This is a genomic window from Nocardia acididurans, assembly GCF_016741815.1.
In the GTDB taxonomy this organism is placed as follows: Bacteria; Actinomycetota; Actinomycetes; order Mycobacteriales; family Mycobacteriaceae; genus Nocardia; species Nocardia acididurans.
Window position 1 is genome coordinate 1 of the sequence record NZ_JAERRJ010000010.1, and the last position, 115343, is coordinate 115343.

General features: G+C 68.7%; 102 protein-coding genes (1 of these 102 running past the window's edge). 67 read left to right on the forward strand and 35 right to left on the reverse strand.

The genetic code is table 11. The features are described 5' to 3' along the window. Positions 1–167 precede the first annotated feature (167 nt). From JK358_RS25205 to JK358_RS25215, 3 genes are all read left to right on the forward strand, one after another. Positions 168–1250: a hypothetical protein gene (locus JK358_RS25205; RefSeq protein WP_201951564.1), complete on the forward strand. Its 1083-nt coding sequence runs from the start codon at positions 168–170 to the stop codon at positions 1248–1250. A gap of 117 nt (positions 1251–1367) precedes the next feature. Continuing rightward, positions 1368–2138, forward strand: coding sequence for a class I SAM-dependent methyltransferase (locus JK358_RS25210; protein ID WP_201952534.1), 771 nt, complete (start codon positions 1368–1370; stop codon positions 2136–2138). 120 nt (positions 2139–2258) lie between these two features. Next, positions 2259–3242: a lysozyme inhibitor LprI family protein gene (locus JK358_RS25215; protein ID WP_201951566.1), complete on the forward strand. Its 984-nt coding sequence runs from the start codon at positions 2259–2261 to the stop codon at positions 3240–3242. 28 nt (positions 3243–3270) lie between these two features. Here JK358_RS25215 and JK358_RS25220 read toward each other — a convergent pair whose 3' ends face one another. Continuing rightward, the gene (locus JK358_RS25220) at positions 3271–3744 is read right to left on the reverse strand and encodes a hypothetical protein (protein ID WP_201951568.1); all 474 of its coding nucleotides are present in this window, start codon (positions 3742–3744) and stop codon (positions 3271–3273) included. A 90-nt stretch (positions 3745–3834) separates the two neighbouring features. On the opposite strand from JK358_RS25220, the gene JK358_RS25225 reads away from it, so the two are divergent. Further along, positions 3835–4656: a ParA family protein gene (locus tag JK358_RS25225; RefSeq protein ID WP_201951571.1), complete on the forward strand. Its 822-nt coding sequence runs from the start codon at positions 3835–3837 to the stop codon at positions 4654–4656. Between the two features lie 65 nt (positions 4657–4721). Here JK358_RS25225 and JK358_RS25230 read toward each other — a convergent pair whose 3' ends face one another. Beyond that, positions 4722–5600, reverse strand: coding sequence for an alpha/beta fold hydrolase (locus JK358_RS25230; RefSeq protein WP_307817727.1), 879 nt, complete (start codon positions 5598–5600; stop codon positions 4722–4724). Between the two features lie 85 nt (positions 5601–5685). Between JK358_RS25230 and JK358_RS25235 the strand changes: the two genes are divergently transcribed. Next, complete coding sequence (locus tag JK358_RS25235; protein ID WP_201951574.1) at positions 5686–6147, forward strand: MarR family winged helix-turn-helix transcriptional regulator; 462 nt, start codon at positions 5686–5688, stop codon at positions 6145–6147. Here the strand turns inward: JK358_RS25235 and JK358_RS25240 are convergent. After that, a complete protein-coding gene (locus tag JK358_RS25240) occupies positions 6144–6812 on the reverse strand; it encodes a hypothetical protein (protein ID WP_232851898.1) in 669 nt (222 codons plus the stop codon). The two genes, JK358_RS25235 and JK358_RS25240, sit on opposite strands and share 4 nt — an antisense overlap. Before the next feature lie 130 nt (positions 6813–6942). Between JK358_RS25240 and JK358_RS25245 the strand changes: the two genes are divergently transcribed. Then, on the forward strand, positions 6943–8121 hold the full coding sequence (locus JK358_RS25245) for a sensor histidine kinase (protein WP_201951577.1): 1179 nt from the start codon (positions 6943–6945) through the stop codon (positions 8119–8121). Continuing rightward, positions 8118–8786: a response regulator gene (locus tag JK358_RS25250; protein ID WP_201951580.1), complete on the forward strand. Its 669-nt coding sequence runs from the start codon at positions 8118–8120 to the stop codon at positions 8784–8786. The genes JK358_RS25245 and JK358_RS25250 overlap by 4 nt, the downstream gene beginning before the upstream one ends. Before the next feature lie 12 nt (positions 8787–8798). Here JK358_RS25250 and JK358_RS25255 read toward each other — a convergent pair whose 3' ends face one another. Continuing rightward, complete coding sequence (locus JK358_RS25255; protein WP_201951581.1) at positions 8799–10031, reverse strand: L,D-transpeptidase; 1233 nt, start codon at positions 10029–10031, stop codon at positions 8799–8801. Between the two features lie 313 nt (positions 10032–10344). On the opposite strand from JK358_RS25255, the gene JK358_RS25260 reads away from it, so the two are divergent. From JK358_RS25260 to JK358_RS25270, 3 genes are all read left to right on the forward strand, one after another. Continuing rightward, positions 10345–10851, forward strand: coding sequence for an NUDIX hydrolase (locus tag JK358_RS25260; RefSeq protein WP_201951584.1), 507 nt, complete (start codon positions 10345–10347; stop codon positions 10849–10851). A 108-nt stretch (positions 10852–10959) separates the two neighbouring features. Then, positions 10960–11754 carry a bestrophin-like domain gene (locus tag JK358_RS25265; RefSeq protein WP_232851899.1) on the forward strand — a complete coding sequence of 265 codons (795 nt, stop codon included), beginning with the start codon at positions 10960–10962 and terminating at the stop codon, positions 11752–11754. Positions 11755–11771: 17 nt separating this feature from the next. Next, on the forward strand, positions 11772–12845 hold the full coding sequence (locus tag JK358_RS25270; protein ID WP_201951587.1) for a hypothetical protein: 1074 nt from the start codon (positions 11772–11774) through the stop codon (positions 12843–12845). Positions 12846–12860: 15 nt separating this feature from the next. On the opposite strand, the gene JK358_RS25275 is transcribed toward JK358_RS25270, so the two are convergent. Further along, a complete protein-coding gene (locus tag JK358_RS25275; RefSeq protein ID WP_201951590.1) occupies positions 12861–13724 on the reverse strand; it encodes a MetQ/NlpA family ABC transporter substrate-binding protein in 864 nt (287 codons plus the stop codon). A gap of 129 nt (positions 13725–13853) precedes the next feature. Between JK358_RS25275 and JK358_RS25280 the strand changes: the two genes are divergently transcribed. From JK358_RS25280 to JK358_RS25290, 3 genes are read left to right on the forward strand one after another with little or no spacing between them, the layout of a single operon-like run. Then, entirely contained in the window at positions 13854–14732 is an 879-nt protein-coding gene (locus JK358_RS25280; RefSeq protein WP_201951594.1) for a MetQ/NlpA family ABC transporter substrate-binding protein, read from the forward strand. Continuing rightward, entirely contained in the window at positions 14729–15841 is a 1113-nt protein-coding gene (locus tag JK358_RS25285) for a methionine ABC transporter ATP-binding protein (RefSeq protein ID WP_201951597.1), read from the forward strand. The genes JK358_RS25280 and JK358_RS25285 overlap by 4 nt, the downstream gene beginning before the upstream one ends. Continuing rightward, positions 15838–16557, forward strand: coding sequence for a methionine ABC transporter permease (locus JK358_RS25290; protein WP_201951600.1), 720 nt, complete (start codon positions 15838–15840; stop codon positions 16555–16557). The genes JK358_RS25285 and JK358_RS25290 overlap by 4 nt, the downstream gene beginning before the upstream one ends. A 98-nt stretch (positions 16558–16655) precedes the next feature. Here the strand turns inward: JK358_RS25290 and JK358_RS25295 are convergent, their stop codons facing one another. The 6 genes from JK358_RS25295 to asnB form a co-directional block, all read right to left on the reverse strand. Beyond that, positions 16656–20147: an acetyl-CoA carboxylase family protein gene (locus tag JK358_RS25295; RefSeq protein WP_307817728.1), complete on the reverse strand. Its 3492-nt coding sequence runs from the start codon at positions 20145–20147 to the stop codon at positions 16656–16658. 76 nt (positions 20148–20223) lie between these two features. Continuing rightward, on the reverse strand, positions 20224–21735 hold the full coding sequence (locus JK358_RS25305) for an AIM24 family protein (protein WP_201952549.1): 1512 nt from the start codon (positions 21733–21735) through the stop codon (positions 20224–20226). Positions 21736–21894: 159 nt separating this feature from the next. Continuing rightward, a complete protein-coding gene (locus tag JK358_RS25310) occupies positions 21895–23313 on the reverse strand; it encodes a HAMP domain-containing sensor histidine kinase (RefSeq protein ID WP_201951602.1) in 1419 nt (472 codons plus the stop codon). Continuing rightward, entirely contained in the window at positions 23313–23981 is a 669-nt protein-coding gene (locus tag JK358_RS25315) for a response regulator transcription factor (RefSeq protein WP_307817766.1), read from the reverse strand. Before JK358_RS25315 ends, JK358_RS25310 begins: the two co-directional genes overlap by 1 nt. Positions 23982–24108: 127 nt before the next feature. After that, positions 24109–25608 carry an alpha/beta fold hydrolase gene (locus tag JK358_RS25320; RefSeq protein WP_201951608.1) on the reverse strand — a complete coding sequence of 500 codons (1500 nt, stop codon included), beginning with the start codon at positions 25606–25608 and terminating at the stop codon, positions 24109–24111. A gap of 127 nt (positions 25609–25735) precedes the next feature. Continuing rightward, positions 25736–27763, reverse strand: a complete 2028-nt coding sequence (gene asnB / locus JK358_RS25325; protein WP_201951611.1) for an asparagine synthase (glutamine-hydrolyzing) — start codon at positions 27761–27763, stop codon at positions 25736–25738. Positions 27764–28274: 511 nt separating this feature from the next. Here asnB and ctaC point away from each other — a divergent pair. The 3 genes from ctaC to JK358_RS25340 all read left to right on the forward strand — a co-directional run bounded on the left by ctaC (position 28275) and on the right by JK358_RS25340 (position 31078). Then, a complete protein-coding gene (gene ctaC, locus JK358_RS25330; protein WP_201951614.1) occupies positions 28275–29264 on the forward strand; it encodes an aa3-type cytochrome oxidase subunit II in 990 nt (329 codons plus the stop codon). Positions 29265–29277: 13 nt separating this feature from the next. After that, positions 29278–29694 carry a cytochrome c oxidase subunit 4 gene (locus tag JK358_RS25335; protein WP_201951616.1) on the forward strand — a complete coding sequence of 139 codons (417 nt, stop codon included), beginning with the start codon at positions 29278–29280 and terminating at the stop codon, positions 29692–29694. 145 nt (positions 29695–29839) lie between these two features. Then, positions 29840–31078 (forward strand): hypothetical protein, encoded by a 1239-nt coding sequence (locus JK358_RS25340; RefSeq protein ID WP_201951618.1) that lies wholly within the window; start codon positions 29840–29842, stop codon positions 31076–31078. 174 nt (positions 31079–31252) lie between these two features. Here JK358_RS25340 and JK358_RS25345 read toward each other — a convergent pair whose 3' ends face one another. The 3 genes from JK358_RS25345 to JK358_RS25355 form a co-directional block, all read right to left on the reverse strand. After that, positions 31253–32032, reverse strand: coding sequence for an SDR family NAD(P)-dependent oxidoreductase (locus JK358_RS25345; RefSeq protein ID WP_201951621.1), 780 nt, complete (start codon positions 32030–32032; stop codon positions 31253–31255). Positions 32033–32167: 135 nt separating this feature from the next. After that, entirely contained in the window at positions 32168–33427 is a 1260-nt protein-coding gene (locus tag JK358_RS25350) for an FAD-binding oxidoreductase (RefSeq protein WP_201951623.1), read from the reverse strand. A 53-nt stretch (positions 33428–33480) separates the two neighbouring features. Beyond that, positions 33481–35061 (reverse strand): alkaline phosphatase D family protein, encoded by a 1581-nt coding sequence (locus tag JK358_RS25355; protein ID WP_201951627.1) that lies wholly within the window; start codon positions 35059–35061, stop codon positions 33481–33483. Between the two features lie 139 nt (positions 35062–35200). Here JK358_RS25355 and JK358_RS25360 point away from each other — a divergent pair, with 139 nt between their 5' ends. Both JK358_RS25360 and ybiA read left to right on the forward strand, forming a co-directional pair. After that, positions 35201–36460 carry a DUF1444 domain-containing protein gene (locus tag JK358_RS25360; RefSeq protein WP_201951630.1) on the forward strand — a complete coding sequence of 420 codons (1260 nt, stop codon included), beginning with the start codon at positions 35201–35203 and terminating at the stop codon, positions 36458–36460. Positions 36461–36564: 104 nt separating this feature from the next. Continuing rightward, positions 36565–37176: a riboflavin biosynthesis intermediates N-glycosidase gene (ybiA, locus tag JK358_RS25365; RefSeq protein WP_307817729.1), complete on the forward strand. Its 612-nt coding sequence runs from the start codon at positions 36565–36567 to the stop codon at positions 37174–37176. Here the strand turns inward: ybiA and JK358_RS25370 are convergent. Beyond that, positions 37154–38077: a helix-turn-helix transcriptional regulator gene (locus JK358_RS25370; RefSeq protein WP_201951633.1), complete on the reverse strand. Its 924-nt coding sequence runs from the start codon at positions 38075–38077 to the stop codon at positions 37154–37156. The genes ybiA and JK358_RS25370 overlap by 23 nt on opposite strands. A gap of 86 nt (positions 38078–38163) precedes the next feature. On the opposite strand from JK358_RS25370, the gene JK358_RS25375 reads away from it, so the two are divergent. Further along, on the forward strand, positions 38164–38910 hold the full coding sequence (locus JK358_RS25375; protein ID WP_201951636.1) for an SDR family oxidoreductase: 747 nt from the start codon (positions 38164–38166) through the stop codon (positions 38908–38910). 7 nt (positions 38911–38917) lie between these two features. Here JK358_RS25375 and JK358_RS25380 read toward each other — a convergent pair whose 3' ends face one another. After that, positions 38918–39484, reverse strand: coding sequence for an NUDIX domain-containing protein (locus tag JK358_RS25380; RefSeq protein ID WP_201951638.1), 567 nt, complete (start codon positions 39482–39484; stop codon positions 38918–38920). 54 nt (positions 39485–39538) lie between these two features. Further along, on the reverse strand, positions 39539–40414 hold the full coding sequence (locus JK358_RS25385) for a helix-turn-helix domain-containing protein (protein ID WP_307817730.1): 876 nt from the start codon (positions 40412–40414) through the stop codon (positions 39539–39541). A 270-nt stretch (positions 40415–40684) separates the two neighbouring features. Here JK358_RS25385 and cysD point away from each other — a divergent pair, with 270 nt between their 5' ends. The 5 genes from cysD to JK358_RS25410 are packed head-to-tail and all read left to right on the forward strand — an operon-like array spanning position 40685 to position 46680. Beyond that, entirely contained in the window at positions 40685–41599 is a 915-nt protein-coding gene (cysD, locus tag JK358_RS25390) for a sulfate adenylyltransferase subunit CysD (protein ID WP_307817731.1), read from the forward strand. Further along, positions 41599–43521, forward strand: coding sequence for an adenylyl-sulfate kinase (gene cysC, locus JK358_RS25395; protein WP_201951642.1), 1923 nt, complete (start codon positions 41599–41601; stop codon positions 43519–43521). The genes cysD and cysC overlap by 1 nt, the downstream gene beginning before the upstream one ends. Continuing rightward, positions 43521–44735, forward strand: coding sequence for a hypothetical protein (locus JK358_RS25400; RefSeq protein WP_201951644.1), 1215 nt, complete (start codon positions 43521–43523; stop codon positions 44733–44735). Before cysC ends, JK358_RS25400 begins: the two co-directional genes overlap by 1 nt. Beyond that, on the forward strand, positions 44732–45526 hold the full coding sequence (locus JK358_RS25405; protein WP_201951646.1) for an SDR family oxidoreductase: 795 nt from the start codon (positions 44732–44734) through the stop codon (positions 45524–45526). Before JK358_RS25400 ends, JK358_RS25405 begins: the two co-directional genes overlap by 4 nt. A 17-nt stretch (positions 45527–45543) precedes the next feature. Next, positions 45544–46680: a sulfotransferase family protein gene (locus JK358_RS25410; protein WP_201951650.1), complete on the forward strand. Its 1137-nt coding sequence runs from the start codon at positions 45544–45546 to the stop codon at positions 46678–46680. Positions 46681–46852: 172 nt separating this feature from the next. On the opposite strand, the gene JK358_RS25415 is transcribed toward JK358_RS25410, so the two are convergent. Further along, entirely contained in the window at positions 46853–47518 is a 666-nt protein-coding gene (locus JK358_RS25415) for a TetR/AcrR family transcriptional regulator (RefSeq protein ID WP_201951655.1), read from the reverse strand. Positions 47519–47644: 126 nt separating this feature from the next. Between JK358_RS25415 and JK358_RS25420 the strand changes: the two genes are divergently transcribed. The 4 genes from JK358_RS25420 (at position 47645) to JK358_RS25435 (ending at position 51315) form a co-directional block, all read left to right on the forward strand. Beyond that, complete coding sequence (locus JK358_RS25420) at positions 47645–48796, forward strand: acyl-CoA dehydrogenase family protein (RefSeq protein ID WP_201951659.1); 1152 nt, start codon at positions 47645–47647, stop codon at positions 48794–48796. 32 nt (positions 48797–48828) lie between these two features. Further along, positions 48829–49578: a 3-oxoacyl-ACP reductase FabG gene (fabG, locus tag JK358_RS25425; RefSeq protein ID WP_201951663.1), complete on the forward strand. Its 750-nt coding sequence runs from the start codon at positions 48829–48831 to the stop codon at positions 49576–49578. 35 nt (positions 49579–49613) lie between these two features. Further along, positions 49614–50771, forward strand: coding sequence for an acyl-CoA dehydrogenase family protein (locus JK358_RS25430; protein WP_201951666.1), 1158 nt, complete (start codon positions 49614–49616; stop codon positions 50769–50771). An 85-nt stretch (positions 50772–50856) separates the two neighbouring features. After that, positions 50857–51315 (forward strand): MaoC family dehydratase, encoded by a 459-nt coding sequence (locus JK358_RS25435; RefSeq protein ID WP_201951669.1) that lies wholly within the window; start codon positions 50857–50859, stop codon positions 51313–51315. A 1-nt stretch (position 51316) separates the two neighbouring features. On the opposite strand, the gene JK358_RS25440 is transcribed toward JK358_RS25435, so the two are convergent. Then, the gene (locus tag JK358_RS25440; protein ID WP_201951672.1) at positions 51317–52144 is read right to left on the reverse strand and encodes a YdcF family protein; all 828 of its coding nucleotides are present in this window, start codon (positions 52142–52144) and stop codon (positions 51317–51319) included. A 467-nt stretch (positions 52145–52611) separates the two neighbouring features. Between JK358_RS25440 and JK358_RS25445 the strand changes: the two genes are divergently transcribed. Beyond that, positions 52612–52887, forward strand: a complete 276-nt coding sequence (locus tag JK358_RS25445) for an Lrp/AsnC family transcriptional regulator (RefSeq protein ID WP_201951675.1) — start codon at positions 52612–52614, stop codon at positions 52885–52887. Positions 52888–52942: 55 nt separating this feature from the next. Here the strand turns inward: JK358_RS25445 and trpD are convergent, their stop codons facing one another. Both trpD and JK358_RS25455 read right to left on the reverse strand, forming a co-directional pair. Next, entirely contained in the window at positions 52943–53992 is a 1050-nt protein-coding gene (gene trpD / locus JK358_RS25450; RefSeq protein ID WP_201951678.1) for an anthranilate phosphoribosyltransferase, read from the reverse strand. A 37-nt stretch (positions 53993–54029) separates the two neighbouring features. Next, on the reverse strand, positions 54030–54434 hold the full coding sequence (locus tag JK358_RS25455; protein WP_201951682.1) for a ribonuclease E inhibitor RraB: 405 nt from the start codon (positions 54432–54434) through the stop codon (positions 54030–54032). A gap of 169 nt (positions 54435–54603) precedes the next feature. On the opposite strand from JK358_RS25455, the gene ctaE reads away from it, so the two are divergent. The 4 genes from ctaE (at position 54604) to qcrB (ending at position 59012) form a co-directional block, all read left to right on the forward strand. Next, on the forward strand, positions 54604–55221 hold the full coding sequence (gene ctaE, locus JK358_RS25460; RefSeq protein WP_201951684.1) for an aa3-type cytochrome oxidase subunit III: 618 nt from the start codon (positions 54604–54606) through the stop codon (positions 55219–55221). 80 nt (positions 55222–55301) lie between these two features. After that, positions 55302–56162, forward strand: coding sequence for a cytochrome bc1 complex diheme cytochrome c subunit (gene qcrC, locus JK358_RS25465; protein WP_201951686.1), 861 nt, complete (start codon positions 55302–55304; stop codon positions 56160–56162). 73 nt (positions 56163–56235) lie between these two features. Then, entirely contained in the window at positions 56236–57393 is a 1158-nt protein-coding gene (gene qcrA, locus JK358_RS25470) for a cytochrome bc1 complex Rieske iron-sulfur subunit (protein WP_201951687.1), read from the forward strand. After that, the gene (gene qcrB / locus JK358_RS25475; protein ID WP_201951689.1) at positions 57390–59012 is read left to right on the forward strand and encodes a cytochrome bc1 complex cytochrome b subunit; all 1623 of its coding nucleotides are present in this window, start codon (positions 57390–57392) and stop codon (positions 59010–59012) included. The genes qcrA and qcrB overlap by 4 nt, the downstream gene beginning before the upstream one ends. Before the next feature lie 162 nt (positions 59013–59174). On the opposite strand, the gene JK358_RS25480 is transcribed toward qcrB, so the two are convergent. Further along, complete coding sequence (locus tag JK358_RS25480) at positions 59175–59966, reverse strand: hypothetical protein (protein WP_201951691.1); 792 nt, start codon at positions 59964–59966, stop codon at positions 59175–59177. Between the two features lie 167 nt (positions 59967–60133). On the opposite strand from JK358_RS25480, the gene JK358_RS25485 reads away from it, so the two are divergent. The 3 genes from JK358_RS25485 to JK358_RS25495 all read left to right on the forward strand — a co-directional run bounded on the left by JK358_RS25485 (position 60134) and on the right by JK358_RS25495 (position 64608). Next, the gene (locus tag JK358_RS25485) at positions 60134–61792 is read left to right on the forward strand and encodes an amidohydrolase family protein (protein ID WP_307817732.1); all 1659 of its coding nucleotides are present in this window, start codon (positions 60134–60136) and stop codon (positions 61790–61792) included. After that, positions 61771–63123: an MFS transporter gene (locus JK358_RS25490; protein ID WP_307817733.1), complete on the forward strand. Its 1353-nt coding sequence runs from the start codon at positions 61771–61773 to the stop codon at positions 63121–63123. The genes JK358_RS25485 and JK358_RS25490 overlap by 22 nt, the downstream gene beginning before the upstream one ends. Positions 63124–63192: 69 nt before the next feature. After that, complete coding sequence (locus tag JK358_RS25495; protein WP_201951693.1) at positions 63193–64608, forward strand: GH1 family beta-glucosidase; 1416 nt, start codon at positions 63193–63195, stop codon at positions 64606–64608. 232 nt (positions 64609–64840) lie between these two features. On the opposite strand, the gene JK358_RS25500 is transcribed toward JK358_RS25495, so the two are convergent. Further along, a complete protein-coding gene (locus JK358_RS25500; protein ID WP_307817734.1) occupies positions 64841–66643 on the reverse strand; it encodes a DEDD exonuclease domain-containing protein in 1803 nt (600 codons plus the stop codon). A 620-nt stretch (positions 66644–67263) separates the two neighbouring features. Here JK358_RS25500 and JK358_RS25505 point away from each other — a divergent pair. The 3 genes from JK358_RS25505 (at position 67264) to JK358_RS25515 (ending at position 70209) form a co-directional block, all read left to right on the forward strand. Beyond that, positions 67264–67887, forward strand: a complete 624-nt coding sequence (locus JK358_RS25505; RefSeq protein WP_201951699.1) for a C40 family peptidase — start codon at positions 67264–67266, stop codon at positions 67885–67887. A 134-nt stretch (positions 67888–68021) separates the two neighbouring features. Continuing rightward, positions 68022–69104 carry an NlpC/P60 family protein gene (locus tag JK358_RS25510; RefSeq protein WP_201951702.1) on the forward strand — a complete coding sequence of 361 codons (1083 nt, stop codon included), beginning with the start codon at positions 68022–68024 and terminating at the stop codon, positions 69102–69104. A 100-nt stretch (positions 69105–69204) separates the two neighbouring features. Next, positions 69205–70209, forward strand: coding sequence for a hypothetical protein (locus JK358_RS25515; protein WP_201951707.1), 1005 nt, complete (start codon positions 69205–69207; stop codon positions 70207–70209). A 74-nt stretch (positions 70210–70283) separates the two neighbouring features. Here JK358_RS25515 and JK358_RS25520 read toward each other — a convergent pair whose 3' ends face one another. Further along, a complete protein-coding gene (locus tag JK358_RS25520; RefSeq protein WP_201951709.1) occupies positions 70284–70721 on the reverse strand; it encodes an SRPBCC family protein in 438 nt (145 codons plus the stop codon). A 148-nt stretch (positions 70722–70869) separates the two neighbouring features. On the opposite strand from JK358_RS25520, the gene JK358_RS25525 reads away from it, so the two are divergent. The 7 genes from JK358_RS25525 to JK358_RS25555 all read left to right on the forward strand — a co-directional run bounded on the left by JK358_RS25525 (position 70870) and on the right by JK358_RS25555 (position 76937). Next, positions 70870–72033 (forward strand): glycosyltransferase family 4 protein, encoded by a 1164-nt coding sequence (locus JK358_RS25525; protein WP_201951712.1) that lies wholly within the window; start codon positions 70870–70872, stop codon positions 72031–72033. 124 nt (positions 72034–72157) lie between these two features. Further along, positions 72158–72547, forward strand: coding sequence for an SRPBCC family protein (locus tag JK358_RS25530; protein ID WP_201951715.1), 390 nt, complete (start codon positions 72158–72160; stop codon positions 72545–72547). Between the two features lie 42 nt (positions 72548–72589). Further along, the gene (locus tag JK358_RS25535; protein ID WP_201951718.1) at positions 72590–73027 is read left to right on the forward strand and encodes an SRPBCC family protein; all 438 of its coding nucleotides are present in this window, start codon (positions 72590–72592) and stop codon (positions 73025–73027) included. Positions 73028–73068: 41 nt separating this feature from the next. Beyond that, the gene (locus JK358_RS25540) at positions 73069–74436 is read left to right on the forward strand and encodes an ArsA family ATPase (RefSeq protein ID WP_307817736.1); all 1368 of its coding nucleotides are present in this window, start codon (positions 73069–73071) and stop codon (positions 74434–74436) included. Then, a complete protein-coding gene (locus tag JK358_RS25545; protein WP_201951720.1) occupies positions 74433–75074 on the forward strand; it encodes a hypothetical protein in 642 nt (213 codons plus the stop codon). The genes JK358_RS25540 and JK358_RS25545 overlap by 4 nt, the downstream gene beginning before the upstream one ends. Continuing rightward, the gene (locus JK358_RS25550; protein ID WP_201951732.1) at positions 75071–76078 is read left to right on the forward strand and encodes an ROK family glucokinase; all 1008 of its coding nucleotides are present in this window, start codon (positions 75071–75073) and stop codon (positions 76076–76078) included. The genes JK358_RS25545 and JK358_RS25550 overlap by 4 nt, the downstream gene beginning before the upstream one ends. Positions 76079–76211: 133 nt before the next feature. Further along, positions 76212–76937, forward strand: a complete 726-nt coding sequence (locus JK358_RS25555; protein ID WP_201951735.1) for a lysophospholipid acyltransferase family protein — start codon at positions 76212–76214, stop codon at positions 76935–76937. 108 nt (positions 76938–77045) lie between these two features. Here the strand turns inward: JK358_RS25555 and JK358_RS25560 are convergent, their stop codons facing one another. Beyond that, a complete protein-coding gene (locus JK358_RS25560) occupies positions 77046–77543 on the reverse strand; it encodes a polyadenylate-specific 3'-exoribonuclease AS (RefSeq protein WP_201951745.1) in 498 nt (165 codons plus the stop codon). A 195-nt stretch (positions 77544–77738) separates the two neighbouring features. On the opposite strand from JK358_RS25560, the gene JK358_RS25565 reads away from it, so the two are divergent. Beyond that, positions 77739–79127: a class II 3-deoxy-7-phosphoheptulonate synthase gene (locus JK358_RS25565; RefSeq protein ID WP_201951748.1), complete on the forward strand. Its 1389-nt coding sequence runs from the start codon at positions 77739–77741 to the stop codon at positions 79125–79127. Between the two features lie 86 nt (positions 79128–79213). On the opposite strand, the gene pknB is transcribed toward JK358_RS25565, so the two are convergent. Further along, entirely contained in the window at positions 79214–81247 is a 2034-nt protein-coding gene (gene pknB / locus JK358_RS25570) for a Stk1 family PASTA domain-containing Ser/Thr kinase (RefSeq protein ID WP_201952568.1), read from the reverse strand. 120 nt (positions 81248–81367) lie between these two features. On the opposite strand from pknB, the gene JK358_RS25575 reads away from it, so the two are divergent. Next, complete coding sequence (locus JK358_RS25575; protein ID WP_201951751.1) at positions 81368–81736, forward strand: Rv2175c family DNA-binding protein; 369 nt, start codon at positions 81368–81370, stop codon at positions 81734–81736. A gap of 111 nt (positions 81737–81847) precedes the next feature. On the opposite strand, the gene JK358_RS25580 is transcribed toward JK358_RS25575, so the two are convergent. From JK358_RS25580 to JK358_RS25595, 4 genes are all read right to left on the reverse strand, one after another. Continuing rightward, positions 81848–82783: a phytoene/squalene synthase family protein gene (locus tag JK358_RS25580; protein WP_201951753.1), complete on the reverse strand. Its 936-nt coding sequence runs from the start codon at positions 82781–82783 to the stop codon at positions 81848–81850. After that, positions 82780–84336, reverse strand: coding sequence for an alpha-(1->6)-mannopyranosyltransferase A (locus tag JK358_RS25585; protein WP_232851933.1), 1557 nt, complete (start codon positions 84334–84336; stop codon positions 82780–82782). Before JK358_RS25585 ends, JK358_RS25580 begins: the two co-directional genes overlap by 4 nt. Positions 84337–84496: 160 nt before the next feature. After that, positions 84497–86110 carry a phytoene desaturase family protein gene (gene crtI / locus JK358_RS25590; RefSeq protein ID WP_201951758.1) on the reverse strand — a complete coding sequence of 538 codons (1614 nt, stop codon included), beginning with the start codon at positions 86108–86110 and terminating at the stop codon, positions 84497–84499. Positions 86111–86381: 271 nt separating this feature from the next. Further along, positions 86382–87530, reverse strand: a complete 1149-nt coding sequence (locus JK358_RS25595; RefSeq protein ID WP_372440724.1) for a polyprenyl synthetase family protein — start codon at positions 87528–87530, stop codon at positions 86382–86384. A 249-nt stretch (positions 87531–87779) separates the two neighbouring features. On the opposite strand from JK358_RS25595, the gene JK358_RS25600 reads away from it, so the two are divergent. Further along, positions 87780–88778: a methylenetetrahydrofolate reductase gene (locus JK358_RS25600; RefSeq protein WP_201951760.1), complete on the forward strand. Its 999-nt coding sequence runs from the start codon at positions 87780–87782 to the stop codon at positions 88776–88778. Between the two features lie 91 nt (positions 88779–88869). Beyond that, the gene (locus JK358_RS25605; protein ID WP_201951762.1) at positions 88870–89637 is read left to right on the forward strand and encodes a hypothetical protein; all 768 of its coding nucleotides are present in this window, start codon (positions 88870–88872) and stop codon (positions 89635–89637) included. A gap of 136 nt (positions 89638–89773) precedes the next feature. Here JK358_RS25605 and JK358_RS25610 read toward each other — a convergent pair whose 3' ends face one another. From JK358_RS25610 to JK358_RS25630, 5 genes are all read right to left on the reverse strand, one after another. Further along, complete coding sequence (locus tag JK358_RS25610; protein WP_201952573.1) at positions 89774–91000, reverse strand: glycosyltransferase family 2 protein; 1227 nt, start codon at positions 90998–91000, stop codon at positions 89774–89776. Positions 91001–91065: 65 nt separating this feature from the next. Beyond that, positions 91066–91812, reverse strand: a complete 747-nt coding sequence (locus tag JK358_RS25615; RefSeq protein WP_443677910.1) for an LppM family (lipo)protein — start codon at positions 91810–91812, stop codon at positions 91066–91068. A gap of 21 nt (positions 91813–91833) precedes the next feature. Beyond that, complete coding sequence (locus JK358_RS25620) at positions 91834–92709, reverse strand: carotenoid biosynthesis protein (protein ID WP_201951765.1); 876 nt, start codon at positions 92707–92709, stop codon at positions 91834–91836. A 178-nt stretch (positions 92710–92887) separates the two neighbouring features. After that, positions 92888–94501, reverse strand: a complete 1614-nt coding sequence (locus JK358_RS25625) for a phytoene desaturase family protein (protein WP_307817737.1) — start codon at positions 94499–94501, stop codon at positions 92888–92890. Continuing rightward, entirely contained in the window at positions 94498–95109 is a 612-nt protein-coding gene (locus JK358_RS25630) for a GNAT family N-acetyltransferase (protein ID WP_201952581.1), read from the reverse strand. The genes JK358_RS25625 and JK358_RS25630 overlap by 4 nt, the downstream gene beginning before the upstream one ends. A gap of 210 nt (positions 95110–95319) precedes the next feature. Between JK358_RS25630 and JK358_RS25635 the strand changes: the two genes are divergently transcribed. The 17 genes from JK358_RS25635 to pgeF all read left to right on the forward strand — a co-directional run. Beyond that, a complete protein-coding gene (locus tag JK358_RS25635) occupies positions 95320–95760 on the forward strand; it encodes an SAV_6107 family HEPN domain-containing protein (RefSeq protein WP_232851901.1) in 441 nt (146 codons plus the stop codon). 125 nt (positions 95761–95885) lie between these two features. Continuing rightward, on the forward strand, positions 95886–96311 hold the full coding sequence (locus tag JK358_RS25640; RefSeq protein ID WP_201951768.1) for an SCO2097 family morphological protein: 426 nt from the start codon (positions 95886–95888) through the stop codon (positions 96309–96311). A 457-nt stretch (positions 96312–96768) separates the two neighbouring features. Further along, positions 96769–97200 (forward strand): division/cell wall cluster transcriptional repressor MraZ, encoded by a 432-nt coding sequence (gene mraZ, locus JK358_RS25645; RefSeq protein WP_201951771.1) that lies wholly within the window; start codon positions 96769–96771, stop codon positions 97198–97200. 217 nt (positions 97201–97417) lie between these two features. After that, positions 97418–98398: a 16S rRNA (cytosine(1402)-N(4))-methyltransferase RsmH gene (rsmH, locus tag JK358_RS25650; protein WP_201951773.1), complete on the forward strand. Its 981-nt coding sequence runs from the start codon at positions 97418–97420 to the stop codon at positions 98396–98398. A 52-nt stretch (positions 98399–98450) separates the two neighbouring features. Then, entirely contained in the window at positions 98451–99431 is a 981-nt protein-coding gene (gene ftsL / locus JK358_RS25655; protein ID WP_201951775.1) for a cell division protein FtsL, read from the forward strand. Positions 99432–99963: 532 nt separating this feature from the next. After that, a complete protein-coding gene (locus tag JK358_RS25660) occupies positions 99964–101757 on the forward strand; it encodes a peptidoglycan D,D-transpeptidase FtsI family protein (protein ID WP_232851902.1) in 1794 nt (597 codons plus the stop codon). Between the two features lie 168 nt (positions 101758–101925). After that, entirely contained in the window at positions 101926–103710 is a 1785-nt protein-coding gene (locus JK358_RS25665) for a UDP-N-acetylmuramoyl-L-alanyl-D-glutamate--2,6-diaminopimelate ligase (protein WP_201951779.1), read from the forward strand. Continuing rightward, positions 103707–105224 (forward strand): UDP-N-acetylmuramoyl-tripeptide--D-alanyl-D-alanine ligase, encoded by a 1518-nt coding sequence (locus tag JK358_RS25670; protein ID WP_201951782.1) that lies wholly within the window; start codon positions 103707–103709, stop codon positions 105222–105224. Before JK358_RS25665 ends, JK358_RS25670 begins: the two co-directional genes overlap by 4 nt. Beyond that, on the forward strand, positions 105221–106297 hold the full coding sequence (mraY, locus tag JK358_RS25675) for a phospho-N-acetylmuramoyl-pentapeptide-transferase (RefSeq protein WP_201951785.1): 1077 nt from the start codon (positions 105221–105223) through the stop codon (positions 106295–106297). The genes JK358_RS25670 and mraY overlap by 4 nt, the downstream gene beginning before the upstream one ends. A 49-nt stretch (positions 106298–106346) precedes the next feature. After that, complete coding sequence (murD, locus tag JK358_RS25680; RefSeq protein ID WP_201951788.1) at positions 106347–107792, forward strand: UDP-N-acetylmuramoyl-L-alanine--D-glutamate ligase; 1446 nt, start codon at positions 106347–106349, stop codon at positions 107790–107792. Next, positions 107789–109321 carry a putative lipid II flippase FtsW gene (ftsW, locus tag JK358_RS25685; RefSeq protein WP_201951790.1) on the forward strand — a complete coding sequence of 511 codons (1533 nt, stop codon included), beginning with the start codon at positions 107789–107791 and terminating at the stop codon, positions 109319–109321. Before murD ends, ftsW begins: the two co-directional genes overlap by 4 nt. A 68-nt stretch (positions 109322–109389) precedes the next feature. Next, positions 109390–110904, forward strand: coding sequence for a UDP-N-acetylmuramate--L-alanine ligase (locus JK358_RS25690; protein WP_201952586.1), 1515 nt, complete (start codon positions 109390–109392; stop codon positions 110902–110904). Between the two features lie 6 nt (positions 110905–110910). After that, positions 110911–111810 (forward strand): cell division protein FtsQ/DivIB, encoded by a 900-nt coding sequence (locus JK358_RS25695; protein ID WP_307817739.1) that lies wholly within the window; start codon positions 110911–110913, stop codon positions 111808–111810. A 315-nt stretch (positions 111811–112125) separates the two neighbouring features. Further along, on the forward strand, positions 112126–113373 hold the full coding sequence (gene ftsZ, locus JK358_RS25700; protein ID WP_201951793.1) for a cell division protein FtsZ: 1248 nt from the start codon (positions 112126–112128) through the stop codon (positions 113371–113373). A gap of 361 nt (positions 113374–113734) precedes the next feature. After that, on the forward strand, positions 113735–114301 hold the full coding sequence (locus JK358_RS25705; protein WP_201951796.1) for a hypothetical protein: 567 nt from the start codon (positions 113735–113737) through the stop codon (positions 114299–114301). Between the two features lie 118 nt (positions 114302–114419). Beyond that, on the forward strand, positions 114420–114818 hold the full coding sequence (locus tag JK358_RS25710) for a hypothetical protein (RefSeq protein ID WP_201951799.1): 399 nt from the start codon (positions 114420–114422) through the stop codon (positions 114816–114818). Between the two features lie 75 nt (positions 114819–114893). Then, positions 114894–115343 carry the 5' portion of a peptidoglycan editing factor PgeF gene (gene pgeF, locus JK358_RS25715; protein WP_201951810.1) on the forward strand. Its footprint extends 291 nt past the window's final position, so the window shows 450 of its 741 coding nt (coding positions 1–450); it begins with the start codon at positions 114894–114896; its stop codon lies beyond the right edge, outside the window.

Genomic DNA, 115343 nt, shown 5'->3' on the forward strand with positions numbered 1-115343 from the left:
TTTCTGCCGGTGAAACGCGTGTGCGTAGTGGTCGTGTCCCCCTCCGGACACTTCGAAGATCGAAGCCCTTCCTGTACAGGAAGGGCTTTTTTCGTTGCTGGCCCGCGTGTGTGGCTCCATGGTTGGGGCGTCGGCGTGTGGCAGTGTGATGGCCGGAGGTGGTGCCGGTGACGCGGAGGAGCCGTCTGTTTCTGCTGGTGGGGGCGCTTGTGGTGGATACCCTGCTTGTTGTGGGGGCCTTCGGATACCGGGCGGTGACGACTCCGATTGCGGGTCGGGCGAATCCGGTGGTGGCTCAGGTCGGTCTCGGCGTGATCGCCACCGTCGATCCGTGTGGGTTTGTCACCTCGGATGTAGTGGGCGGTCCGGGGATCGTGGTGCGGGGGGTTCGGCCGCTGGCGTTGCGGAGTTGCTTTGCGCTGGTGGGAAGACCTGATCAGGCTGGCCGGGGAGTGGTGCTCGATGTCGAGGTGATCGATGGCTTCGACCTCGACCGTTATCGAGACAATGGGCTGACAGTCCGGGATCAGGGCGCTGTTCATCGTGCGATCGGTGCGGAAATCCCTTCGCGGGCATCGGGTGTCGGTGACGTCATGATCGATATCGTGTACCACGACAATGGCGATGCCGTGGTTACCCGCGCCTCGTGGACGGGTCCCGCTCCTGACCCCGGCGCGGAAATCGATCAGCGGGCCGTCGCCGCGCGGGTCGGCGACGCGGCAGCGCACGCAATGGCCACCGGCGCGTTCCGGCATCTGACCTACCCGGCGGATTCGGCGGCGGCGGTGGACCTGTGCAGCCGGCTCACGGCCTCGACACTGGATCCCGGGCTGGATATCCCGGGAACCCGATCCGCGCGGTTGTCCCGCAACGACTGCCGGTGGACTGTGCGGTCCGGAGAAATTCACCGCTCGGTCGAAATCCGCGTGCGCCTGGATTTGCAGCGCAACCAGGGAGTATTCCCGAATCGCCCCAACACGACGGTCGACGGCCGACCAACTCAGGTCTGGATACTCGACAACGTTCCCTACGCCTCCGAGGCCGCAAAATCCTGCCTCTACGCGACGAATGCGAAAGTCTGGAATCCCTGGCCCGGCTACCGCATCGTCCCCGATACCCCCGAACACCCGGACCCGTCCCTGGTGGAGGTGGTCGAGGTCAGCGTCGCGTGGGCACCCGACGAGGACGAGCGCAGAGTATGCGAGTCCGCCGCCCGAATCGCATGGGAGCTGTGGCCGTCGATTCCGTAGCTTGGAGCTCGTCGGGGCCGCGTGCTGTGTCGGCCCTGTGGTAGATCTTGGTGCGTCATATTCAGAGCTTTAGGGGAACACGTGCTGCACCAGCGCATTCCATTCGATATCGATTCCATGCCTCGGGGTGGGCCGGACGCTTCGTGGCTGGATCGGAAGCTGCAGACTGATCGGCTGGAATACACCGACCGCTCCGATGTTCCGGGGACGGTCAAGGAGAAGATTGTCGCGGCGCTGGTGCAGATCGGCACCAAATACGGTACCCACGAGGCCAATTCGGTGCTGGTGGCGAACATGGTCGCTGATATTCCGGAGCCGCGGATTCTGGAACTCGGTGCGGGACATGGTTTGCTGTCGCGTCGGGTGCTGGAGTTGCATCCGGGGGCTTCGGTGACGGTGACCGATATCGATCCCGCGCTGGTGGCCGGGATGGCGGCCGGGCCCTTGGGCGCGCATCCGCGCGCTACCGTGCGGGCCGTGGACGCCACGGCCATCGACGCGCCCGACGACAGTTTCGACCTGGTGGTGTTCGCCGCGGCGTTTCATCACCTGCCGCCGGCCGCTGCGGCGCGAGCCATCGCGGAGGGCACCCGGGTGGGCGCGAAATTCCTTGTTGTCGACGGCATTCGGCCCACAGCCGGAAAACTGCTGCTGCGCTACCTCACCTTGCCACCCATTGTCGGTGCGGTGATGCTGCTGAGTCTGCGGACCCCGCTCTCGGCGATCGGACCGACCGTGCACGACTCCTTCATCACCTGTCTCCGCCACTACAGCCGCTCCGCCTTCGAAACACTTGCGGCAGCAGCGGATTCGCCTGTCGCCGTGGAGTTCCCGGCAACCGACCGCATCGAGAACGATGACCATCCGGTGATCTTCACCAGATCCTGAAACCCTGCGGTGGCGGTCGTATGCTGACCGGCGGGACGGTCGGGTTGCCGATGTGCCTGTGAGAGTTCGAGATTGAAGGGGACGTCGATGTCGCCTGGGTATCCTCCGCCCGATGATGATTTGTCCTGGCAGGACACTGATGTGTTCGAGCCGATTCGGGATGATCCCTATGGGGCGGAGTCGGTGGGGCGGGGGCCGGCGCGGTCGTGGGTGTATGCGCTGGTTGTTGTGCTGGTGCTCGGGGTGGGGGCGGGGATAACCGTTGGTGGACTGTATCTTTCGGGGGCGGTGGGGCCGGTGGCCACAGAGGCGGCCGTGACGACGAGTGCTCCGGTGGTGGTCGCGTCGGCGCAGACGACTACGGCTGCGGCTGTTCCGGTTTATGTGGGGATTGTCGAACCTTGGTCGGGTGGTGCGGCGCAGGAGCAGGGCGGTGCCGAGGAGTGTTCGGTGAGCGATGGCTCCACGGCGGCGATCATCGAGTGTTATCGGGTCCGGACCGAGCATGTCGACGCTCAGATCAACAGTGCGCGAAAGGCGTTGTTCGGTACGGCCGATGCCGCCGAGCGCAAGGCCATGGTGAACGAGGATGCGGCGTGGCTGGCGGCGCGGGCCACGGTGTGCGGGGCGCGGCCGGCGAGTGGTGGGAGCGTGGACCGGATCTATGCGGCCCAGTGCGTGTTTGACGTGTCCGATGCTCGGCTCGCCGAGGTGAACGAGGAGTCGCTGCCGCTGGCGACATTGACCATGGGCAAGTCGCTGGAGAGCGGGTTGCTGGCGTGGTACACCACGCCGAAGGGCAGTCAGATCAGCGCGTATCAGAGCGGGTCGACCAGGGATGCGATCGTGTGCTTCGCGGTGATCGGCGGTCATGCCGGATTCACGGTCAACACAGATCAATTCACCTTTGTCGTGGGTGCGCAGACCTTGAAGGGGCAGCAGCTCGGGTCCGATATGACTGTCGACGGTTATCAGGTCGGCACGGGCGAGCTGATCAACTTCTGTATGCGGTACGACGATGCGAAGCACGGTTCGAAGCAGGGGAGCGCGACCTATTCGCCGGGCTCCCCGGCAGCGATGTGGGCGGTGAAGAAGTCCGGCTGACCGGTGCCGACCGGGCTCGGGCGGCGAATCAGTAGACGGTGAAGGTGGTTTCGCTCGGCGAGTGCGGGAAGTTGGTGTTCAGTGAGAACGCCACTCGGCCCGCACCCGTCACCAGGCGCACGTTTCCGGCCTGTGGCGCGAGCCAGAAGAATGGGGTGCCGTTGCCGCTGCCGAGGAAGACCGATCCCCAGCCCGACGCGCCGGTGTCGAGGTTGTGCCAGTTGACGGTGGCGGTGACCGAGCACCATGGTGCGGGTACGCCGAACACCTTCAGCCAGCCGCGCACATTCAGGTCGACGGTGCCCGCGACATCCCCGTCGGGGTAGACGTTGCCGATCGCCCAGACGTCGCCGGAGCAGCCGAGTCCGTCGGCTCCCGTAGTGGTCAAAGGCAATTCGACCGGGATGTAGTTGGAGGCGGAGGCGGGCGCGCTCGTGCCGATCAGTGTCGCGGTCGCGAGGGCGGCGGCGGCCGTGAGCGTGCCGAGTCGTCCGAGTGGCATGGTGGAACCTTCCGACGCAGGGGGTGTCCGTGAGAAAAGACTCATCAGTCATTACCATCGGCGCGGGGGTCGTACCGTTAGCCTGGCGACATGTCGGCAAACCTTCCCTCGAGAGAGAATCAGCAACCTCGCGGCGAAGCGCGGGTCGTCGCACTCTGCAATCAGAAGGGTGGCGTGGGCAAGACCACCTCGACCATCAACCTGGGTGCGGCCCTGGCGGAATGCGGGCAGCGGGTGCTGCTGGTCGACCTGGATCCGCAGGGCGCGCTGTCCGCCGGACTCGGGGTCGCCCACAACGACCTGGTGGTTACCATCTACGACCTGCTCGGCAAGTCCGCGCCGCTGGTCGACGAGGTACTCATGAAGACCGGTGTCGAGCGGATGGATTTGCTGCCCAGCAATATCGATCTGTCGGCGGCGGAGATCCAGCTGGTCAACGAGGTCGGGCGCGAACACGCGCTGCGGCGGGTGCTGGATCAGGTGCGCGACCGCTACGACTACATCCTCATCGACTGTCAGCCCGCGTTGAGCGTACTCACCGTTAACGCACTCGCCTGCGCGGACGGCGTGATCATTCCGATGGAGTGCGAGTTCTTCTCGCTGCGCGGACTGGCCCTGCTGACCGACACCATGGAGAAGGTGCGCGATCGGCTGAACCCGAAACTCACCCTGTACGGGATCGTCGTCACCATGTTCGACGCGCGGCTGCTGCATTCGCGGCAGGTGCGGGCCCGCGTGGAGGAGGTGTTCGGCGGCAGCGTCTACGAGACGGCCATCTCCCGGACTGTCCGCTTCCCCGACGCCACCATCGCCGGTGAGCCCATCACCTCGTGGGCGCCCAAATCCAATGGCGCCGAACAGTATCGGGCCCTGGCCCGCGAGGTGCTGCAGCAAGCCGGACGATCAGCGTGATCCGGGTGTCCTGAGCTGGAATCGCTTCGACGGTGGCGCACCCGAATCGCACGCGGCTTCGGATGTCACGCCGTGTGCGCGAGCAGCTGCGCGGCGACGGCATCCCAGGTGTGCGGCGGGAAGACCTCGTGGCCGGTCTGCTCCAGTGGAACGAATCGCGCTCCCGGGATCTCGGCCGCGAGGGTGCGGCCGTGCTCGATCGGGAACAGCGGATCCTCGGTGCCGTGCAGCACGAGTGTCGGAATCGCGATCTGCCCCAGCCGATCTCGCCACGGGTCCCCGGCCTCGATCAGATACGGGTTGGTGAGCTGTGCGGCGATATCGGCCGCGCGGTACACCACCCGGTGCGCGTTGTCCTGCTGTGCCGCCAGGTCGAACGGGCGCGAGGTGGCGGCGAAGGGCCGCATGGCATCGACGAGGTAGTCGACGACCGCGTCCTTGTCGGCCCAGTCCGGCGTGGGGGCCTCTCCGGCGAAGTAGGCCGCCAATTCCGGTGTCAGCCCGGGGAGATCGGGCTGCTGGTGGCCGGGGCCGCCCGGTGTTCCGGACATGATCGACAGGGTGGCCACCAGTTCCGGATGATCCAGGGCGACCAGCTGTGCGACCGCGGATCCCTGCGACATGCCGACCAGATGTGCCGGTCCGAGTTCGAGCGTCTCGATCACCGCGGCCGCGTCGGCGACCAGGTCGCGCAGGTCGTATTCCGGCGCGCCGACCGGGTAGGTGGTCGACCGCCCGGCGTCGCGGCTGTCGAAGCGGACGACGTGCCGACCGCCCGCCACCAGGCGCTCGATGAATCCGTTCTCCCAGGCCAGCATTGATTCGCCGGCCCCGTGCAGCAGCAGCACGCTCGGCTGCGTGGGATCGCCGAAGCTCTCGACGCTCAACTCCACGCCGTTGATCTTGATGCTCTGTTCGCCGGTGCTCATGCCGTTCGTGCTCACTGCCTTGCCTCCAGTTCGTTACATGTAACGCAAACCATAGCCGCACATTCGTTACATGTAAACAACTTGAGCTAAACTCGCTGCCATGGCTCGCGATTCGGATACGACACTCGACGGCCGGGCCCGAGCGGCCTGGACCGCCTATCGTCGCCTGCGCGAGCGAATCGACGCCGAAATCGCCCGCGATCTGGAACGCGACAGCGGATTGTCGATGCCCGACTACGAGGTGCTCGCCGCGCTGGACGAGTTGGAGAGCCCGGACGCCTGCATCCGGGTGCGCGGGCTGGCCGCCGAATTGGGTTGGGCGCACAGCAGACTGTCCCGGCAACTGGGCCGGATGGAACAGCGCGGCCTGATCGCCCGCGAGCCCTGCGAACGCGACGGCCGCGGCGACGACGTCCTGCTCACCGGCGAGGGCCGCGCACTCTTCGAATCCGCGACGCCCGCGCACCGAGAATCGGTGCACGAGCGGTTCACCGGCCTGCTGTCGGCAGACCAGCTCGATACTCTCATCGCCATCGAGCGCGCGCTGGGCGGAGCTGGTTAGCGCACCTCGATGCTCGGCTCCTCCGACTTCTCCGATTTGTCCGCCGGTGTGAAGAGCGCCCAGATCGGACCGACGGCCAGCCAGATCAGCAGCACCGTGGTGAGCCTGCTCATCCAGTACCAGAGCGCCTCGGTGCGGTCGGGCGAGCCGACCACGAAGACCAGCAGCAGCATGGTGCCGCAGGCAATCGCCCAGGCCAGCAGGCACTTCCGCCACTCGCGCCATTCGTAGGCCAGGCGTCCGGGGTCGTTGCGGCCCGGCGGTTTGGTGGGCGGCGGACCACCCGCGAAGCGATGGGCGACGCGTTCGTCGGCCCAGCGGATCACGCTGTGCCCGAAGGCCACACTGAATCCGAGATAGGCCGCGCCCAGGCCGTGGGCGGCAGTGGCGGTTCCGCCGCGCCCCAGGTCGAAGACGGTGGCGATCAGCAGGGCGACGTCCAGCAGCGGGGTGCTGATCAGCAGCACAGTGCTGACGCGACGCCACTTGAACAGATACCGGACCAGCAGCCCGGCACCGAGCAGTATCCAGAAACCGACCTCGGTCGCCGCGATGAGCGCGGTGATCGGATTGGTGCGCAGTAGTTCGAAGAACCCCTCCATGACATCGAGCCTGGCCGGTACGGGGGTGCGTGCGCGTCGGCGGTCGGGGGCATCGCGGGTCATCACTTCGTAGCATGCGCAGCGCGCCGAATCCGACGTTCGATCGAGGTTGCCGGGCTCGCGGCTGTGCTGAGATGGAGTCATGCGGTGGCCGAGGGTCGGAGACTGGCCCGTCTGGCAACGGGACGGGCTGATGAGCGCTGCCTGCTTCGTGGTGGGCAGTCTGCTGCTGCTGTCCCGGCTGCCGCTGATCGTGCGATTCGGGGAACCGGCCGTCGCACCCGCGCCGGGGTGGCTGGAGTACGCGGCGCTGGCCGCGATCTGCTGTGCGCAGCTGTTCCGCACCCGTGCGCCGATCGCCGCGCTGCTGGGCGGCGTGGCGGTGGTGGGTGTGGCCGCGCCGCTGGTCGGGCTGAGTATCGGCGTGCTGTACGTACTTTCGGATCTGCTGTACAGCGCGACCCTGAACAGTTCGCTGCGCGCCAATCGCGTGATCATCGCCGTGGTGGGCGTGCTGATCGTGGTGTCGGGCGTGGGATCCGGTGTGGCGAGCGGGGATTGGCGGCTGGGGCTGCTGACCCTGCTGGGGGTGGGCCTGTTCCCGGTGATCCCGGTGTGGTGGGCGACGGAGGTGCGCGCCCACCGCGCCCTGGCCGACGCCCAGCGTGAGCGCGCCGACCAGCTCGAGCGCATCGCCGAACTCGACCGCCGCGCCGCCGTCGCCGCCGAGCGCGCTCGGATGGCCCGCGACCTGCACGATGTCATCGCCGGACATCTGTCGGCCATCGCGATCCAGTCCGAGGCGGCGCTGTCCATGGTGGACGGCGATCCGCAGGTCATGCGCACGGTGCTGAAGTCGGTGCGGGAGAACAGCGTTGCCTCCCTCACCGAGATGCGGGCCATGATCGGCCTGCTGCGCTCCGACGATCCGGAGAGCGAACCCCGCACCGCCCCGGCCCGCCTCGCGGACCTCGAACCCCTGCTGGAATCGGCCCGCGCCGCCGGGTTGAGCGTTCGATCGGAGGTGGACACACCCCCGGATCTGCCTGCGGCGGTGGACCTTTCCGCCTACCGCATTGTTCAGGAAGCCCTCACCAACGCGGTCAAGCACGCACCCGGCAGCGCGGCCGAAGTGATCGTCACCGCGCGCGAGGGCACACTGATGATCGACGTGACCGATCGTCGGGACGGCAGCGGCGGTCACGACGGCGCAGGGTTTCGCAACAAGCTGTCCGAAAGTGGTGGAGGTGGAACGGGTTTGACCACTATGCGCGAGCGCGCTCAGGCCGTCGGCGGAGTACTGGTCGCCGGGCCGCACGGCCATGGCTGGCAGGTCCGCGCGGAACTGCCGATCCCGGGAGCCGCCCGATGACCGGGGAACTCGCGACCGGCCCGATTCGCGTGCTGCTGGCCGATGATCACGCGGCGGTGCGGGCGGGTCTGGCCATGATTCTCGGGACCGCCGGGGATATCGAGGTCGTCGGTGAGGCGTCGGACGGGATCGCGGCGGTGCGCAAGGCGACGGCGCTGCGGCCGGACGTGGTGCTCATGGACATCCGCATGCCCGGCATGGACGGGATCGAGGCGACACGGCAGTTGGTCGAACAGCGCATCGCGCACGTGCTGGTGCTCACCACCTTCGATGTGGACGAATACGTATACGGCGCTTTGCGTTCCGGGGCGGCGGGATTCCTGCTGAAGTCCGTCGATTCGGCGCGGCTGATCGAGGCGGTCCGCCTGGTGGCCGCAGGGGACGGCGTGCTGGAGCCCAGCGTGACCCGGCGGGTCATCTCCGCGTTCGCGGGCGCGGTCCCGGCTCCGGCCGCACCGCCGCCGGGTCTGTCCGACCTCACCGATCGAGAGCGCGATGTGCTGGCCTGTCTGGGCGAGGGGCTGTCCAATCAGCAGATCGCGCGTCGCCTCACCATCAGCGAGGCGACCGTGAAAACCCATGTGTCCCGGGTGCTCTACAAACTCGACCTGCGTTCGCGCGTGCAGGCCGCCATGCTCGCCAGGGATGCGGGCCTGACGCCCTGATCGCGCGCGTCCTCAGCGCAGGGCGCTGCCCGCCAGCCACTGGTCCCAGGGCAGCCCCCAGTCGCCGTTCTGCCACACCTCCAGCGGCTCCCCGCCGGTATTGCGCACCTCGACGATGTCGCCGGGCAGCACCCAGTTGAAGAACCAGCTCGCGTTCTCGGTGCTGAGGTTCAGGCAGCCGTGCGAGACATTGGTGTTGCCCTGCGCCCAGATGGTCGCGTCGAGGGCGTGCACGTAGATCCCGTCGGTGCTGATTCGTGTTGCCCAGCCGATGGTTTCGCGATATCCGAGCCGGGAGTTGATGGGCAGCCCGTAGGTGGAGGAGTCCATGATCACGGGATTGGATTTGTCCATCACCGTGTAGATGCCGCGCTGCGTCCAGAAGGACAGCGTGGTGCCGCCGATGGTTTCGGTGCCGCCCTGCCCCATGGAGGTCGGCATGGTGCGCACCAGGGTGCCGTTCTCGAAGACCTCGATCTGCTTGGTGTTGTCGTCCGCGATCGCGATGTGGGCGGGGCCGATGGTGAACGTGGTCGCGCTGTCCTCCTGCCCGAACAGGCCCGGTCCGAGTTCCGCGCCGTAGATGTCGGCGGTGACGGTGACCCTGGTGCCCGGCTGGTAGTACTCCCGCGGCCGCCAGTGCGCATTGCGCTGATCGAGCCAGTACCAGGCCCCCTCCACCGCGGGCTCGGTGGTGACGCCGAGCCGCTTCTCGGCGGCGGCCCGATCGGGGATGTCCTCGTCGAAGTGGGCCACCACGACGGTGCCGATCCCGTAGGTGCCGCCGTCGGCGAGGGGCTGGCCGCCGGTGGTGGTCAGATAGGCCTTGGTCTGATTGCTGGGGGTGAGCGTGGAGAAGGTGGAGGTGATGACGCCGGTGGGCCCGCCGTCGGTACTGCCTTCGACCAGCAGGGTGTAGGTGCGGCCGTAGCCGAGCGGGCCGTTGGGTTTCCAGCTGGTCCGGTCGGGCGTGAAGAGGCCCTCGATGGCGCGGCCCTGCTCGTTGGTCATGGCCACCGAGGTGAGGCTGCCGTCGCTGATGGTCACCTCGACCGGGGCCGAGGGGTCGACCTGCTGCGCGCCCTGGGCGGGCGTGAACGAGATCGCCTCGGCCGGGTCGGTTTTCCCGCCCGAGGACCCCGAGCACGAGGCGATGAGCAGGGTCGACACCGCGAGCAGCAGCAGGGCGCCGATCGTGGGGCGGCCGGCGCGCTGCACGCCGGATGGACGAAAGCGGTGCGACATGGGCGATCTCCCCGTACTCGCCGTGCGCGGCGCTGCAGCACAGCCCATTCGTACTGTTCCACTCCGTAGACTACCCGCGTCGCGGGCGGTAAACCTCCGCTCGTCAAGACCGGTGGCGGCGCTGGAGTCCTTGCGCGCCAACAGATTACGGCTGGATAACGGCAGGAAACCCGGCTGTTCGGAGTGGATCTGCGCGGGCGCGCCGCCGACGGGTTGCGAAAGTTTCCGAGCGTACCGGCGGTTCGGTGGATATGCGTCGAAATGCGTGCGGAACTCTGCCGTAGCAGCGTTGTGGACCGGTAGCGTTGACAGTGTGCCGTTCGAGGATGTCCGGCGTTACGGGATGTGGTGTGCAGTGTGGGGTTTCGAGGTGTCGCCCAAACAGTCCATCGGGGAGTCCGTCCTGACCGGATTGCAGGACAGAGCCGTCGCCGACAGCGTCGCGCTGCGGGTCGGCATCGTGCTGGAACACAATGGCACGGTGCTGATGCTGGAGCGCGATCCGCATGGGGCGGGGCGTAGTCCGCTGAGTCTGCCGGGCACGATCGTGCGCCCGGGGGAGCAGCTGGCTACCGCGGTGGCGCGTGCGGTTTTCGAGGAGACCGGTCTGACTGTTGTCGATATCGTCCGGCATCTGGGCAGTTTCGACTATCTGTCGAATGCCGGAAAGCCGGTGCGCCGTGAGCATTTCGCGGTCGACGTCGCCACCGTCGGGCCGATCCGGCTCACCAACTACGCCGGATACCGCTGGGTATCGCTCGATGGCGAGCTGCCTGTCACGCCGTCGATTCGCGGCATTTTGACCGCCTATCGCAGCTAGCGTGGCATCGCCTTAACAGATTGTTTGCCGGGCGCAATCCGAGCGTCCCCCGGCCGCGAATACAACGTGACCGATTGTGTCTCGCGGCCTGGGAGGTGTTGTCGCAATATGGCGCTGCAGTTGATTGTGCCCGTGCTGTTCGCGGTCGTGGCGCTGCTCGTATTCGTGGTCGGCGATCGGGTGCGGCCCGGCTCCTGGCGGCAGGACGACGACGAAGGCGCGGGAACAGCGGTGACCGACCTGGTCAATATGTTCTTCGCGGCCATTGTCGCCTTCGTGGTGGTCATCTGCTGGCAGCAGTACGACAATGCCACCGCGCATACGGTGTCCGAATCCAAAGGGCTGCTCACCGTGTACTCGGCGGCGGCCGATCTGCCCGACGCCGATCGGGTGAAAATCCAAGTCCTGGTCGAGGACTACACGCACGAGGTCATCACCGACGAATGGTCGGAGATGGCCGAGCATCGCCGGCTCAGCGAGACCACGCAGAACACCTTCGACGAATTGAACGACGCGGTAGCGGCGGTGCAATCCGCCGACCCCAACGTGAAAGACGCACTGGAGCAGGCGGGTTCGGGCCTGGACATGGTGGCTGAAGCGCGTTACGACCGCGGTCTGGACGCCGAATACAAGCTGCCGCCCTTCCTCTACCTGGCGCTCTGGTTCGGCGTCGGCATGCTGTTGCTCGGCACCGTGCTGTCGGGTGTGCTGGTCACCAAGCGCAGCTTGATCATGACCGGGCTGTTCGGCCTGGTGGTCGGCGGCGTCGTACTCGCGGTCTACAACCTGGACGGTCCCTTCCGCGGGGCGAACATCGTCCCCAGGGACGCCTACGAACTCGCCATCAGCCAGTTCGAGCACATCGCCGCCTCGACCCCGGCGCAGTCCTTCATGCCGCGCTGACAGCTTTCGGAGACACAGTGACGCGAACACGTTGGACCGCACAGGGATTCGCTGCGGCAACGGCGGTCCCCGTCGCCGCATGCCTGCTCGCGATACCGGCCGGTGTCGCCGCGGCCGAGCCGGGCGTACCCGACGTCGTCGGCGAAATCATCAGCGGCAGTGCGGGAACCGACGGTTCCGCACCGGTGGCGGAATCCCCGGGGATTCCGCTCGGTCTGGGCAGCGCTGCGGGGCCGGGCCCGGCCACCGCCGGAGCGGATACGGGAAGTGCTCTCGGCCTGGGCGCAGACGCGGGCGGAAACCCTGTCGGCACAGGTAGTTCCCTCGGCCTCGGCCCGGGTGGCATCGCGGCCGGAGCGGGCACGGGTAGCGCGCTCGGTCTCGGCCCGAGCGCGGGCGGCCTCCCATCCGGCACCGGTAGTTCGTTGGGACTCGGTCAGGGAATCGCCACTGGCGCAGCGCTGTTCGACACCGGCAGTGCGCTGGGGGCCGGTGCTCGCGTCGTCAACGCCGTGGCTCGAGACCTCGAAACGCTCGGAGGCCCCGTCGCGAATCCGGTGGCGGACACCACGCTCGGTGAAACGCTCGGTCTCGAATCCGGCAGTGTGCTGACCGCCTGCGCCGGCAGCGCCGTGGTGGGTGTCGGCGCGATCCTGCTCGGCCTGGCCACCGGCAGTGTCAGCGGTTCGGGCCTGATCGGCCCCGGTTTCGTGCCCGGCTCCAGCGGGCTGGTCGGCCCCGGATCCTCCGGTGCGGGCAGCGTGGTGGTCGGCAGCGCGGTCACCGGCAGCGCCGTGCTGACCTGCCTGCTGCTGCTGCCGATTCCGTTTCCGGAAGCACCCGCGACACCGCTGCTCATCCCGCGGCCGGTGCCGGTCGTCCCCGCGCAACTCCCGCTCCCGCCGGAGCCCGCCCCGGTACCGGCCACCGCGCCGCCCGCCCCGGTGGTGGTGCCGCCGGTCTACACGCCCGCCGAGGCGCTGCGCCCGCTCCCCACCTCCGAGGATTGGTCGGCCCTGCAGATGATGACCGTCATCATCCTCACCATCATCGCCGCCGCCCGCGTAAAGATCCGCGGGACGAGGGAGTGAGCCCGGTTCCCGTGCTCACTGCCGGAACTTGGCTTCCAATTCGGTGAGGGTGGCCTGTAGGTCGGCCTGGTCGTTGTTCTTGAACGTGCCTCGGTAGCCGGACTCGGCCTTGATCGCGGCCTCGACCTCCGGATCGTGGTAGATCTGCACGAGTTTCAGGAAGGTCGGGTTGTCCTTGTCCTCGACGCGGGCGGCGAAGATATTGATGTACTGCTTCAGGTTCGGGCGTTCCGGGTCGTCGGTGTAGATGATCTGCTGCTCGGTGAGTCCGGCGGGGACGGCGAAGGTGTCGTCGACGAAGGCCGCGTCCACGCTGTCCAGGGACTGCGCGGTCAGGGTGGGGTCGATGGTGGTCAGCTTCACCCGGGAGGTCGCCTTGTCCACATCCTCGATCTGGGAGTCCCAGCTCGCGCCGTTCTTCAGTGTGATCAGCCCCGCCGCGGCCAGGCTCAGCAGCGGCCGCACCTGATTAGCAGGGTTGTTGCTGAGAGTGATCTCGCCGCCCTGCGGAATCTCCGTCACGGACCTGTGCTTCTTGGAGTACAGCGCCAGCGGGAACACCTCGGTGGCCCCGATCGGCACCAGGTTCTGGTTGTTGCGCGCGTTGTAATTGGCCAGATAGCGCACGTGCTGGAACTTGTTGAGGTCGATCTGCCCCTGCGCCAGCGCCGGATTCGGCTGGTTGTAGTCGGAGAAGCTCACGTATTCGACGGTGATCCCGGCGTCCGCGGCCTTCCGCTGGAAGACCTCCCAGTGCGGTTGCGCGAGATCGTTCACACCGATACGCACCACGTCGGCACGGTGTTCCTTGCCACAGCCGACCGTCGCGGCCAGCGCCAGCAGCAGGGGAATCACCAGGATACGGCCCAGTTTTCGCATTTCAGCCAAGCTAGGCGCGGACCGCGCGAAGTCGCCAGGGTTTTGCTCGCGCCGATCACAACCATTTCCGGCGGACGGTGAACACGGTTGCATAGCCGGGTTCAATTTCGACGATCTTTTGGAGCACGAGTGAAATTCCATCGAGGACTGGCGATCCCGGTCCTGGTCGCGGCAGCTGTCGGCCTCACCCTCACGGCCACCGCCTGCGGCAGCGACGACTCCTCCGGCACTGTCGTGAAGATCGGCACCACCGAGAGCAGCCCGGAATGGGATGTCTTCGAGAAGAAGGCCGCCGAGAACGGGATCACGCTGAAGATCACCCGCTACTCGGACTACTCGCAGCCGAACCAGGCGCTGGCGCAGCGGCAGGTGGACGTCAACCTCTTCCAGCACCTGCAGTTCCTCGGACAGTTCAACGAGGCCAACGGCGAGACCCTGACGCCGATCGGGGCGACCCAGGTGGTGCCGCTGGGTCTGTACTCCAGCAAGCACAAGACCCTCGCCGACATCCCGCAGGGCGGCGAGATCGCCATTCCGAACGATCCCACCAACCAGGCGCGGGCGCTGTTCGTCCTGCAGTCGGGCGGCCTGCTGAAGCTGACCGGCGATTCGCGTCAGCCCACCCCCGCCGATGTCGACAAGGCCGCCTCCAAGGTGAAGGTGACCCCCGTCGACGCCGCTCAGACCGCGCTGTCGCTGCAGTCGGTGGACGGCTCCATCATCAACAACACCTTCCTGCAGAAGTCGGGCATCGACCCGAAATCGGCGCTGTACAAGGATGATCCGAACAGCCCCGGCGCGGAACCGTACATCAACGCGTTCGTCACGCGCGCCGAGGACAAGACCAACCCCACCTACCTGAAACTGGTGGAGATCTGGCACGGCCCCGAAGTGCAGGCGGCCGTGCAGGAATCGTCCAAGGGCACCGCGGTCGAGGTGCAGCGCAGCGGACCGGAGCTGGAGCCGATCCTGGCGCGCGTGCAGCAGACCGTGCGTGAGAACAAGTGACCGGCACCGACAGCGCCGCCGCCGCAGTCGAATTCACCTCCGTCAGCAAGGTCTTCCGGGTCGGGAAGCAGGAGCACACGGCGCTCGCGGACGTGGACCTGCGCATCGAGAAGGGCGAGATCTTCGGGGTGATCGGGTATTCGGGCGCGGGGAAGAGCACCCTCGTCCGGCTCATCAACGCCCTCGAAAAGCCGACCAGCGGAACGATTCTCATCTCCGGGGATCCCATCACCGGGGTCTCCGAGTCGCGGGTGCGGCAGTTGCGCCGGGATATCGGCATGGTGTTCCAGCAGTTCAACCTGTTCCGGTCGCGCACCGCGGCCGGGAACATCGAATACCCGCTGAAGGTGGCGGGCTGGAAGCGGGCCGAACGCAAGGCCCGCGTCGCGGAACTGCTGGAGTTCGTGGGCCTTTCGGACAAGGCCACGAGCTACCCGGACCAGCTGTCCGGCGGCCAGAAGCAGCGGGTGGGCATCGCGCGGGCGCTGGCCACCTCGCCCGCGCTGCTGCTCGCCGACGAGGCCACCTCGGCGCTCGACCCGGAAACCACCGGTGAGGTGCTGCGGCTGCTGAAGAAGGTGAACCGGGAACTCGGCGTCACCATCGTGGTCATCACGCACGAGATGGATGTGATCCGCTCGGTGGCCGACCGGGTGGCGGTGCTGGCCGAGGGCCGAATCGTGGAGCTGGCCTACACCTTCGACGTATTCGCCGCACCGCGGGCCGCGCCCACGCGCTCCTTCGTGGAGACGGTGCTGCACAACCGGCCCGACGCCAAGGAGCTGGAACGGCTCGGGGCCAAGTATCCGGGCCGGTTGGTCACCGTGGACGTCGATGACGAGCGGGGTGTGGGCAAGGTGCTGGCGATCGCCGCGCGGGCGGGCGTGAACTTCGAGATCGTGTACGGCGGCGTGAGCACATTGCAGGACAAGACCTTCGGCAGCATCACCCTGGCCCTGGACGGTACGACCGAGGCGGTCGACGGTGTGATCGCGGCGCTCGCGCAAGGCGTCGCACCGGCTGTCGCTGCTGCTACCCCGGCGGCCGCCGCCCCGGCTGCGACATCCACGACAGCCGATGGCTCGGAGAACACGCGGAGGACGGCATGATCACCACCGCGCTCCACCCGAGCATCGCGTCGAACACCGTGAATCTCGCTGCCGTCGAGACGGATTGGGACAAGCTGCGGCCGGTGCTCACCGAGGCCATCGGCACCACCATCTACCTGGTGCTGCTCACCTTCGTGGTGGGCGGCGTCATCGGGCTGGCGCTGGGGACGCTGCTCTACACCACCCGCAAGGGCGGGCTGCTGGCCAACGCGCCGATCAGCGTGGTGCTCAATGTGCTGGTGAACGTGGTGCGGCCGATCCCGTTCATCATCCTGCTCGCGGCGTTGGGGCCGATCACCCTGGAGGTCATCGGCACCACCATCGGCACGGACGCGGCGGCCTTCGTCATGATCGTGGCGGCGTCCTTCGGCATCGCGCGCATCGTCGAACAGAATCTCGTGACCGTCGACCCCGGCGTGATCGAGGCGGCGCGGTCGATGGGCGCGGGGCCGCTGCGGATCATTCTCACGCTGTTGATCCCGGAAGCGCTGGGGCCCTTGGTGCTCGGCTACACCTTCGTGGTCATCGCCATTGTCGACATGTCCGCTATGGCGGGCACCGTGGGCGGCGGGGGACTGGGCGACTTCGCCCTGGTCTACGGCTATCAGCGGTTCGATTGGCAGGTCACGCTGGTGGCGACGCTCATCATCATCGCGGGTGTGCAGGGCATCCAGTTCCTCGGGAACTACCTGGCCCGCAAGGTATTGCGGCGCTGAGCGCTGCTCCCAGCGCCTACGACGCTCGAAACTCCTGCGACGGCTGTTCTCGGCCGGCGCAGGAGTTGGTCGTAGTCAGGGCTATCCGTCCCTCCTCGTCAACGCAGGGTACTGATCCAGCGCCGGGTGTCGGCCGGGTCGATGACGGCGTCCAGCTCCAGGACGGTCGCGGCGGTGAGCGCTTTGCCGCTGTCGTAGGCGGCTTTCACCAGATTGTCGAACACCTCCTGGCGCTGCGCCACGTCCTCGATGGCGGCCAGCTCCTTCGCGAAGCCCAGGCGGACAGCGCCTTCCAGCCCCATGCCGCCGATTTCACCGGTGGGCCAGGCGATCACGAAGCGGGGTGCGCGGAAACTGCCCGCCGCCATGGCCTGTGCGCCGAGGCCGTAGCCCTTGCGCAGGATGATGGTGCCGAACGGGACATCCAACGCGGCCGAGTCGATGAACAGGCGGCTGAACTTGGTGACGGTCGCCTCCTTCTCGGCTTCCGGGCCGACCATGAAACCCGGTGTGTCACAGAGTGAGACGATGGGCAGGCCGTGTTCGCCGCATACGCGCAGGAAGGCGCTGAGCTTCTCGGCGGCCGGAGCGTCGATGGCCCCGCCGAGGTGGTGGCAGTCGTTGGCGATCAAGCCGAACGGGCGGCCCGCCACGCGCACCAGTGCGGTGACCATGCCGGTGCCCCAATCCCGCCGCAGCTCCAGCACCGAGCCGATATCGGCTACGGCCTCGATGGCCTCGCGGATGTCGAAGGCGCGCAAACGGTTCTCCGGCACCACATGCCTGGCCAGACGTGGATCCGGGGCCTGCCAGGCATCCAGTGCGCCCTGGAAATACGACAGGTACCGGCGGGCCAGGTCGACGGCCTCGGCCTCATCGGCGGCGACCACGTGCACCACGCCGTTGCGGCGCTGCACCTCGATCGGGCCGATGTCCTCCGGCGCGTACACGCCGAGTCCGCCGCCCTCGATCATGGCCGGGCCGCCCATACCGATATTCGCGTCGGGGGTGGCGATCACGACGTCGCACATGCCCAGCAGGGCGGCGTTTCCGGCGAAACAGCGGCCGGACACGATGCCGATCAGCGGCACCCTGCCGGACAGGGCGGCCATCGCCCGGAAGGTGGTGACATCCAGCCACGAGATGCCGCCGTGGTCGGTGTCGCCGGGGCGGCCACCACCGCCCTCGGTGAAGAAGACCACCGGAACACGTTGCTCCCGAGCCAGTTCCAGCATGCGATCGGTCTTGGCGTGATTGCGGACGCCCTGTGTCCCGGCCAGCACCGTGTAGTCGTAGGACAGGACCACCGCGCGCGAACGCTCGGGGCCGAACTGTTCGCCGTTGATCGTCGCGAGCCCGGCCACCAGGCCGTCGGCGGGCGTGTTCGCGATGAGGTCCTCGATACCGCGCCGCGCCCGCTGCGCGGCGATACCGAGCCCGCCGTATTCGACGAAGCTGTCCGCATCGACCAGATCGGCGATGTTCTCCCGAGCGGTGCGGCGGCCGAGCCGATGCCGTTTGGCGACGGCCTCGGGGCGGGCCGCGTCCAGCGTCGCCGCCTGCCGGGCTCGCACCTCGGCCAGATCCGCCCGCACGGAATCCAGGTCCACCCCTTCGGATTCGGCCGCCGCGCCGTCATGATCGGCCTCGGCCCAGGTGAGCAGCGCGTCGTGCGGGTCCACCACATCGCCGACGGCCACCACATGCCGCAGCACCCGCAGCGGAGCCTCCGCACGCAGCACATGCTGCATCTTCATGGCCTCCAGCACCGCGATCTCGGCGCCGGCCGCGACCAGTGCCCCGGGCTCGACCAGCCCGACCACGGTCGCGCCCATGGGGGATCGCAGCACACTCGCGGCGGGATCCAGCTCGAGCGGGGTGCCGGAATCCTGTGCTGCCGGTGGCACCGGCGGCTCGTATTCGGCGGCGCGCGTGCGCAGTTCGCTCAGGTGTTCGTCGAACCATGTGGTGGTCACCGGTGCACTGTCCGCGAGGCTGTCCAGCATCGCTCGCAGCAGACCGATATTGGTATCGACCCCGCTCAGTACGGTTTCGCTCAACGCGTCCGAGCAGCGTTGCCGCGCGGCGTGATACGACGGGCCGTGCGCGACGATCTTGGCCAGCAGGGAATCGAACCGCACGCCCTGGCGCATCCCCACGCGCGCAGCGGTTTCCACTCGGACCCCGATGCCCGTCGGCGCGTCGAAGCGGGTGATGGTTCCGCTGCTCGGCAGGATCGCTCCGCCCGCGGTGATCAGTTCGGCATTGACCCGTGCCTGGACGGCGTACCCGCGGGGCTCGCTGGACTCCGGCAGTTCCAGGTCCGCGAGCTTGCGGCCCTGCGCCAAATCCAGTTGCACCGCAACCAGATCGGCACCCGTCACCATCTCGGTCACCGTGTGCTCGACCTGTAGCCGGGGATTCACCTCCAGGAACCACATGTCCGAGGCGGTGACCAGGAACTCGACCGTGATCACGCCCCGGCAGCCGACCGATTCGGCGATCCGCACCGCGTACTCGTGCAGCCGATCCCGCACCGCCGCATCCAGTTTCGGCGCGGGCGCGATCTCGATCAGCTTCTGCTGCCTGCGCTGCACACTGCAATCGCGATCCCCGATCGCCCGCGCCGCACCGCCGTCCGCGACGATCTGCACCTCGATATGCCGTGCGCCGGTGGCCAGTGCCTCGGCGTACACGCTGTCGTCCCCGAACCCCGCCTTCGCTTCGGCGCGGCTGTGTTCCCACACCTCCGTGACCAGCGCCGGATCTCGCAGTACCCGCATGCCGCGCCCACCGCCGCCGGCGGCGGCCTTCACCATCACCCCGCCCGGGTGCGCCGCCAGCAACGCGGCGATCTCCTCCGGCCCGGCCCCGGCTCGCGTGGCCGCAAGCACAGGCACCCCCGCCCGCTCGGCGGCGGCCCGCGCGGCCACCTTGTCCCCGAAAACACGCAGGGTCTCCGGTGACGGCCCCGCGAACTCCAGCCCCGCCGCCGCGCACGCGGCCGCGAAATCGGCACTCTCACTGAGGAACCCGTATCCAGGGTGCACTACCGTCCGGTCATGGCCCCGGGGAAGCTCAACCGATTCGCCGACGGTGAGCTCTGCCGAGGCGGACCCGGTCGACGCGGATCGCAGTGCCGCGCCGGACCCGGCCGATGCGGATCGCACCGCCGCGCCGGATGCAGACCCTGTTCCGGAGACCGGAAACTCTTCTGCCGCATCCGCAGCCGCAGCCGCAGCCGCAGCCGCATCCGCAGCCGGAGCCGCATCCGCAGCCGCAGCCGCAGCAGGAGCCGGAGCCGCAGCCGCAGTCGGAGCTGCAGTCGGAGCCGCAGCCGCAGTCGGAGCTGCATCCGGAGCCGCAGCCGTGCCGTTCGCCGCCGTGACGGCCGCCGCCACCACGGCGTCGATATCGAGATAGGCCGCCGCTCCCTCGCCCGGTAGCTGTACGGCCTGGTCGGCCAGCCGCACCGGCAGGCTCCCCGCCTCCTCGGCGGTATGCAGCACCACCGTCTGCCAGCCGAGTTCCCGCGCCGTCCGCAGCACCCGGACGGCGATTTCGCCACGATTCGCAATCACCACTCGCACGCGGCCCAGTCTGTGCCGCAAACCTCGCGCCGACAATAGGACGCACCGCCGGGGTTATCGGTGCGGGAGGCCGGGCTCAGCCGAACAAGCCGCCCAGGGCGCCGCCGCTGTGGCCGGACTGCTGGCCGCCGCCGGTGCCGCCGATGAGGCCGCCGGGCGGGAGCTCGGAGGGCTGGACCACGACGAAACCGCGGCCGGAGAAGGCGAGGGTGAGGCCCTCGCCGGTGCTGCGGCCCATGAGGCGGCTGAAGCCGAAGGAGTCGTTGCGTTTGATGCCGGTCTGGAGGCTGGAGGACCAGGCGACCGCGGCCTGGGGGTCGGCGTAGGTGGGGGCGTCGACGTTCAGGACCACGGGGTGGCCGTGGGTGGTGATGGCGATGCGGCCGCGCCCGGTGAAGACGCAGTTGAAAAAGCCTGCGTTGCTGGCGTATCCGGCCGCGCCCTGGACGCGTTTGATGTCGTAGCGCAGGCTGGAGTCGAAGGCGAGCACGTTCGAGCCGTTGATGGTGAGGCCGTCGGTGCCGTCCAGGTCGATGGTGTGCACATCGGAGGCGCTGTCGGCCAGGAACAGATCCCCGCGCCCGGTCACCTTCATCAACGGCACGCCCTCACCGGTGAGCCGCTGCTGGATGGCGCGCCCGATGCCGCCGGAGCCGAGCGCCTGAAAGTTCAGATCGCCCTGATACGCCACCATCGACCCGGCGCGCGCCATCACCTCGCCGTTCACGGCGACCTTGATCATCTTCCCGTTCTGCTTCTGGATGCCGACGCCGTTGACCTCGGCATGGCTCGGGCTGAACAGATCGCTCTGCATCGGCTGTGCGCCTCCTTGCTGTGAAGAAAAGCCGGGCGGCTGGCCGCCTGCGGGCTGATAGGGCTGGGACGGGGGCGGCGAATAGCCCGGCGCCGCAGGCGGAGCGGGCGGGAAACCACCCGGCGGCGCACCTGCCGCGGGCTGATAGGGCTGCGGTGCTCCGGGCGGATAGCCGGGCTGCCCTCCTCCCGGCGAATACGGTTGAGGCGGTGAGCCGTAACCGCCACCGGGGCCGGGCTGCGGTGAGAACCCCTGTGCCGGAGCAGGCGCGGGTGTGTACCCGGCCGCGTGGCTCGGCGGGGGCGCGGGAGCAGCCGCTTCGGGTTCGTCGTCGATGTTCACGCCGAAGGCCGTGGCGATGCCCGCCAGGCCGTTGTCGTAGCCCTGCCCGACCGCGCGGACCTTCCACGCGCCCTGGCGGCGGTAGATCTCGACGCACACCACCGCCGTCTCGCTCGTCAGGCCGGTGAGCGGGAAAGTGAGTGTGCCGGAGGGAGATCCGATGGTGGTGGTGAGCGCGCCCGCGGTGGCGAGGGTGGCGGGGCCGCTGCCGTCGAGGCTGGCCGTCACCACCACCTTGTCCACGTCGGGGGGTAGCGCGCTGGTCGTCACGTCGACCATGTCGCCCGCGCCCTGGCCGTGCCGGTAGATCACACCGGGGGCGACGGGCTGGTTGAAGAAGACGAAATCCCCGTCGGACCGGACCTTGCCGTCCGCCCCGAGCAGCAGCGCGGAAACATCCAGCGATGCCGCGCTCGTGACCGTGACCGTCATCCGGTCGGCAGGCACGGGCCGGTTCTCACCGCGAGCCAGCGTCGTCACCGGCAACCACTCCCTCCGCTGAGCAGCCATCCTGTGGCAGCGGGGCAAGCTGTCCGCGCGTCCACGGCTTCCAGTCTGTCCCGAGTTCGCGCAGTACGCTACAACCTCGGCCTAGCGAGACGCGCCCGGTAGCTCGAAGCCGACGATCGCGCCGCCGCCGGGATGGTTGCCGACGTGCACCTGTCCGCCGTGCGCGGCCACCACATCGTGCACGATGGCCAGGCCGAGGCCGGAGCCCGGCGTGGCGCGGGTGGTGTCGGCGCGGTAGAAGCGCTCGAAGACGAATCCGCGGTCGGGCGCGGGGATTCCGGGGCCGTGGTCGCGGACCATCACACCGGTGGCGGTCACCTCGACCTCGATCGGCGTCTCGGGCGGGCTGTACTTGGCGGCATTGTCGAGCAGATTGTCGATGCTCCGGGCAAGGGCACGAGGGCGGCCGTGCACGGTGGCTGTACCGGATTCCTGGGCGGTCGTGTCGGATCCGGTGGCGGTCGTGCCGGATTTCCGGGCGGTCGGGCCGGATCCCGGAGCGGTCGTGCCGGATCTCTGGGCGGTTGTGCCGGATCCCGGAGCGGCCGTGCGCACCGTGATGGACCTGCCGGTGCGTCTGCGGGAGCGGGCCGCGCAGTCCTCGGCCAGTTCGGCGAGGTCGAGGGGGACCGCCTCCTCGGTGGCGTACTGATCCGTGGCCAGGTCGACGAGTTCGCGGACCAGATCGTCCAGGGCGCGGGCTTCGTGGACGAGGGTGGCCAGCACCGTGGTCTCGTCCTCGGGAGCCAGCCGGCCGTTGGCGCGCTGCAGGAGTTCGGCGCTGCCGCGCACCGAGGTGAGGGGGGTGCGCAGCTCGTGCCCGGCGTCCTGGGCCAGGCGTTGCTGCTGGGCGCGGGAAAGGCGCAGTGCCGCAAGCATCGTGTTGAAGTTGCCGGTGAGTTCGCCCACCTCGCCGCGGGATCGGCCGGGGAGGGTGACGGACAGGTCCTGGGTGGTGGCGATGCGGGCGGTGGCGGCGGCCAGGCGGCGGATGGGGCGCAGGATGCCGCCGATGGCCAGCCAGCACAGCAGGGCGGCGGCCGCGAGCGCCGTGCCGGTGATCCAGGCTGTGCGGGTGAGGAATTCGCGGTCCACGCGGGCGATGTCGGAGAGGTTCTGGCTGACCATGACCGCGCCGCCGCCGGGTCTGCCCTTGGTTTGGGTGTGCGAGTGTCCGTCGTCGGAGTCGATGTGCGCCTCGCCCTGTCCGCTGCGCGCGATCTCGCGATCGATATCGGTGACCGGCAGCGGATCCCGGCCCGGCGTGAGGAGGGTGACGGTGCCGTCGGGGTGCACCAGCTGTTCGGTCGTATCCGCGCGCGCGGGTACCGGGGTGTTCGTATCCAGCAGGGCGAGAACGGTATCCACGCGATCGGACAGATTGCGGTCGATCTGGCCGGCGATCACCGGCACCGTGGCCCGATAGGACAGCACCACGGTGATCAGGATGGCGACGGCCGCCGCGCCGACGGCCACGAGAGTGATTCTGGTGCGCAGCATTACGCGTTCCGAATGGTGTAGCCGACATTGCGGACGGTGTGGATCAGGCGGGCCGCCCCGCCCTCCTCGGTCTTGCGGCGCAGGTAGCCGATGTACACATCCAGCGACCGCGATTCGGTGTCGAAGTCGAAGCCCCAGATGTCTTCGTAGATACGGCTTTTCGAGAGCACGATGCGCTCGTTGCGCATGAGCAGTTCCAGTACGTCGAATTCGGTGCGGGTCAGATCGAGCGCCACTTCGCCGCGCCGCACCTCCCGGGTCGCCGGATCCAGGGTCAGATCCGCGACCGTGAGCAGGTGCTGATCCGTCTCCGGCGCGGCCCGCCGCAGCAGGGCGCGCACCCGGGCCAGCAGCTCTTCGATATCGAAGGGCTTGCACAGGTAGTCGTCGGCTCCGGCGTCGAGTCCGGCGACCCGGTCGCCGACCTGGTGCCGCGCGGTGAGCACCAGGATCGGCAGCCGGTTGCCCCTGCGGCGCAGCATCCGGCACAGCGACAGGCCGTCCAGCTCCGGCATCATCACGTCCACCAGCGCCGCATCGGGTTGCTGCTGCTCGATGACGGCCAGGGCGGCCACCCCGTTCTCGGCGAGCACCACCCGGTAGCCCTCGAAGCGCAGCAGCTGATCGAGGGTGCTGCGGACGTTCGGGTCGTCCTCGACGACGAGAATCGTGGCGGCGGACCCGGGTTGCTGGTTGATCACCGGGCTATTCTCCCCGGAGCCCACGGCCCCGGACTCATCGTGTCCGGAACCGTACTGTCCCGCGGCGGCGGTGGCGGTCATGGCAGGCCCGGGGTCACTTCACGACCGGGGTGACCGCGATCGGCGGCACGGCGGCCACGCACTCGCTCGCACCGGGGGTTCCGGTGGCGATGAACTGGCCGATGATGCCCGCCACGCAGCCGCTGGGCTCCATATCCGGCACGTGCCCGGTGTTCGGCACCGAGATGAAGGTGGCACGCGGGAACTTGGCCGCCACCCGCTGACCGTTGGCGTCGGGGGTGATGGCGTCGAGGTCGCCGGAGATCACCAGCACGGGCACGTCCGGCAGGGCGGTGCGCACGTCGGCCGGACGCGTCAGGCCGTTGGCGGGCCAGCCGAGGCAGGCGTCGCCGCCGTCCCGCTGACCGCCCGAGAATCCGGCGGCACTGAACGCGCCGATGGTCCCGGCCTGGTCGAGGGCCTGGCGGTACTGCTGTTCCCGTTGCGGCACAGTCGCGTTCGGCGACCAGAGGGTGCCGTAGTCGTTGCAGGCCACGGTCATGTACAGGTCGATGTTCTCGTAGCTCGGCGCGGCGGTGGCCTGAACGGTCCACTGCCGCAACGGTTCGTCGTCGCCCTGCGCCGCCGCGTGCAGGACCGCGGGCGCCGCGCCCAGCAGGGTCGGTGCGGCCGGGTTCATGCCGACCTCGGAGGTCCCGGTCTCGAACAGCAGGCTCGCGAGCTTCTTCTCGTCCAGGCGCACCGGCGCGTCGCCGCCCACCTCGAGGGGCCGCTCCCGCAGTCGGGCGGCCACGGTCTTCAGATCCGAGACGGCGGTCTCGCCGTCGCAGGCCCCGCTGCGCTCGCAGATACGCTGCAGAGCGGTCGAAACCGCCTCCGCGTTGGGCCGGTTCAAGGTGTCGAACTCCCACGGGTACGCACCCGAGAGCACCATGGACTGCACGCTGTCCGGGTGCCGCTGCGCGTAGATCGGCATCAGGTAGGTGCCGTAGGAGATCCCGTACAGCACGAGTTTGCGAACACCCAGGTGCTCGCGCACCGCGTCGAAATCGTCGGCGGTCGCGGCCGAGGTGTAGCCGAGCGCCTTCTCCCCGATCCGCTCACCGCAGCGGGTCACCATGTCCCGCTGCTGTTCTCGGGTGCCGAGCTGGTAAACCCGTTCGTCCGCACCGCAATCCAGGGCGCTGGACTCCCCGGTCCCGCGCGGATCGATCAGCAGCAGGTCATGACTGTCCAGCAGCGGCCCCATCATCGCCACCGCCTCCGGCGCGTGCGAGATCAACGGCACACCCGGCCCACCGGGATTCGGCGTGATCGTCCCCGCTGCCGGGGCGGCGGTATCGCTGCGCTGCACTCGCGCGTACGCCACGGAGATCTCGCCGAGATCCGCCCGCCCGTCCACCAGCGGCCGGGAGATCGTCCCGCAGTCCACCCGATGTCCCGGCACGGTCGGACACCACGCGGGCGTGGCCGCCGCCGTGTCACCGCTCCCGCATGCCGTGAGAACCCCTGCCAGTGTCGCCGCGGCCAGTGCCGCGCTCACCGTCGCTGCCAATCCCTTGCGCTTCGTCATGACAGTGATCTAAATCGGCCCACGTCAGGCCCCTGCCAAAGCAATGACAAAGGAATGTAAGAAGATCACGGCGCACGAAAAAGGCGCGCTCCCGGGTGGGGAAGCGCGCCTTGTCGGGGGACCGAGCTCAGAGGCTGACCGGGTACACCGGCTCCTGGATCTCCGGCTTGATCCGGTGCTCCACGAAGATTCCGTGCCAGATCATGAACACCAGCAGCGTCCACAGTCGCCGGCTGTGATCCAGCGGCCCGGTGCGGTGCTCCTCCAGCATGGCCAGGACGGCCGCCTTGTTCAGCAGGTGATCGGTCTGCGAGTCGGTGATCTGCTGGCGCGCCCAGTCGTAGAGCTCCGGTCCGCGCAGCCAATGCCGCAGCGGCACCGGGAATCCCAGCTTGGCGCGGTTGAGCACATGCGGCGGCACGATATCGGTGAGCGCCTGGCGCAGCGCGTACTTGGTGGTGTCCTTGGTGATCTTCTGCTCGAACGGGATCTTCTCCGCGACCCGGAAGACCTCCGAATCCAGGAACGGCACCCGCAGCTCCAGCGAGTTGGCCATGGTCATCTTGTCGGCCTTGACCAGGATGTCGCCGCGCAGCCAGGTGAACAGGTCCAGATGCTGCATGCGCGCGACCGGATCCCAATCCCGGCCCTGCATGCCGTAGATGGGCGCGGTGACGTCCTGATGCGTCCACTCGGGGCGGAATTCCCGCAGTACGGAACGCAATTGGGCGTCGTTGAAGCTGCGGGCGTTGCCGTAGTAGCGCTCTTCGATGGTCAGCGAGCCGCGGTGCAGCAGGCTCTTGCCGCGCTTGCCCTCCGGAATCCGGTCCGACAGCTTCCCGGCCAGCTTGCGCAGACCCTTGGGCAGATACTCGAACGGCTTGAGCGACAGCGGTTCCCGGTAGATGGTGTAGCCGCCGAACAGCTCGTCTGCGCCCTCGCCCGAGAGCACCACCTTGACGTGCTTGCGGGCCTCCTTGGCCACGAAGTACAGCGGCACCAGCGCCGGGTCGGCCACGGGTTCGTCCAGGTACCAGACGATTTCGGGGATGGCCCCGGCGAAGTCCTCGGGGCTCACCGTGCGGATGAAATGCTTCGCGCCGATGGCCTCGGCGGTCTCGGCGGCCACATCCGCCTCCGAGTAGCCCTCCCGCTCGAAGGCCGAGGTGAAGGTGAGCAGGTTCGGATTGTGCCGGATGGCAAGGGCCGCAATGGCGGTGGAGTCGATGCCGCCGGACAGGAACGAGCCGACGGTGACATCGGCGCGCATGTGCTTGGCCACCGAGTCCTCGAGCGCCTCGGCGATCTCCCGGTAGCGATTGGCGGCGGTGTTCGGCCGCTGCGACGCCGGGCGCGGATTGGTGGTGGGGGCCTGCGCGGTCACGTCACCCGGCTTGGGGAAGGGCGCGACCCGGAACTGCGGGTTGAAGTAGCGGGTCACCCGCGGCTTCTCGCCCGGTTCGATCCAGGCGTAGCAACCGGATTCGAGGCGGCGGATGTCCTTGTGCAGGGTCTCCGGCTCGGGCACGTACTGCAGCACCGTGTAGTGCTCGAGCGCGCGCGGATCCAGGGCGTCCGAAAGCTCCAGCGCCGGAAGCAGTTCCAGCAGGCTCTTCTTCTCGCTAGAGAAGGCGGTGCCGCCCGCGCCGGTGGCGATGAACAGCGGCTTGATGCCGAACGGGTCGCGCGCGATGAACAGTTTGTTCAGCTCGGTATCCCAGATGGCGAAGGCGAACATGCCGCGCAACTTGCTCGGGGCCTTGGCCCCCCAGTAGTGGAAGGCCGCCACGATGGCCTCGGAGTCGCCCTCGGTGCGGAACATGGGTTCGTCGCCGAACTCCGCGCCGTGCTCGGCGGCCAGCTCCTCGCGCAACTCCAGGTAGTTGTAGATCTCGCCATTGAAGGTGAGCGCGTAGCGTTCCCGGTTCTCCGGCGGGCCCCACCGCAGCGGCTGATGCGAATGCTCGATGTCGATGATCGAGAGGCGGTTGAAACCGAAGATCATCCGATCGTCGTTCCAGGTGCCCTTCTCATCGGGGCCGCGGTGGCGCTGGCAGTGCAGTGCCTCGTATACCTCTGCGGCGGTGGTTTCGACGGTCCGCCCATCGGAGGAAGTTGCCGTGGAAGCTGTCAGAAATCCGAGCAGACCACACACTTGGCCGAGAACCTCGTTTCCGGAGTCGGGGACGCGAAACTTACCGCCCGAGTATGCCGCACCCGCGCTGATCCCGCTGCGGCGCATCAGGTTCGCGGCCCGCCTCGATCTGGACTGACGGAGCGGGGGAGCGAAGCGGAGGAGCGGAGGAGGGAAGATCGAGGTAACAGGGCCGCGAACACGCCCGGAGCGAAGCGGAGGGCAATTAGGCCCCGTGTCGAATGCGACCCGATCGCGATGTCGTGCCTGGTTTGGTCTACGCTGCGTAGTACTCGGGAACTCCCGGGGTCGATCGTGCGTTGCGCACGACCGGTCCCAGAGCTCCCAAACGTGCTGAATATGTGTCGCCCAGCCCACGGAGCTCGGGCGACGCCGAGTCGGATAGACGACCAGGAAGGCGTTGAGCGTGGCGCACAAGGCGAGCGAAGCGATAGGGGCACGACCCGCCCAGGGTCGGCATGGCCGTATCCTTCGCCGGGCCGGGCTTGCGGTGTCCCTCGGGATCACCGCGATGCTCGTCTCCGGCTGCAACATCGACAACGAGGTGCTGCGGTTCGGCTGGCCTTCGGGCGTCACGCCGCAGGCCACCCGGATGCGTGAACTGTGGACCTGGTCGGTCATCGCCGCGCTGGCGATGGGCGTGCTGGTGTGGGGTCTGACCTTCTGGACCGTCGCGTTCCACCGCAAGAAGGCGAACTCGCCGGAGTTCCCGCGGCAGACCGGTTACAACGTGCCGCTCGAGCTGAGCTACACGGCCATTCCGTTCGTCATCATCGCGGTGCTGTTCTACTTCACCGTCGTCGTGCAGAACTACGTGCACGAGAAGGTCGACAACCCGGATGTCGTGGTCGATGTGACCGCGTTCCAGTGGAACTGGAAGTTCGGCTACCAGAAGGTCGATCTCAAGGACGGCTCGCCGGTCTACAACGGTGTCGACGAGTCCCGTCAGGCGCTGAACGCCAAGATCAAGACCGAGTGCCTCGAGCGCAAGAACGAGGAGGGCCACGAGCAGCCCTGCCCGAACAACGGTCTGCCGTCCAACGACATCTCGTACCTGAACTACGACCTGGTCGAGACCGTCGGCACCTCCAACGAGGTTCCGGTCCTCGTCCTGCCGACCGGTAAGAACATCGAGTTCCAGCTGGCCGCCGCGGACGTCATCCACTCCTTCTGGGTGCCGGAGTTCCTGTTCAAGCGCGACGTGATGCCGAACCCGAAGCAGAACAACTCGGACAACATCTTCCAGATCACCAAGATCGAGAAGGAAGGCGCGTTCGTCGGCCGCTGCGCCGAGATGTGCGGCACCTTCCACTCGATGATGAACTTCGAGGTTCGCGCGGTCTCGCCGGAGAACTTCAAGATCTACCTGAAGGCCCGCCAGGACGGTAAGACCAACGCGGAGGCGCTGGCCAGCATCGGCGAGTCGCCGGTGGCCACCAGCACCAAGCCGTTCAACACCGACCGCACCGCGCGCGGCGCGGGTCTCACCGAAGCCAAGTGAGGACTGAACTGACATGAAGGTCGAAGCTCGCATCTTCGAACTGATCACGATCTTCTTCGTGCTCGTGGCCGTCGTGTACGGCTACTTCACCGCCCAGTCCCGTACCGGCATCGAGTGGGCGGGCACCACCGCCATCGTGCTGTCGGCGGGCCTGTCGCTGATCGTGGCCACCTACTTCCGCTTCGTCGCCCGTCGCCTGGACCTGCGTCCCGAGGACTACGAAGAGGCGGAGATCGTGGACGGCGCCGGCGACCTGGGCTTCTTCTCGCCCGGTTCGTTCTGGCCCATCCTGCTGGCCGCCGCCGGCTCCGTGGCCGCCCTCGGCTTCGCGTTCTTCCAGTACTGGCTGATCGCCATCGGCGTGATCCTGATCCTGGTCGCTGCCGCGGGCCTGGTGTTCGAGTACCACCTCGGCCCCGAGAAGCACTGAGCTCATAGCCGAAAGCGAAGCGCCCCACCGGAACTCCGGTGGGGCGCTTCGCTGTTTGTGGAGATTCCGCGTGCTTTATCGGGATTCGCAGCGGTATCGACACGCGAGTGGCACTGTGGGCGGGGCGTGAGAGGAAACGGTCGGTATGCGCCGCTTTGCTTTGGCCCGCTGGACATTTCGGGCCGTCGGGATCGTGGTCACGATCGCCTTCCTGGTGGGTGCGGCGCGCCTGGTGTGGCCGCAGCCCGGCGTCGACGAGCAGCCCGCCGACACCTACCGGCAGCTGGCCTTCGTGCGGGCGGCGATCGACCGGGGCGCGGATGTGTCTGCGCAGCAGCAGTTTCCGGAGGGATACTTCTTCCTGAACGCGCTGTACGGGCTCGCCTGGGTGCAGGCCGGTCGCACCGATCCGAGCCGCCGGGACGAGGCGTTGCGCGAATCTCGGTGGGCGCTGCAACGATTGGAATCCGAGCAGGGCCGCGCGGCCTTCGACCCGTCGCTGCGCCCCGGCCACGGCATCTTCTGGGCGGGCTGGACGAACTGGCTGCACGGCGCGATCCTCACCCTCGGCGGCACCTGGGATGCCGAGGACGTGTGGCGGTTCAGCGACCGCAGCGCCGAGATCGCCCGCGCCTTCAAAGCCTCCGAAACCCCGTTCCTGGAGGCCTATCCCGGCCAGGCCTGGCCCGTCGACTCCACGGTCGCCATCGCCTCGCTGCGCCTGCACGATCGGCTGCTGGGAACCTGGTTCGACGGCGTCGCCGTCCGCTGGCTGGCCGCCGTTCGCCAACGCCTGGATCCCGCGACCGGCCTACTGCCGCACCAGGTCTCGCCCAAGGACGGCAGCCTGCTGGAGAGCGCCCGAGCCACCTCCCAAACCGTGATCCTCCGCTTCCTCCCGGAGATCGACCCCGACTTCGCGAAGTCCCAATACCAGAACTTCCGAGCCCGATTCCTCTCCTACCCGGCCGGTTTCGGCCCCGCCATCCGCGAATACCCCGAAGGCACCGACGGTCCGGGCGATGTCGACTCCGGCCCGCTGCTCGCCGGAATCAGCCTGTCCGCCACCGTCGTCGGCCTCGGCGCGGCCCGCGTCAACGGCGACACCAGCCTCGCCACGGCCCTGGGCTCCGCCGGTGAACTCCTCGGCGCACCGCTCACCCTCCCCGGCACCAAACGCTACGCCCTGGGCCTGCTCCCGATCGGCGACGACTTCCTGGTCTGGTCCGCCACCGCTCGCCCGCTCGTCGCGGCCCAACCGACCGGTGACAGCGACCTGCCGTGGTGGTGGCGCGTGCCCTGGCTCGCGCTGCTGACGGCCGGCGCCCTGACCCCTTGGCTGCGCCCGCTGTACGTGGTGCTGCGACGCAAGACCACGCGGTAAAGGCTTGCGCGACTGTGTCCATCGCCGCACGGAAAGGCTGTGTCCGCCGCCGCACGGAAAGGCCGCGTCTTTCGCCGCACAGAAAGGCGGGACGGCCCGTCGGCCGCCCCGCCTTCCCCTCATCGGTTACCGAAAGCTGCACAGCCCTTGCGGGTTTTCCGTGCCGGTCGAAAGTCAGATTCCCAGTGCGTGTTTCAGGCGCAGGGTGGAGCGGGGAGCCATATTGGCCAGGCCCACCAGGGCGCGGGGGAGGCGCGGCGGCTGGACGTGCGCCGGGCGGGTGCGGATGGCGGTCGCTATCCAGCCCGCGGCCTCGTCGGCATCCGGGACCGTGTGGTCCGGGGCCGGGTAGTGGACCGTGCTGACGTGGATGCCGCGCGGTGAGAGCTCCGCGTCGGCGCATTGGCCGAAGGTGGTCCAGGCGGCCTGGGAGCTGGCGTAGGAGGCGAAATTCGGTGCGGCGCCGGTGGTCAGGCTCCACGGACCCACATTGACGACGTGGCCGGAGCCGCCCGCGAGCATGGCGGGCAGCAGTCCCAGGGTGAGGCGGAGGGGGCCGAAGTAGTTGGCGGCCATCATGCGCTGGTAGTCGCGGAAGCGGTCCAGGGATTGCAGGACCGGGCGGCGCATGGGGCGGCCCGCGTTGTTGATCAGAACGTCGATGCTGTCGAATTCGGTGAGCAGCCATTCCACCAGCTGGTCGACATCTCCCAGCGCGGAGATATCGCACCGGAACCAGTGCGCGCGGCCGCCGGATTCGGTGATGGCGCAACACTCTTCGGCCAGGGGGCCGCCGTGTCGCGCCACGAGTAAGACTTCGGCCCCGTGGGCCGCGAGTAATCGGGCGGTGGCGCGACCTATGTCGGAGAGGGCATCGGTGATGACTATCCGTTTGCCCGCAATCACTTCGGCCGGACGGGGTCGGCGGGCTGAACCCGCGCGGAATTCGATCATGGGACAGGCAACCTTCACACGCGAACGAGCTGAACCATGCACCGGCCCCCGACGGCCGAAGCTGTGTCATCCAGCGGGCAGGGTGGTGTCGCGGCCTAGCTGCTACCTGTTTGCTGGATCGTAGTGGAACACATTCTAAACGGTCGGGTCGTACCGGCGGGCGCGTTCGGTGGTGCAGATCTCGTCGATTCCGGAAACGATGTCCCGCAACAGTTCCGAGGGCAGCGCGGCCGGGCGCAGGCGGCAGGTGAAGGTGATGAAACCGTGGTCCTCGTTATCGAGTTCGCGCAGGTAGCGGGACCGCACGCCGTAGGTGAGGGCGGAGATCACGGTGAAGCAGCCGGTGCGCTCGCGGTGCCCGGAGAACAGATCGTGCAGGCCGTGGAACACCCGCGGATACGTCGACAGCGGCGCGAAAACCGAGATGCGGTAGGCCGGTCCGCGCTCCGAATGGGAGATGACGGTGTCGGCCAGGTACTCGGCGTCGCGCAGGGTCAGCACCTTCGGGGCGAACATGAGCGCGCCCGCCGCGGCATTGCGCACCGGCATGCCCGCGCGGCCGCTGGCCGAGGAGGCGATGGCGCCCAAGGACTTTCGCGCACGGGCGCCGACCTCCCGGCGGGCCCGCAGCGACAGATTCGGTTCGGTCGGGTACAGGCTCGACCACTGCCCGAAGCGGACGGTGCCGAGCTGGACGTGCCCGGTGCCGACCGGTCGGGAAACTTTCAGCGGTGCGGTATCCACCCAGCGGCCCACCTGCAGCATCGCGTCACCTGGCGACTGGATCTCCTTGAACGACTGCTCCACGAAGGTGTCGAAATCCAGGAAGCGGTGCGCGTCCGAGGTGAGCCAGGTGCGGTCCTTGTCGATATCGGCGACCTCGAGCGTCAGGGCCGTGATGATCCCGGTGCGCCCGCCGCCGCCCAGGATCCGCCGGAACCGCTCGGTGTGATGCGTACGCCCGCAGGTGCCGAAACGCCCGTCCTGATCGACGTATTCGAGCTCCACCACATTGTCGCTGAACAGGCCGAAGCGATGCGAGGCCGTCGACAGTCCACCCACTGCCGCGAACCCGCCCGCCGTGATCTCCCGATGATCGCCGACGATGGGCAGCCCCAGCCCGTGCGCCCCCAGCGTGCGATCGATATCCGACAGGCGCGCCCCCGCCTGCACCCGGACCGTGTGCGCGTCGGCGTCGACGACCTGCACCCGGTTCATCTTTCGCATACTCAGCACCGCACCCTGCTCCGGCGGTGCGAGCTCCTCGTCCGGCAGTTCCCCGCCCCGGATGATCAGCGGTTTCGTGGACTTTCGCGAATCCCGAACGGTACGAACCACATCCGCCGTATCGCGCGGCAGAAATTCTTCGGAGAGGGTGGAGACGGGCGTGCTCATGGCGCTACAGCTAACCACACTCACGCCCGTTCTGCTCGTGCTTGCCGGGGGTCTCAGTGAGCGGGGGAGAGCCGTTTCGTGAACAGCACGTTTCCGGTCGAATCACACAGGTTCACTGTGAGTTCGCGGGACTTCCCGTCGATGCGCACCTCACCGAAATGCTGATAGGCCCCATCCAGCGGAGACGAGTTCTGCACCGGCGGCGCGTGCACGAACACCGCCTCCGGGCCGAAGGTCGCGTCCAGGTCGTTCGGGCCGAACGCACCCGCGTTCAACGGGCCCGAGACGAACTCCCAGAATTCATCGAAGTCCTTGTACGCGGCCCGCTCCGGCGAATAATGGTGTGCCGCTGTGTAATGCACGTCGGCGGTGAGCCACACCACGCCCGCCACCCGGTTGGACCTGATGGCCGACAGCACCGTCGCGATCTCGGTCTCGCGGCCGGACGGCGCACCCGGATCACCATTGGCCACCGCCTCGAACGCGGTGCGGTCCTTCTGCTCACCGTCCTTGACGATCAGGCCCAGCGGCAAATCATTGGCGACGATCTTCCAGGTGGCTGTGGAATCGCGCAGCCCGTCGATGAGCCACCGGGTTTGCGCCGCGCCCAGGATCCTGCCCTCGGGTGAGCGGTTCTCGTCGTTGGCGTCCTTGTAGGTACGCATATCGAGCACGAACACATCGAGCAGCGGGCCGTAGGAGACCTTGCGATACAGCCTGCCGTCCACGGCCTCCCGCGGCTCCACCGGCATCCACTCGTGGAAGGCCCGCCAGGCGCGGGTGGCGAGGGTGTCCATCGAGCGTTCGGTGTAACCCTGCTTGGCCGCGGGCACCTGACCGCCCGGGTACCAGTTGTTGACCGTCTCGTGGTCGTCCCATTGCACGATCTGCGCGACCGAAGCATTGAACCTGCGATAGTTCTCGTCGATCAGGTTGTAGGCGTAGTTGCCGCGGAACTGGTCCAGGGTCTGCGCCACAGCGCTTTTCGCCTCCGAGGTGACATTCTTCCAAACCCGCTGGTCCGGCAGGGTGACCGAGGCCTGGATCGGATTGTCCGCGTAGATGGAGTCACCGGAGTGCAGGAACAGGTGCGGATCGCGCGCGGCCATGGCGGAGAAGATCTTCATCCCGCCCAGATCCGGATTGATGCCGTACCCCTGTCCGACCACGTCACCCGACCACAGCAGCGTGATATCCGACGACGCGGCCGGCACGGTGCGGAAGACGCCGGTCAGCGCCTCCGACGTCGCGCCGCCCTCGCCCTCGAGGGTGACCCGGTAGTGCACCTGCTGCCCGGCGGGCAGACCGTTGATCCGCACCCGGCCGGTACCGTCCGAATCCGGGGTGAGCAGGGGACCTTCGAAACGCTTGGCGTCGGTGAACGATTCGGTGGCGGCGGTCTCCACGATCAGCTTCGCGGGCCGGTCCGACCGCGCCCAGATCAGCGCGCCGTCACTGCGCGGGTCGCCGACGGCGACACCGTGCGTGAGCGTCGGCCGCTGTAACACCAGTCCCGGACCGCTCTCCTTCGAGCAGGCGGCCAGCGCGGGTACGACCACCAGCCCGGCGGCGGAGGCCCGCAGCAGCGTGCGGCGCGAGAGGGACGAAGATTCATACGATGATCCGACAGCCATGCGCCCGACCTTTCAGCAACCAGATCAACTTCTGCTGAACCGCGCCGGACCGCTCAGCGAATTCTCGGCCACACCGGACCGCGGGGCCTGCGACCTCGGTCTCGTCCGCGTGTCATCGGCCGTGCGTATAGTCCGCGACATGGGTTTCCTGGGAGGGATCTTCGGGTCCGCGCGAAAGAAGTTCGGGCGGAAGGTTTTACAACAGGTCCTCGCGCACGGCTCCGTCGCCTCCGCCGATTACGACCCGGCCGACGACACCGTGCTCTTCCAGATCCGCGGCGGCGGCACCGGCTGGATCAATGTGGCCATGCTGTACCGGCGCTTCGACGGGTGCGCCGGGCCCGAGCTGTCCGCCATGGTGTACGACATGGTCCAGGCCGCGGTCTCCCAGCGCAGCGGCGCCACCGGCCGCGCGGGCGGTGCGGAGCAACCCGAGGACACCTGGGAGCAGGTCGCCGCGACCGTGCGGCCGGTGCTGCGGCCCGCCGGGCACGACCTGGTGCGCGTCGGCGACCGCAATATCAGCGGCGTCGTGCTCACCCGGCGGGTGCTGCCCTACCTGGTCGAAATGGTGGCCATCGACCGGCCCACCACCATCCAGTTCGTCACCGCCCAGCACCTGCTGGGCTGGGGCGTCGACGCCGACACCGTGTACGCGGCCGCGCACGAGAACATGACCGAGCTGGCCATGAGCGCCCTCACCGCCTTCGAACCCGCCGAAGGCACCCGCATCCTCGAATTCGACGACGACGAGGGCGAGACGTACATCGGTGCGCTGCCGCTGATTCCGGGCTGGCTGGCCGGTGTGGCGGCCCGCACCGGCACCCGGCCCGTCGTGTTCCTGCCGGGGCATCTGGGCATGTACCTGGTGCTCGGCGCGGCCGAAGGGTCCGCGTCCGAGGAGATGCTGCCCCAGCTGCTGGCGCTCGCCGAGGAGAAATACGACCGGGCGCTACGCCCGGTGTCACCGGTGCCCTACACGGTGGACGACGACGGCGAGCTGATACCGCTGCGACTGCCGGAAACCCATCCGGCCTGGCGGGCGCTGCAGCACGCCGAAGCCACCCTCGCGGCCAAAGTCTATGGCGCGCAAACCGACAAGCTGCGCGCCGACGCCGACCGGGAGGCCGCGGTCAGCGACCTGCTGCAGGTCCGCGACCAGGACGGCACCGAATACACGATGACGCCCTGGACGGGCTACGGGAACACCATCCTGCTCCCGCGCGCCAACTACATCTGCTTCGTCGGCCGCGACGGCGACGCCTTCCGCGTGGCCTGGGACGATGTGGCCGAACTCGTGGACCTGCACCCCGCCGAGGAGTACGACCCACCGCGCTACCGGGTGGCGGGACACCCCTCGGCGGAGATCATGACCAGGCTGCGCGCTCTCGCCTCCTGAGCGTGTGTCGCAGGGCACGCGGTTCCCGGCGAATATCGAAGGCCCGCTGTCACTTTCTTCGGCTACTGTCGGGCTTTGTGGACGGAGCCCCCGGCAGAGCCCCGGTGAACAACAGCACAGCGGTGAACGAGAGCGCCCTGGACGAGGTGAGCGCCCTGGTGAACCGAGCGCGGCTGATCGCGAGCATGGCCGGAGGGGACGAACCCGAATTCCTCTTCTTCTGGGGGCACACCCGCACACCCGGCCACGCCGTCGGCAAATGGGTGCTCAGCCAGTGGTGGCCGGTCGACTTCACCGTCGACGGCCAGACCTACGGCAGCGCGGAACATTTCATGATGGCCGAGAAGGCCCGCCTCTTCGGTGACGAGGAGATGCGCGCCAAGGTCCTCGCCGGCGAAACCCCCGCCGACGCCAAACGCCTCGGCCGCGCCGTCCGCGGCTTCGACCAGGACGCCTGGGTCGCGCACCGCTACGACATCGTGATGCGCGGCAGCATCGCCAAATTCGGCCAGCACGAGGACCTTCGGCACTTCCTGCTCGCCACCGGCGACAAGGTGCTGGTGGAGGCCGCGCCCCGCGACACCGTCTGGGGCATCGGCCTGGGCGCGGACAACCCCGCCGCCGCCGATCCCCGGACCTGGCGCGGTGAGAACCTGCTCGGCTTCGCCCTCATGGAGGCGCGGGCCGTGCTGGCTATGGAGACCTCGGCTCCCTGAGCGGGGCGGGGCGCTCCGATGCTCCGGCCCGCTGTTCGGCCGCAAGCTTCCGATACACCCCGGCGCCGTACGCTGCGGTCGCCTGCCCGTCGGCCAGTGTCCGGAACACGTCGGCGGTCCGGCTTCCGGGTGGGGCGCAGTAGACGATCATCCGCTGATCGGTGTCCGAGATGTGCATGACCTGGCATTCGAACTCCAGCAGGCCCAGGGCCGGATGGTCGACCCGTTTGTGGTGTGCCCGCCGCACTTCCACCTCGTGTGCGTGCCACATGTCCGCGAAACGTGTCGAGGTGCCGAGCAATTCGGTGACCAGGCTGCTCAGTGCGGGATTGCCGGGGTAGCGGGCGTACGCCGCGCGCAGGTCCGCCACCGTGGAGCGGGCGAAACACCGGGTCGACTCGTTCGACCACTGCGGATGGTCGTGGGCCTGATGGAACATCCAGCGCACCATATTGCGCTCCTGCTCCGGGTCGGCGTCGATGTCGCCGATGAACGGGACGGCCCCGCGATTCCAGGCCAGCACCTCGTAGGTGGCATCCACCACGTAGGCGGGTGCGCCGAGGGTATCCAGAATGATCCGAACCGACTGCGGCACCGTGCGATTCGGTCCCGCCACCGCCGGCGGATTCTCCCCGCCCATCCGGTACAGATACTCCCGCTCGTCCACCGTGAGCATGAGCGCCCGCGCCAGCGCCGCCAGCACCTGTCGCGACGGCTTCGCCCCGCGCGCCTGCTCCAGCCGCACGTAGTAGTCCACCGAGATCCCCGCCAGCTGCGCGACCTCCTGCCGCCGCAAACCCGGTGCGCGCCGGTTGATTCCGTCGGGCAGACCCACATCCGCCGGGCTCAGCCGATTGCGCCGGGTGCGCAGGAACGCCGCCAGTTCACTCCGATCCGTCATACCTCCAGTCTCGGCCACCGGCGCGCGCCGTGGGTGGTACAACTTGGTCCTCCCCAGCCCGAGCGCCCGGTGTGAGGCTGACAGTCATGACAACCACAGCACTGATCACCGGGGCCAACAAGGGAATCGGCTTCGAAACCGCCCGCCTGCTCGCCGCGCGCGGCATCACCGTCCTCGTCGGCGCGCGCGACCCGAAGCTCGGGCAGGCCGCCGCCGAGAAGCTGCACGCCGAAGGCGCACAGGCCCATTTCGTGCGCCTGGACGTGACCGACCGGGAAACCATCGACCATGCCGCCGCGTGGATCGGCGAAGAATTCGGCAGCCTGGACATCCTCGTGAACAACGCCGCCATCGCCGGGGGTGACGAGGGGGACTGGAAGCCGTCCACGACCTCGGTCGCCTCACTGCGAAAGGTGTTCGAAACCAATGTGTTCGGTGTGATCGCGGTGACCAACGCCGTGCTGCCGCTGCTGCGTCGGGCCGAGGCGGCGCGGATCGTGAACGTGTCCAGCGAGGTGGGCTCGCTGGCGGGAATGATGGATCGGAACGGTCCGATGTGGCCGATGACCGGCATTCCCTACCCGTCCTCCAAGACCGCCCTCAACATGGTCACCGTCATGTACGCCAAGGAGCTCTGGGACACCGGCATCAAGGTGAACGCCGCCAATCCCGGCTACTGCGCCACGGATCTCAACGGCAACAGCGGATTCCGCGCCGCCGAACAGGGCGCCGAACCCACCGTGCACCTGGCCACCCTGCCCGCCGACGGGCCGTCCGGTCAGCTGTGGGGATACCTGTGGGGGCAGGACGCCTACGGCCCGCTGTCCTGGTGAACTCGAATCACCCTTCGGCAGAAGTGTTTTCGTCTGCGCGGCCGGTCTTCCGCTCGTGCAGGAGCAGCAGCAGGTAGGCGGAGACGCTCTGCGCGCAGGAGATTCGGCCGTCCGCGATCATGGCCTCCAGTTCCGCGCGGGAGAACCAGGCCGCTCGCATATCGGCCTCGGAGGGCTCGCGTTCGTGCGGGCCCTCGGTCAGGCCGGTCGCTACGAAGATGTGCCCGCGATGGCTGCAGGTCGCGGAGGCCGGGGCCAGTTTGCCCAGGTAGGTGAGGGTTTCGGCGCGTAGGCCGGTCTCCTCGCGCAGTTCCGTGCGGGCGGCCTCTTCCGCGTCGAAGGTTTCGGCTCCGCGTACCGCGCCGCCCGGGAACTCCCATACCCGTTCCTGCAGTGGGTATCTGAACTGCTCGATCAGATGGAAGCGGTCACCGTCCTGGGGGATGACGATGGCGTAGTCGGATTTGTCGACCACCGCGTAGATGGAGGGGGCACCGTCGGGCAGGCGGACGATGTCCTCCCGGACCGATATCCACGGGTTGGTGTAGATCTCGCGCGACGATTCGGAGTCCATGTGACGATCCTGCCGCACTCGGGTATCCATGCGTGCCGGACTTCCCGCCACCGGCTAGGCCGGACGGTTGCCGGTGACTGTTTCGGCGGCGGCGATGGTGGCGTCGGCCAGGTCGACCAGTTGGGTGGCGGTGAGGTTGGTGTCGGGGCAGGCGACTATCGAGGCGATGACGGTGCCGTCGCTCGCGAATACGGGGGCGGCGACGGAGACCACGGCGTTCTGGTCGGTCAGTTCGTCGGGGAGGTAGTCGATGGTGATGAGGTCGGTGATCAGGGCGTTGAGGCGGTGGCGCAGGGGGTCGGTGACGGGGGAGTGGCGTAGGGAGGCAAGGGCTTCGAGCATGGGGGCCGAATCGTCCGCCAGGCGTTCCACCGAGTAGCCGCGGGTGCGGATGGCCTCGAGGACGGCCTCGAGGCGGACGCGGTGGGCCGGGTCGGCGGCGGCGAGCCAGGCGGCGCGGTCGGCGGCGGGGGCCCAGGCGACGAATTCGCGGCAGACCGGGGGAGCCAGGGGGATGTGGCGGCCGGGGCGGATCCACGGCACGGACGGGGTGCCGATCACCTCGGTGACGACGATCGAATGCTGTTCGCGCTCGGCCAGGAAGACGGGCGCGCCGTGCGCGACGGACAGCGCGCGCATGGCGTCCAGCGCCAGCCGGCGCAGCGGGAAGGCGGATTCGGTGCGGCGGGCCACCGCCATCAGGCCCAGGCCGAGGCCGTAGTTGCCGTCCTCGTCGCGCAGGGTCCAGCCGTCGGCGGTGAGCTGACTCAGCACCGCGTGCGCGGTCGCCCGGGACATGCCGGTGGCGCGGACGATGCGCGCGAGCGAGAGATGCTCGGCCGGATGCCGGGACAGCAGTTCGATGGTCTGCACCACGCGGCGGGTGGGCGGAGAGACGAGCGTGCCCGGTGCGGCGTTCTCCGTGGGCACACTGCCGATAGCTGCGTCCGTGACGGAATCAGGCTCGGACGGCGCTGTGGCAGTGGTGATTTCGGGCAATTCAGACTCGCTCACGGTTGGCGGGGGCAGCGCGGCCGATGGTAGCGGGCCGGGGGGAGCGCGCGCAGAACTGGGCGTGCGACTAGCGAATTCGCCGTCAGGGGTTGACCGTCGGGAAGCTGCCGACATATCGTCGGTGTCACATTATCGAACAATAGCGTCGAATATTCGACAGCGCAACTCGGTGGGTGACAGGAATTGGTGAACGCAACACGGGCGGGGTACGAGCTCTCGCATCTGTCGGCACTGGAAGCCGAATCGGTGCACATCATCCGAGAGGTCGCGGCCACCTTCGAACGGCCGGTGCTGCTCTTCTCCGGCGGCAAGGATTCGGCGGTCATGCTGGAGCTGGCGCGGCGCGCCTTCTGGCCCGCACCGCTGCCGTTTCCGCTGCTGCACATCGACACCGGGCACAACTTCGACGAGGTGATCGACTTCCGGGACCGGACCGCCGCACGACTGGGGGCGCAACTGCTGGTCGGGCGGGTGCAGGACGATATCGACGCCGGGCGGGTGGTCGAGAAGGCGGGGGAGACCCGTAACCGGCTGCAGACGGCCACCCTGCTGCGGTCCATTCGCGAACATCGGTTCGACGCCGTCTTCGGCGGGGCCCGGCGCGACGAGGAGAAGGCGCGGGCCAAGGAACGCGTATTCAGCTTCCGCGACGAATACGGCAGCTGGGATCCGCGGGCACAGCGGCCGGAGGTCTGGAACCTCTACAACGGACGGCACGCCAAGGGCGAGCACATCCGGGTGTTCCCGCTGTCGAACTGGACCGAGCTCGATATCTGGGAGTACATCGACCAGGCCGAGGTGGAACTGCCGTCGCTGTACTACGCGCACCGGCGCACCGTGCTCGAACGCGACGGAATGCTGTTGGCGGCCAACCGATTCCTGACCCTCCAGCCCGGTGAGACAGCGTACGAGACCACCGTGCGCTTCCGCACCGTCGGCGACGCCACCTGCACCGGCTGCGTGGAGAGCGAGGCCGCCAACCCGGCCCAGGTGATCGCCGAGACCGCCGTCACCCGCCTCACCGAACGCGGCGCCACCCGGGCCGACGACCGCATCTCCGAATCCGGTATGGAAGACCGCAAGCGAGAGGGCTACTTCTGATGGGCCACGACACCGTAGTCCGGCACTCGACGGAACGAAACACCCCGCGCCGCAACCTGTTGCGCCTGGCCACCGCGGGCAGTGTCGACGACGGCAAGTCCACCCTCATCGGGCGGCTGCTGTTCGACTCCAAGAGCCTGTTCACCGATCAACTCGACGCCATCGAACGCGCCAGCATCGCCCGCGGGGCCGGTGCGCCGGATCTGTCCCTGGTCACCGACGGGCTGCGCGCCGAACGCGAGCAGGGCATCACCATCGATGTCGCCTACCGCTACTTCGCCACGCCGCGAAGGAAATTCATCATCGCCGACACCCCGGGGCATGTGCAGTACACGCGCAATATGGTGACCGGCGCGTCCACCGCCGACCTCGCGCTGATCCTGGTGGACGCGCGCAAGGGCGTCTCCGAGCAGACCCGGCGGCACGCCTTCCTGTCCTCGCTGCTGGGCGTCGGGCACCTGGTGCTGTGCGTGAACAAGATGGACCTGGTCGACTGGTCCGAGCAGCGATTCGAGGAAATCCGTTCGGAATTCGCGGATTTCGCCACCAAGCTCGATGTCGGCGACCTCAGCTTCATCCCGGTGTCGGCGCTGCACGGCGACAATGTGGTGGACCTGTCCGAGCACACCGCCGGCTGGTATCCGGGGCCGCCGCTGCTGCGGCATCTGGAAGAGGTGCACGTGGCCTCCGACCGGAACCTCATCGACACCCGGCTGCCGGTGCAGTACGTGATCCGGCCGCACGGCGACAGCCAGCGCAGCTACGCGGGCACCGTGGCGGGCGGCATCTTCAAACCCGGCGACGACGTCGTGGTGCTGCCCTCGGGACGCCGCAGCAAGGTCGCGCAGATCTGGGCTCCGGGCGGGGACAAGGTGGAGGAAGCCTTCACCGGCATGGCCGTCTCGCTCACCCTCGACGACGAAATCGACATCGGCCGAGGCGATATGCTCGCCCGGCCCGGCAATCAGCCGCATCAGGATCGCGAACTCGACGCCATGGTGTGCTGGTTCTCCGACGACACCGAACTGCGCGCGGGCAACGAGTATTCGATCCGTACCGCCACGCAGACCGCCAAGGTGGAGGTCGCCGAGCTCGACTACCGGCTCGACGTGAACACCCTGCATCGGCAGACCGACGCGGATCGGTTGGGGCTCAACGACATCGGGCGATTGATTCTGCGCAGCAGGCAGCCGCTGCTGTTCGATCCCTACCGGGACAACCGGGCCACCGGCAGCTTCATCCTCATCGACGAGACCAGCAATCGGACCGTCGCGGCGGGCATGATCACCGGGCGCTCCACGGGCGCGACGCGGGTCGAGCACCGGGCGTCGAATGTGGTGTGGCACAGCTCCGCCGTCGATCGCGGCCAGCGGCTCAGCAGCGGTGCGACCATCTGGCTCACCGGGCTCTCCGGTTCCGGGAAGTCCACCATCGCAGTGGAATTGGAGCGGCAGCTGATCGCCGCCGGGCAGCCCGCCTACCTGCTGGACGGGGACAATCTGCGGCACGGGCTGAACAAGAACCTCGGCTTCACCGATGCGGACCGGCGCGAGAACGTGCGGCGGGTGGCCGAGGTCGCGGCCCTGTTCGCGGACGCGGGCACCATCGCCATCGTCTCGCTCATCAGCCCGTTCGCGGCGCAGCGCCGGGACGCGCGGAAACTGCACGAGGACAAGCATCTTCCGTTCCGGGAGGTGTTCGTGGACACCCCGCTCGGCGAATGCGAACTGCGGGATCCCAAGGGGCTGTACCGGAAGGCGCGCGCGGGGGAACTGCGCGAGTTCACCGGCATCTCCTCACCGTACGAACGGCCCGAATACCCGGAACTCGTGATCACGCCCGGCGATGGCACACCCGCGGAGATCGCGGCACTGATTCGACGCACCCTCATCAACCGAGAAACAGGAACCGCCGATAACTGATGGATCAAGCCACTAGTCAACCTGATCTGGCGCACGCCGAACTGCCGCTCACGGACCCGTTCCTCGCGGCCGTCGCCGAAGCCGAGAAGCTCATCGCCGCAGCCGAATTCATTCGCGACGAGCACGACCTCGCCGACGGATACGACTACCTGCAGGGCAGTATCGCCGCGGTGCTGCAGCTGTCGCGGGCGCACGGGAGATCGCATCCGTACTTCGTGACCTCCACCGGGCCCTACACCAAGATGGGGCTCGACAACCCGGACACGCTGTACTACCACGCCAGCGTCGAACCCGAGGCGGAGTACCTGCTCACCGGCGTACGCGGGAGCACCGTGGATCTGAGCTTCCAAGTGCTGAAAGGTGATTACACCGCCACCGACGTGCCCAACGGCGACGACGCCTTCGACGACCGGCGGCTCGAGATCGCGGCCGACGGCAGCTATCAGCTGAGATTCGGTCCGCCCAAGGAGAATCCGGGACCGAACTACTTCGTGCTCGGCGAGGGCGCGTCCATGCTCGCGGTGCGCGAGGTGTACGGGGACTGGAATGCCGAGCGCAAGGGCACCATTCGGATCGAACGGGTGGACACGGCCGGCACCGCGCCCACCGAGCTGAGCGTGGAGCAGCTGCGCAAGCGGTACCGGGCGGCGGGGCGGATGCTGTTGACCCGGGTGCACACCTGGTTCAACTTCCCGAAGTGGTTCTACCTCGATCTGGATGTCAATACGCTCACCGAACCCCGGCTCACGCCAGGGGGATTGAGCACGCAGTACTCGTCGGTGGGGCATTACGATCTTGCCGATGATCAGGCGCTGGTGATCACCGTGCCGAAATCCGATGCGCCGTATCAGGGATTCCAACTGGGGTCGCGCTGGTACATCTCGCTCGACTATGTGAACCATCAGACGAGCCTCAATCACCAGCAGGCACAGGTGGATCCGGACGGACTCATCCGGCTCGTGGTGAGCAACAAGAACCCCGGCGTCACCAATTGGCTGGAGACCACCGGGCGCGGGCGCGGAATCCTGCAGTTCCGGTGGCAGCGGGTGGATCGGCCCATGACCGCCGCCGACGGGCCGAGCGTGGAGCTTGTGCCCTTCGACAAGATCCGGCAGGTGCTGCCGTACTACAGCGAGAACACCATCGACGAGCGGGCCTGGCGGGAACGAATCGCCGACCGCCAGCGCGGATTCGCAGGAAGGATGCTCGGATGAGCACGCAGAACACGGGGTTGCTGGCCGACAAGATCGTGGTGCTCAGCGGTGTCGGTCCCGGGCTCGGGCGATCCATCTGCCTCGAGGCCGCCGCGGCCGGAGCGACCGTCGTGCTCGCCGCGCGTACGGAATCGCGGCTGAAGGAAGTCGCGGCGGAGGTCGAAGCCGCGGGCGGGACCACGCTGTCCGTGCCGACCGACATCACCGATGACGACGCAGTGCAGAATTTGGTCACGCGGACCGTCGAGACCTTCGGCAAGGTCGATGTGCTGGTGAACAACGCGTTCTCGGTGCCGTCCATGAAGCCGTTGGCGCGCACCGACTTCCAGCAGATCCGTGACAGCATCGACCTGACCGTGCTGGGCGGGCTGCGGATGACGCAGGCCTTCACCGAGGCGCTCACCGAGACCAAGGGCGCGGTCGTGATGATCAACTCGGCGGTGCTGCGGCACTCCGAACCCCGGTACGGCAGCTACAAGGTCGCGAAATCCGCGCTGCTGGCGCTGTCGCAGACGCTGGCCACCGAGCTGGGGCCCAAGGGGATTCGCGTCAATACCGTTGCGCCGGGCTACATCTGGAGCGATCAGCTGAAGTGGTACTTCGGTGAGGTCGCCAAGAAGTACAACATCACCCCCGAGCAGGTGTACGAGCAGACCGCCTCGCGATCGGATCTCAAGCGGCTGCCCGAACCCGACGAGATCGCACGCGCCGTGGTCTTCCTCGCCTCGCCGTGGGCCAATGCCATCACCGGGCAGACCCTCGACGTCAACTGCGGCGAATACCACGTCTGAGCAAGGAGTTTCACGTAATGAGCGGACGTACCAACGTCGGCACGGTCGAGGATCTGCACGCCTCGGCCACCAAGGTCAGCGGGCTCACCGACTTCGGCGGCACCGACCACCACGAGGCGCTCGGCGTCCTGCTGGAGTCCTACAACCGCGACGCCGGGCTCACCGAACTCGGCAGCAAGATGAGCCGGTACTTCCTGCGCGGCGCGCTGGTGGCGCGGGCACTGAGCGAGATCTCCTGGAAGGCGAATCCGGGATACGCCGAAACCCCGGTCGCCCGGCCGATTTTCGTGACCGGACTGCCGCGCACCGGCACCACGGCCCTGCACCGGCTGCTGGCCGCCGACCCGCAGCATCAGGCGCTGGAAATGTGGCTGGCGGAGTTCCCGCAGCCGCGCCCGCCGCGCGACACCTGGGCGGACAACCCGATCTATCAGCAGATCGACGCCGGGTTCGCGCAGCATCGGATCGAGAATCCGGAGTTCATGGGGCTGCACTACATGAGCGCGGCCGATGTGGAGGAGTGCTGGCAGCTGCTGCGGCAGACAGTCAAGTCGATCTCCTACGAGTCGCTGGCCTACCTGCCCACCTACTCACAGTGGCTGCGCACGCAGGACTGGACCGACGCCTACACCCGGCACCGGAAGAACCTGCAGCTCATCGGGCTGGGGGACAGCCGGCGGTGGGTGCTCAAGAATCCGAGCCACCTGTTCGCGCTGGACGCGCTCATGCGGGCGTACCCGGACGCGCTGATCATTCAGACGCATCGGGATCCGGTGACCATTGTCGGATCCTCCTGCAGTCTGTCCGAGCACGCGGCGCGCGGGTGGTCGACCACCTTCACCGGCGAACGGATCGGGGAGACGCAGCTCGAGCTGTGGTCGCGTGGATTCCACGAATTCACCACGGCGCGTGCGCGATACAACCCGGAGCAGTTCCTCGACATTCAGTTCGAGGATTTGCGAGCCGATCCGATGGGGACCGTCGAGAAGATCTACTCCGCGTTCGGCATCGAGTTCACCGACGCGGCGCGCGCCGCCATGTCGGCGCTGGACGAGGAGAGCAAATCCGGTGACCGCAAGCCCGCGCACCGGTACGCGCTGGCCGACTACGGGCTGACCGAGGACCAGGTGCGGGAGCGGTTCCGCATCTCCTGACCAGGTTTCAGAGTTCCGGTCATACCATCCGGCAATGGTCGGCATCACCTGCTGTCGGCGGGTGTCGCGGCGGTCCGCACGGGTACGTCCTCCTCCGAGGACGCCGCGCGGGCCGCCGTTCGCTGTTGCGCGGGGAGTATTCGGCTGCGCGACACTGTATTTCGGCTGATCGCTACGACTGGGCGCTGCCCGCGCGCCGTCGGCTGCGGCGCTCGGCTATCGCGTCGTAGCGCAGGCGCAGGCCGTCGAGGAAGGCGGCGAGCGCGAGTTCGAAACTCTCCGTGTCGATTTCGTCGGCCTTGGCGCGGAGCAGGTGGGCTTGGTCCAGGTGCGGGTAGCGGTCCCGGTAGACCTGGATATCGTCGAGGAAGCCGCGCGAGAACGAGCCGATAGTGGAGCCCATCACCAGGTAGCGGGTGGCCGCGCCGATCATGGTGGCCTCGCGCGGGGGCCAGCCGGCGGTGACCAGACCGCCGTGCACGGCGTCGGCGGCGCGCAGGTTCTCGTCCCGGTTGCCGGGGCCCGAGGCCAGGTAGGGGACGAAATTGGGGTGGCGGACCAGGGCGGCGCGGTAGGAGCGCGCCCAGGCGGTGAGGCCCTCGCGCCAGTCGCCGGAGTCGAAGACCGAGGTGTCGACGCGGGCCATGATGCCGCGCGCGATGTCGTCGAGGACGTCGTCCTTGGTGGGGTAGTGGCCGTACAGCGAGGCCGCCTGCACGCCCAGTTCGGCGGCCAGTTTGCGCATGGACAGCTCGGGCAGGCCGTCGCGGTCGATGAGGGACAGGGCCGCGTCGCGAATGCGATCCCGGCTCAGCAGTGGCACTTTCGGCCTGGCCATGATCCCCGCCTTCTCTGCGACTCACTCCGTGGGCGTCGAATTTAGCACCCGGGCTTGATAAACCGAACATCGTTAGGATAGCTTCTGTCACATAAACCTAACAACGTTTGGTTAGGAGCCTCAGGGATGGACTTCGAACTCGGCGAGTCGCAGCGCGAACTGCGCGAACTCGCCCGCACGTGGGTCGACAAGGAAGTCGTGCCGCACGCCGCCGCATGGGACCGCGCGGAATCCGTGGATACCGCCATCGTCGGGAAACTCGGGGATATGGGCTTCCTCGGCATCGAGATTCCCGAGGAGTACGGCGGCTCCGGCGGCACCGCACTGGACTACTGCCTGCTGCTCGAGGAACTCGGGCGCGGAGACAGCTCCGTGCGCGGCATCGTGTCGGTCTCGCTCGGGCTGGTGGGCAAGACCATCAAGACCTACGGCACCGAGGCGCAGAAGCGGGAATGGCTGCCGCGCCTGTGTTCCGGGCAGGCGCTGGGCTGCTTCGGGCTCACCGAACCCGGCACCGGCTCGGACGCGGGCAGCCTCGTTAGCAAGGCCGTGCGCGACGGTGACGACTGGGTGCTGTCCGGCACCAAGATCTTCATCACCAACGGCACCTGGGCCGATGTGGCCCTCATCTTCGCGCGCAGCGGCGGGCCGGGGCCCAAGGGCGTCACCGCGTTCCTGGTGCCCACCGACGCACCGGGATTCGGGCGCACCGAGATCAAGGGCAAGCTCGGACTGCGCGGGCAGGCCACGGCCGAACTCGTACTCGACGGGGTGCGGGTGCCGGACTCGGCGCGACTCGGCGACGAGGGACAGGGCTTCAAGATCGCCATGGCGGCGCTCGACAAGGGCCGCATGGGTGTCGCGGCCGGATGCGTCGGGGTGGCGAAGGGCTGCCTGGAAGCGTCGGTGAAATACGCTCGGGAACGCGAGCAGTTCGGCAAGCCGATCGCCTCCTACCAGCTGGTTCAGGAACTGCTGGCCGATATCGCCGTCGAGGTGGACGCGGCCCGGCTGCTCACCTGGCGGGTGGCCGACCTCATCGAACGCGGGCAGCCGTTCGGGACCGAGGCGTCGGTGGCCAAACTCTTCGCCAGCGAGGCCGCGGTGAAGGCCGCCAACAATGCCATCCAGGTGTTCGGCGGGTACGGGTACATCGACGAGTACCCGGTGGCCAAGTACCTGCGCGACGCCCGCGTGCTCACGCTGTACGAGGGCACCAGCCAGATCCAGAAACTGCTCATCGGGCGGGCGCTCACCGGCGTGAGCGCCTTCCTCTGACCTGTATATCGGGCACTGACAAGGAGATTCACATGACCAAGGTCGCATTCGTGACCGGTGCGGCGCGCGGGATCGGCTTCGCGACCGCCGCGCGACTGGCCGCCGACGGCTTCACCGTCGCCATCGCCGATCTGGACGAGGCCGCCTGCAAGAACGCCGTCGCCACCGTCGTCGCCGACGGCGGCAAGGCGATCGCCGTGGGCTGCAACGTGACCGACGAGGCGCAGGTCGACGCCGCCATCGACGGCGTGGTGGCGGAACTGGGTTCGCTCGACGTGCTCGTCAACAATGCCGGCGTGCTGCGCGACAACCTGCTGTTCAAGATGTCGGCGGACGACTGGGACATCGTCATGTCGGTGCATCTCAAGGGCGCGTTCCTGTGCACGCGGGCGGCGCAGCGGCACATGGTGAAGCAGCGGTCCGGCAAGATCGTGAACACCTCCAGCGTATCCGCGCTGGGCAGTCGCGGGCAGGCCAACTACAGCGCCGCCAAGATGGGCATCCAGGGGCTGACCCGCACGCTCGCCATGGAATTGGGGCCGTTCGGCATCAATGTCAATGCCGTCGCACCCGGATTCATCGTCACCGAGATGACCGATGCCACCGCCGCGCGGGTGGGCGTCAGCCCGGAGGAGTTCCGGGAGAACGCGGCAAAGATCACGCCGCTGCGGCGGGTCGGCGAGCCCGCGGATATCGCGAACGTGGTGTCGTTTCTGGTCTCCGATGATGCGTCGTTCGTGACCGGGCAGACCATCTACGTCGACGGCGGCCGACGGCTCTAGGAAGCGGATCACCAGCGGTTCAGAGGGAAATATCAATGCAGCGAACAGTTTTCAACGCCGATCATGACGCCTTCCGGGAGACCGTGCGGGCATTCATCGAGGCGGAGGTCGTGCCCGTCTACGACGAGTGGTACGAGGCGGGCATCGTGCCGCGCGAGTTCTATTACAAGCTGGCCGAACTCGGGGCCTTCGGCATCGAGGTGCCCGAGGAGTACGGCGGCGCGGGCATCGAATCGTTCAAGTTCCAGACCATCCTCATCGAGGAAACCGCCAGGGCCGGAGTGTCTTTCGGTGGCTCCGGGGTGCACGTGGGACTGTGCCTGCCGTATCTGAAGAACCTCGCCACCGAGGAGCAGAAGAAGCGGTGGCTGCCCGGATTCGTGAGCGGCGAGACCATGTTCGCCATCGCCATGACCGAGCCGGGGACCGGATCGGATCTGGCCGGAATGCGCACCACCGCAAAGCTTTCGGCGGATGGGACGCACTATGTGCTGAACGGGTCGAAGACCTTCATCACCGGTGGCGTGCATGCCGACCGGGTGATCGTGTGCGCTCGTACGGCCGCGTCCGCCGCGGAGGATCGGCGGTTCGGGATCTCGCTGTTCGTGGTGGACACCAAGGCCGAGGGATACGCCGTCGGGCGCAAGCTGGACAAGCTGGGGCTCAAGGTTTCCGATACCGCCGAGCTCAACTTCACCGATGTGAAGGTGCCGGTGGAGGATCTGCTGGGGGAGGAGAACAAGGGGTTCTCCTACCTGGGGCAGAATCTGCCCCAGGAGCGGCTGTCCATCGCGGTGGGGTCGTACGCGCAGGCCGGTGCGGCGGTACGGTTCGCGAAGGAATACACCAAGCAGCGCAATGTCTTCGGCAAGCCCGTCGCGCATTTCCAGAACACCAAGTTCGAGCTGGCCGCCTGCCAGGCCGAGGTGGATGCCGCCGAGGCCGTGGTGGATCGCGGGCTGGAAGCGCTCGACGCCGGGACTCTGACCGCCGCCGACGCGGCCTCCGCCAAGCTGTTCTGCACCGAGGTCGCGGCGCGGGTCATCGACCGCTGCCTGCAGCTGCACGGCGGCTACGGATTCATCAACGAGTACCCGATCGCGCGCCTCTACGCCGACAACCGGGTGAATCGAATCTACGGTGGCACAAGCGAAGTCATGAAAATGATCATCGCCAAGGATATGGGGCTCTGATCCCGTTCTCCGGAGGGCTCCGCGAGCCTTCGCCCCCGAACCCCACCCACAAGATCCTGGAACGAGAACTGAAGGAGCGGTTCGCATGACGGTCGTGGACTTCGACAGCTTCGACGCGCTGCGGGCGGCGGCCGGCACGGAAATCGGTGTGAGCGACTGGATTACGATCGACCAGGCGCGCATCGACACCTTCGCCGACGCCACCGGCGACCATCAGTGGATCCACGTGGACGCCGAGCGGGCCGCGGCGGGGCCGTACGGGCGCACCATCGCGCACGGGTTCCTCACCCTGTCGCTGCTGGTGCCCATCACCGGGCAGGTGATGACCGTCGGCTGCGCGCGCATGGCGATCAACTACGGGCTCGACAGGGTGCGCTTCATCAACCCGGTGCCGGTCGGCAGCCGCATCCGCGGGCGGATCACCCTGAACACGGTCACCGATATCCCGGGCGGCGTGCAGGCCGACCGCACCGTCACCATCGAGATCGAGGGCGAGGCGAAACCGGCCTGCGTCGCCGTGAGTATCGCGCGTTATCTGGCGTGAACTACTCGCCCGGACCGAAAGCCTCTGCCGCCAAGGGGCTTTCGTCCGGCGTCATGGTGGCCACCACCGCGATGCCCGCGGCCCGGAAATTGCTCAGCGCCCGCGCGATGTGATCGGCCGAGGTGATGAGCACGGCCGCGTGCACATTGAGCGCCTGCATCAGCCGCGCCGAGAAGGTCGCGTTCTGCACGGTGGAATTGGCCTGGGTCTCGGTGTGGATGCGGCCCGGGTCGATCCCGCGATCGATGAGCCAATCCGCCATGGCCTGCGCCTCGGTGACGCCGTTCTGCGGATTGCCGCCGGTGACGATGACCGGGGCCTCGGGGGACAGCAGGGCCGAGACGTACCCGGCGTAGAGGCGGTTGATCAGCTCCAAGCGCATGCCGCCGTCCGGTTCCAGGCCGTAGCCGAGCACCACGATGGCGGTGTCCGGGCGGAACAGCGCGGGCAACTGCAGACCGGGCAGGGTGAAATCGAATCCACCCAGCGCGTCGATGGCCGCCAGCACATCGCGGGGGACGCCCTGCGCGTCGGCGAGGGCGGTGATATCGCTGAGCCCGGTGACATCGGCCGGGCCCGCCGACTCCACGGGCGCGATGACATCGCCCGGCGCGATGATGTCTGTGGGTGCGGTGATGTCGCCGGGCGCGCCGAAACCGTTGCGCTCCTGGACAATGCCGCGCCCTTCGGCATCGGGGAAGCCGTCGAAGGGATCGATCGGCGGAGCCGCGACCGGGTCGGCATGGGCCGGGGTAGCCGTGGCGATGACGGTCACCGTGACGCCCGCCAGCAGGGCGCGAACGGCGTTGGTACGGAGGGTATTCGGCATCGCGCGGCGGTGGCGGCCCGGCGGGCTCCACCACTGACCCACCGAAACCCGCTGCCACGGTGGGGTTTCGGCACTGCGTCTGTGTCGGCCCGAGCCGTTCGGCAGGGCCCCGGTGCGTATGCGTTCGAGGGCGGTACCGCTACTGCGCAGGGCTTCGGGAACGCCGCGGCGGAGTGCGGATATGGGCGCAAGCAGGTGATTCAGCATCGCAACCCCCTACGGCAGTCGACTTGTGACTACCGGTCGGTTCACAACTTCGATCAATGATGCCGCGAGTTGATCTCGGCTGTAAGCGAATTCACGAAATCAAGATCCGATTGGCGGAAGAATCGGTGGCGCGCCGGAATCCGGCCACGCACCGCCCGGGCCACGGGGCCGCCGATCGATCAGGGCCGCGGGTACTCCGGAGGCGCGGGGGGAACACTGTGCGTGCTCCGCGGGAACGAAGATTGTCTAAGGTTGATCCCATGATTACCGCGATCGTGCTGATCTCCGCCGAGTCCGCCCGCATTCCGGAGACCGCGCAGGCGCTGGCCGATATCGAGGGCGTGGCCGAGGTGTACTCGTGCGCGGGCGACGTCGACCTGGTGGCCATCGTGCGGGTGCGCGATCACGAGCAGATCGCCGAGGTCGTGACCGGGCGGGTCAACAAGACGCCCGGCGTGCTGCGCACCGCCACCCACATCGCCTTCAAGTCGTACTCCAGCGCCGACGTGGAGGCCGGATTCTCGATCGGCGAATAGGGCGCAGTAGCCCTCGATGCGACGGCCGGGCGATACGCCCGGCCGGACAGCGTTCCTAGCCGAGCGTGTTCGTCACCGCTGCCCAGCGTTCCAGCAGGTCAGCGGCTGCGCCGGTGTCCACGGCGGCGGCCACCCGCTCCAGGGCGGCGGCCAGCTTGGCATAGAGGTCGGCCTCGAGGTCGTCGGCGGTGAGCTCGTAGGCCACCACGGCGGCCGCCGAATTCAACAGCACCGCGTCCCGCACCGGGCCGGGCTCACCCGCGAACATATTGCGGGCGATCACCGCGTTCAAGGTGGCGTCCCCGCCCTTGAGCGCCTCCGGGGCGACCCGCTCGATACCGAGTTTGGTTGGGTCCAGGGTGGTTTCGACCGTGCGGCCACCCGCCACCAGCCACACATCGGTGGTGTCGGCGGTGGTGATCTCGTCCAGACCGTCATTACCGCGCACCACCAGCGCCGACTGGCCGCGCGCGGCGAACGCGCCCGCGATCACCGGAACCAGGTTCGCGAAGGCACAGCCGATCAGACCGGCCTGCGGCTGCGCCGGATTGGTCAGCGGGCCGAGGATATTGAACACCGTCGGGATGCCGATCTCGCTGCGCGCCGGACCGGCGAACCGCAGGCCCGCGTGGAAGACCGGGGCGAAACAGAAACCGATGCCCACCTGGCGCACGCACTCGGCCACCTGCTCGGGGCCCAGCGCGATCTTCACACCCAGCGCCTCGAGCACATCCGCGCCGCCGCTCTTCGAGGACGCCGCGCGGTTACCGTGCTTGATCACCGGAATCCCGGTGGCCGCCACCACGATCGAGGACATGGTGGAGATGTTCACCGTGCCCGAGCGGTCACCGCCGGTGCCGACGATATCCACCGCCGTGCCGTCGAACTCCACCCGGCGCGCGTGCGAGAGCATGCCCTTGGCCAGGCCGTCCAGCTCGGTCGGGGTCGGGCCCTTCATCTTCATGGCCACACCGAACGCCGCGATCTGCGCCGAGGTGGCGGCATCGCTGAAGATCTCGTTCATGGCCCACGCCGCCTCGTCCGCGGACAGATCGTTGCCGTCGGTGAGGGTGCCGAGGATTTCTCGCCAGCTGCGCGCGCTCATTAGCTCTTCTCTTCCGTTGCCGGGTGTTGTGCCAAGCCTAGTGTGCGGGCTGCAGCGCGTCCCAGCCCAAGGCATTACCGTCATGCCGCTGCGCCAGCCCCGCCATGCGCGAGCGCTCCTGCGAACAGTGCAGCGCGTCCAGCACCTGCACACGCTGCAGGATCAGCGTCGCGGGGTCGGATTCGTCCACCGACGCCGTGTCATAGCCATCCTGCGCGGCAATGACCTGCACCGCATTCACCTGCGCCGCGGGTATCACCAGATGGTGGCGCAACACCGCCGGACGGTCCGCCACCCAGCCCTCGGCCTCGTTCAGCACAGCCGAACATGCTTCCGCGTCATCGAAACTCGACGCCACCACGATCAGACTCGGATCGTTCGCGTCCAGTTGTGTTGGTGTGTCACGCCGCAAGAACCTGCGCCACCAAGAATCCGCACCCATAGTTCCCTTTCGATTCAGCTCAGGTTTCTCTTACCTGCAGGTTCTACGCTCGCCCGTGACACGCCGGGGCCCCGGCGAGACGCGCGCTCGCCCTGGGGTTTCCGACACGTACGACAAAGTTTCGTACCCGCCTACACCTGTCGTACTACGACGAGTCATACTTACCGGCGTGACGACCGCAGTAGGGACCCCAGGATCGGCCATTACCCAGCGTGTGCATTCGCTGAACCGGCCCAATATGGTCAGCGTCGGTACCATCATCTGGCTGTCGAGCGAGCTGATGTTCTTCGCCGGCCTGTTCGCCATGTACTTCGTTGCTCGCGCGCAGGCCGACCCCGTGCTCGGCTGGCCGTCGAAGCCGACCGAGCTGAACATGGCGCTCGCCGTGCCGGTGACCGCCGTGCTGGTCGCATCCTCCTTCACCTGCCAGATGGGCGTTTTCGCCGCGGAGAAGGGTGACGTCTTCGGCCTGCGCCGCTGGTACTTCATCACCCTGCTCATGGGCGCGTTCTTCGTCGGCGGCCAGGGCTACGAGTACTACCACCTGGTGCACGAGGGAACCTCGATCTCCAGCAGCGTGTACGGCTCGGTCTTCTACATCACGACCGGCTTCCACGGCCTGCACGTCATCGGCGGCCTCATCGCCTTCGTGTTCCTGCTGATCCGCACCACGCTCAGCAAGTTCACCCCGGCACAGGCCACGGCGGCGATCGTCGTCTCCTACTACTGGCACTTCGTCGACATCGTCTGGATCGGGCTCTTCGCCACGATCTACTTCGTCCGCTAGCCGGACGAGGCCGACGCCCAGCCCGCGGTCGGCAAGAAACTTCTGAACAAGTCGGTTCCGTCTACTCCAAAGGGACACAGATGAATTCGTCTCCCCCGTCAGCGCCAGATCCCACCGGGATCGGCGAGGCCACCAAGACCCGGAAGCAGCGTCGCATGCGGCGGCGGCTGGCCGGCGGTCTGGTTCTTCTGATGGGCCTGTTCGGAGCCGGCTTTCTGGCGTCGGCGCTGACCCCGCAGGCTCAGGTCGCGACCGCTGAGCAGGACAACGCCGCGCTCATCCGCGAGGGCCAGCAGCTCTACGACAACTCCTGCGTCACCTGCCACGGCATCAACCTGCAGGGTGTCCAGGACCGCGGCCCCAGCCTCATCGGCGTCGGCGAAGCCGCTGTCTACTTCCAGGTCTCCTCGGGCCGCATGCCCGCCGCCCGCAACGAGGCGCAGATCATGCGCAAGCCCCCGAAGTTCGACGCCCACCAGACCGACGCCCTGGGCGCCTACATCCAGGCCAACGGCGGCGGCCCGACCGTCGTGCGCGACGCCAACGGCGAGATCGCGCAGGAGTCGCTGATCGAAGGCGCCGACCTCGGCCGCGGCGGCGAGCTGTTCCGCATGAACTGCGCGTCCTGCCACAACTTCACCGGCAAGGGTGGTGCGCTGTCCTCGGGCAAGTTCGCGCCGCCGCTCGCGCCCGCCAGTGAGCAGCAGATTTACCTGGCCATGCTCACCGGCCCGCAGAACATGCCGAAGTTCTCCGACCGGCAGCTGACGCCGGAAGAGAAGCGCGACATCGTCGCCTACGTCAAGGACGCCACCGAGACCACCCCGCCCGGCGGCTACGGCCTCGGCGGCTTCGGTCCCGCCACCGAGGGCCTGGCCATCTGGGTCGTCGGCATCGTGGCGCTGGTCGGTTCCGCCATGTGGATCGGATCGCGGTCATGATCGCGTCAGGGCCGAAGGCGGCAGCGCAGCGTAACCACGCAGGCCCCGCGGGCATGACCCGGAGGACGCAGCCATGAGTGAACAGGAGCGAAACGACATGGGGGCGAACCCCGCTGGGGACTTGGAGCCCACCGACGAGCAGCTCGACGCCATGTCGCGCGACGAGCTCGTCGAACTCGGTACGAAGCTGGACGGGGTCGACGTCGCCTACCGCGCACCGCGCTGGCCCGTCGAAGGCACCAAGGCCGAGAAGCGCGCCGAGCGCCGCGTGGCGCTGTGGTTCGCCATCTCCGCCATCATGGGCGTCGCCCTCATCGGCGTCTTCCTGTTCTGGCCGTGGGAGTACAAGACCCGCTTCCAGGACGGCAACGCCGAATACTCGCTGTGGACCCCGCTGGTCGGCCTGACCTTCGGCATCGGAGTGCTCGCCGTCGGCATCGCCGTGGTGCTCATCCGCAAGCACTTCGTGCCCGCCGAGATCTCCATCCAGGACCGCCACGACGGCCCGTCGTCCGAGGTCAACCGCCGCACCCTGGTGGCTCAGCTGCAGGACGCGGCCGAGACCTCCACCCTGGGCCGCCGCAAGCTCATCACCCGCACCGCGGGTCTGGGCGCGGGCGTCCTCGGCATCGGCGCGCTGTTCGTCTTCGTCGGCGGCATGATCAAGAACCCGTGGGCCAAGGGCGACAAGTCGCCGCTGTGGGTCTCCGGCTGGACCCCGGACTACCCGGGCCAGACCATCTACCTGCGCCGTGACACCGGCCGCATCGAGGACGTCGTCCTGGTGCGCCCCGAGGATCTCGACGCCGGCGGCATGGAAACCGTCTTCCCCTGGAAGGAAGAGTGGCGCGGTGACTCGCACGCCACGCTGGAATCGCTGCGCGGCATCCGCAACTCCGTCATGCTGATCCGCCTGCGCACCCACGATGCCGAGCACGCCATCAAGCGCAAGGGCCAGGAGAGCTTCAACTACGGCGACTACTTCGCCTACTCGAAGATCTGCACCCACCTGGGCTGCCCGACCTCGCTGTTCGAGCAGCAGACCAACCGGATCCTGTGCCCCTGCCACCAGTCGCAGTTCTCCGCGACCGAATGGGGCAAGCCGGTCTTCGGTCCCGCCGCCCGCGCGCTGCCGCAGCTGCCCATCACCGTCAATGCCGATGGCTACATGGTCGCCGCCGGTGACTTCATCGAGCCGCTCGGCCCGGCCTTCTGGGAGCGTCGTTCATGAGCCCTAGCAAAGCGGCCGCACAGGCCAATGAAATGGACGAGCGCTACCACCTGGCGGCGTTCGCGAAGCGATCGATCAACAAGGTCTTCCCGACCCACTGGTCGTTCCTGCTCGGTGAGATCGCGCTCTACGCGTTCATCATCCTGCTGCTCTCGGGTGTGTTCCTGACGCTGTACTTCGACCCGTCGATGGCACACGTCACCTACGACGGCGCCTACCAGCCGCTGCGCGGCGTCGGCATGTCGCGGGCCTACGAGACCGCACTCGACATCTCCTTCGAGGTGCGCGGTGGTCTGTTCGTGCGCCAGGTGCACCACTGGGCGGCGCTGCTGTTCGCGGCGTCGATCATCATCCACCTGTTCCGCATCTTCTTCACCGGCGCGTTCCGCCGCCCGCGTGAAGCCAACTGGGTGATCGGCTCGCTGCTGCTCATCCTGGCGATGTTCGAAGGCTTCTTCGGCTACTCGCTGCCGGACGACCTGCTCTCCGGTACCGGTCTGCGCGCCGCGTTCTCCGGTATCACCATCGGCACGCCGGTCATCGGCACCTGGCTGCACTGGCTCATCTTCGCCGGTGACTTCCCGGGCACCATCATCATTCCGCGCCTCTACATCGCGCACGTGCTGCTGCTGCCGGGCATCATCCTGGCGCTCATCGGTGCGCACGTGGCGCTGGTCTGGTACCAGAAGCACACCCAGTTCCCCGGACCGGGCCGCACCGAGAAGAACGTCGTCGGCGCCCGCATCATCCCGGTGTTCGCCGCCGACCAGGGCGCGTTCTTCGCCTTCACCCTCGGTGTCGTCGCCATCATGGGTGGCGTGCTGCAGATCAACCCGATCTGGAACCTGGGTCCGTACAACCCGTCTCAGGTCTCGGCCGGTTCGCAGCCCGACTTCTACATGATGTGGACCGACGGCATGGCCCGCCTCATGCCGCCGTGGGAGCTGTACCTGGGTCGCTACACGATCCCGGCCGCCTTCTGGGTCGCGCTGATCATGGGCCTGGTGTTCACCGTGCTGATCGCCTACCCGTGGATCGAGAAGCGCCTCACCGGCGACACCGCGCACCACAACCTGCTGCAGCGTCCGCGCGACGTGCCGGTGCGCACCGCCATCGGCTCCATGGCCATCGCCTTCTACCTGGTGCTGACCCTGGCCTGCGTCAACGACATCATCGCGCTGAAGTTCTCGATCTCGCTGAACGCGACGACCTGGTTCTTCCGCATCGCACTGCTGCTCGCCCCGCCGCTCGCGTACTTCGTGGCCTACCGCTTCTGCATCGGCCTGCAGCGCAGCGACCGCGCGGTCCTCGAGCACGGTGTGGAAACCGGTGTCATCAAGCGGCTTCCGCACGGTGAGTACATCGAGGTCCACCAGCCCCTCGGCCCGGTCGACTCGCACGGTCACCCGATCCCGCTGGAGTACCAGGGCGCCCCGGTGCCCAAGAAGATGTCCAAGCTGGGTTCGGCCGGCAAGCCCGGCACCGGCTCCTTCCTCTTCGCCGACCCGGCGTCGGAGCAGGAGACGAATGTCGCTCTCGCACACGAGGAAGAGCACCAGATGCTCGCCGTCCTCGAGCGCGCTCGCGACGAGGCGAACAACGGCAAGAACGATCACTGAGATCAGCTGAACAGGAAGGCCCCCGAGTCCGCGAACCCGGGGGCCTTCCCCGTTTCAGGCATGTGGGATGCCAACCCGTGCCCAAGGTCGTCGGCTGAACTCGGGGGGTCCATACTGTGCGGCGTGACACAACTCCGGGCTTCCCTGGCGGCCTTCGGCTCACTACTCGTGCTGGGCGTTGTCGCACTTGTCGTTTCGATAGTCGCTGACGACGACGTCCTCCGATGGCTCGGCGTGGTCGGCGCACTGGCTGGGGCTTTCGGCGTGGCGCACACTACGTACGCGCTCGTTGCTCGACAGGGCGGCGATCCTGGAACCAGGGGAAGTCGTCAACCCGAGCCGTCGACAGAGCCCAGCGGTGAGCCTGCCGCCCTGCCGACCGCACACGTCAGTCACATCGGTGGGTTGTTTCCCTGAGTCAACATCAATTTGGCTTCGCCTGGAGCGCAGGCGAATTCGCGGGGAGGGTGGGTCTCGGCCGCCGCCGCTCTGGTAGGTGCCGTCCTGTTGTGCGGGGCGATCGTAATGACGCTGGGCAACGGACAGATGCGGATCGGCGGGAACGCTCCAGTCGATGGCACGCCGCCTACCGATCTGACGCCGCCGGATGTGGGGCATACGCCTCGGACGAGTGTTTGGACGCCGGATGCGAAGGACATAGCCGACATAGTCGCATTGCCTTGCGTACAGCAGTGCTTTCAAGATCAGCTCGACGTGGGTACGTCGATCGATGTCGATCTCCCGATGGGTGATGGCCAACCGGATCTTGTTGCGTTGCCGGGAAATCAGGTGAAAGCTCTGAACGGTGCGGGGGTCATGCCGGCCGCGGACGGTGTCATAGATGCCAGCCGCTGTCCTCCTGATCCGACTGCCCACTCCGCCGGGCCGATCACCGCTGGACCGCCGTTGTGCCTGCTCACGTCGGCAGGAAGCCGTGTCATGGTTGTCAGCCATCAGACCGGGGGTTCGGACTACCTGACTCTGGTCTATTTCGTGCTGGCTCGGTAGGCGTCGCCTGCGCGTGCGGGCCTGAATCTTGCTGTTTCCCATCCATTGTGGCGGTGGGCGTGCATAATACGCACGTTGTTACTGGTCATTCGTCCAATAGGAATGGGGCATCCGTGGGTCGATATCTTCGCGCCCTGCTGGGAGTGGCTGCGAGCGGGGTGGTCGCCGTGCTCGTGCTGTCCTATACCGCTGGGGCGCAGCCTGTTTCAGGGGCAGTGCCCGGGGAGGTCGGGGTCGATGTGGTCTCCGAGGCTCCGGGCAGCGTGGCGGGCGGGGGAGCTGTCGTGGGACTGGTCGACGCGCATGCGCATCTGACCGCGGCGGTGGCCTTCGGGGGAGAGTTGCGGTGCGGGGAGCCGTTCGCGGCGGGCGGGGCGGCCGAAGCGCTGCGGGGATGCGACGAACACGCTGGGGCGCAGCCGGGTGCGCTGCTCGAAGCCATTCTCGGCGGCACCGATCCGATGTCCGCCGACCAGCAGGGGTGGCCGGACTTCACGCAGTGGCCCCGGAACAATACGCAGTTGCACGAGCAGGCGTACTACCGCGGGGTCGAGCGGGCGTGGCGGGGCGGGCTGCGGGTGGTCAATGTGCTGCTCGTTGCCAATCGGGTGATCTGCGAGCTGTATCCGGAGCGGGGGAGCTCCTGCGATGAGATGGATCAGATTCGGGTGCAGGCGCGGTACCTGCGGGATATGCAGGATTACATCGATGCCGAGCACGGTGGAGCCGGGCGGGGGTGGTTCCGGATCGTCCGGACGCCGGCGGAAGCGCGCGCGGTCGCCGGGCAGGGCAAGCTCGCCGTGGTTGTCGGAGTGGAGTCCTCGGAGTTGTTCGGGTGCCGCCATATCCGTGATGTCGCGCAGTGCACGACAGCGGATATCGACGCCGGGCTCGACGAGATGCAGGCGCTCGGGGTGAGCAACCTGTACCCGGTGCACAAGTTCGACAATGCCTTCGGCGGAACACGATTCGATGAGGGGGCCACCGGGGCCGCCGTCAATATCGGCAACCTGCTGACCACCGGAACCTGGTGGGCGGCACAGCGATGCGACGGGGCCGCCGACAACGAGCAGGCGCTGGCCAGCGACCTCATCGCGGAGCTGCTGCCCGGCGGAACGGCAGGGGAGACCGTGCTGCCGGTCTACCCCAGCGGGCCGATCTGCAATGTTCGCGGGCTGACCGATCTGGGCCGGTACCTCATCCAGGGCATGATCGCGCGCGGCATGATCATCAATATCGACCATATGGGAGTGCGCACCGCGCGGGAGGTGCTCGACATTCTGGAATCGGTGGGGTACGCGGGCGTCATGTCCTCGCACACCTGGTCCGATCGCGAAATCATCGACCGCACAATCGCATTGAGCCGATTCGTGGCCAGCTACGCGCATGCGGCGCACGATCCTGACCCGAAACTGTCGTTCCTGGCTGAGTGGCGGGCCAACCGCGCCGCCGGGCACGGCGGGCAGATCACCGGGTACGGGTTCGGCTCCGACGTCAACGGACTCGGGCCACAGGCGCCGCCGCGACCGGACGCGGCGCAAACGCCGCTGCGCTATCCGTTCACCGCACCCAATGGCGCTGTGCTCGACCGGCATCGCTTCGGCACCAGGACATTCGACATCAATACCGACGGCGTCGCCCAGTACGGGCTCTACGCCGACTGGTTCGCCGACATCATCCAGGCCGCCGGCGACGACGGGCCCACGCTCGCCCGCGATCTCATGAACGGCGCGGAAAGCTATGTGGCCATGTGGGAATCGGCGCGCGCGTGAACGCGCCGGTCGATGATCCCGCCCGCACGCCGGTGACCGGCGCGGCCCGCCTACGGGTCGGCGCGGGATGGATCGCGGCACTGGTGCTGGCCATGATCGGGGTCTACGCCGGATGGTTCGGACCGATCCAGATCCTGCTACCCGGCCAGGCCGAACAGTTCGAAACCGCGGGGTACGGCGGCAAGGAAACCATCCTGGCCGTCTGCACCGGGGTCGGAGCGGCCATATCCATGATCGCGAACCCCCTGTGGGGCTTCGTCTCCGATCGACGAGCGGCCACAGCCGGCCGGCGCGGGATCGTCATCGCCGGAACCGGTGTGGCGGTGGCGGGGCTGCTGGTACTCGCCGCCGCCCCGAACCCGGCACTCATGCTGCTCGGCTGGATACTCGTGCAAATCGGATTGAACGGTCCGCAAGCAGGTTTGGCCGCGAGCATCGCCGACCGAGTTCCGGAACGGCAACGCGGCACAGTCGGTTCGCTGTTCGGGATCGCGCAGATGGCCGGAGTCGTCACCGGCACCGGAGTGGCCGCGCTCGGCGGGACGCGCATCGGCTACCTCGTGCTCGCGGTCGCGGTGCCCGCACTCATCGCCGCTTGGACGCTCATCCACACGCAGGGATCACGGCCCGGCCCGCACGGACTACAGCCCGAATCACACGGTCTGCGAACCGGGCTGGTTGTTCCCCGGCCCGCGACGCTCCGGCCGGGTGGACGGTCGGCCGGCGTGCGCCGTGGCATCCGGGTGCGGCCCAGCGGGCAGTTCGGGTGGGCGTGGGCGGTGCGGTTTCTGATGAATACCGGGAACTCGCTGATGCTGTTGTATCTGTATTTCTATCTGGACGATGAGATCGGGGTGGCCGATCCGGCCGGGGGCGTGCTGGTCGTCACCGTCTCGAATATCGTGATCGCCGCGCTGGCAGCGGGGTTCGGCGGGTATCTGTCCGATCGGCTGGGGCGGCGACGGGGGTTCGCTGTTGTCGCGGGGGCGGTGACCGTCGCGGGGAATGCGGTGCTGGCGGTTTCGCCGGGATTCGCGGTGGTTCTGGTGGGCGCGGCGGTGGCCGCTGTGGGGTGGGGGCTGTACCTCGCGGTGGACATGGCCATCGTCACCGCCACCCTCACCGAACCCGACAGCTTCGCGACCATGCTCGGCGTGGCGAATGTGGCCAATGCGCTGCCGCAGGTTGTCGCGCCCGTGCTGGCCGCACCGCTGCTGGCCTGGGGTGCGGGGTACGGGGGCGTGTTCGGCGCGGCGGCGGTCGCCGCGCTGTTCGCCATCGTGTGCGCCCGGCGGCTGCGGCTGCCGAACCCGAAGCTGGACCCGGCCTGAGTTCGAGCCGGAATACCGACCCAACCGCCCGTGTAACCGACCCGCCCGTCCGTGTAATCGAGGAGCCCGATGACAACGCCCGAATTCGACCTTCCGCCGCACTTCCGCTTCGGAATGGCCACCGCCGCAATCCAGATCGAGGGAGCCACTCGCGCGGACGGGCGTGGGGTCAGCATCTGGGATACCTTCGCCGCGCAGCCGGGCCGAATCCACAACGGCGACAGCCTCGACATCGCCACCGATCACTATCACCGGTACCGCGCCGATATCGCGGATCTGCGGGACTGCGGCGTCGACGACTACCGGTTCTCGATCGCCTGGCCCCGGGTCGTCCCGCAGGGGCGCGGCGAGGTCAACCCGAAAGGGCTGGACTTCTACGATCGGCTCGTCGACGGACTGCTCGAGGCAGGCATCCGGCCCGTGCCCACGCTGTATCACTGGGATCTGCCGCAGCCGTTGCAAGATGAGGGCGGGTGGCTCGCACGCGCTACCGCCGAGGCATTCGCCGAATATGCCCGCGTGGTCGCCGACAAGCTCGGGGACCGGGTGCGGGATTGGCTCACGCTCAACGAGATGAACGTGCACACCCTCTACGGGCATGTGCTCGCCGATCACGCGCCTGCCCTTGATCTGGGGCTCGCGGCATTCCCCGCCGCTCACTACCAGCTGCTCGCCCACGGTCTGGCGGTGCGAGAGCTGCGCGCGGCAGGCGACTTCCGGATCGGCGTGGTCGGACAGCACTATCCGGTCATCCCCGCCAGCGACGAGGCTGCCGATGTCGAAGCGGCCGACACCTTCGCGGCCCTGACAAACTGGACCTTCGCCGACCCGATCCTGCTCGGCCACTACCCGGCCGAGGAGATCGCCGCACTCGTCGCGGGCACGGCGGGACTGAGCGCCGAGCAGCTCGCCGCCGACCTCGAGATCATCGCCGCACCACTCGATTTCTACGGGGTCAACTACTACGAGCCCGTCCGTATCGAGGCCCGCCGCGAAGGCAAGGACTACAGCGGCGTCCTCGAAGTCGACATCCCCGCCGATATGCCTTTCGCCCCGGTGCCTTTCGAGGATGGCCCGCGCACCGACTTCGGCTGGACCATCAGCCCGTCCGGCTTCGAGGACATCCTGAACCAGATGCGTGAACGCTACCCGCACCTGCCTCCGGTGGTGATCACCGAATCCGGCGCATCCTTCCACGACGAGCCCGGTCCCGACGGCGCGATCCACGACACCCGCCGAATCGACTACCTGCACAGTCATATCGACGCGGTGGCGAAAGCGATCGCGAACGGCGTGGATGTCCGCGGCTACTACGTGTGGTCCGCCCTCGACAACTTCGAATGGGCCGCCGGATACGAACAGCGCTTCGGCCTCGTCCACGTGGATTGGACGACGCTGGAGCGCACCCGCAAGGACTCCTGGCACTGGTACCGCGACGCCATCGCCGCCCACCGCGACCGGAGCTCCTCGCTGACGCAAGCCTGAAATCCCAACGACCCCGCCATTCCGGCTGCCCGCGGCCGGAGTCCACAGGGACCGTAATCCCGGTCGCTGCGTCGATCCCCGCCGAGCGGCGCGTCAGGGCAGGCTGCCAGAGGTAATGCGGCCCAGGCCGTCGCCGCACTGAACCGGCGCGGGGTTGCCCGGCCCATTCGGATCGGCCGCCCCCGACGTGGCGCGGGTTGCTGCGCAAGGGTTTCGGCGTGGAGCGGTGTTGTCAGTTGAGCGGCGGGCTGATCCGCTCCGGTACTTCGCCCGTCTCGGCTTGCGGGTGCTGCTCTGCCGCTGCGGCGGCTTCGGCGCGGTCTACCCAGGTGAGCCAGGCGCCTGCACCGAGGCGGGGTTCGGCGTAGCCGTCGGTGGTGCGGACAATGCGGGTGCCGGGTTGTTCGAGCCAGCGGACGAGGAGGCCCGCCTCCTCGGGGAGTGCGCCGCGCAGTGGGGGATGGACGGGCTCGTCCTCGGTGCCGGGAAGCGGATCGGCCGTGGCGGCGGGGGAGTCCAGGCGTGGGGGGATGACTGTTTCGGCGGAGGCGGCCAGGCGTTCCACCACCGCCATGGGGGAGATGCCGCGAATGGCGGTGCCCGCGGCGGCGAGGCGGGCATGGCGGATAACCGCGAACTCCCAGCCACCGGCGCCGTCGGGGCGGGCAGCTATCAGTTCGGGGATGCGGGCCAGGGCGGTGAGGCGCTGGGTGCGGCGCAGCGCGCGGATCACCGGGACACTGCGGTCGCGCAGGCGGGCTGCGGCTTCGAAATGTTCTGCGGTGGAGTGGGATTCGAGCTTGTCGGACATCGCTCGGAGGAGTGCGTCGTCCGTGCCGGAGAAGAGGGCGCGAACTGCCGTGGGGGCCGGTTGGTATTCCTCTATATATAGGGGTGCGCTGTGAGCGCTCGCGGGGCAACCGCCGACGATCGCCGGCGGGCAATCGTGGCGGCCGGTGCGGGGGATGCGGGTCGTGCAGGTGCGCAGGCCCGCCAGTTCGGCGAGGGTGGCGGCGATCTCCTGGGCGTCGGTGCGGGAGTGGAAGGGGCCCAGGCAGTCTCGGGTGGGGGTGCGGGAGACGGCGAATCGGGGGAAGGGCTCGTCGGTGAGGGTGAGCCACCAGGCGCGCTGCGGGAATTTGGAGCGGCGGTTGTAGGGCGGGGTATGCGCGAGCAGCAGGCGGAGTTCGCGCACACCCGCCTCCAGCGCGTGCGCGCATTCGACGTGATCGACCCGGGTGGCCAGCTGCACCATCTCGCGCATGCGCGGGCGGGTGTCGGAACCGGTGAAGTAGTTGCGTACGCGGCGGCGAAGATTCACCGCGGTTCCTATATAGAGGACTTCCTCCGAAGGGCCGCGGAAGAGATAGACGCCGGGGGTGCTCGGGAGGTCGGCGGCCAGGGTACGTTTGGCGCGCTGGCGGCGGGTCACCTCGGGTAGGTAGTCGACCAGTTCCGTGAGGCTGTGCACCCCTTGGTTTCCCACGCGCGCGATGAGGGCGTGCAGCACGTCCACGGTGGCGCGGGCATCGTCGAGGGCGCGGTGCGTGGGGCGGGTCTCGGAGCCGAGGATCTGGGCCAGCATCTCCAGCTTCACCGACGGCGCTTCATCGCGGCTGAGCACCCGCCGCGCCAGCTGCACGGTGCACACCACCTGGAAGGCGGGCCACGCCGTTTCGCAGCGGGCCGCGGCCGCGCGCAGGAAGCCGGTGTCGAAGCGGGCGTTGTGGGCGACCAGCACCGCGCCCTGCGCGAACTCCAGGAAGCCGGGCAGCACCTGCTCGATGCGGGGCGCGTCCATGACCATGGCGGTGGTGATGCCGGTGATGTGCACGATCTGCGGCGGAATCGCGCAGCCCGGATTGACCAGGGTGGCGAACTCGCCGAGCACCTCGCCGCCGCGCACCTTCACCGCGCCGATCTCGGTGATGGCGTCGCCCTCGGGACTGGTTCCGGTGGTCTCCAGGTCTACGACCACGAACGTTGTGTCATAGAGCGGGGTTTCGAGTTCGTCGAAGGCCAACTGTTCGGACACGGTCCGCAAGCGTAGGCGCGGGGTCCGACATCCCGGGCCGGTTCATCCCGTCCGTGACCGGCCGGATGGCTGTTTTCGCCGCTGTTATGACTATGTGGAACATCGACCTGGCGAAATGTCTGAATATGCAATCGAGATTCTCGAGATGAAATCCCCGAATTGCGAAAATATGCGAGTTTGTGACCAGGGTCACATTGATTCGGAATGTGGATCAATTTCGGAGGGGGGAACGGTTGGTTCGTGTCGCCGCCCACCGCGTGCTGTCCCGGCACCGCGCGGTCGGGCGTGTCGCGTGCCCGTGTCGCAGCCGCGCAGGTCGGAGGGTTTAGGTCTGACCTGCGGTTATGTGGAATTCGTCGAGGTCGGGCGGGTCTTCGGCACGGCTACGTTACCGACCGGTAGCCGTTCGGACGCTCCGGACAAAACGTCGCTTGTTATCTTTTCGTGATTGGTGTGATGTCCGTCGCAGCGAAATGTGGACGCGTAACACTTTTGGACTACTCGGCGTCGGTTGCGGCTTTACAACCCACCGTTATGTCCTCGTAATCTTCCTGAGACCTCGCGGAGTCCGACCCACCAAACCGGTGCGGCGTCGCGGGGCAGATTGGAAGTTCCTCACCATGGCGACCACCACCGTCAAGCGACAGGTCCGGGGCATGCAGCGCAATGCCAAGCGCGCCGCCGCCGCCGGTGCCGTCGGCGCTGCCACGCTGAGCGCGCTACTGCTGCCCGCTACTCCCGCGTCGGCCCAGCCGGTGACCATCCCCGGCGTCGGCACCTTCGAGGTGCCCGACACCATTCAGCTGCCCGCCGGCATCCCCGGTGTGCCGGAATCGATTCCGGTGCAGATCCCCGCCATCCCCGGCGTCGAGGTCCCGGGCGCGCCCGCCGCGCCGCAGCAGAGCGCCCGCCAGATCGCGGTCGACGCCGCGCTCAGCAAGGTCGGCTCGCCCTACGTGTACGGCGCCGCCGGCCCGAACGCCTTCGACTGCTCCGGCCTCATGCAGTGGTCCTACGCCCAGGCCGGCGTGAGCATCCCGCGCACCAGCTACGACCAGCTCGCCTCCGGCGCGCCGGTCTCCTACGAAGGCCTCGAGCCGGGCGACATCGTGTCGTTCTACGGCGGCAGCCACTCCGGCATGTACATCGGCAACGGCGAGGTCGTGCACGCCTCCACCTCCGGTCAGCCGGTCAAGGTCGCGCCCATTTCGTCCATGCCCTTCGCGGGCGCACGGCGCATCTGAGACGGGCCCGCAGGTGCCTGACCTGCGAACGAAGCGGCGACCGTGACATTCCCGTGGCCTACTGGACACAAGCGGTCGCCGTTTCGTAATCTTATCGAGACCTTCTTTTCCGGCTTGGGGTAAGAGAACGGGACATGCCGACGGTGGCCGCACAGCGAAACGATCGAACGAAGAATCGCACCAGGTGCCTGGTGGGAGGTGCGCTGGCGGTAGGGGTGGTCGTCTTCGGAGCCACCACCACGGCCCCCGCCCTGGCCGACCCGGTCGCCGCGCCCGCCACCGCCGCCGACGCGGTACAACGGCTGATGGATCTGTCCCGGGAATCCGAACAGCTCAACCAGCAGGCCCTCGGCGCACAGTCCGACCTCGACGCCAAACTCGCGGCCCTCGCCACCGCCGACACCCAGGCCGCGCTCGCCGCCGACGCACTCGACGCCGCCAAGGCCGAGATCAAGAAATTCCAGCCCGCCATCGACCGGGCCGCCACCTCCGCACTGCTCACCAGCCGCAGCAATCAGCTCAGCTCGCTGCTGGCCGCCGACTCCCCGCAGCAGCTGCTCGACCAGATGTCCATCGTGGATCTGCTCGGATCGCGCACGAATCGGCAAGTCGCCCAATACAAACAGGCCAGTGACGCGGCCGCCGTCGCCGAAACCGCCGCGCGCACCGCCGCCGACGCCGCCCGCGCCGCCAGCACCGCCGCCGACGCCCTGCGCACCGACCTCGAATCCAAACGCGCCGCGCTGCAAGGCTCCATCGCCGGAGTCATCGCCGCCTGGGGGCAGCTCTCCGCCGGTGACCGCTCCGCCCTGGCCGGTACGCCCTTCCCGCCCGGATTCGACCGCGACACCCTGCTGCGCGGGCTCGTCCCCGGCTCCGGCACCAGCGCACTCGCCGCCGGGCTCACCCGCATCGGCGCACCCTACGTCTGGGGTGCGGTCGGCCCCGACCAGTTCGACTGCTCCGGCCTCGTGCAGTGGGCGTTCAAACAGGTCGGCAAGAGCGTGCCGCGCACCAGTCAGCAGCAGGCGAGCTTCGGCACGCCCGTCGCCGAGAAGGACCTGCAGCCCGGCGACGTCGTGTTCTTCTACCCTGAGATCTCACACGTGGGCATCTACGCGGGCAACGGATTGATGTTGCACGCCTCCACCTTCGGCGTCCCGGTCCAGGTCGCGCCGATGGGGTCCACACCGTTCAATTCGGCGCGCCGGTTCTGAACCGGCAGGCACGGCCAGGCCCCGGAGGAGGAAACGTGTGCAACCACGGAGGGGTCCCGTGCCTGCACCCTCGGATACGGCGCATGACCGCGAGGTGGCGATGAGCGCACTGCGACAGGCCCGCGGCTGGTTGTCGGCCAAACGACGATTCCAGTTCGTCGCCACCTGCACCATGGTGATCGGGCTGACCGCCGCGTGCGGGGCGCTGCTCATGCTGCCGAACTCGGTACTGCCGAAGATCCGCGCGGTGGTGCCGGGGGACGCGGGGCTGGTGGCCACCGACCCCCAGGTGCCCGAGGTGCGGCGGCTCATGGACTCCTACGGGAAGGTCGTGGCCGAACCCGTGGTGACGGGCGCGGGGAAAGTCGGTGTGGTGCTGGGGCATCCGGCGCGCAGTGGCGATATCGACGTGCTCGCGGGCGAACTCGCGGCGGCCACGGTCGCGGTGAGCGCGCTGTGGGGATCGAACTGGTCGCAGGCCCCGGTCGTCGTCGTGGCTTCCAGCCCAGCCGAATTCGCGGCGCTCACCCACGCCACCGGTGCCGTGCCCGCCGAAGTCGCCGCCGCGACGGTCGCCGACCCGTTTCATCCGGGCAGCCAACCCGAAGGGCAGCGCGTGGTCTTCGGCCCCGAAGCCGGACGCCGCCTCGGCGCGGACGGACTGCGCACAGTGCTGCGACACGAGCTCACCCATATCGCCACCCGCGCGGTGACGGTCGACGGGTCACCGCAGTGGATGCTCGAAGGCTTCGCCGAATACACCGCCCACCGCAGCACCCGGCAGCCGGTCGCCCAGATCGCGCCGACCCTCATCGCGCGGGCGCGCACCGGCGACCTGCCCGCCGACCTCCCCGCCGACGCCATGTTCGAACCCGCCGGCGGCCAAGCCTCCCTCGCCTACGAACAGGGTTGGTCCGCCTGCGCCTTCATCGCCTCCGAATTCGGTGAGCCCGCACTGGTGAACCTCTACCGGCAACTGGCCACCGGCCCGCGCGACCACGCCGCCGTCGACCGCGTGATCCGGGAAAGCCTCGGCGTCTCCGGCGAGGATTTCCGCACCGGCTGGCGAGCGTGGATCACCGCCCGCAGCAACGAAGCGGCCTGAGCGAACGCCCGAGGCGCAGACCGGGTGCGAGCGGTGTGAAAGGCAGAAGTGACCGCTGCGCTCGGGACCGACGGTCAAGCGCTGTTCTCGGCCAGGGCTCGGAAGCACTCGAGGTCTCGGAGCAGGTTGCGGCGTAGTCGGCCGCCGAAGAGAAGAAGCACCAGGCGGTCGGGGCCGGCGGGGGTGATCCGGACGTGGAGGCGGACCGCGCATCGGTGGTCGCCGCGGGGTTCGACGGTGCGGGTGCCGGTGGCCGTCACGCCGCTGGTGGTTCGCCAGCGGAAGCTGTGGCCGGGGTCGACCGCGATCACCTCGCCGCTGTTGCGGTAGGTGCGGCCCGCGAAACGCAGGATCTCGGCGGTGCGGGTGCCGACGCGTACCTGACCTGCCGGGTCCGGTCCCATGGTGTGCACGCCGTGCCGCCAGCGCGGGTCGTTGTCATAGTCGGCGAGCAGCGCCCAGACGGCGGCGGCCGGGCGGGCGATCTCGGCTTCGGCGACGAGTTCTGTCATGGTTTCGGCTTTCGCTCTATGCCTCCAGCATGGCAGGTGTGCCGACATCCGCCTGCCAGGCCGCGCGACTCGGGTTCGGCCGTGGGCCGCCGCGCCTCGTCGACGTGTGGCGGAAGGGGGTGCGGCGCGGTGCAGTAGGTTTGTGCGCATGGGGCGAACGCTGCTGGTTACCAATGACTTCCCGCCGCGACCGGGTGGTATCCAGTCGTACCTGCACGCGTTGACGCTGCAGTTGCCCGCCGATGAGCTGGTGGTGTACGCGCCGCGGTGGCGGGGGGACAGTCATCGGAAATTCGATGCGCAGCAGCCGTTTCAGGTGGTGCGGCATCCCACGACCTTGATGCTGCCCACGCCGCTGGTGGTGCGGCGGGCGGCCAAGCTGATGCGTGACGAGCAGTGCGATCGGGTGTGGTTCGGGGCGGCCGCGCCGCTGGCGCTGATGTCGCCGCTGCTGCGGCGGGCGGGGGCCGAACGGATCATCGCGTCCACACACGGGCACGAGGTGGGCTGGTCGATGCTGCCCGCGGCGCGGCAGGCGCTGCGGGTGATCGGGGACCACACCGATGTGGTCACCTATGTCAGCAAGTACACGCGGCGGCGGTTCTCGGCGGCGTTCGGCGCCCAGGCCGCGCTCGAATATCTGCCGCCCGCAGTGGATTCCGAGGTGTTCAAGCCGGATCCGGCGGCGCGCGCCGAACTGCGCGCCCGGTACGGGCTGGGGGATCGGCCCACGATTCTGTGCCTGTCCCGCCTGGTCCCGCGCAAGGGGCAGGACATGCTGATCACGGCCATGCCGGAGATCAAGCGGCGGGTCGACGGCGCCGTGCTGGTCATCGCGGGCAGTGGCCCGTACGAGGAGAAGCTGCGGGTGTTCGCCGACGCCATGGGGCTGTCGGACGACGTGATCTTCACCGGGCGGGTGCCGTCCCAGGAACTCGCCGCCCACCACACCATCGCCGATGTCTTCGCCATGCCGTGCCGCACCCGCGGCTTCGGCCTGGACGTGGAGGGTCTCGGCATCGTCTTCCTGGAGGCCTCGGCCACCGGCGTGCCGGTGATCGCGGGCGATTCGGGCGGTGCGCCGGAAACCGTCCGCGAGGGCGAGACCGGCCGGGTGGTCGGCGGCAAGGATATTCAGGCCCTCACCGACGCCGTCGTCGACATCCTCTCCGACCGGGACGCCGCCGCGGCCATGGGCGCCGCGGGCCGCGATTGGGTTCGGCGGCAATGGCGTTGGGATCTCATGGGCGCCCGCCTGCGCGAGCTGCTGGACCCGAACCCCATGTTCGCGCAGCATCCGGGCCTGGACTGACGCGGCGATCCGGCGACGGCCGCTCGCTGCGAGAGCGCTACGGGTCGGAACGAGACCGGGGTCACTCGGGCCGTGGCCAGGCTGTGCGACACGGTCGCAATTTGGCACTGTTAGGCTCACGGTCGTGAGCAGTATCCAGGTTGCCGACCAGACATTCGTCGCCGCGCCGGGCTCGGCCGTGGGCGAGGTGCTGGCCGATCGTGCCCGCTGGCGTCAATGGTGGCCCGATCTGCAGCTCCAGGTGCGAGAAGACCGGGGCGACAAGGGAATTCGCTGGACGGTCACCGGTGCGCTGGACGGCACCATGGAGGTGTGGCTGGAATCCATGCTGGACGGCGTGATCCTGCACTACTTCCTGCACGCCGAGCCCGAGGGCGGGGCCGAGGGCCTGTCCATCCGTGATCTGATGGCCGCCAACCGGGTGCGCCGGGTCGCGGGGAAGAAGATGTCCTTCGAGATCAAGGCCCGGCTCGAGGCGGGCCGTCCGGCCGGCGTCGCGCCCGCGGCGCGCTGACGCCGGTACCACCGACCCTCCGGAAAGGAAGCGCTGCCTCCCATGGCCGATCGGACTCAGAGGTCGATCGTGATCGACGCCCCCTCGGATCGGGTGATGGCCGTCATCGCGGACCTGGAGTCGTATCCGGAATGGGTCGCCGCGGCCCGTTCGGTCGAGGTGCTCGACAAGTTCCCGGACGGCCGCGCCCGCACTGCCCGGTTCGTCCTGGATGCCGGTGTCGTCAAGGACAATTACACGCTGTCCTACACCTGGCGTCCCGACGGCAAGGCCGTCAGCTGGACCCTCGTCGCCGGTGACCTGCAGAAAGCCCAGGACGGCACCTACGAGCTCATCGCCCTGCCCGACGGCACCACCCAGGTGGTCTACGAACTCACCGTCGACCTGAACATCCCGATGATCGGCATGTTCAAACGGAAAGCCGAGAAGGTCATCACCGACACGGCCCTGAAGGAACTCAAGAAACGGGTCGAAGACTGACCGCGAGCGAGACCGAACGCCCGCCGCGCTCCACCACCCGGGTGGAGTTGTTCATCGGCAAGGGCGGTGTGGGGAAGACGACCCTGGCGTGCGCGACCGCCCTGGCCTACGCGCGCCACGGCCGACGGGTCCTGCTGGCGTCCCTCGATCAGGCCCATTCCCTCGGTGACGCACTCGGATTCAGATTCCAGCATGTGCCCGGAGTGTCGCCCGGCGTCGCGGCCGTGCAGCCCGGCCTCGACGTGATCGAAGTGGATTCCCTTGCGCTGCTGGAGGATCGCTTCCGCGGCGTGGTGGCGCTGGCCGCCGTCGGCGCGGGCCACGATCACGGATTCGACCTGGGCGCACTGGATCCCGCCGAACTCACCGGCCTGCCCGGCGTGCAGGAGATCCTCGCACTGCTCGAGATCACCGACTTCGCCGAGACCGGCAACTGGGATGTCGTGGTGCTGGACTGCCCGCCCTCGGCCGACATGCTGCGCATCATCACCGCCCCCGACATGCTGCTCGGCTACCTCGAACGCGTCTGGCCCGCACACAACCGCACCATGACCGCCATCGGCCTCGACCTGAAGAAGGCCCTGCTCGCGGCCACCGTGCAGGAGATCGCCACGGCCGTCACCAGCGCCCGCGACCTGATCGCCGACCGCACCCGCACCGGCGCGAAACTGGTGACCGCCCCCGAACGGGTCGCGGTCGCCGAATCGGCCCGGGTCCGCTCCGCCGCGGCCCTGCTCGGCCTGCGGCTGGACGCGGTCCTGGTGAACAAGGTGCTGCCGGAACTGCCCGCCGCCGGGCCGTTTTCCGGCGGCGCGGCCGGGTCGTACGGTCCACGCGTCTCGTATTCCGAGATGCTGGCGGCGGACGCCCGCGACAGGCGGCCCGCCGCGGCCGTCCCGCATCCCGCGGTGCAGTGGTATTTCAACCGGCGCGGCGAACAGCTCGACGTGGTGGCCGAATTGCGGCAGCGCATGGGTGGGGTGCGGGTCGCGGTGGTGAGTCATACCGGGGCGGAGCCGGTGGGGTTGAACTCGCTGTCGGCACTCTCGTACGGGATCGACGCGAGTGGTGACTGGGTGGGATCGGATGCGATCCCTATGCTTGGCACAGATGTGCTCGGCAGCGACACCGAGGGTGTGCTGTCCGCCGAGGGTGGGCCGGTGGTGCGGCTGGAATCGGAGGCGGGCGTGCATTCGGTGTTCGCGATGCGCATGCATCTACCCGTGGTCGATCCGTCGACCCTGCAGCTGGGACGAGTGGAGGACGATTTGATCGTGGGAGCGGACGGGGTGCGGCGCCGCTTGCGGCTGGCGCCGGTTCTACGGCGGTGCACGGTCGATGCCGCCGAACTCGACGGAGACCAGCTTGTCATCAGGTTCCGGCCCGACCCACAGGTTTGGCCGAAATGACCAGCACCCACGACCACGCGCGCACCCCGCACCCGGACCAGAACCTGGGTGAATTCGCCGAGGAACTGAAACTGCTCGCCGAAGCGGTGCTGGAGCGCGTCGAACCGGTGCTGCGCAAGACCGCCTCCGACGGGCGCGCGGAATGGGACAGCTGCAGCTGGTGCCCGGTCTGCGCCGCCGCGGCGGTGGTGCGCGGACAGCATCACGATGTGGTCGCCGCCATCGCCGAGCACGGCACCGCGATCGTGACCGTACTGCGTGAAGCCCTGGCCGGAGTGCCGGTCGAGCCGGTCATTCCGCCGGACCTGGATCCGGAGTCGGCCGACTACAACCCGCGCCACGACCACGAGGAGTACACCGGGCGTGCCGGTGATTCGGCCGGGCGCACGCACGACACTTCGGGCCGTGCCGGAGATTCGGCGGGATCAGATCCCGGTTCGGCTGCGCGAGATCAGGATTCGGGCTCCGATGCCGCGGGTGACGCCGATGAGACCTCGGGCCGGAGCCGCTTCGGTCGCGGACCCGGCACCGCCAAGCGGCCGACCGGTGAAAAGGCCGGGCGCGCAAGCGGTCAGGGCAGCGACAAGCAGTCCGCGCGGCCCGGTTATGTCCCCATCCACGTCACCATCAAGGCATGACGGGGGCATCGGACGTGCCGCTGACCGTGGGAATCGATGTGGGCGGCACCAATATTCGGGCCTCGGTGGTCGACGGCTCCGGTGAGGTGCTCGATACCGTGACCGCGCCGACGCCGCACTCGGCGCGGGCGCTCGAAGACGGGCTCGCCCGCGCGGTGCGGGAACTGTGCGGCAGGCATGCCATCGGCGCGGTGGGTCTGGCGGTGGCCGGATTCGTGGACGAGGACCGTGCCACAGTGCGTTTCGCACCGCATCTACCGTGGGAGGACGCGCCGGTGGCGCAGCGGCTCACCGATCGGCTCGGGCTGCCGGTGATTCTCGAACACGATGCGAACGCCGCCATGTGGGCCGAATACCGGTTCGGTGCGGCCGCGGGCGGGCGCAATGTGGTGCTGGTGGCGATCGGCACGGGGATAGGAGCCGCGCTGCTGGTGGGCGGGCAGCTGTATCGCGGAAGCTACGGTGTCGCACCGGAACTCGGTCATCTGCAGGTGGTGCCCAACGGCCGCGCCTGCGCCTGCGGCAAACGCGGCTGCTGGGAAAGGTATTGCAGCGGAACCGCTCTGGTGGACACCGCACTGGAGATGCTGGCCACCGATCCGCAGCGTTCCACCGTGCTGGCCCGTGAGGTGAAGCGGGAGCCGGGTGCGCTGACCGGTCGCCGGGTCGCGGGCGCGGCCCAGGACGGCGATCCGGTGGCCATCGACGTGATGGCCGATTTCGCGCGCTGGCTCGGTCTCGGCCTGGCCTTCGTCAGCGATATCTTCGACCCGGATCTGATCGTGGTCGCGGGTGGCGTGAGCACGTCCGCGCCGCTGTTCCTGGACGAGGCCCGCGAGCACTACGCCGCCTCCATCACCGGTGCGCGGCATCGCCGCCTCGCGCGGATTCGCACCGCGCAACTGGGTGAGGCCGCGGGCATGATCGGCGCCGCCGAACTCGCGCGCGCGGCGCTTCCGGGTTACGTCACCGTAGGTTCGCCCGCCGACGGTTACCGCACGTAAAACCTGTGATCGAACCCGCCACATTCCGGGGGGAGCGGTTGGTCACACACAGGTCTCAGCGGTAGAGTCGCCTACTGAGTGTGGTGCCCGCAACGAAGCCGGTCCCGGGTATCGAAACAGGGGAAAGGACGAGATGTTCTACTGGCTGCTGAAATTCGTCTTGGTGGGACCGTTCATCCACTTGTACAACAGGCCCAAATTCGAGGGCCTGGAGAACATCCCTGAAGACGGCGCAGCGATCCTGGCCGGCAATCACCTGTCGTTCACCGACTGGCTGTTCACCCCGCTGGCCAGCCCGCGCCGCATCACCTACCTGGCCAAGGCCGAGTACTTCACCACCCCGGGTCTGAAGGGCCGCCTGCAGAAGTTCTTCTTCGCGGGCACCGGCCAGTACCCGATCGACCGTTCCGGCGCGTCCGCCGCCGAAGCCGCCCTCAACACCGCGCGCAAGCTGCTGGAGGAGGGCCGTCTGGTGGGCCTGTACCCGGAGGGCACCCGCTCCCCGGACGGCCGCCTGTACAAGGGCAAGACCGGAGTGGCACGCCTCGCCCTGGAGACCGGTGTCCCGGTGATCCCGGTGGCTCTGATCGGTACCGACGAGGTGTGCCCGCCCGGCCCGTTCCGCTGGCGGCGCAAGAAGGTCACCGTGAAGTTCGGCGCCCCCATCGACTTCTCGCGTTACGAGGGCATGGGCGGCAACCGCTTCGTCGAGCGCGCCGTCACCGACGAGATCATGTACGAGCTCATGCGGATGGGCGATCAGGAGTACGTCGACGTGTACGCCGCGAGCCTGAAGAAGGGCGTGCCGTCCGGCTCGACGCCCGACGCCGACCGTATCCCGCAGACCATGGCGGGCTGAGGCTCACCCCTCGGCCGACGAAAGGGCCGCGATCCGGATTGGATCGCGGCCCTTTCGTCTGCGGCCGGTTTGCCTTGGGCGGCAGAGCTTCTCGAGGCCCAGCGACGGTCAGGACGCCTGTCGCCTGCGATGCGCCTCGATGGCCTCGAACTTGGCGAGGTTGTGCCGGGCGTCGGCCAGCGCGTCGTGCGCGTCCTTGGGCACCGGCGGCAGCGCGGGCTTGCCGTGCTGATCCCAGTGCTGGCGCAGCTCGTTGGTGTATCGGGGCAGCGCGTTGGGCAGATCCACCATCGATCCCCACAGCTGGCACAGCGCCACATGGTCGTAGGCGCTGACCCACGCCCAGAGTTCCGGTTCGACGCCCGGCCGCGGCACCAGGAACTTGTACAGATCGTCGCGGATCTTCTCCCGGCTCTTCCACAGCGGTGACGCGGGCGGCGGCAACTGCGGCAGCACGTAGCGCCGCACGAACGGCCCGGCCTTGCTCTCGTCGAATTCGGTCGAGATCGCGTAGTACTCGCGCCCGTCCTCACACACGACGGCGATGGACACGAGGTCGATGACGATACCGTCCTCGATGAATTCGCAATCGTAAAAGTATCTCAAAGAGCTCGGCCTTCTCCTCGGTCGCCGTCGTCTCCGACGCACAGTGGCTGGGATGATCCGGGCAGATCACCGGCTCTCTAGCCTAGGTTCCGTCGATTCGCGGGTACCCGGTGGGCGTAGGGCCTCGCACACGGTGTGAGCTTTTCCAGCCCTGGGGGTGGTTCGCGGGGCGAACGTGGTCCGTATTCTGAACGGGTGAACTGGACCGTCGACGTACCGATCGATCGCTTGCCGGAACTTCCTCCGTTGCCCGCCGAGCTGCGTCGGCGACTCGACGACGCGCTTGCTCGTCCCGCGCTGCAGCAGCCGTCCTGGGATCCCGAGCAGGCCGCCAATATGCGCACCGTGCTGGAGAGTGTTCCGCCCATCTGCGTGCCCGCCGAGGTGGAGGAGCTGAAGCTGCGCCTGGCCGAGGTGGCGCGCGGCGAGGCGTTCCTCATGCAGGGTGGCGACTGCGCCGAGACCTTTGCCGACAACACCGAACCGCATATCCGCGGCAATATCCGCACGCTGCTGCAGATGGCCGTGGTGCTGACCTATGGCGCGAGCCTGCCCGTGGTGAAGGTGGCGCGGATCGCCGGGCAGTACGCGAAACCGCGTTCGGCCGATACCGATTCGCTGGGGCTCAAGTCCTACCGCGGTGACATGGTGAACTCCCTCGCCGCGGATCCGGCGCTGCGCGAACATGATCCGTCCCGGCTGGTGCGCGCGTACGCGAACGCCTCGGCCGCCATGAACCTGGTGCGGGCGCTCACCAGCGCCGGCATGGCCGATCTGCACAAGGTGCACGACTGGAACCGCGAGTTCGTGGCGCAGTCCCCGGCGGGGGCCCGCTACGAGGCCATGGCCACCGAGATCGACCGGGCGCTGGCGTTCATGAACGCCTGCCGTGTGAACGATCCGAACCTGTCGAGCGCGCGGATCTACGCCTCGCACGAGGCGCTGGTGCTCGATTACGAGCGGGCCATGCTGCGGCTGAGCGAGCATCCGGTGTCGGGTGAGCCGGTGCTGTACGACCTGTCCGCGCACTTCCTGTGGATCGGTGAGCGCACCCGTCAGCTCGACGGCGCGCATATCGCGCTGGCCGAACTGCTGGCCAATCCGATCGGTTTGAAGATCGGCCCGTCCACCACCCCCGAGCAGGCCGTGGAGTATGTGGAGCGGCTCGATCCCAACAACGAGCCGGGCCGGCTGACGCTGGTGGCGCGCATGGGCAACGGCAAGGTGCGCGACGTGCTGCCCGCCATCATCGAGAAGGTGCAGGCCACCGGACATCAGGTGATCTGGCAGTGCGATCCGATGCACGGCAACACCCACGAGGCGTCCACCGGATACAAGACCCGCCACTTCGATCGCATCGTCGACGAGGTGCAGGGGTTCTTCGAGGTGCATCACGCGCTGGGCACGCATCCGGGCGGACTGCACATCGAGCTCACCGGCGAGAACGTCACCGAATGCCTCGGTGGCGCGCAGGACATCTCGGACGCCGACCTCGAGGGCCGCTACGAGACCGCGTGCGATCCGCGCCTGAACACCCAGCAGTCGCTGGAGCTGGCGTTCCTGGTCGCGGAGATGCTGCGCTGACGCGCGCCTGAATCAGGCTGCCGCACAGGCGAGACGGGCCCCGATCCGGGCGGATCGGGGCCCGTTGCCGTGCGTGGGCCGAGCGGCTAGGGCAGCGCGACCAGGGTGATGGTCGCGCCGGGTTCCACGGCGTTGCCCGCGTTCATGCTCTGCGACACCACGATCGAGTTGTCGTTCGAGAACAGCTGCTGCACAACGACCTTGAAGCCGAGCGCCTCCAATTCGGTGCGCGCCGAGGACACATTGTCGCCGCGCACATCCGGCATGTCGACGCCGCTGTTCACGATGAGCACCACGCCGTCACCGGAGTCCACGGTGGACCCGGACGCCGGATCGGTGCCGACGACCTGGCCGCCCTTCACCTTGGCGTCGTATTCGGAGCGAATGGATTTCACGTCCAGCCCGGCCGTCTGGAGGGCGGTCTTGGCCTCCTCCTCGGTCTTGCCGCGCACATCGGGAACCTTGACCGGCTGGGAGCCCTTGGAGCGGTACACCTTCACGCTCGCGCCGGCGGGGAGGATGGTGCCGGGGCTCGGATCGACCTTGGCGACAGTGCCTTTGGGAGCGGTGCTGCCCGTCTCCCCGGCATCCACCGGGGTCAGGCCCGCGTCCCGGATGGCCTGGTTGACGCTGCTCACGTCCTGCCCGGGGGTGATGTCCGGGACTTTCGGCTTACCGCTGGAGATGAGGATCGCGACGGTGGAACCCTTGGTGACCTTGGATCCGGCGGGCGGGTCGGTGCCGACCACATTGCCTTCCGGGATGACGTCGCTGGCCTTGAGTCTGGTCTCGGTGCCGAATCCCGCGTCCTGCAGGGCGGCGACGGCTCTGTCCTTGTCGAGGCCGGCGATGGACGGGACCGCCTCGTATCTGCCGACTCCGACCCACCAGCCCCCGATGCCGAGCAGCAGGGCCAGGGTGATCACGATGCCCAGCCAGATCGCCACCGTGCGACGGGATTTGCCGCGATCCTCGAGGAGCGGGTCGCGCGGCCGGTGCGGCGGGCCGGACTGGCCGGGATGCGATTGCCGCTGCGGCGGGCCGGGCGGGGCCTGGTCGTAATCCTGGCTGTAGTCCGGTGCCATTTCGCGGGCCGCGGTCATGACTCTGGTCTGGTAGTGCGGCGGCGCCTGCATGGTCGGCGGATCCGCGGCGGGGATCCTGGTGGTGAGATCGGTCGCGCCGGGCGGGGCGTGCCGCGCGGGCGGCGGGGTGCGGGGCGCCTGCGGTGACGGGGTGGGGCCGACCCGGTAGCGGGCGCTCAGATGCTCGGCCGAATCCTTGGGCGCGGGCACCCGGTAGTCGGGTAGCTGCAGGTCGTGGGCGATGCGCCGGAGTTCGTTCGCCATCTCGGTGGCGTCGGCGAAGCGGTGCGCGGGTTCGCGGGCGGTGGCGTGCGCGATCAGATCGTCGATCTCGGGCGGCACGCCGGCGATGAAGCGGCTTGGGCTCGGCACGTCCTTGTCCACCCGCTGCAGGGCGATGGAGATGGAGGTGTCGCCGGTGAACGGGGTCTTCCCGGTGAGCATCTCGAAGATGAGGATGCCCGCCGAGTACACGTCGCTGCGCGCGTCGGCATTGCCGCTGGTGACCTGTTCGGGGGAGAGGTAGGCGGCGGTGCCGAGGATGACGCTGGCGGAGGTGATGCCCGCCTCGGCGACGGCGCGCACCAGGCCGAAGTCGGCGATCTTCACTTCGCCGGAGTCGGAGATGAGGACGTTCTCCGGTTTGATGTCGCGGTGCACCAGGCCGTGCGCGTGCGCGACGCCGATGGCCTGCAGCACCGGTTCGGCGACGGCGCGGACGGCGTGCGGCGGCATGGGTCCGCGTTCGCGCAGCAGTTCGCGCAGGGTGCCGCCCTCGACCAATTCCATGATCAGGAAGGGGTGGTCGCCGTCCACGCCCTGGTCGTACACGGCGACCAGGGACGGATGCTTGAGTTTGGCGACCGCGCGGGCCTCGAGCTCGAACCGGGTGAGGAATTGCGGGTCGCCGGCGAATTTGGGATCCATGACCTTGATGGCGACCGGTCGGTCCAGCCGCTCGTCCACCCCCCGGAACACCATGGACATACCGCCACGCGCGATCGGCGCGTCGATGCGGTAGCGCCCCTCCAGCATCTCGCCGATCAACTGACTACAGCCCTTCCGATAGCTCTGCCGCCCGGTGCGGCTCACCCGATGGTAGTCGCGCCGGGGTGTGATGCGACGGGAGCGACCCGAGGGACTACCGTTATCGGCGTGAGTGCCATTCCATACAGCGAAGACGTCCTGCCGGATTCGGTGACCCTGATCCCGCTGCCCGACGTAGCCGAGCAGCTGGGCATGGTGGTCACGCGGGTACATCAGCTGCTGCGCGACCATCAGATCATCGCGGTGCGCCGGGACGGCGTGGTCGGCGTTCCCAAGGAGTTCTTCGACTCCGCGGGAGCCATCGCCAAACACCTCACCGGTCTGATCACCGTCATGCGCGACGGCAAGTACACCGACGAGGAAATCCTCCAGTGGGTCTACACCGAGGACGACACCCTCCCGGGCCGCCCCATCGACGCCCTGCACGGTCCGCTGGCCCGCGAGGTCATCCGCCGCGCGGCGGCGGATCCGTTCTGAGGTAGAACTCCACTCCGAGATCTCGTGCCCCGATGCCGACGCATCGGGGCACAGGGGTGAGAGGTCAAGGGGGAGTGCGGCTTTCGCGCCCGCTGTCGCCCGGCGGTTCGGTCAGTTTCCCCGGCGGAGCAGGGGGTGGGCTGCGGCGAATTCTCGGGCGGCGACGCGGAGGCGGCGGTGTTGCGGGACTACCGCGCGGCGGCTGAAGACCGCGTAGTCGGCGCGTTCGATTTCGTCGAGGATGCCGCGATAGAGGGTGGCGGCGGTGTGGATCGCCGGGCGTACGCGGGGGGTCAGCAGGTCGATTCCCGGTATGGCGACGCGGTAGATGCCGCGGTTCACCGCGATCAGGTGCGCGAGGGCCCTTCGCACGCGCTGGTCGGTTTCGCCGGTGCGGCGGCAGTGGTCCAGGAGGGCTGCGTCTACTCCGAAGGCCGCCAGTTCGTCGGCGGGGAGGTAGATGCGGCCGCGGTCGAGGTCTTCGGCGGTGTCGCGCAGGAAGTTGGTGAGCTGGAAGGCTTCGCCGAGGGCGGCGGCGGCCGGTTCGGCGTCCTCGACCGGGACCACGGTGCCCAGGACGGGCAGGAGCTGCAGGCCGATGGCGGCCGCCGAGCCGCGCATATAGGTGCGCAGCGCCGCCATGTCCGGGTAGCCGGTGCGGTATTGGGGGGTGCCGGGGATGTCCATGCGCATGGAGTCGAGGAACACCCAGAAGTGTTCGGGGGCAATGGCATAGCGGCGGATGGTGTCGGAGACGGCGAGCAGGACGCGGTCCCGGGGAGTGCGCGGGGTGCGCGCGGGAGCCTGGGCGAGGTGGCCGCGTAGCTCGTATTCGATCCGATCCAGCTGGGCCGCCGACTGTTCCGCGTGGGCGGGAGCGTCGGCGGCGTCCACGATGTCGTCGACCATGCGCGCGAAGGCGTACAGCGCGTGCACGGCCGGTCTTCGCTCGGGTTCCAGCAGCCGGGTGGCCAGGAAGTAGGTGCGCCCGTGGGCGGCCGCCACGCGGCGGCAGTCCCGATAGGCGTGGTCGAGCTGAATTGTCATGCGGTGCTGGATGTTCCGGTGGGCACCGGGGCGGCGGGCACGACCTCGTGCTGCCGGTGCAGGTGTTCGTTGCCGAGTTTCAACGGGTCCACGGTGCGCAGGGCCAGTGCCGCCACCACGGCGGCGAAGGTGGCCAGCGCGACATGGATGAAGTTGTACAGCCCGATCGACCCGTCCGGCTGGAACACCAGCATGAGCCAGGTGCACACGCCCACCAGCCACTGCAGTGTCGTGGTGGACAGCGCGAATCCGGCGGCCAGCGCCAGCGGCCACGAGTAGTACCAGGGCAGCGCGGCCGGCGACAGGATCACGATGGCGACGAAGGCGATGAGGATGCCGAACACGGCTTCCTTCTCGGTGTGCTTGAACCGCCACCACGCCCACACCAGCACGCCCACCAGTGCGATCGCGCAGATGGTGCGCGTCACGCCGAGCGCCGAGTCGAGTCCGAAGGGCGTCACCCAGGTGACCGCGTGCGCCATGACGGTCGGCAGCGACAGCCAGTTGATGATCTTCTTCGAACCGGAAAGCGCCGTGAGCCAGCCGAATCCGTCCCGGCCGAGGCCGGTCAGCGCGGTGGCCATCACGAAGACGAGCGCGAATACCGCGATACCGAGCCCCGCGATCTTGGCGAACATGGCCACCGGATGCGGCAGGTCGCCCTCACCGCGTGCGGCCCGCTTCTCGCGTTCGTGAATCATCCAGATCCACACCAGGAACGGCAGCGCCACACCGGCGGTCGCCTTCACCGCGACACCGATGGCGATCACCACGATGCCCGCCACATGGTGATGCTCGAGCACCAGCGCGATACCGGCGGCCATCAACCCGACCATCAGCATCTCGTTGTGCACGCCGCCGATCAGGTGGATCAGCACCAGCGGATTCAGCACCGCCAGCCACAGCGCGATGGTGGGCTTGCCGCCCAGATGTTTGGTGAGATGCGGGACCGCCCACATCATCAGCGCCAGCCCCGGCAGCATGACCAGCCGCAGCGCGATCGTCCCCGCCACCACGTTGTCGCCGGTGATCGAGGTGATCCCGCGCGCGATGAGCAGGAAGATCGGCCCGTACGGCGCGGTCGTGTTGGTCCAGACCGGGCTCACATTCTCCAGCAGCACACCGGGATTCACGACCGGCCCGACCGTGTACGGGTTGAAGCCGTCGCGCAGCAGCGCGCCCTGCGCCAGATACGAGTAGGCGTCGCGGCTGAACATGGGCACCGCGAACAGCAAGGGGAACAGCCAGATGCCGACGATGGCCCGCAGTTCGTTGAGCGTCACCTTCGCGCCCGGCACGGTGCCGATGGTGGCCCGCCCCAGGCGCACCCAGGCGGTGATCATGGCCAGGACGCCGATCCACACGAATACCGTCGACAGCGCGTAGCCGTGCCCGTAGCGCAGCCAGGACAGGTGTGCGGCCTCGAGCAGCGGATCGTATTTGCGGGTGCTGCCCGCGCCGAAACCGCCGAAGGTGATCATGATGGCGCCGAAGAATCCGAGAATCGCCGCATGGCCCTCGGGGGTGCGTACGAAGTCGGCGGAGCTACGCATCCAGCTGTGCTGGGTGGCGTAGGCGAGGTCGGCGTCGACGCGGGTGGCTGCTCTGAGCGCGCCCGGAGTGGCGGCGTCCGTATCGGGGGTCGGCATAGGCGGTCGTTTCCCCCCGGAAAGGTCGGCGGCGGTTGTCGCGTGGATCTGGACGCGCCACAGTCTAGTGCGTCCGCGGCAGTGCTACCGCCTCGGCGTGGGAGGTTACGGGCTCGGCATGTCGTAGATCACCTGTGATCCGCGCCGCCGCGAGTTTTCCGGACAGCAGCACGGTGGGTACGCCGACGCCGGGGACCGTGCCCGAACCCGCGAGAACCACATTGTCGCGGCCGCGCACCAGGTTCCGGGTGCGGAACGGGCCGGTCTGCCGGAACAGGTGGGCGGCCGAGAACGGGGTGCCCGCGAGCATGCCGCGGCGCTGCCAGGTGCGCGGGGTGTCCAGGTGGTCGATTCGGAAATGGCGTGAAATGCCTTGGTAGCCGCGCGATTCCAGGGTCTGCAGCAGTTCGCGCAGATAGGCGGGGCCGAGCCGGTCCCAGTCCAGCGGGGACGCATCGAGATTCGGGCAGGGGGCCAGCAGTGACAGCGGCTCGTAGCGGACGGTGTCGCGCAGGTGACCGGCCGCGTCGATGTGCTGTTCGGCGCGATCGATGTACTGCGTGGGATCGGTCAGCGCCGGGCGGGTCAGCAGCAGCGACGGGTCGCTCATCAGCGCGCCCCGGCCGCGACCGGCGGCGATCTCGGTGAACGTGCGATCCCACTCCCGCCCGAAGTCGATGGTGTGATGCGCCTGCACCGGCCACCGCGCGGCGACCTCGGCCGGGATGGTGCCGTGCGCCACCACCGCGGACGGCGAAGCCCGCAATCCGAGGCGTCGGCGCAGGCCGAAGCGGTCGAGCGAGCCGAGATCGGCGGTGAGCACGACGGCGTCGCAGGGCAGGGTGCGACCGTCGGAGGTACGGACCGCGGTGGCCCGCCTGCCTCGATAGTCGAGGCTGCTGACCTCGGTGTTCAGCTCGAGCGTGCCGCCCGCGGTGACGAGCGCCCGGCCCAGCGCCTCGGCGATGGCCCGCATCCCGCCCTCCGGATAGGTGACGCCCAGGCAGGTATCCATATACGGGATAGCCCCGTAGACACCCAGCGCCTGATTGGGCGACATTCCGGCGAACAGCGCCTGGAAGCTGAACAGCCGGGCCAGCTCCTCGTCGCGCATCAGCCGCCGCACCTTCGGCCCGAGCCGCCCGAACGCGCCCAGCCGCACCAGCTTCAGCAGGGCCGCGCGTTTTGCCGGGATGCGCACCATGTCCAGGGGCGAATCGAAGTTGGTGTCCATGAAATGCCCGAACTCGGCCTCGTACACGCCTCGCAGCCATCCGCGCAGTCGCCGATACCGCTGCGCCGCACCGGAATTCCGCACGCGCTCGATCTCGGCGGCCATCCGCTCCGGATCGGAGTAGACGCCGACCTCGGTGCCGTCCGCGAACCGCGCCCGATAGGCGGGAGCCATCTCCAGGATTCGCAGCCCGACCGACTCCCGGGTCTGCCCGACCGCCGCGAGCGCTTCGTCGATCAGCTCGGGCACGGTGAGAATCGTTGCCCCGGAATCGATTTCGTAATCTTCCCCGCGATACAGCCCAACGCGCCCGCCGGGGTGGTCGGCCCGCTCCAGTACGGTCACCTGCCGTCCGGCCCCCGCCAGATGCAGAGCAGCGGCCAGGCCGGACAGTCCCGCGCCCACGACGACGACCCGATCAGTCTGTCCCGCAACCGTTTTCATACCACCCACCACTTCCGGCAATCCTTCGCGCGACTGTGCCCGATCTGTGGCGCACCCGCTGCCCCGCGCCACACGCGCCGCTGCGGCCCGGGTGCCTCACCTCGGCACGGCCGCTTCCGGCCGCCGCATGTCCTGTGCCATTGTGGCGCGCCCCGGTCCCGGCCACGCGGGCGGGCCGGTTTCGGCCGCTCCGGTGCGTCCAGACCCGGCCCCTGCGCGCAGGTCCGGGCGCGGGCGTTCCGGTGGGTGTGGTCCCGCTGGAGCCGCCGCGTCAGTAGGCGCGGGCGGTGGCGGCCAGGGCCATGGCGCGCAGCTGGCGCTGGGCCTCGGTGGTGGCGGTGCTGGCGTCCAGGGCGGTGAGGGCGCGGTCGGTGAGGTCGGTGATGCGGTTCTCGACCGCGTCGACCGCGCCGAGATCGGTGATGAGGGTGCGCAATTCGGTGACCTGGTCGGGGGTGACGTCGGTGCCGAGGCTGCGGCGGATGAGGGCCGCCGCGGCGGGGGCGGTGGCGTCGGCGCGCTGCAGGGCCTCGGCGATGAGGACGGTGCGCTTGCCTTCGCGCAGGTCGTCGCCGGAGGGTTTGCCGGTGACGGCGGGGTCGCCGAAGACGCCGAGCAGGTCGTCGCGGAGCTGGAAGGCGATGCCGATGTCGGTGCCGAATTCGCGGTACGCCGCAACGAGATCCGCGTCGGCGCCGGCCAGTGCGGCGCCCATGTGCAGCGGGCGTTCGATGGTGTAGGCGGCGGTCTTGTAGCGGTTGATGCGCAGCGCGGCCTCGACCGTTTCGTCGCCCGCGGATTCGCCGTGGATGTCGAGGAGCTGCCCGCCGAGCACCTCGGTGCGCATGGCGGCCCACACCGGGGCGAAGCGGGCCTGTGCGGCGGGATCCAGTCCGGCTTCGCGGGTCATGTCGTCGGCCCAGGCCAGGGCCAGGTCGCCGATGAGGATGGCGACGCTGGTGCCGTGGTGGTCGGGGTCACCGGCCCAGCGCTGATCCCGGTGCCGCTCTTCGTATTCCACGTGCACGGTCGGGAATCCGCGCCGGGTGCGGGAGGAGTCGATGATGTCGTCGTGGATGAGCGCGCAGGCCTGCACGAGTTCCAGGGCCGAGCAGGCGGTGAGCACCGCGTCGGCTTCGGGGTCCTCGGGGTCGCGTCCGGCGCCGAGCCAGCCCGTCCAGGCGAAGGCGGGGCGGGTGCGTTTGCCGCCGCGCAGCACGAATTCCTCGAGGGCGCTGGCGGCGTCCACGAAGACCGGGCCCAGTGGTTCGACGAGTTCCCGCCGGGTCGCGAAGAATCGGTGCAGCCGTGCTTCGACGGCGGTGACGAGTGACCCCGCGCCGACCGGATGGCGGGTCGGGGTACCGGGTCCGGCGGACAGGGCATCCTCCTCGGGTGAGCTGGGCGGGGATTCAGGCACGACTGTACCGAGCGGGCGGTCCTGGCGAGGAGGCCGGTCGACGGGTTGTCCGGTTGGGGTTGTCCGGTCGGTAGCGGGAGTGCGGTGGTGCGGGGGTCGGTCCTGGTGTGCCTCGGATGGTCCGGGTTGCTGCACGATTCGACCGGGTCGGGCCGGGCGGGCGCGGCACAGCGTCTCACCTGGTGGGATGTGTTCGGCGGAGCGCCGGGTCCACGGTTCCGCGCAGCTCGCGACCCGTAAAATGGCCGGGTGAGTTTCGACAATGTACGGGGATATTCGACCCCTGGCCGAGTTTCCCGCACGCCGCACGTGTCCGGAACTCGCTCGATCGTGCAGCAGCTGGGTCCGCGACCGGACGGTTCGGTTCCGTTCTCGGTCGAGTTCAATCCGCCCCGTGACGCCGCCGGTGAGGCGCGGCTGTGGCGGGCGGCCCGCGAATTCGAGCGCCTGCACCCGGCCTTCGTGTCCATGACCTACGGGGCGGGCGGTTCCACCCGCGACCGCACCATCCGGGTCACCGGGCAGCTCGCCCGCGAAACCACCCTGCTGACGGTCGCGCACCTGACCGCCGTCGAGCACAGTGTGGCCGAACTGCGGTCCATCGTCGGCGCGTACGCGGACTCCGGCATCCGGAATCTGCTGGTGCTGCGCGGCGATCCGCCGGGGGATCCGCTGGGCGACTGGGTCAAGCATCCCGAGGGCGTCGAGTACGCCGAGGAACTCGTGCGCATGGTGCGTGATCTCGGTGACTTCCACGTGGGTGTGGCGTCGTTCCCGCAGGGGCATCCGCGCTCGGCCGACCTGGATACCGACACCCGGCACCTGGTGTCGAAACTGCGTGCGGGAGCGGAGTATTCGATCACCCAGATGTTCTTCGACCCCGAGCACTACCTGCGGCTGCGCGATCGCGCGCTGGCGGCGGATCCGGTGGAGGGCGCGAAGCCGATCATTCCCGAGCTCATGCCGATCACCTCGCTGCGCACCGTGCAGCGGGCCGTCGAGCTGTCCGGGCGGGAACTGCCGGTCGCGGTGATGGAGCGGTTGCAGCGGGCCGCGGGCGACGGTCCCGAGGAGGATCGCGCGGCCGTGCGCGCGGCCGGAATCGAGATCGCCACCGAGATGGCGCAGCGCCTGATCGCCGAGGGCGCGCCGTGCCTGCACTTCATCACCCTGAACTTCGCCAAGGCCACCGGCGAAGTCCTGGCGAACCTCGGCTACACCATGTCGGCGGCCCCGGCGCACGCCTGACCCGCACCCGGCATGCCGACTGAAATGTCGGGTTTTTCCTGGTCAGCGGAGTAGCGTGCGACCTCGACCGCGATGTTGAGGAGACACACCCATGGCCGTGCCGCAGACCCTCGTCCGTGTCGCAGGCGTGCTGGGCGCTTGCGCGCTGCTCACCGCAACCGGCGCGGGTCACGCCACCGCCGACCCGGCGACCGGTCCGAGCACGGTGGGCACCGCCGAGGTGGCCCCGGGCCTCGCCACCGAGGACGCGGCCGCCCTCTTCGCCGCGATCGCCGAAGCGACGGAAACGGCAGGCCCCTCGGACTGGTTCGCCGCCTACGGCGAAACCCTCAACGGCCTACAGGCTTTGGGCGTCCAGCCCTTCATGTACCCCACCGCCGCCCCCTTCTGCGTGGGCGGCACCGCCCTCGGCATCGCCCCGGCGGTGGCGGGCACCATTCCCGGCCCCTGGCCCCGCTACTCCGTCTCCATCCCCGGTCTGGACCTGACCGCGGTCAAGGCAGGCCAGACCATGTTCGCCTTCGTCCCCTACGGCATCAGCCCCGACGGCCCCGAAACCGCGGGCATGCAGGTGGTGTGGCTCAACCTCACCACCGGACGCGGCGGCGCCACCCCCATGGGCTCCCTCACCCAGGTGCTGCGCGGCATGATCCCCGCCCAGGTTCCCCTCGAACTCCGCCCGGTGGTCGAGCAGGCCGTCCAGGACTTCTTCACCGCCGCCCTGCCCCGGGGCGGCGTCCGCGCCGTCCCCGTCGACACCGGCTCCGGCACGGTCCTCGCCGCCATCTTCGGCTACGTCAACAACGACGGCCGCTCCTGCTTCTTCTTCCCGACGGTCGGCATCACCCCGGTGCCCTAGCGGACCGATGCTCCCAGCGTCGGATGGTCAAGCGCGGCAACGGTATCCGTGCCCAGGCGCGGTCGACCGCGGGCCGGTTCCGCCCCGCTCGCGCGGGCTGTGCCGGCTTCGCCCCGCCTCGGCGGTGGAGAACCGCTCAGCGATCGCTGGTGAGCGCCCGGCCTTTCCACGTCAGCCCGCCGTGGCGGTGGGCGCGGTGGGACATCGCCGAGAGCCGCAGATAGGCCGCCACCGCGAGGGGATGGGCAAGTGCGGCACGGATATCGGTGAGCCCCAGCTGTCCGCCGGTTTCCGTGGATCGGGCGAGGAGCCGGGTGGTGATCGCGGCCGCGTAGCCGAGCAGCCCTGTGCGCCTTGTCTTTCCACGGCCGAGCGCGGCCGCCAGCGGTGGAACCCAGTACGCGGTCGCCGCTAGACCGGCGACAGCGGCACTGCCCAGCACGCCACCGTAGGCAGACCACAGCCAGCGCGTGTAACCGTCCTCGAGTTCACCCGCGTTCCGGTACATCCGGGTGCGGGCGAGTGGTCCGGCTGCCACCAGGGTGGTGAGCGCGCCGGTGCGGCGCAGGGCTCGGGCTATGGCGAGGTCCTCGGTCACGTCGTTCGCGACCGCGGTGTGGCCGCCGAGCGCCTGGTAGGCGGCCGCGTCGAAGACCAGGAACTGTCCGCAGGCCACGGCCATGGAGGGGAAGGCCGTCCGATTCGCCAGTGGCACCGGCAGGGTGGCTGCCCATGACCAGCACAGCAGCGGCTGCACCAGACGTTCAGCCGCGGATTCCGCGAGTTGCAGCGGCCAGGGGCAGACCAAAGCCGCTCCGGTCCTGCGTAATTCGCTGACGGCCGAGGCCAGAGCGGTCGGCGCGATCCGGATGTCGGCGTCGAGGAAGATCAGCGTGCCGGCGGATGCGGGCACCGCGCCCGGCGCATTCGAGGGCTGGGGCTCACCCGGGGGGCGCGGTGCGAGGTGTCCGGTAGCGGTGGAGTCGAGCGCCGCGATCCCGTGCTGCGCGCTCGCGCGCACGGCTGTCTCGGCTGTGATGATTCTCGCGTGCCGAGCCAGTCGTGCGCAGGCGGCGGTTTTGCCGTTCCAGCCGGCCGGTGGCTCGATGTCGTTGCGCATCAGGGTGAATCGCCGGTCGGCGTCGATCGCCGCCGCGGCGGCCTGGTGGGTGCCGTCCGTGGAGGCGTCGTCGAGGATCAGGACGCGGAGGTTCGGGATGCCTTGCTGGGCACGGAGATCCGCGATCAGGGCGGGGAGTCGGGCTGCCTCGTCGCGAGCCGGGATGCAGACGGTGACGGGTTCGTCGATCGTGTGCTCGCCGGGCCGCAGTTGCCGGACGCCGAGCCGATTGGCCAGTGCCACAACGGTTCCGAGGCAGGCGAGGGTGGTCCCGGCCCGGACTGCCGTGTCGCGGGCGCGGGACGCGATCACAGCCGCTGGTCGCGGTCCGGGCGGATCCAGCGGGCGGCGCGGACGTAGGCGGGCGGATCGGGGTTGCGGGCCATATAGGCGAGGACGGCCACCACGGCGGCGACGGCGAGGGTGATGCCGCCGACGATGCCCGCCCAGCCCGCGAAGGAGCGGGTGTTCGGATCGGAGTAGCCGACTTCGGCGCGCAGGTTGCTCACCTCGCCGGCGGGGAGCTTCCAGGTGACGACGGAATCGCCTTCGCGGGTGCCGTTGGTGGTGGCGACGCGGGCGGGGAAGGCGACGGTGAACTGGACGTCGGAGCCGTGCGGGGGCAGGGATTTCAGGTCGACGCGGCCGATCAGGGTGACCAGGTCGCCGACGCGGTTGAACTGCAGGTTGAACATGCCCTGGGTCTGGTCGGACAGGGCGCCCAGCTGCTGCACCTCACCGAAGGTGAGATCGTCGAAGTACACCTGGCTGCCGACGTAGCCGTCCTGGGAGTAGGAGTCGACGCGCACCTTGGTGGACAGGCCGTCGGGCGCCTTCAGCTGCGGGCCCTTGTCCTGATCGTTCTGCGGCACGGCGGCCGCGACGATACGCCCGGAGACGCGGTCGTTGGACGAGACGCCCATCGACGCCTGCACGCGCAGGCACCCGGTCACCAGTGGCAATACCAACAGCGCCAACAACACTCCGGCCCACACCCGTATCCGCCGGCGCCGCCGCCCCGGCACGGATTCGAGCTTTTCCTCTACTGCGGAGATGATCGGACTCGGCTGCACGGCTCACATCGTGCCATGGCCCCCCGGCCCCAGCGTGATTCGACGGGCCAGAAGCCCGCGCACCAGCGGAATTCCCAGCACCCCGAGCCCGGCGAACCCGTACACCGCCGACACCGGCAACCCCAGGAACACCGCGTGCGCCAGCGTCGACCCCAGCCACGTCCACAGGAAGACGCTCACCGGAACCACGAGGGCCGCTCGATTGTCCGGCGCGGTCCGATCCCACAGTTCCAGCAGTCCCGCCATCACGAAGGCGACCCCGAGCCAGCCCAGATAGTTCGTCACCGGAATCTCCGGCAGCCCTGGCAACCCGGCAACCGGCGAGCACCACGTCCACTGCCCGTCCGCCACCATCTGCGGATCCAGGAACAGATCCCACCCGACCGCCCCGACGGCGGTGAGTGAAATCCGCAGCACCGCACGGGAACTCGGCACCGCCGCGGCGGGCCGCGTCCTGCCCGGCGCCGTGGTCGCCGCCCCCGTCGCCGTGGCGCGGGCGGCCGTTACGCGGGCGCTCAGTAGTCCCGCCACCACCCACACCGGATACACCCCGCCGGTCCACGCCAGCGGCACCACCACCGGCACCCCGGCGATCTCCGGCCCGATCCGCCCACTCGCGTACTCGTAGCATCCGAACGGAAACCCGGTCGCGATGCCCGCGATCTCAGCGAGCAGCCCAGCCCCTGAAACGATCATCACAAGCCCGGCCGCCCAGCGCACCCCTCGCGTCAACGCGGCGTGTATCAGCGCCGCCCCGGCCGAGAGCAATACAACGGCAATCGTGACGTGATCGCGTGCCGCCCCGTGTGTGAGTGGATAGGAGATCTGCACGAGGACGAGCAGCACCGCCGGAATCGCGGCGACCTGAACGCGATTCACCGGCTGTCTCCGATGGTGCTGGGGGCTGAGCGCGCGGGCTTCTGCGCGCGGAGCGCCGGTCGACGTGGCGGCACGCCGTATTTCACACGGCCGTACCGCGTTTCCCGTTCGAGCCGCGGCAGGGCCGACGTCACAGACCTGCTGGAGGGGCGGCTCCCGGATCGAAACGGTTCGTGGCTCAACGGCGCAGGAAGGGTAGGCGGCCGCGCAGGTCGCGGTGGACGAGTCCGGCGACGCTTCGCCCACTGGCGCCCGATACGCCGCCGCCGGGGTGGGTGGAGGCTCCGGTGAGGTAGAGGCCGGGCGCGCCGGGCACGCGCTGGCCCGCCAGTTCGGGGAGTGGCCGCCACATGAACATCTGGTCGAGGGACATCTCGACGTGCATGACATTGCCGCCGAGCAGGCCCATCTCGCGTTCCAGGTCGGCCGGGGTCTGTACGTGCCGGTGCAGCACCGTGTCGGCGAAACCCGGTGCGTGCCTGTCGACTTCGCCGATGATGCGGTCGGCTTCACGGTGGGCGTGTGCGGACCACCGGGTGCCGTCGGCCAGTTCGTAGGGGTGCCACTGGGACCACAGGGAGAGTTGGTGCTCGCCGGCGGGGGCGATGCTCGGGTCCAGGGCGGTGAAGCTCATGGCCAGGACGACCGGGCGTGGCGGGAGGTCGCCCGCGAGAGCGGCCCCGTGGGCGCGGCGCAGGTCGCGGCGGTCGCCGACCAGGAGTTGCAGGCCGTGGGCGGAGTCGGTCGTGGGTGCGCCGGGGTAGGCGGGCAGGGCGCTGGTGGCCACGCGGACGACCATGCCGATGCCGGGGCCTACGCGGATGCGCCTGCGCCAGTCGGCGAGGGTGCCGGTATCGAATCCGCCCTGTTCCAACAGGTTCAGGGTGGTGAGGATGTGGCTGCCCGCGATGACGGTGTCCGCGTGCAGGTTTCGGCCGTTCGCTGTTCGAACCTGCCAGCCGGAGCCGGTTTTGCGCAGCGCGGTCACCGCGTCGCCGGGCGTCACAGTGCCGCCATCGGAGCGCAATCGCGCCACCAGGGCCGCGGACAACGCTCCGCTACCGCCGACGGCGCGACCGGGCGGCAGCGTGTGCATGAGGGCGGCGAAGCCGACCATGGGTGCGGAGCCGGGTTCGGACATGGGTGGCCCGGACTGCGCGCCGAACCAGGCGAGGGCCGCTTTCAGGCGTTCGTCGTCGAAGTAGCTGTCCAGCAGGGCGTCTCCGGTCTGCAGGAACTCGCGGGACAGGGCGCTGCCGCCCTGCTTCGCGTCCAGCCCCCAGAACGACTTCAGGAGTTTGCCGGGTGTCGGCGGGCTGGAGAACGAGCGCATGACCCGGGCCGACCGCGGCCCCCATACCGTGACGAAACGCTTGTAGGCCGCGGCATCTCGAGCGCCGCACGCGACTTCTATGGAAGCGCAGGTCTTTTCGACGTCGCGGTGGAAGACGATAGGGGGCAGCCCGGAGTCCGGCGGGGCGGGTGCGAAAGCCCATGGGTCGCAATCGATGTAGCGCAGACCGTAGTTCTCCAGCCGGAGTTCTTCGATGATGCCGGTGTGCCGGATCATGATGTGCGCGGAGGATCCGCGATCCACCTGATGTCCGGGGAATCGCTCGACGGTGGACACCGCTCCGCCCAGCACCGTATCCCGTTCCAGCACTTCGACGTCGTATCCGTCGCGGGCCAGATAGCAGGCGGCGACCAGGGCGTTGTGCCCGGAGCCGACGACGATCACCTTCTGTGTGCCCGTGGCTCGTCCACTCGCGGTGCTCTTGGTTCGCTCACTCACAGGGGCAGCCGCCGCCCGAGCACCGCGAACTGGCGGGTGTCGCCGGAGAAGATGAAGTGCCGCACGACGTCTCCGAAGCCCTGCCGGCGGTACAGCTTCCAGGCCCGGTTGGCCTCGTGGTCGACCTCGGGGGTGGACAGCAGCACGCTACGTTCCGGTCGGTTCTGTAATAGGCGGGTGAGCAGGATCTCCCCGATGCCGCGGCCCTGCGCGCTCGGGTGCACGTGCAGTTCGGTGAGCTCGAAATAGTCGGCGAGCAGATCACGCGCCGCGTGCTCGGGCCAGCCGGTGCGGCGCATACCGCTGTACACCTGCTGATGCCACCACTGGTGCGGCGCACCGTGATACCCGTACGCGATGGCCACGATGGGCGCGGTGCGCAGGTCGAGCCGCCCGTTGTCGTCGGGCAGCAGCGCGGCCACCGCCTGCCAGCCGGGCCGGGTGGTGTGCTCGGTCCACATCGGCGCCCGTTGGTGTTCGGTGCCGCGGGGATAGTCCATGGCCGCGACGTATACCGCGAGGGCGTCGGCCAGCCGGGCGCGCATGGTCGCGGCCGAGAGGTCGACGACGACGGGTGCGGGCGTGGTGTTGGGGGTGACGGCGGTCATCGGGCAGGCGCAGCTCTCGTTCGCGCGACGGGACGGGTGGATCCGACGGTAGTCCCATTGCGGCTGCGGGAACTTGTCGGTGGGTCTCTCTATATTCAAACCCACGTGAATCCTTCGAATACCTGTTCGATCTTCATTGGTGGTGCTTCACTGCTCGAGAAGTATGGAAGTGCCTGGTGAATCGGGGGTATGCGAGTGGGGAGGTACCCGATGACCGGTAAAACTGAACGTCCGGGCCATCCCGGACGGGCCGGTGAACTACTACGGCGCGCCGATGGTCTGCTCATGCAGTCGGCGGGGGAGAAGGACCCGGCCGAACGCTTCCGCACGGCCTACCTCGCCGCCCTGCGCGGCGCGGGCGCGGTGCTGGCGCTCACCGGCGCGGATCGCGCGCCCCGGGCGCGTTCCCGCAATGCCTGGGTGCTGATGCAGCGGGCCGCACCGGAATTCGTCATGTGGGCCGACTACTTCAGCGCGCAGTCCGAGACGCGCGCGGCGCTCGAGGCCGGATTGCCGCGTCCGGTCGATGATCAGCGCGCCGACGAGTTCGCTTCGCGGGTAGGAGCATTCCTGCATGACGTGGAGGATCTGCTGGCCGCGGCGGTTCGGCAACGCCCCAGCACAGGGTGGGTTGCTGGAATGCTGGCTTGAGTATCGGCGAGTAGGTGGTAGCGCACAGATCGAACTCGTATTATTGGTGGCAGACAGCCGCCAACGTCGGCTATCTGTCGCCGACCCGGAGGCGACCGCCACTACCTAGTGCCGGGGGAGGTACCGTGCCACTCTCCGAGCACGAGCAGCGCATGCTCGAACAGATCGAGAGCGCGCTCTATGCTGAGGATCCGAAGTTCGCCTCGACTGTTCGGGGTGGACGGTTACGTTCTGCCACCGGCCGGCGCAGACTTCAGGCGGCGGCTTTGTTCGTCCTCGGTCTGTTCCTATTGGTGGCAGGCATTGCCGCACCGGTGAAACCGGGCGGGTTCCCGATCATCAGCTTGATCGGATTCGTCGTCATGTTCGGCGCGGGCGTGCTGTTGCTGATGGGTGGCCCCGGTATGGGGTCGCAGTCCAAGGGCGGCAGCGAGGCCCATCCATCCCAGGGCGGCAGTCCTGGCCAGAGCCGAGGTAAGCAGCGCAAGCCCGGCGGTTTCTCCTCCCGTATGGAGGATCGTTTCCGTCGCCGCTTCGAAGAGGGGCCCTGATCCCAGGACCCGCGTCGCCGGCTTCCGGTGACGCACGACGGCCGATCATGGTCGGCTGATTGCACATACAGCGACACGCCGTGACGCCACACCGATTTCAGGTGTGGCGTCACGGCGTTTCTGCTTGGTCTTCGTACGGCGTGTCGCGATCTCCGGACGTTCCCCACCTTCCCCCACGGGATTCCCCCACCGCGCCCCACTCGCGCCGGAAATGGGCGCTATCTGCGGGTTTGCTGATTGTTGTCGGGTCCCCGGTGGCGCGCGTCGCGCGTGTCGGCGAACTGCGGGGAAAGTTCCCCCACCCCGTGATAGCTGGTGTGACCTGCAAAGTTCGCCAAGCGGGGACCGAGATCACCGCCGCTTTCGATTGAAAGTGGGGGAAAGTGGGGTAATGTGGAGCGCGCACTACAGGAGGCCGACAGTCGAGAGGGTGATCCGGTAGGAGGTGTCGGGAGCGTTGTTTCTCGGGACCTATACCCCTCGGCTCGACGACAAAGGGCGACTCACGTTGCCTGCGAAGTTCCGGGACGAGCTGGCGGGAGGGTTGATGGTCACGAAAGGTCAGGACCACAGCCTTGCCGTGTACCCCAAGGACGAGTTCACCGCGTTAGCGCGGCGAGCCGCGGCCGCGTCACGGAGCAACCCGCAGGCCCGCGCATTCGTCCGGGCGCTCGCGGCTTCCACCGATGAACAGCGTCCGGACGCACAGGGCCGGATCGTTCTGTCGGCCGAACACCGCCGCTACGCCAACCTCACCAAGGATTGCGTAGTGATCGGCTCGGTCGACTTTCTCGAGATTTGGGACAAGACGGCGTGGGATTCGTACCTCGCCGAGCACGAGGAGGATTACTCGCAGGCCAGAGACGAGTCGCTGGGCGGGATCTTCTAGCCGCCCCGAGCGAGGCGAGTGCCCTGCGGCCTCTGCCCGACGCGGACCCTGACGTACTTCCCCAACGCCAGGTGCCGTGCTTCGGTCAGAGACCCTGGGGCATTGGCCCACCGACACTGACGGTTTCGATGATGAAGCGCCGCAGTGAAAGTCCGAATCGCAAGCGACCCATCTGTGGCCGTGCGAACGAATGTGAGGCAAGTCCCGGGAGGTCGAGGTGCACCGAAGCAGTGACGGCCCCCGCCATGTTCCGGTTCTCCTCCATCGCGCCGATGAAATCCTCGGTCCCGCACTGCATTCCGATGGCGCGGTCTACCTCGACTGCACGCTCGGGCTCGGCGGTCACGCCGAGCACTTCCTGCGCACCTATCCCAATATTCGCCTGGTCGGGCTGGACCGCGACACCAATGCGCTGAAACTGGCCGGTGAGCGACTAGCGCCGTACGAGGATCGAATCACCCTGGTGCACACCAGGTATGACGGTATCGCCGACGCGCTCGAGCAGGCCGGGTTGCCGCGGACGGGGTCGGTGCACGCGATCCTCATGGATCTCGGCGTGTCCTCCATGCAGTTGGACGAGGCCGATCGCGGGTTCGCGTACTCGGTGGACGCGCCGCTGGATATGCGGATGGACTCCAGCACCGGGCCGACCGCCGCCGACGTGCTCAACACCTACAGCCACGGCGATCTGGCCCGGGTGCTGAAAACCTATGGCGAGGAACGGTTCGCGGGCAAGATCGCCTCCGAGGTGCTCCGCCGCCGCGCGAAGACGCCGTTCACCACCAGCGCGCAGCTGGTGGAGCTGCTCTACGACACCATCCCCGCGGCTGCCCGGCGCACCGGCGGGCATCCGGCCAAGCGCACCTTCCAGGCCCTGCGGGTGGAGGTGAACCGGGAGCTGGAATCGCTCGAGGCGGCGGTGCCCGCGGCCCTGGACGCGCTCGCGGTGGGCGGCCGGATCGTGATCATGAGCTACCAGTCGCTCGAGGACAAGGTGGTGAAGGCGGAGCTCGCGCAGCGCTCGGCCTCCCGTACGCCGCTGGACCTGCCGGTCGAACTGCCCGGTATGGGACCGGAATTCAAGATTCTGACCCGGGGCGCGGAAAAGGCCACGGAGCAGGAGATCGAGGAGAACCCGCGGGCCGCCCCGGTGCGGATGCGGGCCGCGGAACGGATCGCAGGGGAGGTCTCACGATGAGCGGTCGATTCCGGAATCGGTATGCGGGGAGGCGCGAGCTCGGAGCCGCCCTATGACGATTCGCACGCCGGCGCGCACCGCGCAGCCGAAGCAGAATCGCGGGGGACGGCGCGTCGAAGCGGCCGAGAAGGTGAAATCGGGTGCGGCACAACGGGCTTACGCCCGCCGGCGCAGCCGCGAGTCGGGCAGGGTCGAGCTACCCCCGGTGCTGCGCCGCTCGGGCGAGCCGATGGCGCGCGGTCGCATGGGTTTCGTGGCGGGCATCATCGCGCTGCTGGGTTGCGGCCTGGCCCTGACCCTGCTGCTCACCACCCGCGCCACCGAGGACAGCTACCAGCTCGGCGCCGAACGCGCGGCCAACCAGAAGCTGATCGACGAGAAGGCCGCCCTGCAGCGTGAGGTGGAAGCCGCCGACTCGGCCCCCGAACTGGCCCAGCGCGCAGCCGAACTCGGCATGATCCCCGCCAAGGACCCGGCCCGCCTGGTCATCGGCCCCGACGGCTCGGTCACCGTGGTGGGCAACCCCCAACCGGCCCAGGGTTCCCCGGCCGCCCCCCTGAACACCACCCCGCCCGCCCCCTCGGCCGCGCCCCCACAGCTGGCGCAGGCCCAGGGCGAACGCGTCCTCCCCGCCAGCCCGCCCACCACCGCCCAGAACCCGAATCCGGCTCCGGGCCAGCAGAACCCGGCGGGCCAGAACAACCAGGCGGGCCAGAACAACCCGGCGGGGCAGAACCCGGCTACCCAGAACGGCGGCCAGCCGAATCCAGCCGCCCAGAACCCGGTCGCGCCGAACCCGGCCGGTGACAACCCGGCCCAGCCGAATCCCGCAGACCAGAACCCCGCGGTCCAGAACGCCGCCGGTGACAACCCGGCCCAGCCGAATCCGGCGGCACAGAACGCGAACGGCCAGAACCCCGCCCAGCCGAATCCGGCCGCGGCGAACCCCGCAGGCACCGACCCCGCGCAGCCGAATGCGGGCCAGCAGAACCCCGCAGGTCAGAACCCGGCCGCGCAGGACGGTGGCCGGTGAGCTCGGCACAGACCCTGATACGACAGAGCCGCACCGCACCCGTTCGGCCACTGCCGAGCCAGGCCGGCCGTGGCCTGTGGACATGCGCAGGGCGGAATCCGATTTCGAACTCGCTGTGGCATACCGGGCTTGGTTGTGAGCGGGCTCGACGCGGCTCGGTCGGGAAGCTTGGGTTGGGCGAGGTTCGGCGGTCTGCCATGGCTCGCGCGTGGCGGATCGATGGGTTCCTCGGCTGCGCGGCCCGCGCGGATGCGGTGGACGGTGCGGCGAATGGGTCGGCGCTATGAGTCCGTTCCGCTCGGCGCGTGGTGCTGATACCGGTCGCGGCCGGGGCGATTCGGGGCGCGGGCGGGGGAGTGCGGGGCGTGGGGGCTCCGGCGCCGGGCGGGGTGAGAGCGGGCGCGGGCGTATGGATTTCGCGCGGGAGCGGATGGCGGTAGGCCGGGGGCGGGCGGCGTCGAGTCGATCCGGGGCGGGGCGGCCGGGGCCGGTGCGGCGAGCCAGACCCAGGGCCGCGGGCATGAGTGGGGCCATGCGGTTCCGATTCGGGGTGGGGCGGCTGGTGATGCTGCTGGCGTTGTTGCTGGCGGCGGCACAGCTGTTGTGGATTCAGACGATCAACGCGCCGCGCCTGTCGGCGGATGCGGCCAAGCAGCGGACGCAGACGGAGGCGGATCCTGCTGTGCGGGGGCCGATTACCGATCGGTACGGGAAGCTGCTGGCGTTCACCATCGCGGCGAAGAAGCTGAATTTCCAGCCGGTGCAGGTGCGTAAGCAGTTGACCGAGGCGCGGGAGAAGAATCCGACGACCGCGCCGGAACCGGATGACCGGTTGAAGGCGATCGCGAAGTTCATTCACGAGAAGCTGGGTGATTCCGCGCCGGAGAAGGATCTGCTGGCCGAACTGCGCAGTGAGAAGCCGTTCGTGTATCTGGCCTACAACGTGGATCCGCGGGTAGCCACCGAGATCCGGAAGAAGTTTCCGGAGGTCGGGGCGGAGCGGCAGGATCTGCGGGAGTATCCGGGCGGATCGCTGGCGGCCAATGTGATCGGCGCGACCGGATGGGATGGGCACGGCGCGGTCGGTCTCGAATCGGCGCTCGATTCCATCGTCGCCGGTACCGACGGGTCCTACACCTACGACCGCGGTTCGGACGGCGCGGTGATTCCGGGCAGTGAGCGGGATCGGCAGACCGCCGTGAACGGCAACGCCGTGGAGCTGACCCTCGATTCGGATCTGCAGTACTACGTGCAGCAGCAGGTGCAGCAGGCCAAGGAGCTGTCGGGGGCGCGCAGCGCGTCGGCGGTGGTGCTGGACGCCAAGACCGGTCAGGTGCTGGCGATGGCGAACGACAATACGTTCAATCCCAAACTGGGCCCGGAGCATTGGAGTCAGGCGAATCTCGGCAACCCGTCGGTGAGCGAGGTGTACGAGCCGGGCTCGGTGAACAAGATCGTCACCGCGGCCGCGGCCATCGAGTACGGCCTCACCACTCCCGATGAGGTGCTGCAGGTGCCCGGCAATACGTTCATGGGCGGTGTGACGGTCAACGACGCCTGGCAGCACGGCACGCTGCCGTACACCACCACCGGCATCTTCGGTAAGTCCTCGAATGTGGGCACGCTGATGCTGGCCCAGCGCATCGGCGAGGACCGCTACTTCGACATGCTGAAGAAGTTCGGTCTGGGTCAGCGCACGGGTGTGGGCCTGCCGGGCGAGAGCGCGGGCGTGGTGCCGGCCCGGGATCAGTGGTCGGGTTCCACCTTCGCGAACCTGCCCATCGGCCAGGGCCTTTCGATGACCACCCTGCAGATGACCGCCATGTATCAGGCCATCGCCAATGACGGGGTGCGGATTCCGCCGCGCATCGTGAAGGCGGAGGTCGGTGCGGACGGTTCGCGCAAGGAGCAGGAGCAGCCCGAGGGCGTGCGCGTGGTGAGCGCGCAGACCGCCCAGACGTTGCGGCAGATGTTCCAGGCCGTGGTGCAGAAGGATCCGGAAGGCGGGCAGCAGTTCGGCACCGGCCCGCAGGCGGCGGTGTCGGGCTATCAGGTGGCGGGTAAGACCGGCACCGCGCAGCAGATCGATCCGAGTTGCCGCTGCTATTCGACGGATCGGTTCTGGATCACGTTCGCGGGTATCGCGCCCGCCGACAACCCCCGATACGTGATCGGCATGATGCTGGACGCCCCGGTGCGCAGCTCCGACGGCAGTGGCGGCGGTTCGGCCGCGCCGCTGTTCCACAGCATCGCGTCGTGGGCGCTGCAGCGGGATCGGGTGCCGCCGTCGCCGCCCGCCAAACCTCTGGTTCTGCAGGCGAGTTAGAGCAGGGATCGAATGAACGTGATGTGCACCGCGGTCGGCGCGCGGACCGGCGGGTGACGGAACTGCGCCGTGCCGATCGCACGGCGATGGAACACAGGTAACCTCATTCGTCGATCCGGATGCAGTGCCGGATTCTCATAGCTGACCACCGTCTCGGAGAGGAGCTTCGTGCCCGCGCAACCGCCGCCCCGCGGAAGTTCAGCAGAACCGCAGGTGCTTCGGCCCGCCGCCGCGCAGGCGACCGCCCTGCGCACGGTGGCACAGTTGGCGGGTGCGAGCCCGGCGGCCGCGTCCGCGGATCCCGCGATCCTGGACGATGTGCAGGTCACCGGTATCGAGCAGCGTTCGAACGCGGTGCGGCCCGGTGATCTGTTCGCCGGTCTCGCGGGTGCGCACGCGCACGGCGCGCGGTTCGCCCGTGATGCGGTGGCGCGTGGCGCGGTCGCGGTGTTCACCGATCCGGCGGGCGCCGAGCTGATCGGCGCGATCGGTGTTCCGGTGCTGGTGCACGACGCCCCGCGCGCGGTGCTCGGCGAGTTGTCGTCGGCCCTTTACGGTGATCCCTCTCGCAAACTGCGCATCATCGGCATCACCGGCACTTCGGGCAAAACCACCACCTCCTATCTGGTGGAGGCGGGCCTGGCGGCGAACGGCCTGCGCACCGCGCTCATCGGCACCATCGAAACCCGCATCGGCGGCGTGCGCGTGCCCTCGGCGCTCACCACGCCCGAGGCCCCGCAGCTGCACGCCATGTTCGCGCTGATGGTCGAGCAGGGGGTGGACGCCGTGGTGATGGAGGTCTCCAGCCACGCCCTCGCCCTGGGCCGGGTCGACGGCGTCCACTTCGCGGTGGGCGCGTTCACCAACCTCTCGCAGGACCACCTGGACTTCCACGCCGACTTCGAGGACTATTTCGCCGCCAAGCGCCGGCTGTTCATTCCGGACGGCCCGGACACCGCCGCCTCGCCGCGCCCGTCGGTGGCCGCGCACACCGCCGTCATCTGCACCGACGACGAGTGGGGCGAGCGCCTGTACACCGACGTCGCAGCGCTTTTCGTGCAGCAGCGGGCAGCGGCTGCGCAGGCGGGCGAGCGCCGTGATCGGTTGCAGAGCGTGAGCGCGCGCCCCGGCTCGCAGGCCGACTGGGTGGCGGGTCCGGCGACGGCGCTGCCGAGCGGTGTGCAAGAGTTCACCGTCGGGGAGTTCACTCCGTCCGGCTCGGTCGCGAATATCGATGTGCGGCTGCGGCTTCCGGGCAACTACAACATCGCCAACGCGACACTGGCGGTGGCCGTGTGCCGGGCCGCCGGCGCCGACGCGGCGGTGGCCGCCGCGGCCCTGGCCGAGGTGGATGTGCCCGGACGCATGCAGCGGGTGGATCGGGGACAGGATTTTCTGGCGGTGGTGGACTACGCGCACAAGCCCGCCGCGATCGAATCGGTCGTGGCGACCTTGCGCACGTGGCTCGCCGACAAGGGGGAGGGGCGTCTGGCCGTGGTGGTCGGCGCGGGCGGTGATCGCGATGCCGGGAAGCGCCCGCTGATGGGCGCGGCCGGGGCACGCGGCGCGGACCTGCTGATCATCACCGACGACAATCCGCGCAGCGAGGACCCGGCGGCCATCCGCGCCGCGGTCCACGCGGGAGCCGACCAGGTTCCGGACGCGGAACGCGGTGAGGTCCGGGAGGTTGGGGACCGGGCAGCCGCGATCGAGACCGCCGTCGACTGGGCCCGGCCCGGCGACGCGGTGCTGATCGCGGGCAAGGGACATGAGACAGGGCAGGAGATTTCGGGAGTGAAGCATCCGTTCGACGACCGCGAGGTGCTCGCGGCGGCTCTGTCGCGGAGTGTGCGCGGGGGCGCCGCGGGCGCCCCGCCGCGCGACGCGGTGGGTATCGCGCAGGGCGCCGGAGGCGGCACCACCGGGCAGACGAGGGACCTGACGAACTCATGATCCAGATGACACTGCGGGAGATCGCGGAGGTCGTGGGCGGCACGCTGCACGACGTCCCGGACCCCGAGGCGACGGTGACCGGGACGGTCGAATTCGATTCGCGCCGTATCGGTTCCGGCGGACTGTTCCTGGCGCTGCCGGGTGCGCGGGTGGACGGCCACGAGTTCGCGGCCACCGCGATCGACCAGGGTGCGGTCGCGGTGCTGGCCGCACGGCCGGTGGGCGTGCCCGCCATCGTGGTACCCCCGCGCCCGCACGCCAGCCGCGCCATCGCGCTGGCCGCCGACACCGACGGTTCCGGTGCGGCGGTGCTCGACGCCCTCGCGAAACTCGCTCGCGTGAGCGTGGATCGGCTCACCGCCGCGGGCACCCTCACCGTGGTCGGGGTGACCGGCTCCTCCGGCAAGACCTCCACCAAGGATCTGCTCGCCGCCGTGCTCGCCCCGCTGGGCGAGGTGGTGGCCCCGCCGGGCTCGTTCAACAACGAACTCGGCCACCCGTGGACGGCCCTGCGCGCCGACGCCGATACCCGCTTCCTCGTGCTCGAGCTGTCGGCGCGCGGCCCGGGACATATCAAGGCGCTCACCGAGATCGCGCCGCCCAGCGTGGGCGTCGTGCTGAATGTCGGCACCGCGCATCTCGGCGAGTTCGGCAGCCAGGAGGTGATCGCGCAGACCAAAGGTGAACTGGTGGAGGCGCTTCCGCCGACCGGCCTGGCCGTGCTCAACCTCGACGATCATCTGGTCGCGAAGATGGCCGAGCGCACCCGGGCCCGCGTGGTGACCGTCGGCCTGAACTCGAATGCCGATGTGCGCGCGACGGATGTGCGCCTGGACGAGCAGGCGCGGGCGCGATTCACGTTGCACCACAACGGTGACAGCGTCGCCGTCCAGCTGGCCGTGCACGGCGAGCATCAGGTCGGCAACGCGCTCTCGGCCGCCGCGGTGGCACTGCACCAGGGCGCGGATCTGGCGACCGTCGCGCGGGCGCTGTCCGGTGCGACCGCCGCCTCGGCGCGCCGCATGGATGTGCGCACCCGCGCGGACGGCGTCACCGTCGTCAACGACTCCTACAACGCCAACCCGGATTCCGTGCGCGCCGCGCTCAAGGCGCTGGTCACCATGTCGCGCGCCGGAAGCGCCGACGGGCAGGGCCCGGGTTCCGGTCATCGCCGCAGCTGGGCGATTCTCGGCGAAATGGGCGAGCTGGGTGAGGAATCCGTGCTCGAGCACGATCGCATCGGCCGCCTGGTGGTGCGCCTGGACGTGGATCAGCTGGTCGTGGTCGGCGCGGGCCGTCCCGTGCGCGCCATGTTCCAGGGCGCGGTGCAGGAGGGTTCCTGGGGTGAGGAGGCCATCCATGTTCCGGATATCTCCTCCGCCATCGCCCTGCTGGATCAGGAGCTCGCCCCCGGCGATGTCGTCCTGGTGAAAGCGTCCAAGTCCGTGGGGCTCTGGGCCGTTGCCGAACACCTGACCGGTGCCGGCGAGAATCAGCCGGAGGCCGCCCGATGACCCAGATCCTGCTGTCGGCCGCGATCGCGCTGGCCGTCTCGATTCTGCTCACCCCCGTGGTGATCTCGTACTTCGCCAAACAGGGCTTCGGCCAGGAGATCCGGACCGAGGGTCCGGAGAGTCACCGTTCCAAGCGCGGCACCCCGACCATGGGCGGCGTGGCCATCCTGGTCGGCATGTGGGCGGGCTACCTGGGCTCGCACCTGATCTCGATGACCTACGGCGAGCCGGGTCCGTCGGCGTCGGGTCTGCTGGTGATGGGCCTGGCCACCGCGCTGGGCTTCGTCGGCTTCCTGGACGACATGATCAAACTGCGCAAGCAGCGCAATCTCGGTCTGACGGCGGCGGGCAAGTACATCGGCCAGCTGTCCTCGGCGGTCGTGTTCGCGGTGCTGGCCCTGCAGTTCCGTTCCAAGGACGGCCTGACTCCGGCCAGCCGCAGCCTGTCCTACACCCGCGACATCTCCACCATCTCCATGGGCGTGATCATCTTCATCGCGTTCGTGTGCGTGGTGGTGGTGGCGTGGTCGAACGCGGTGAACCTCACCGACGGCCTGGACGGGCTGGCGGCCGGTTCCATGAGCCTGGTGCTGGGCGCGTACATGATCATCACCTTCTGGCAGTGGCGCAATGCCTGTGCCACGCATCCCGAGGCGGGCTGCTACAACGTCCGCGATCCGCTGGACCTGGCGCTCGTGTGCGCGGCCGGTGGCGCGGCGTGTATCGGCTTCCTGTGGTGGAATGCCGCGCCCGCCAAGATCTTCATGGGCGATACCGGATCACTGGCGCTGGGCGGTCTGCTCGCGGGCCTGTCCATCACCACGCACACCGAGCTGCTGATGATCGTGATCGGCGCGCTGTTCGTGGCCGAGGCCGCGTCGGTGGTGCTGCAGGTGGCGGTGTTCCGCACCACGCGCAATCGATTGTTCAAGATGGCGCCGTTCCACCATCACTTCGAATTGAGTGGCTGGGCCGAAACAACGGTGATCATACGGTTCTGGTTGCTGGCCGGCATGGCGTCGGCGATCGGACTGGGCCTGTTCTACAGCGAATACCTTTCTGCGGTCGGGTGATAGGGCGATGGTCGAGCATTCTCCGAGGGTTCTGCGTTCGCCGGGACCGATGCTGGAATTTCTGCGTGGACGTGACGTCCTGGTCGCCGGATGGGGGGTGTCCGGGCGCTCGCTGATCGAGCCGCTCACCGACATCGGCGCCCGTCCCGTGGTGACCGACGCCGGTCAGAAGGCGATGGCCGAGGCCGCCGAACTAGGGTTGGCCACCGCCACCTCCGCCGATCTGCTGGAACCCGCTGCGCTGCAACGGTTCGCGCTGGTCATCACCAGCCCGGGCTGGCGGCCGGACTCCCCGGTGCTGGCTTCGGCTGTCACCGAGGGCATTCCGGTGTGGGGTGACGTCGAGTTCGCGTGGTGGGTGGATCAGGCGCGCATCTACGGCCCGGTCCGCAAGTGGCTGGTGATCACCGGCACCAACGGCAAGACCACCACCACGAATATGACGCACTCGATCCTGCGTGCGGCCGGAATCCCTTCCGTGGCTTGCGGAAACATCGGGCTGCCGATCCTGGACGCGCTGCGGCGCAATCCGGGACCGCAGATCCTGGCGGTGGAACTCTCGTCGTTCCAACTGCATTGGGCTCCGTCGGTGCGACCCGAGGCCGGTGTGGTGCTGAATGTCGCCGAGGATCACCTGGATTGGCACGGCGGGCTCGACGCCTACGCCGCCGCCAAGGCGCGCGCCCTCACCGGCCGCGTCGGCGTGGTCGGGCTCGACGACGCCGTGGCCGCCGCGCTGGCGCGAAAGTCCAAGGCGCGCCGCACCGTCGGCTTCCGCATCGGCGTCCCCGCCGACGGCGAGCTGGGTGTGGTGGACGGCAAACTGCTGGACCGCGCCTTCACCAAGGCCGCCATTCTGGCCGAGGTCGGCGATATCAGCCCGCAGGGTCCGGCCGGTGTGGCCGACGCCCTGGCCGCGGCCGCGCTGACCCGATCCATCGATGTGGCCCCGCAATTCGTGAAGGAGGGCCTGCAGGAGCACAAGGTCGGCCCGCACCGGGCCGCGCATGTGCGCGAACTGCTGGGCGTCGAATTCGTCGACGACTCCAAGGCCACCAACCCGCACGCGGCGCGTTCGTCGATCCTGGCCCACCCCAATGTGATCTGGGTGGCGGGCGGTCAGCTCAAGGGCGCGAGCGTCGAGGATCTCGTGGAGGAGGTGCGCGAACACCTCGTCGCCGCCGTGCTCTTCGGCGTCGACGCGCCGGTGATCGCCGCCGCACTGGCGCGACACGCGCCGGATGTCCCGGTCGTGGAGCTGTCTTCGGGGGACGATCAAGGAATGGGTGACCCCTTCACCTCCGAAATCGAGCCCGACGCGGTGATGGCACGGGCGGTCCGCGTGGCCGCCGGATTCGCGCACCGCGGCGACACCGTGCTGCTGGCCCCGGCCGCCGCCTCGCTCGATATGTTCGCGGACTACACCCACCGGGGTCGTAGTTTCGCGGCGGCGGTGCAGGCCCTGGACGAAAAGGACATCGGGAGAACGGAATGACGGCGCCCCGGCCGGCCGGGAATTCCGCACCACGCCGCGCCGGCGCGGAGAATCAACGCCTCAGCACGGCGTGGTTCGCGGCGTGGCTGGCCCGGCCGCTGGCGTCGTTCCACCTGGTGGTCACCATCGCGGTGCTGCTCACCGTGCTCGGCCTGGTCATGGTGCTCTCGGCCTCCAGCGTGGAGGCGTATGCCGTTGGCAAATCGGCGTATTCGCTGTTCATCACGCAGGCGGTGTTCGCGGTGTTCGGCGCGGTGCTGTTCTACATCGCGCTGCGCATTCCGCTGCGGGTGATGCGGCGGCTGTCGTTCCCGGTGTTCGTGCTGTCGGTGATCGCGCTGGTGCTGGTGCTCATTCCGGGTATCGGCACCGAGGTGCAGGGTTCGCGGCGCTGGTTCGACTTCGGCCTGGTCTCGGTGCAGCCGTCGGAGATCGTGAAGGTGACCCTGGTGGTGTGGGGCGCGCATCTGCTGGCCTCGCGACAGGCGGAGAAGGCGAGCTACCGCGACATTCTCATGCCGCTGGTGCCGGCCGGTCTGATCGTCTGCTTCCTGGTGGTGCTCGAGCCCAACCTGTCCACCACCATCGCACTGGGTATCGTGCTGGCCTCGCTGCTGTGGTTCGGCGGGCTGCCGCTGCGCATGTTCGTCACCATCGCGGTGTCGGGTGCGGTGGCGGCGGGCATTCTGGCGCTGTCGGCCGGGTATCGCTCGGATCGCATGCGCGCCTTCTTCAATCCCGGCGAGGATCCGCAGGGCATCGGCTATCAGTCGCGGCAGGCGCTGTATTCGCTTGCGGACGGCGGGATCTGGGGCCGCGGGCTGGGGCAGAGCCGCGCCAAGTGGAGCTATCTGCCCAATGCCCACAACGATTTCATCTTCGCCATCATCGGCGAGGAGCTCGGTTTTCTCGGATGTGCGCTGGTGCTCGGGCTTTTCGCGCTGTTCGTGTACACCGGCCTGCGGATCGCGACGCGGTCGGTGGATCCGTTCCTGCGGCTGCTGACCGCCTCGGCCACCACCTGGATCACCGGGCAGGCGCTGATCAATGTCGGCTATGTGGTGGGTCTGCTGCCGGTGACCGGTCTGCAGCTGCCGCTGGTGTCGGCGGGTGGTTCGTCGCTGGCGATCACGCTGCTCATGTTCGGCATCATCGCCAATGCGGCCCGGCACGAGCCGGAGGCGGTGGCCGCGCTGCACGCGGGCCGGGACGGCCGGGTGAGCCGGATGTTGCGGCTGCCCACGCCGGAGATGTACTCACCCGCGCGGGCGCAGGCGGCGCGGGCGCGCGCCGCGGCCAAAGCCAAAGCGCCCAAATCTAATAAATCTGGCAAAGCGACCAAGTCCGGCCAGCAGCGTCGTGCACTACCCTCGGGCGGCAGGGGTGGCACCGGTGCACCGGCCCGCCGATCGATAGATTCGGATTCGGCCAGGCGCACCAGCCGCTCCACCGAGTCCTGGCGCAGCACACGCGCCTGGGAACCCAGCTATCCGATGAAGCATGCGAGAGAACGGGGCGATTCGAGGTGACACTGGAGCAGCCGGCCGTCGGGTCCGGGCAGGAGACCGACCTGCCGGAGGAACTGCGGCGGGTGCACATGATCGGCATCGGCGGTGCGGGAATGTCCGGCATCGCGCGAATTCTGCTGTCCCGGGGCGGCATGGTCTCCGGCTCCGACGCCAAGGAGAGCCGCGGTGTGCTGGCTCTGCGGGCGCGCGGCGCGCAGGTGCGCATCGGCCACGACGCCGGCGCCCTGGACCTGCTACCGGGCGGGCCGACCGCCGTGGTCACCACCTACGCCGCCATCCCCAAGACCAATCCCGAACTGGTCGCCGCACACGAGCGCGGCGTGCCGGTACTGCTGCGCCCGACCGTGCTGGCCGCGCTCATGCAGGGGCACAAGACCCTGCTGGTCTCGGGCACCCACGGCAAGACCTCCACCACCTCCATGCTCGTGGTCGCCCTGCAGCACTGCGGCTTCGATCCGTCCTTCGCGGTCGGCGGTGAGCTCAACGAGGCCGGCACCAATGCCCATCACGGCACCGGCGGCATCTTCGTGGCCGAGGCCGACGAGAGCGACGGCTCGCTGCTGCAGTACGCGCCGGATGTCGCGGTGGTCACCAATATCGAATCCGACCATCTCGACTACTTCGGTTCCGACGAAGCCTACGTGCAGGTCTTCGACGACTTCGTGGACCGGCTGCAGCCCGGCGGCAAGCTCGTGGTGTGCGTGGACGATCCGGGCTCGCTCGGACTGGCCCGGCGCACGGTGGCCCGGCTCGCGGACGATCCGCGCGGTATCGAGGTGATCGGTTACGGCTGTGCCGATTTCACGAACGCCGATTTCACGAGCGGTGATCCCGACAGCGCGGACGCGCTCGGCGGTCTCCCCGCGGCAGATACCGGCACAGCTGTGCCGGTGGGCGCGCGGCTGCTCTCCTTCGAACCGCGCGATGTGGGCGGTGTCGCGGTCTTCCAGCTCTCCGATGAGCCCGCCCCGCGCACCGTGCGACTGTCGGTGCCGGGCAAGCATATGGCCCTCAACGCGCTCGGCGCACTGCTGGCCGCCCGCGCCGCCGGGGCCGATCTGGCCGAAATCATCCAGGGCCTGGAGGGTTTCGGCGGGGTGCACCGCCGCTTCCAGCTCACCGGCCGGGAGAACGGCGTGCGCGTCTTCGACGACTACGCCCACCATCCGACCGAGGTGCGCGCGGTGCTCTCGGCCGCCGCGGAACTGGTGGCGCAGGAGGCCCGCGACGGGGCGCGCTCGCGCCCGGGTCGCGTGATCGTGGTGTTCCAGCCGCATTTGTACAGTCGCACCGCCACTTTCGCGGCGGAGTTCGGCGACGCGCTGTCGCTGGCCGACGAGGTGGTGGTGCTCGACGTGTACGGTGCGCGCGAGGAGCCGCTGCCGGGGGTGAACGGCGCGCTGGTGGCGAACTCGGTCACCAAACCCGTGCACTATCAACCGGATATGTCCCGTGTCGGTAAACAGGTGGGTTCGCTGGCCCGGCCGGGTGATGTCGTGATCACCATGGGCGCGGGCGATGTGACCATGCTGGGCGGGCAGATCCTCGACGGGCTGCGCGCGCGGCCGTCCCACGGGCGGTGAGCCGACGTGAGCTCGGGTGGGGGAGCCGGCGGCACGACGAAGGACATGTCCGAGGACGACTGGGACGACACCGGGGCCGATGATCCGGCCGCGGCGTCGGCGGCTCGGCGGGCGCGCCTGCGCCGTGGGCGGGCTCCGCGAGAATCGGGGCTGAGCAACATCTTTCGGTCGGTCCGGGAATTTCGGCCGGGCGGTGGTTTCCGGCGGGGCGGTGATTCCGGCGGTCCCCGCGCGGGCGGTGTGTTCGGATCCGGCCGGGTCCGCCTCGGTATGGCGGTCGGTCTGGTCGTGCTCGTCGCGCTGGGACTGGTCGGCTGGTTCTCGCCGCTGCTGTCGGTGCGCACCGTGCGGGTCGACGGCCTGACGGCGGTTCCGGAGGCTCAGGTGCTCGACGCGCTGCAGGTACCGGACGGCCTGTCCATGCTGCGCATCGACACCACGGCCATGGCGCAGCGGGTTTCGGAGCTACCCAAGGTCCGCTCGGTCCGGGTGCAGCGGGTGTTCCCCTCCAGCGTCCGCGTGACGGTCGAGGAGCGGGTTCCCGTGCTCTACTTCGACAGTCCGCAGGGACCGCATCTGCTCGATTGCGACAGCGTGGAATTCGCGATCGAACCGGCTCCGCCGGGCGTGCCCGTGCTGCTGACGGCGAATCCGAGCGGCGCCGATCCGGTGACCAAGGCCGCCATCGCCGTCATCACCGCGGTTCCGCCGGGGCTGCGGCTACAGGTGGGACAGGTTGCGGCCCGTTCGGTTTCGGATATTGCCCTCGAGTTGCGCGACGGCCGCACCGTGCTGTGGGGCGGGGTCGGGGATTCGGTGCGCAAGGCGGCGGTGGTCGAACCCCTGCTGACCCAAGACGGCAAGGTGTTCGACGTTTCGAGTCCTAATCTGGTGACGGTAAAGTGAGCGACAACCATTGAGCCATCGGAAAATTCGATGGCTTGCTGGAGCGTTCCGGTTCCATCACGGCACCGGAGGGCAACCGATCACGATACGATGCCAGGTGGTTCGTACGAGGTGAATCACACAAGATTCTGATACTCGTTTCGGCGCGCCTGCGCGTGTAACGCGGTGGCTGCGAATAGCGTTCCGCAACAGTCGGATACTTGACATAACGCTAAACCTATGGTTGAGGGTTTATAAGACCGAGACCGAGGCACACGTTCACTGCCGAGTTTCCGAAGACGACAAGCTTTTTGGATCGAAGGAAGGCGAGCGACCATGACGCCCCCGCACAACTACCTTGCTGTGATCAAGGTCGTCGGTATCGGCGGCGGCGGCGTCAACGCCGTCAACCGAATGATCGAACAGGGACTCAAGGGAGTCGAGTTCATCGCGGTCAACACCGACGCGCAGGCGCTGCTCATGTCGGACGCCGATGTGAAACTCGACGTGGGCCGCGAACTCACCCGCGGCCTCGGCGCCGGCGCCGACCCGGAGGTCGGCCGCAAAGCCGCCGAAGACCACAAGGACGAGATCGAAGAGGTCCTCAAGGGCGCGGACATGGTGTTCGTGACCGCCGGCGAGGGCGGCGGCACCGGCACCGGCGGCGCGCCCGTGGTGGCCCAGATCGCGCGCAAACTCGGCGCGCTCACCATCGGCGTTGTGACGCGGCCGTTCTCGTTCGAGGGCAAGCGCCGCAGCAATCAGGCCGAGGCCGGCATCCAGGCGCTGCGCGAATCCTGCGACACCCTCATCGTCATCCCGAACGACCGGCTGCTGCAGCTGGGCGACGCGGCGGTCTCGCTCATGGACGCCTTCCGCTCGGCCGATGAGGTGCTGCTCAACGGTGTTCAGGGCATAACAGATCTGATCACCACCCCGGGTCTGATCAACGTCGACTTCGCGGACGTCAAGTCCGTCATGTCCGGCGCGGGTTCGGCGCTCATGGGCATCGGCTCGGCGCGCGGCGAGGGGCGCTCGGTGAAAGCCGCGGAGGCGGCGATCAATTCGCCGCTGCTCGAGGCGTCCATGGACGGCGCGCACGGCGTGCTGCTCTCGATCGCCGGTGGTTCCGATCTCGGCCTCTTCGAAATCAACGAGGCCGCCTCGCTGGTGCAGGAGGCCGCGCACATCGAGGCCAACATCATCTTCGGAACGGTCATCGACGATTCGCTCGGCGACGAGGTCCGGGTCACGGTGATCGCGGCGGGCTTCGACGGCAGCGGCCCGTCCCGGCGGATCGAGCCCACGGTCGGACGATTCACCAGCACCACCACGAGCACTGCCCGCGCCACCGCCGGCGAGGTGAGCCGCACCAGCACCTACGCCTCGTCCGCGAGCACCCCCGAGCCCGCTCCGGCACGCGCGGCCGAGCCCACCCCGCCGCCGACCCAGCAGCCGTCGCGGATCCCGGCTCCGTCCTACGATCGCCCGCCGCTGGAGCCCACGGTCGCCAACAACAACCGCACCCACATCGAGCCGCCGGACGACGACGATGTCGACGTCCCGTCGTTCATGCGGCGCTGACGACACGCCACAACCGAATCCAGTGCGCCCGTTCCGTTTCCGGAGCGGGCGCATTTTTGTTGTGCCGCCGCGCTGCGATGTGGTGTCGCCGCGCTGCGATGTCGCTGCGCCGCGCTGCGGTGTGGTGTCGCCGCGCTGCGGTGTGGTGTCGCTGCGCTGCTATGTCGTGCCGCCGCGCTGCTATGTCGTGCCGCCGCGATTTGATGCTGTGCCGCCGTGGCGCGCGGCGGTGTCGCGAGCGTTGCGCGCCCCGGGCGCGGCGTGTGGCGTGGGCCATACCCGCACGGGTGCTACCGTGGCCGGTCATTGAGATAGCCAGCGGGTAACCAACTGCGCGCTGTGGCTCTGACCAGGAGGAATCATGACCCGTCCGTTCCGACGGACCACCCATGGCGTACTCGCACTGGCGGCGGCCGGCTGCCTGACGGCGACCGGAATCGCGCACGCCGCGCCGGGCCTGCAACTCGCGGCCTCGCAGAACCTGGTCAGCAACCCGGCCTTCGGCGGCGGCACCGACGGCTGGACCGCGCACCTCTACAACGCCGACGTCAACGGCGGCGTGGCCACCGTGCACGACAGCGGCTATGTCGGACAGGACGTTCCGGTCACCAAGGGTGCGCAGTACACCTTCTCGGTCCGCGCGGCCGCCGCCGACCAGGGCGGAATCCTCGCCCTGGCCCTGGATTCGGCCACCACCACGGCGTATGTCAGCCAGTCGGTCACCGCCACCGCGCCGACCACCATCTCGCAGAGTTTCACCGCCGTCGGCAACACCGTCTACGTCGCCTGCCAGGCCACCTCGGTCCCCGGCGGCTGGTGCGGCGATTTCTCCCTGGTCCAGACCGCGGCCGCGGGCGGCTCCGGCTCGGCGGGCAGCTCGAGCGGCTCCTCCGGCTCCGCGGGCACGGGTTCCGCCGGTTCCAGCTAGCGCGGTCCCGTCGCCGGACTGCTCGTCTAGTCCGTCGGCTCCGGCCTGCTCGCGGCGAGCAGTCACCGGCCCGCGCGCGGAGAGCTTCTGTCGGTCCCCATGCCTATGCTCGACGGGTATGGGGAGTGATCAATTCGAATTCGACGGTCGCGGAATCGCTTTCGAGCGGGGGGAAGAGCGCGGGGTCTTCCGGATCCTGGTCGACGGCGCGCCGATCGCCATGACTTTCGCCGAGGTGGAGACCACCGACACCAACAGCGGGGAGTACCGGAAGCTGTTGTTGGAGGAGGCTCCGGCGAAGTGGATCCGGCTGGGCCGGGCGCTTCCCGAACAGCTCGACTTCGCGCCCACCGACGGTCAGGCCGGCGGCTGCCTGCTCCACGTCCATCTATCCCTGGTCTCCGGGGCGGTCTACAACACCGTCGTCTACGACTCGAAGTATCTGTCGGCGGTCTTCGCCCCCGACTACTCGGCCGTCGCGGTGACGATGGTTCACCACACGGATACGACCACCTGAGCCGTTGGTCACCTCCCGCGCCGTCACGTGATTGTGAGGTGAGGTTGCCGGGCGTTGGCTATTACGCTCGGAGGCATGACTTCTGCGGCACCGGTTTTTCGGACCAGGCGGGTTGTGACCACCCGGGCGGGCGGCTTCTCCACCGCCCCGTACGACTCCTTCAATCTCGGCGATCATGTCGGGGACGATCCGGAGGCGGTGCGGCGCAATCGAGTTCGGCTGGCCGACAGCATCGGCCTGCCGCCGCGGCAGTTGATCTGGATGGAACAGATCCACGGACGTAACGTCGAGATCGTGGATGGACCGCGTGACGAGCCGGTGCCCGCGACGGATGCGCTGGTTACCACCCAGAAGGATCTGGCCCTGGTGGTGCTGACCGCCGACTGCGTGCCCATCCTGCTGTCCGACGACGAGGCCGGTGTCATCGCCGCGGTGCACGCCGGGCGGATCGGCGCGCGGATCGGCATCGTCCCGCACGTGCTGGAGGCCATGGTCTCCGTGGGCGCGAAGCCCGAGCGCATCGGC

Coding starts and splice junctions, on each gene's coding strand:
- JK358_RS25210 (WP_201952534.1), top strand. CDS start 1,368: ATGCCTCGGGGTGGGCCGGACGCTTCGTGGCTGGATCGGAAGCTGCAG.
- JK358_RS25220 (WP_201951568.1), bottom strand. CDS start 3,744: ATGCCACTCGGACGACTCGGCACGCTCACGGCCGCCGCCGCCCTCGCG.
- JK358_RS25225 (WP_201951571.1), top strand. CDS start 3,835: ATGTCGGCAAACCTTCCCTCGAGAGAGAATCAGCAACCTCGCGGCGAA.
- JK358_RS25235 (WP_201951574.1), top strand. CDS start 5,686: ATGGCTCGCGATTCGGATACGACACTCGACGGCCGGGCCCGAGCGGCC.
- JK358_RS25240 (WP_232851898.1), bottom strand. CDS start 6,812: ATGACCCGCGATGCCCCCGACCGCCGACGCGCACGCACCCCCGTACCG.
- JK358_RS25245 (WP_201951577.1), top strand. CDS start 6,943: ATGAGCGCTGCCTGCTTCGTGGTGGGCAGTCTGCTGCTGCTGTCCCGG.
- JK358_RS25250 (WP_201951580.1), top strand. CDS start 8,118: ATGACCGGGGAACTCGCGACCGGCCCGATTCGCGTGCTGCTGGCCGAT.
- JK358_RS25255 (WP_201951581.1), bottom strand. CDS start 10,031: ATGTCGCACCGCTTTCGTCCATCCGGCGTGCAGCGCGCCGGCCGCCCC.
- JK358_RS25265 (WP_232851899.1), top strand. CDS start 10,960: ATGGCGCTGCAGTTGATTGTGCCCGTGCTGTTCGCGGTCGTGGCGCTG.
- JK358_RS25275 (WP_201951590.1), bottom strand. CDS start 13,724: ATGCGAAAACTGGGCCGTATCCTGGTGATTCCCCTGCTGCTGGCGCTG.
- JK358_RS25290 (WP_201951600.1), top strand. CDS start 15,838: ATGATCACCACCGCGCTCCACCCGAGCATCGCGTCGAACACCGTGAAT.
- JK358_RS25305 (WP_201952549.1), bottom strand. CDS start 21,735: ATGACGGTCACGGTCACGAGCGCGGCATCGCTGGATGTTTCCGCGCTG.
- JK358_RS25310 (WP_201951602.1), bottom strand. CDS start 23,313: ATGCTGCGCACCAGAATCACTCTCGTGGCCGTCGGCGCGGCGGCCGTC.
- JK358_RS25320 (WP_201951608.1), bottom strand. CDS start 25,608: ATGACGAAGCGCAAGGGATTGGCAGCGACGGTGAGCGCGGCACTGGCC.
- ctaC (WP_201951614.1), top strand. CDS start 28,275: ATGCTCGTCTCCGGCTGCAACATCGACAACGAGGTGCTGCGGTTCGGC.
- JK358_RS25335 (WP_201951616.1), top strand. CDS start 29,278: ATGAAGGTCGAAGCTCGCATCTTCGAACTGATCACGATCTTCTTCGTG.
- JK358_RS25340 (WP_201951618.1), top strand. CDS start 29,840: ATGCGCCGCTTTGCTTTGGCCCGCTGGACATTTCGGGCCGTCGGGATC.
- JK358_RS25345 (WP_201951621.1), bottom strand. CDS start 32,032: ATGATCGAATTCCGCGCGGGTTCAGCCCGCCGACCCCGTCCGGCCGAA.
- JK358_RS25350 (WP_201951623.1), bottom strand. CDS start 33,427: ATGAGCACGCCCGTCTCCACCCTCTCCGAAGAATTTCTGCCGCGCGAT.
- JK358_RS25355 (WP_201951627.1), bottom strand. CDS start 35,061: ATGGCTGTCGGATCATCGTATGAATCTTCGTCCCTCTCGCGCCGCACG.
- JK358_RS25360 (WP_201951630.1), top strand. CDS start 35,201: ATGGGTTTCCTGGGAGGGATCTTCGGGTCCGCGCGAAAGAAGTTCGGG.
- JK358_RS25370 (WP_201951633.1), bottom strand. CDS start 38,077: ATGACGGATCGGAGTGAACTGGCGGCGTTCCTGCGCACCCGGCGCAAT.
- JK358_RS25375 (WP_201951636.1), top strand. CDS start 38,164: ATGACAACCACAGCACTGATCACCGGGGCCAACAAGGGAATCGGCTTC.
- JK358_RS25380 (WP_201951638.1), bottom strand. CDS start 39,484: ATGGACTCCGAATCGTCGCGCGAGATCTACACCAACCCGTGGATATCG.
- cysC (WP_201951642.1), top strand. CDS start 41,599: ATGGGCCACGACACCGTAGTCCGGCACTCGACGGAACGAAACACCCCG.
- JK358_RS25400 (WP_201951644.1), top strand. CDS start 43,521: ATGGATCAAGCCACTAGTCAACCTGATCTGGCGCACGCCGAACTGCCG.
- JK358_RS25405 (WP_201951646.1), top strand. CDS start 44,732: ATGAGCACGCAGAACACGGGGTTGCTGGCCGACAAGATCGTGGTGCTC.
- JK358_RS25410 (WP_201951650.1), top strand. CDS start 45,544: ATGAGCGGACGTACCAACGTCGGCACGGTCGAGGATCTGCACGCCTCG.
- JK358_RS25415 (WP_201951655.1), bottom strand. CDS start 47,518: ATGGCCAGGCCGAAAGTGCCACTGCTGAGCCGGGATCGCATTCGCGAC.
- JK358_RS25420 (WP_201951659.1), top strand. CDS start 47,645: ATGGACTTCGAACTCGGCGAGTCGCAGCGCGAACTGCGCGAACTCGCC.
- fabG (WP_201951663.1), top strand. CDS start 48,829: ATGACCAAGGTCGCATTCGTGACCGGTGCGGCGCGCGGGATCGGCTTC.
- JK358_RS25430 (WP_201951666.1), top strand. CDS start 49,614: ATGCAGCGAACAGTTTTCAACGCCGATCATGACGCCTTCCGGGAGACC.
- JK358_RS25435 (WP_201951669.1), top strand. CDS start 50,857: ATGACGGTCGTGGACTTCGACAGCTTCGACGCGCTGCGGGCGGCGGCC.
- JK358_RS25440 (WP_201951672.1), bottom strand. CDS start 52,144: ATGCCGAATACCCTCCGTACCAACGCCGTTCGCGCCCTGCTGGCGGGC.
- JK358_RS25445 (WP_201951675.1), top strand. CDS start 52,612: ATGATTACCGCGATCGTGCTGATCTCCGCCGAGTCCGCCCGCATTCCG.
- trpD (WP_201951678.1), bottom strand. CDS start 53,992: ATGAGCGCGCGCAGCTGGCGAGAAATCCTCGGCACCCTCACCGACGGC.
- JK358_RS25455 (WP_201951682.1), bottom strand. CDS start 54,434: ATGGGTGCGGATTCTTGGTGGCGCAGGTTCTTGCGGCGTGACACACCA.
- qcrC (WP_201951686.1), top strand. CDS start 55,302: ATGAATTCGTCTCCCCCGTCAGCGCCAGATCCCACCGGGATCGGCGAG.
- qcrA (WP_201951687.1), top strand. CDS start 56,236: ATGAGTGAACAGGAGCGAAACGACATGGGGGCGAACCCCGCTGGGGAC.
- qcrB (WP_201951689.1), top strand. CDS start 57,390: ATGAGCCCTAGCAAAGCGGCCGCACAGGCCAATGAAATGGACGAGCGC.
- JK358_RS25480 (WP_201951691.1), bottom strand. CDS start 59,966: ATGGCTGACAACCATGACACGGCTTCCTGCCGACGTGAGCAGGCACAA.
- JK358_RS25495 (WP_201951693.1), top strand. CDS start 63,193: ATGACAACGCCCGAATTCGACCTTCCGCCGCACTTCCGCTTCGGAATG.
- JK358_RS25505 (WP_201951699.1), top strand. CDS start 67,264: ATGGCGACCACCACCGTCAAGCGACAGGTCCGGGGCATGCAGCGCAAT.
- JK358_RS25510 (WP_201951702.1), top strand. CDS start 68,022: ATGCCGACGGTGGCCGCACAGCGAAACGATCGAACGAAGAATCGCACC.
- JK358_RS25515 (WP_201951707.1), top strand. CDS start 69,205: ATGAGCGCACTGCGACAGGCCCGCGGCTGGTTGTCGGCCAAACGACGA.
- JK358_RS25520 (WP_201951709.1), bottom strand. CDS start 70,721: ATGACAGAACTCGTCGCCGAAGCCGAGATCGCCCGCCCGGCCGCCGCC.
- JK358_RS25525 (WP_201951712.1), top strand. CDS start 70,870: ATGGGGCGAACGCTGCTGGTTACCAATGACTTCCCGCCGCGACCGGGT.
- JK358_RS25535 (WP_201951718.1), top strand. CDS start 72,590: ATGGCCGATCGGACTCAGAGGTCGATCGTGATCGACGCCCCCTCGGAT.
- JK358_RS25545 (WP_201951720.1), top strand. CDS start 74,433: ATGACCAGCACCCACGACCACGCGCGCACCCCGCACCCGGACCAGAAC.
- JK358_RS25550 (WP_201951732.1), top strand. CDS start 75,071: ATGACGGGGGCATCGGACGTGCCGCTGACCGTGGGAATCGATGTGGGC.
- JK358_RS25555 (WP_201951735.1), top strand. CDS start 76,212: ATGTTCTACTGGCTGCTGAAATTCGTCTTGGTGGGACCGTTCATCCAC.
- pknB (WP_201952568.1), bottom strand. CDS start 81,247: ATGCTGGAGGGGCGCTACCGCATCGACGCGCCGATCGCGCGTGGCGGT.
- JK358_RS25580 (WP_201951753.1), bottom strand. CDS start 82,783: ATGACAATTCAGCTCGACCACGCCTATCGGGACTGCCGCCGCGTGGCG.
- JK358_RS25585 (WP_232851933.1), bottom strand. CDS start 84,336: ATGCGTAGCTCCGCCGACTTCGTACGCACCCCCGAGGGCCATGCGGCG.
- crtI (WP_201951758.1), bottom strand. CDS start 86,110: ATGAAAACGGTTGCGGGACAGACTGATCGGGTCGTCGTCGTGGGCGCG.
- JK358_RS25605 (WP_201951762.1), top strand. CDS start 88,870: ATGGCCGTGCCGCAGACCCTCGTCCGTGTCGCAGGCGTGCTGGGCGCT.
- JK358_RS25630 (WP_201952581.1), bottom strand. CDS start 95,109: ATGACCGCCGTCACCCCCAACACCACGCCCGCACCCGTCGTCGTCGAC.
- JK358_RS25635 (WP_232851901.1), top strand. CDS start 95,320: ATGACCGGTAAAACTGAACGTCCGGGCCATCCCGGACGGGCCGGTGAA.
- ftsL (WP_201951775.1), top strand. CDS start 98,451: ATGACGATTCGCACGCCGGCGCGCACCGCGCAGCCGAAGCAGAATCGC.
- JK358_RS25660 (WP_232851902.1), top strand. CDS start 99,964: ATGCGGTTCCGATTCGGGGTGGGGCGGCTGGTGATGCTGCTGGCGTTG.
- JK358_RS25670 (WP_201951782.1), top strand. CDS start 103,707: ATGATCCAGATGACACTGCGGGAGATCGCGGAGGTCGTGGGCGGCACG.
- mraY (WP_201951785.1), top strand. CDS start 105,221: ATGACCCAGATCCTGCTGTCGGCCGCGATCGCGCTGGCCGTCTCGATT.
- murD (WP_201951788.1), top strand. CDS start 106,347: ATGCTGGAATTTCTGCGTGGACGTGACGTCCTGGTCGCCGGATGGGGG.
- ftsW (WP_201951790.1), top strand. CDS start 107,789: ATGACGGCGCCCCGGCCGGCCGGGAATTCCGCACCACGCCGCGCCGGC.
- JK358_RS25690 (WP_201952586.1), top strand. CDS start 109,390: ATGATCGGCATCGGCGGTGCGGGAATGTCCGGCATCGCGCGAATTCTG.
- ftsZ (WP_201951793.1), top strand. CDS start 112,126: ATGACGCCCCCGCACAACTACCTTGCTGTGATCAAGGTCGTCGGTATC.
- JK358_RS25705 (WP_201951796.1), top strand. CDS start 113,735: ATGACCCGTCCGTTCCGACGGACCACCCATGGCGTACTCGCACTGGCG.
- JK358_RS25710 (WP_201951799.1), top strand. CDS start 114,420: ATGGGGAGTGATCAATTCGAATTCGACGGTCGCGGAATCGCTTTCGAG.